Here is a 114,947-nt window from a genome sequence, read left to right as displayed (position 1 = left end):
GGCCTGGAGCAGACCGCGCTCGACGTGTCCGTCTGGGAGATCGCCCGAAGCGTGCTGGTCTTCCTCGGTATCCCGCTGCTGGCCGGTTTCCTCACCCGCCGCCTCGGCGAGAAGGCCAAGGGCCGCATCTGGTACGAGTCGCAACTGATCCCCCGCATCGGGCCGTTCGCCCTCTACGGGCTGCTGTTCACGATCGTCGTGCTGTTCGCACTCCAAGGCGAGGCCATCACCTCGAAGCCGCTTGACGTCGTACGGATCGCCCTGCCGCTGCTGGTGTACTTCGCCCTCATGTGGGCCGGGTCCATGGCAGTCGGGCGCGTGGTCGGACTGGACTACCCGAAGGCCACGACGCTGGCGTTCACCGCGGCGGGCAACAACTTCGAGCTGGCCATCGCGGTCGCCATCGCCACCTTCGGCGCCAACTCCGGCCAGGCCCTCGCCGGGGTCGTCGGTCCCCTCATCGAGGTTCCCGTCCTGATCGGCCTCGTCTACGTCGCCCTGGCCGCCCGCCGCTTCTTCCCCCAGCCAACCCCGGCGGCCGTACCCGCCGTCGCCCCGGAAGGTTCCGCCCGTGTCTGAGACCAAGCCGTCCGTGCTGTTCGTGTGTGTCCACAACGCAGGCCGTTCCCAGATGGCCGCCGCCTTCCTCACCCACCTCTCCAAGGGCCAGGTCGAGGTCCGCTCCGCCGGGTCAGCACCAGCCGACGCAGTGAACCCCGCCGCCGTCCAGGCGATGGCGGAGGTCGGCATCGACATGTCCACCGAGACTCCGAAGGTGTTGACCGTGGAAGCCGTTCAGGCGTCCGACGTGGTGATCACCATGGGCTGCGGCGACACCTGCCCCGTCTTCCCCGGCAAGACGTACCTCGACTGGAAGCTGGAGGACCCGGCCGGGCAGGGTCTGGCCGCGATCCGCTCGATTCGCGACGCGATCGAACAGCACACCCGCCACCTGCTCGCCGAGCTCCAACCCCACTGAGGCAGCCCTCCCCGGAACGGCTGTCGTTCCCCGGCTCAGCGCCGGTCGCGTCCGCCCTTCACCCCCGCGCATCCTTCGGCCCGAACAGCGACACCCCCCGCAGGACACCCCGGTCCGATACGGTGCGCCGGCGCCGGTCATCGGAACAACAGCGGGCCCCTTGGGCTCCGCTCAAGGGAGTGAGTGTTGAACACGCCAGCCGCCCCGGCCAGTGGCCCCGAGTTGAGCAGGCGTCTGGGAGTCTCCGACGCCGTCCTGATCGGCCTCGGTTCGATGATCGGCGCGGGTATCTTCGCCGCACTCACCCCGGCCGCCGACGCTGCCGGGTCAGGACTGCTGCTCAGCCTCGCGCTCGCCGCCGCGGTGGCCTACTGCAACGCCACTTCCTCAGCACGCCTGGCCGCCCGCTACCCCCGATCCGGCGGCGCCTACGTCTACGGCCGCGAGCGCCTCGGAGACTTCTGGGGCTACCTGGCCGGGTGGGCATTCGTGGTCGGCAAAACCGCATCCTGCGCGGCCATGGCCCTGACCGTCGGCTCATACGTGTGGCCAGGGCAGGAGCACGCGGTGGCCGTCTCCGCCGTGGTGGTACTGACCGCGGTGAACTACGCCGGAGTGCAGAAGTCGGCCTGGCTGACCCGGGCCGTCGTCGCCATCGTGCTCGCGGTACTCGCCGCCGTGGTCACCGTCTGCCTGACGGGTGGCACTGCCGACTCCGCGCGGCTGCACCTCGGCACGGACACCACCTTCAGCGGGGTGCTCCAGGCCGCCGGGCTGCTGTTCTTCGCCTTCGCCGGATACGCGCGCATCGCCACCCTCGGCGAAGAAGTCCGAGACCCCGCACGCACCATTCCCCGCGCGATCCCGATCGCGCTCGGCCTCACCCTCGTGGTGTATGCGGCCGTCGCCGTCATCGTCCTGGCCGTGCTCGGTCCGGTGCGGCTGGCCGACGCCACCGCGCCGCTGGCCGACGCGGTCCGCGCCGCCGGAGCCCCGGCCATGGCCCCGGTGGTGCGCGTCGGGTCCGCCGTCGCCGCCCTGGGTTCCCTGCTGGCACTGATCCTCGGCGTTTCGCGCACCATCCTCGCGATGGCCCGCGACCGCCACTTCCCCCACGCCCTGGCCGCCGTCCACCCGCGATTCCAGATCCCACACCGCGCTGAACTCGTCGTCGGAACCCTCGTCGCCGTACTCGCCGCGACCGTTGACCTACGCGGGGCCATCGGATTTTCCTCCTTCGGCGTGTTGGCCTACTACGCCGTCGCCAACGCCGCCGCCTTCACCCTCACCCGTGCCGAAGGCCGCCCTCCCCGGGCAGTACCCATCGTCGGCACCCTCGGATGTGTGGCGCTCGCCTTCGCCCTCCCACCGGCGTCAGTCACTTCCGGTGCCGGGGTTCTCGCCCTCGGCGCCGCCATCTACGGCATACACAAAGTCACCCACCGCAACTGAACTCGCTATGCGAAAACACAGCCGAATCACCGGCGCTCCATTCGCCGACACTCACCGTGGCAAAACCACTGACGTCTTCGCGGCAAACGACAACTGCGTACGGCTGCTCGGCCTCTCCGGACCCGCACGCTGGGAGGACCCGCACCGGCCCGGACACACCTACTGACACCGGCGGCAGGGTGGAGAGGCCCGCCGCGCACAGGAGAGGGCGGACGGCGGCCCGGGAAGTCCGCGCGGGTCGGCCGCGAAGTTCATCCCGGCATGCCCGTCAGCACGAACGAGGAGCCCTCCGGAGACCGGTGGCCGGGCGGAGCCGTATGCGGCCCCCTCAGCCCTGCCCGTCGCCCTCCTGGAAGAGCCGTACCGTACTGAGGATCTCGCGGATCGTGGCGTCTGACACCTCGTCGGACACCCCGTGTGCCCCGACGTACGTCCACGACACGAACTTGCCCTCCGCGTTCTTGAAGGCGAACGTCACCGCCTTGCCGTCGGTGCCGCACTTGCCCTTCGCCGGTGTTCCGGAGGACGTGACGGTCACGAGGCTGCCCTCGACACCCGACTTCGTCCGGTACGACTCGGCCTCACCGATCTCGAGATGAGTGCTGTCGGGCTGGGTGTAGCCGCCGTAGACCCACTTCTTCGCCGTGTTCTCGGCAGCCTCGGCCGCGCTCTTCGCACCCTTTTCCCCGGTGGTGCCCGTCGACGCGAGCGGGGTGTCGTCCTCGGCGCCGTCCTTGTCGTCGTCCGACGTGCACCACTTCTCCTTGAGGACCGCCGGGGCCATCATCGCGACCAGCGGCTTCTCCTCGGGGTCGCTGTCCTCGGCGACGTAGCTGACCCAGTCCGCGGACTGGCGCGCCCAGGTGCCCGGTACGTCGAAGGTGATCCCGCGCTTGGGATTGACCACCGTGTTCCAGCCGGCGACGAGAGGACCGGAACCGCCCCCGGCCGAACGCCGGTTCGTGTCCCCGGTGCCCGCCGAGTCCGTCGCCCGAGGCTTCCCGTCGGTCGTGTCCTGCCCGTTGCCACGGAGTACCAGGAAGCCGGTCACCCCGCACGCCACGACGACGGCCGTGGCAGCGGCCACGGCGACGACGGTGGTCCGGTTCCGGCGGCGACGGGGCGGCTCCGGCGCGCCCATGCCGACCGTGGGTGCGTAGTGCAGGCCCGGGGCAGGCTGGGTGGAATCCGGACGGGGGTATCCGTCCCGCGGGTCCGGCTGTCCGGAGGGCGACTGCTGTCCTGGCCACATGGGGGTGAGTCTAGGTGTATCGACCCGCAGCGTTGTTGCACGCGTGAACGCCCGGAAGACTGCGGCGATGCCTGACTCAGCCCCGGCGGGTGCCGCCCGCCACGGCGCCCCGGATACTCGTCGCCCGCGCGCGCCACGAGGCGTCCACCGGTCAGAAGGGATCAGTGAACGAGACCGGCTTGCCGGTGGCGCGGGCGTATGCGATCTCCCTGCTGGTGGACTCGCCGACATACCCACCTGGGTTGACGACCAGAACCCGGTCGGCCAGGTCGATCTTGCGCAGGTGGAGGGCGCCCAGAGCGGTCTTCTGCTCGACGGTGATCGCCTCGTCCGCCTCGTGATCCCCGGCGCGCGGGAAGACGCCTGGCGCGACGACGATGACACCCGTGAAGGTCAGATCACGGTTCGCCGCGCTCATCTCGTCCACGAACCGGGTGGAGCCGCAGATGCAGACGATCTCAGGTCGGTCGGACACGGCTCGGTCCTTCGGGTCGAACGGGAAACCGTCAGAGTGCGCGTAGCGATCACGGACGGGCCTACGAGCCGAAGTCTACGCAGCGAGATGGACGCCACGCGGCTGCACCGTCGCAGGCGGGAGGCGTGGCCCGGGCGGGGAACGACGCTGCTCGACGCCGAAGTGCGGGGTGCACCCGGCTCACCGGCTTCCTTCAGCAACACGGCCTCGTGCCCGGTCAGGCCCGCACCGGTGGCGCGTCCCGGGTCGGTCCTGCACGGCTCGAAGGGACGCGGCCGATTCAATCGCCACTCCACGCCGCGAGTTGGGGAAACCCGCGCGGGAGGTCCCCGTCGTCATGGGCGTCACGCGCGGGAGAGGCCCGGAAGTCGGCCCGGGATGGGCCGGCGGGGAAGCGACGTCCGGGCCTCTCCGTGGCGTGACCGGCCCGGCCGGACGGGCGCGTGGGATCCGGCGGACCGGACCCCCGGCCGGCCGGGCCGGAGTCGGGATGAACTTAACAGCACCGCAATATTTTGCGTAAGACCTTGCAGGAAGAAATCTCCAGGATTTCGAGGAAGTGAGCGGGACGTGATCGCGTGATGTCCGAGGGGTTGACCAGGGCAGGTCGGACTCGTACGGTCTGCCGCACACAGGGTTTTGCATCCTTGCTGCAAGAACCTTCACAAGCCTTGAGGGCACGGCGCGTTGCCATGGAGGCTGCTCCGCCACCCCCGCACTTCCCCCACCGCAGGAGGAACGTCATGGCACGCAGGCCCTTGCACGCCGCGCTCGCCCTCACCATGGGCGCCGCCGTGCTCGCCATCCCCGCCGGGCTCGGCGCCGCCGGCACGGCCCAGGCCGCGCCGCCCGGCGAGAAGGACGTCACCGCGGTGATGTTCGAGTGGAAGTTCGCCTCGGTCGCCAAGGCATGCACCGACAGCCTCGGGCCTGCCGGTTACGGCTACGTCCAGGTCTCGCCGCCCCAGGAACACATCCAGGGCGGCCAGTGGTGGACCTCGTACCAGCCCGTCAGCTACAAGATCGCCGGCCGTCTCGGCGACCGCACGGCCTTCGCGAACATGGTGAGCACGTGTCACGCCGCGGGCGTCAAGGTCATAGCCGACTCCGTCATCAACCACATGTCGGCCGGATCAGGCACCGGCACCGGCGGCTCCTCGTACACCAAGTACAACTACCCGGGGACCTATTCGGTCAACGACATGAACGACTGCCAGTCGCAGATCAGCAACTACGGCGACCGGGCCAACGTCCAGAACTGCGAACTGGTCGGCCTCGCCGACCTGGACACCGGCGAGGACTACGTCCGCGGCAAGATCGCCGGCTACCTCAACGACCTGCTGTCCCTCGGTGTCGACGGCTTCCGCATCGACGCGGCCAAGCACATGCCGGCCGCAGACCTCGCGAACATCAAGTCCCGCCTCAGCAACCCCGGCGTGTACTGGAAGCACGAGGCGATCTACGGGGCCGGAGAGGCCGTCTCCCCCTCGGAGTACCTCGGCAGCGGCGACGTCCAGGAGTTCCGCTACGGCCGCGGTCTCAAGCAGGTCTTCAACGACGAGAACCTCGCCTACCTCAAGAACTTCGGCGAGGGCTGGGGCTTCATGGAGTCGGGCAGGTCGGCCGTCTTCGTCGACAACCACGACACCGAGCGCGGCGGCGACACCCTGAACTACAAGGACGGCGCCAACTACACCCTGGCGAGCGTCTTCATGCTGGCCTACCCCTACGGCTCCCCGGACGTCCACTCCGGCTACGAGTGGACCGACAAGGACGCCGGTCCGCCCAACGGCGGCCAGGTGAACGCCTGCTACAGCGACGGCTGGAAGTGCCAGCACGCCTGGCGCGAGATCTCCTCCATGGTCGGCTTCCGCAACGCCGCCCGCGGCCAGGCCGTCTCGAACTGGTGGGACAACGGCGGCGACCAGATCGCCTTCGGCCGGGGCTCCAAGGCGTACGTCGCCATCAATCACGAGGGCTCGTCGCTGACCCGGACGTTCCAGACCGCGCTGCCCGCCGGTGACTACTGCGACGTCCAGTCCGGCAAGGGCGTCACCGTCAACGGCTCCGGGCAGTTCACCGCCACGCTCGGAGCGAACACCGCCGTCGCCCTGCACGTCGGCGCCCGCACCTGCACGGGCGGCGGCACGACGCCCGGCACCGGTCAGTCCGGAGCCTCCTTCGGCGTCAACGCCACCACCCAGACCGGCCAGAACATCTACGTCACCGGCAGCCAGGCCGCCCTCGGCAGCTGGGCCCCGGGCAGTGCGCTGAAGCTCGACCCGGCCGCCTACCCCGTGTGGAAGCTCGACGTCACCCTGCCCGCCGGGACCTCCTTCGAGTACAAGTACCTCCGCAAGGACGCGAGCGGAAACGTCACCTGGGAGAGCGGCGCCAACCGCACCGCCACCGTCCCGTCCTCCGGGAAGGTCGCGCTGACCGCCGACGTCTGGCGCAGCTGACCCCACTCGTCGCGGGCCGGGGACGCGAGGGTGAGCGTCCCCGGCCCGCACCGCTCCACATCGCCAGAACCCCGAAAGCCGAGGAGTACCCGCCCGTGTCCCGAACCACCCTCCGGCGGGGAGCCGTAGCCGCACTGTGCGCGGCGCTTCTCCCCGTCGTGCCGGCGGCCACCGCCTCCGCCGCGCCCAGACCCCCGGCCCCGCCCTCGGACGCGAAACTCGCGAAGGAGCCCGCCCGGCACGACCTGACCCGCGAGCAGTTCTACTTCGTGCTGCCCGACAGGTTCGCCAACGGCGACACCTCCAACGACCGCGGCGGGCTCACCGGCTCACGGACGGAGACCGGTTACGACCCGACGGACAAGGGGTTCTACCAGGGCGGTGACCTCAAGGGCCTCACCCAGCGGCTCGACTACATCAAGGGGCTCGGCACCACCGCCATCTGGCTCGCGCCGATCTTCAAGAACCGGCCCGTCCAGGGCACCGGGGACAACGCCTCCGCCGGCTACCACGGGTACTGGATCACCGACTTCACCCAGGTCGACCCGCACTTCGGGACGAACGCCGACCTCACGAAGCTGATCGACAAGGCCCACGGCAAGGGCATGAAGGTCTTCTTCGACGTCATCACCAACCACACCGCCGACACCGTCGACTACGCCGAGAAGAAGTACGGCTACAAGCCCAAGGGCGCCTTCCCGTACCTCGACCGGGACGGCCGGCCCTTCGACGACGCCCGGGGCATGGCGGACGTGGACGCCGACTCCTTCCCGTACACCCCGGTGAACACGGGCGAGAAGGTCCCGTCCTGGCTCAACGACCCCACGATGTACCACAACAGGGGCGACTCGACCTACGCGGGCGAGTCCACCGAGTACGGCGACTTCTCCGGCCTCGACGACCTGTGGACCGAGCGCCCCGAGGTCGTCTCCGGCATGGAGAAGATCTACGAGAAGTGGGTCCGCGACTTCGACATCGACGGCTTCCGCATCGACACCGTCAAGCACGTCGACCTCGGCTTCTGGACCCGGTGGGCCACCGTCCTCGACGACTACGCGGCGAAGCGCGGCCGGGACGACTTCTTCATGTTCGGCGAGGTCTACTCCTCCGACACCGCGATCACCTCGCCGTACGTGACGCGGGGCCGCCTCGACGCGACGCTCGACTTCCCCTTCCAGGAAGCCGCCCGGCAGTACGCCTCCCAGGGCGCCCCGGCCTCGAAGCTCGCCTCCGTCTACGCCGACGACTACCGCTACACCACCGACAAGGCCAACGCCTACGAGCAGGTGACCTTCCTCGGCAACCACGACATGGGCCGGATCGGCACCTTCCTGAAGCAGGACAACCCGGAGGCCGGCGACGCCGAGCTCCTGGACCGCGCCCGGCTCGCCAACGAACTGATGTTCCTCGGACGCGGCAACCCGGTGATCTACTACGGCGACGAGCAGGGGTACACCGGGGCGGGCGGTGACAAGGACGCCCGCCAGACGCTCTTCGGCTCGGAGACCGCCGACTACCTCGACGACGACCAGATCGGCACCGACCGTACGCACGCGTCCGACGCGTACGACGCGAAGCACCCGCTGTACCGATCCATAGCGGCCCTGTCGAAGCTCACCCGGGAGCACCAGGCCCTGCGCGACGGCACCCAGACCGAGCGCTACTCCGAGGGCTCCGTCCACGCCGTCTCGCGTACGGACACCAAGCGCCCGTACGAATACCTCGTCGCCTCCAACAACGGTGCCGAGGCGAGGACGGTGGAGCTCCCCACCGAGTCGGCCGGCATGAACTTCCGCACACTGTACGGCGGTTCAGGTGCCGTGCGCAGCGCTGCCGACAAGACCGTCAAGGTCACCGTGCCCGCGCTGTCCAGCATCGTGCTCCGCGCCGACAAGCCGCTCGGCACCCCCGCCACCAAGCCCTCGATCACCCTGAAGGCCCCGGCGGCCGGAGCCACCGGCACCGTCGAGCTCACCGCCGGCGTCGACGGAGGGGACCTGAACCGCGTCGTCTTCGCCGCGCAGACCGGCGACGGGAAGTGGACGACGCTGGGCTCCGCCGACCACGCCCCCTACAAGGTCACCCAGCACATCGACGCGTCGGTGAAGGCCGGGACCGCGCTGCGCTACAAGGCCGTGGTCGTCGACCGCGCCGGACGCACCACGAGCGCCCTCGCCTCCACGACCGCCGGCCAGGCACCGCCCGCCCCGAAGCCCGTCGCCGTCGACCGCGACCACGCCGTCGTCCACTACAAGCGCGCGGACCGCGACTACGAGGGCTGGCAGCTGAAGTCCGGTGGGAAGACAGCCGACTTCGTCGGCCGTGACGCCTACGGCGCCTTCGCCTGGATCGACCTCGACGAGGGCGCCTCCTCGGTCCCGTACACCGTCGAGAAGAACGGCACGGCCGACGGCGCCGAGCGGACCGTCGACCTCGCCAGGACCGGCCAGGTCTGGATCGAGCAGGGCAAGGACGCGCAGGCCACCGAGGCTCCCGAGGCCCCGGCGCAGGACACCTCCAAGGCCGTACTGCACTACCACCGCGCCGACGGCGACTACGACGGCTGGGGCCTGCACACCTGGACCGGTGCCGCCGCCCCCACGGACTGGGCGAAGCCCCTGCAGCCCGTGAGGAGCGACGCCTACGGCGTCACCTTCGAGGTCCCGCTCACCGACGGCGCCACCTCGCTCAGCTACATCCTCCACAAGGGCGACGAGAAGGACCTCCCGGGCGACCAGTCCCTCGACACCGCCACGCACGGGCACGAGGTCTGGATGCTCGGCGGCAAGTCCGGCTACCTGCTGCCGCAGGCCGGCGGGGTGCCCACGCCCGACCTCACCAAGGCCGAGGCCCAGTGGATCGACGCGAACACCGTCGTCTGGAAGGTCAAGGCCACCGACGCCACCAGCCAGCAGCTCGTGTACGCGAAGAACGGTGGCATCTCCGTCGTCGACGGAGCGCTGTCCGACGAGGGGCAGTGGCTCCGGCTCGGCGCCACCGAACTCACCGTCGCGCAGAAGGCGAAGTACCCGCACCTCAAGGACTATCCCGCGTTCACCGTCGACACCCGCGACCGGGACCGCGTCGTTACGTCCCTCCGAGGCCAGCTGATCGCCACCCAACGTGCCGCCAACGGTGCCCTGCTCGCCGCCACCGGCGTACAGACCGCGGGCGTCCTGGACGCGCTGTACGGGAAGGCCGCCGGCACCGCCGCCCTCGGGCCCGTCTTCCGTAAGGGCAGCCCGACGCTCTCCGTCTGGGCGCCCACCGCCCGCACGGTCGCGCTCGAACTCGACGGGAGGACCGTCCCGATGCGGCGCGACGACCGCACCGGCGTCTGGTCGGTCACGGGGAAGAAGAGCTGGGACGGCAAGCCCTACCGCTACGCCGTCCAGGTCTGGGCGCCCACCGTCCAGAAGATGGTCACCAACAAGGTGACCGACCCCTACTCCACCGCGCTGACCGCCGACTCCGCCCGCAGCCTCGCCGTCGACCTGGACGACCCGAAGCTCGCGCCGCGCGGCTGGCCGGCGCTGAGGAAGCCCGCCGCCGTGCCGCTGCGGGACGCCCAGATCCAGGAGCTGCACGTCCGGGACTTCTCCGTCACGGACAGCACGTCGAAGCACCCCGGCGAGTACCTCGCCTTCACCGACACCCGCTCCGACGGGATGAAGCACCTCAAGGAGCTCGCGGACTCCGGCACCAGCTACGTGCACCTGCTGCCCGTCTTCGACATCGGGACGATCCCCGAGAAGATGGCCGACCAGCAGCAGCCGGCCTGCGACCTGTCCGCCCACGCCCCCGACTCCGAGGAGCAGCAGGCCTGCGTCACCGAGGCCGCCGCGAAGGACGGCTTCAACTGGGGCTACGACCCGCTGCACTACACCGTCCCCGAGGGCTCCTACGCCTCGGACCCCGACGGCACGAAGCGCACCACCGAGTTCCGGCAGATGGTCCAGGGACTCAACGGCGCCGGGCTGCGGACGGTCATGGACGTCGTCTACAACCACACCGTCGCCTCCGGCCAGGACGACAAGTCCGTCCTCGACAAGATCGTCCCCGGCTACTACCAGCGGCTCCTGGAGGACGGCACCGTCGCCACCTCCACCTGCTGCGCCAACACCGCGACCGAGAACACCATGATGGGCAAGCTCGTCGTGGACTCGGTCGTCACCTGGGCCAAGGAGTACAAGGTCGACGGCTTCCGCTTCGACCTCATGGGGCACCACCCCAAGGCCAACATCCTCGCGGTCCGCAAGGCCCTCGACGAGCTGACCCTCGCCAAGGACGGCGTCGACGGAAGTAAGATCATCCTGTACGGCGAGGGCTGGAACTTCGGCGAGATCGCCGACGACGCCCGCTTCGTCCAGGCCACCCAGAAGAACATGGCCGGCACCGGCATCGCCACCTTCTCCGACCGGGCCCGCGACGCCGTGCGCGGCGGCGGCCCCTTCGACGAGGACCCCGGCGTCCAGGGCTTCGCCTCAGGCCTCTACACCGACCCCAACACCTCCGCCGCCAACGGCACCGAGGCCGAACAGAAGGCCCGGCTGCTGCACTACCAGGACCTGATCAAGGTCGGCCTCACCGGCAACCTCGCCGACTACACCTTCACCGACACCCAGGGCCGCACGGTCAAGGGCTCGGCCGTCGACTACAACGGGGCCCCCGCCGGATACGCGGCGGCGCCCGGCGACGCGCTCGCCTACGCGGACGCCCACGACAACGAGACCCTCTACGACGCCCTCGCGTTCAAGCTCCCCGCGGACACCACGACGGCCGACCGGGCCCGCATGCAGGTACTGGCGATGGCGACCGCCGCGCTCTCCCAGGGTCCGGCGCTCTCCCAGGCCGGCACCGACCTGCTGCGCTCCAAGTCGCTGGACCGCAACTCCTACGACAGCGGTGACTGGTTCAACGCCCTGCACTGGGACTGCCGCAAGGGCAACGGCTTCGGCCGGGGACTGCCGCCCGCCGCCGACAACAAGGACAAGTGGTCGTACGGGAAGCCGCTGCTGGCCTCCGCCGCACTCGTCCCCGGGTGTGCGCAGATCACCGGCGCGTCCACCGCGTACCAGGACCTGCTCACGATCCGCACCACCGAGAAGGACTTCGGCCTCGCCACCGCCGGGCAGGTCCAGGACACCCTGTCCTTCCCGCTCTCCGGCAAGGAGGAGACGCCCGGGGTGATCACGATGCGCCTGGGCAAGCTGGTCGTCGTCATGAACGCCACCCCCGGCACGCAGAGCCAGGACGTCCCCGAGCTGGCCGGGAAGGCGTACGCACTCCACCCGGTCCAGGCGGCGGGCGCGGACAGTACGGTCAAGAAATCCTCGTACGAGGGGAAGTCGGGCAGCTTCACCGTGCCGGGGCGCACGGTCGCCGTGTTCTCCCAGCGCTGACGCCCCCTCCCACCGGCCGGTCCCGGCTCCCGCCCTCGGGCGGGAGCCGGGACCGGCCGCTTTCTGCGCGGTGACGGCGCTTACGTGAGGACTACGGCGGCAGGGGGACGCGAGCTCTCGCCGGCCCTTGGTCCATCACCTGCGCCCGCCGAACTCCCAGTCATGAACCTCTATGCCGGCATACCGGTCCTGTGTCAGGACGGCGCGCGCCGCGTCCGGGTCGGAAGCCGTGAGCAGCACCGCCGTACCCAGCCAGGTGGCGCCGTCGTCGGACAGCAGAGGCCCGTACGCGATCAGCTCGTCCCGGTCGGGCGGTAGGGCGAGGTCGGCGGGCCGGCCCGAGCTGAGCCCGAGCACCAGGTAGCGGTTGCCACCGGCCCGGTCACCGGGGAAGTCCCACATGGTGCGCCCCAGCAGGTTGCGCCACCGGCGCAGCAGTACGTCCCGGTAGGCGCCGGCCTGGTAGTTGGGCTCGTCGAAAGCGAACGTGCGGGCGGTGGCGGCATCGGGCAGGTCGACGATGTGCACGCTGCCGGTGGGTGTCTCGCCGTCGTCGGCGAAGGTCGGGCCGCGGGCGATCAGCTCCTCGGCGTACCGGTCCATGTAGGACCAGTGCTCTTCCACGAGCTCGTTGCGTAACGTGAGGGAGCCGGGCCGGTCGCGGTGGTAACAGAAGAACTCCATGCCCACAGTCTCCGTCCGGCGTACGGCCGCCGGACCAGAGGGTCGGGGAACGATGACCGCACCGTCGCGGCGCGCGATCTCGATCGTAGGCTGACCTCGGGAAGGAGCGGTGACGGTGGCGATGCGGGCGTTTCCTCTGGTGGGCGGACCGGTGGAGTTGCGGGGTGCGCTGGATCTGGAGATCACGCCGACGGGGGTGATGCCGCGCCGGCTGCCGGCGTGGACCAAGGAGCAGTACCAGGATCCGTCGGTCTACGGCGTAACCGTGATGCCTTCGGGTGTGCGCCTGGTGTTTCGCACCGATGCGTGTGAGCTGGAGTTCGAGGTGCTCACCTTCACAGGGCAGCTCGACACCGATCCCCTGCCCCGTCCGACCGGGATGCTGGAGCTGCTGGTGAACGGCGCTCTTGCCGGGCGGCGCCGGGCACCGGTGGGAAACGTGCTGCGGATGGCGGGTCCCGGGGCCGCGCAGCGGCTGATCCCGGGCGATCCGGGGACCGTGCGGTTCACCGGGTTGCCGGCCGGCATGAAGAGCGTCGAGCTGTGGCTGCCGCAGCAGACCCCCATGGAACTGGTCGCACTGCGCGCCGACGGTGAAGTGCTTCCACCGCTACCGGACGGTCGGCGCCGCTGGGTGCACCACGGCAGCTCCATCAGCCACTGCATCGAGGCCGACGGCCCGACCGGCACCTGGCCGACGGTGGCAGCCGCACTCGGGGGAGTGGAGGTGATCAACCTCAGCCAAGCGGGCAACGCGCTGCTGGACCCCTATGTCGCCCGGACGATCCGTGATGTGCCCGCCGACCTGATCAGCCTCAAGGTGGGCATCAACATCGTGGGTCTGGCCGCCTTCCGGCTGCGGACGTTCGGCCCGGCGGTGCATGGGTTTCTGGACACCATCCGGGACGGGCACCCGGACACCCCGCTGCTGTTGATGTCCCCGGTGAGCTGTCCTGCGGTCGAGGAGACTCCAGGCCCGACGACGATGGGCCCGGACGGGAGGATCACAGCCCTGGGTGACCCGGCCCAGGTGGCCGCCGGGGCGTTGACGCTGGCGGTGGTCCGTGCCGAGTTGGAACGGATCGTGGCCGCCCGGCGGGCACGCGATCCCCACCTCCACCATCTCGACGGCCGCGAGCTGCTCGGCCCGGACGAGGCGGACGATCTGGCCGACGGCCTGCACCCCACGGCCACCGCATACCGCCGGATGGGCAAGCGATTCGCCACCCGCGCCTTCGCGAGTGACGGTCCCTTCCGGCCGAGGGCGCGTCGGCCTTAGCTTCGCCGGAAGGGTGGGCACCCGGTTCCGGCCTCGGGGAACAGCGGTACAGCGGTTAACGCCAAGCCGGTGACCATGGGCTTCTAGCGCAGTCGTCGGCTTGGTGCGGGGGTTCGGCGGAAGATCGTTGAGCGGCTGCGGGCGTCGTTAGCTTCAGGTCCATGCCAGTGGAGTTCTTGGCCGACGAGCAGGCGGCTTCGTACGGGAAGTTCGACGAGGAGCCGACCCGGCCGGAGCTGGTGCGGTTCTTCTTCCTCGACGACGAGGACCGCAAGCTCATCGGAAGCGGCGCGGTGATCACAACCGGCTCGGGTTCGCCCTTCAGATGTGCACCGTGCGCTACATCGGCCGGTTCCTCCCGGACGGCCCGCTGGACGTTCCGTGGGCGGTGGTGGAGTACCTCGGGGAGCAGCTCGACATCGGGGACGTCAGTTGCGTGAAGCAGTACACCGAGCGCAAGCCGACGGCGTACCAGCACGCGTGGGAGATCGGGACGCGTACGAGTACCACGAGTACGACGATGCGGAGTGGCGCGGAAGTTCCGTACGTTCCCGCACCGCCGGGCGTGGACGCACACCGAGGGGCTGGTGGCGCTGTTCAACCAGGCGGTGGGCCGGCTGCGCCGTCACCAGGTGCTGCTGCCAGGGGTGTCGGTGCTGGCCCGGAAGGTGCCGGAGGTCCGTACGGTCGCGGAGAAGCGGCTGCACGCCACGGTCTCCAGGGCCGCGCACCGGGCGGACGCGGCGCTGCCCGGGGGCCTGGTGGCCACCCTGGTGACGCCGGAGAGCGCCCGGTTCTCGGAGGTTAGGCGCTGTACCGCTGCACCGCTGTACCGCTGTTCCCCGAGGCCGAGTTCCCCGCGCTCACTTGTGCGGGCCGCGCGATCACGCGAAGCTGAGGCTGTACACGTGCGTGCACGCTGTGCACGTATGCGTACCCGTACTCGCGATCAGGAGCGAATGATGCCGCAGATCACCGTCGACTACTCCGCCGAGCTCGACGACAGCTTCGACCGCCGCGGCTTCGCGCTGGCCCTGCACCCGCTCGTCGCCGAGACCGTGTCCACCAAGATCCCCGCCTGCAAGACCCGGTTCCGCCGTACCGAGGACTCCGTCGTCGGCGACGCCGCGGCGGGCGACTCCATCGTCAACGTCTCGATCGCGATGCTGCCCGGCCGGACCCCCGAGACCAAGGCGCTGCTGACGGAAGCGGTGCTGGAGCTGCTGGCCGGGCACCTGAAGCCGGTCGACGGCCTCACCGTCCACGCCTCGGCCGAGATCAGGGACCTCGACGCGTCCTACCGCAAGAACTGAGGCAGTCGCTGCGGCGGAACGGCCGGTGTGGCGGGTGCCAGCGCCGAGAGCCTGGCGAGCAGCTCGCCGAACGGGCCGTCCGCCGGCTCCTGCGCGAAGACCCGCATCATGACGCCCGCCACCTCCTGGTCGTAGGCCGCGCTCACCGACGCCAGCGCCGCGAAGTCGTGCACCAGCTGCAGCTCCAGCTCCGCACGCGGAACGCGCTTCCCGTCGAGCCAGAGCAGCGCCGTCGACTCGGCCAGCGACACCCAGGACCGCACGAGGAGTTCGAGCCGGGCGGACGGCGACGGTATGCGGAGATGCGCGAGGATCTGCTCGTACGCCGCCTGCCGTACCCCGTCGACGAGGGCGCCGGCCGTGGATGAACCCCGCGCGGGGCCGCCCCGCATCAGCGCGGCGAAGCCCTGACCGTGTTCCTCGACGAAGTCGAAGAACCGATGCATGACCCGGATCAGCCGTGCTCCCAGAGGCCCTTCGTGCGCCTCCAGGAAGAGGCAGGACAGCTCGTCGGAGGCCCGCTTCAGCGCGGCTTCGTACAGACTGCGCTTCCCCGGGAAGTAGTGGTAGACGAGTGGACGGGAGATGCCGGCGGCCGCCGCGATCTCGTCGATCGACACCTCGTCGGGCGAGCGGCGGCCGAACAACTCCAGTGCCACGGCGATCAACTGGGCCCTGCGCTCATCGACACCCATCCGGCGCCGCACCCCGGTCGTCATGCCGGACAGCCTAACCGGGCCGGTCGGACGGCCCTCCGCCCCCCGCCCCGAGCTCAGCGCAGTGCGCCCGCCCGGCCGCCGTCGCTCAGCAGCCCGTCGAGCCGGGGCCGGTCACCCTCCCTGGCCGGCAGCGCCAGCAGCCGCCCGCTCGCCCGGCCCCGCACGCCTCCGGTCGCGGTCACGGACACGAACTGCCCCGAACCGGCGGCCAGTACGTACCACCGCCCGCCGTCCGACTTCCACAACACACCGGCCAGCACCCGCGGTCTGCGTGTCCCGCAGTCCGGCGAGTCCTCGGAACGGGCCGCGACCGCCCCCGGCGCCCCGGTGCCACCCGACAGCTCGGGCGGTGCATGGAACTGTGCCAGCACCCTGCTGCCCGTACCCCGCCAGGTGTCCGCCCTGGTGCAGAGCCACAGCGCGTTCCCCGCGCCCTCCGGCAGCCGTTGCCTCGCGTACGGCCAGGAGTTCACCGTACGGACGCCGTTGGACCGCATCGCGGGGAGAAGACAGGCGGTGCGCGCCCAGCCCTCCCGCTCGGACCCGCCCGACACGTCGTGCGGAGACCGCGGCGCACCGGAGGTGAGGCGCACGGGCGTGAGTTCACCGAGATCCGTCATCAGGCGGGCCGCGGTGCCGTCCCGCAGCTCGAGGGCCTGCCAGGAACGGCAGTCCGCCCGGCCCCTCGCCTCCGGCTCCGTCAGCGGGTCCGTCACCCCGTGCCGGTCGCGGGGCAACGGCCGGGCCGCCGCGCGTGGTGCGAGCAGGTCCCGCACACCGGCCTCCCGCACCCAGGGCGCGGTCAGATAGCGGATCCGGCCGGCGCGGCGCTGCACCACCAGCGCGCTCGCCGCCACCGCGTCCGCGCCGTCCACCCGGGCGAAGTCCAGGGCGGCGCCCCGGGACGGGTCGGCGTTGCGCGGCTCCGCGTACCGCACGACGCGCAGACCGTCGTGGAACAGGACCACGGCGGCCACGCCGGCCTCACCCGCGTACAGCAGTTGCGGCGGCCCCATCGGAGGACCGTCGGGCGTCCCGGGCGTCGCCGACGTGGCCACCGCCGGTCCCGGCCGCGCCCACGCGGCGAGGGCACGGCCCAGCAGGCCGGTGTCACCGGCCCGGTCACCGCGCGTGGGCCAGACGGTGAAGTCCCTCCGCGTGGAGCTCCGCCAGAGCCGGTCCGGCACCCGGCGCAACGCGGCCGGATCCAGCGCCCGCTGAGCCGTCTCATGGCGAGCGTAGAGCGGCGCGGAGGCGGCGCTCGGGCCGCCCAGGCCGTCCCCCGGCATCAGCAGCAGCGTCCCGCAGACCAGCAGTGCGCCGGCGCCGGCCAGCAGGGTACGCCCGCGCCGCCTGCGGCCCACCGGATCGGTAGGCCTGACCTGCAGGGAGCACGGGTCGAACTCCGGTGAGGACAGCAGCGAGTGGGGCGCCGCGAGCCCGCCCGCCTCCAGCAGCGCCGCCCGAGGGTCGGCGACCCCCGCCGATTCGAGGACCCGGCACACCTCGGCGTCATCCAGCCCTTCGAGCCCGCGCAGCACGTGCGCGGCCCGGCACGGCCCCGACACCCCGGCCAGGGCCTGCTCCAGCGCCAGCTCGTCCGCGCCGCAGGAATGCGGAAACAGCCGCAGCCCCCACACCTGCGGCACCAACGGAGGGAACTGCGCCCGGCGCGGCCGGGCGAACCTGAACAGCGGCAGCCCCGCCTCCAACGCTCCGCTCAGCACCCGCAGTCGCACGTACGCGTAAGCGTCCCCCGGATCCGCCCGTCGCCCGCCGGCCAGAGCCCGCTGCGTCAGCCAGTGGGCCGACAGCACCCGGCGGTTGCGGCCGAGCGAGGGCGCCAGCACGAGGTACGCGATCCGCACGAGCCGGGCGTAGTGCTCGGCGGGGGGCGCGGCCGCTGCCCGCCCCTCCACCACCTGGGCCGCGAACGGGCGGCCGGCGGACGGCGGTACTGCTCGCACTGGGGGCATGTTCAGCTGAACGAGCGAATGATGCGATGGTCACTCCGGCAGGCCGACTGTGCGACAGGGGACAAGCGTGACGTCCCGTACGCAACGCGGGCCCCGCCCGTTCGGAACGCCCGGGAATTCGTCCGGGCGCCGAAGGCTCAGGCAGGTACGGCGCCCACGGGTGCCCCGGTCATCCGGTTGGCCAGCGTCGAGATCGTGTAGACGCCGATGCCGAGGACCACCTCCAGGGCGTTGCGTGCGGTGTAGCCCAGCGACAGGAAGTCCCGGAGCCGGTCGTCGCCGACCGCGCCGGCCGATTCCAGGGCGGCGAGCGTGAACCTGCGGACGCCCTCCAGCCGTTCGTCCGGGAGCGGCTGCTCCTCGTGGGTCCGCAGCGCCGCGACGAGCTCCGGTGAGGCGCCCAGTGACCTGAGTCTCGGCGTGTGCATCTCCACGCAGACGTGGCACTCGTTGCGGGTGGCCATCGTCATGACGACGACCTCGCGCGACAGCGGGTCCAGGGTGCTCGACTCGAAGGTGGCGCTCGCCCGGAGGAAGCCCTCCAGCGTCTCCGGTGACGTGGCCATCCGGGCCACGGCCGACGGCAGCCGACCGCCTTGCTTCCTGGCCGTGGCCTCCATGGTGCGGCGGGCGTCGGGCGGCGCGGAGTCAGGGGTGTGGTCGGGGAAGTACGTTGCGGACATGGTGGGTCCCCTCGCGATAGACTCGACAACGTGATTGTCGAAAAGGTAAACCAGGTTGTCGAGGTGCGCAATGGCTGAGGCGAGGAACGGCGCCGAGGTGGCGGGATTCGAGCTGCCGCTGCTGCTGTTCGCGGGCTTCCGGTCGATCATCGACGCCATGCACCGCGACCTTGCCGCCCACGGCCACCAGGACGTACGCCCGGCCTACGGCTTCGCACTCCAGGCGGTCGGGCGGGACGGGGCGAGCGCCAGTGAGATCGGCCGACGGCTGGGGGTTTCCAAGCAGGCGGCGGGGAAGACGGTCGACAAACTGGAGGGCCTCGGGTACGTGGAACGCGTCGACGACCCCGAGGACGGGCGGCGCAAGCTGGTCAGGCTCACCGCGCGAGGCGTCGACATGCTGGCCAGGTCCGCCGAGGGCTTCGACCGGCTCCGCGCCGAATGGGTCGCGGAACTGGGGGCCGAGCGGGTCGGGGCGATGGAGGCGGACCTCAGGAGGATGGCGCCCGCAGCCGCGTTCCGACTGGACGCCGAGCGCTGGTTCGCCGGCTGAGGGTCCCGGGCCGGGGGACGCGCTCCCGGCCCGGGCGGCGGGCGTGCGGTCAGCCCCGGTCGAGGTAGGCGAGGACCGCGAGCACCCGGCGGTTGTCGTCGTCCGACACGGGCAGGCCGAGCTTGCTGAAGATGTTCGAGGTGTGTTTGGCCACCGCCCGCTCCGTGACCACCATCTGCGCGGCGATCGCCCCGTTCGAACGGCCCTGCGCCATCAGCTCCATGACCTCACGCTCCCGGGGCGTCAGAGCACCCATCGGCTCGTCCACCGACCGCCGCGACAGCAGCTGCGAGATGACCTGCGGATCCATCGCCGTGCCGCCCGCCGCCACCCGGCGCACCGCGTCGATGAACTGGTCGGCGTCGAACACCCGGTCCTTCAGCAGGTAGCCGATGCCGCCGTTGCCGTCTGCCAGCAGCTCCCGGGCGTACAGCTGCTCGACGTGCTGCGACAGGACGAGGACCGGCAAGCCCGGCCGGTCGCGGCGGGCGGTCAGTGCGCACTGGAGGCCCTCGTCCGTGTGGGACGGCGGGAGCCGGACGTCGACGACGGCGACGTCCGGCTTCAACTCCGCCAGGGCCTTCGTCAGTTCGGGTCCGCTCTCGACTGCCGCCGCGATCTCGAAATCGTAGGCTTCCAGCATCCGCACGAGGCCGTCACGGAGCAGGAAGAGATCTTCGGCTAGGACAACGCGCAAGGGATCTCCATGGTCACCATGGTGGGGCCGCCCGCAGGGCTGCTGACGGCCAGTACGCCGTCGAATGTACCCAGCCGCCGTTCGATTCCGCTGAGCCCCGAGCCCGCGCCGATCGACGCGCCGCCCTTGCCGTTGTCCGTGACCGAGATCCGCAGCATCCCCTCGGCGTGGTGCACGTCCACCCACATGCGGTCCGCGCCCGCGTGCTTCACCACGTTCGTCAGGGACTCGCTGACGGCGAAGTACGCCGCCGACTCGACCGGGGCCTCGGCGCGGCCGGGCAGTTCCACGGTCACCTCCGAGGTGATCGGGAGCCGCAGCGCCAGCGCCTTCACCGCGTCCCCCAGCCCGCGCTCGGCGAGCACCGGCGGGTGGATGCCCCGTACGAGGTCACGCAGTTCGGTCAGCGCTTCGGCGGAGGACGTACGCGTCATCGCCAGCAGCTTCTTCGCCTGCGCCGGGTCCTTCTCGATGAGCGCCTCGATGGTGCCGAGGTTCATGCCCATGGCGACCAGCCGGGCCTGCGCGCCGTCGTGCAGGTCCCGCTCGATGCGGCGCAGTTCGGAGGCCGCCGTGTCCACGGCCTCGTGCCGGGTCTCGGTGAGCCGGTCGATGCGCTGCGCGAGTTCCTCCGGGGCGGGCGCCAGCGCCGACCGGGCGAGCACGAAGTGCAGCCGCAGCAGGGGCCGGCTCGCCCGCACACCCACATGGAAGAGGACGACACCGAGGGCCGCCGCGGCCAGCCCCGTCAGCTGGCTGTCGACCGGCACGAACGCGTACCAGTACGTGCTGTCCTCGAACACCCGCCACAGCCCCGCCGCCAGGACGAGCCCCTCCACCGGATAGACCAGCAGCGCCCAGCAGAAGACCAGCAGCACGAAGCCGGCGGTCATGTCGAGCAGCAGCCACCGCAGGTCCCGCCAGGTCGCCGGGTCCTTCAGGATCAGTGTGGTGCGCTCGACCTGACCGGTGAAGCCGTCGCGCACGTCCTTCGGGAACGGCCGGTAGGGGACCGGGATGCGGACGTCCGACCACTGGACCGCGAGCAGCCGGCGCCGGTTGGCGTGCTTGCGCACCGCCTGCGTGAGCCACGGTGTGGTGACCAGACCCACGCCCAGAAGGATGAGGGTGAAGGAGAGCAGCGACAGGATGAAGAGGACGGCCGAGCCCGCGAGGGCCTCGAAGGAGAGGACGAACGCCCGTCCACCGCTCCGCAGCGCGGTCCGTACCCGGCTCTCGGCCGATCTCATGATGGTGTCTCCCCTCACCGGGCCCCACGTCGGATCCCGTTCGGAACCCAGTCTCTCCCGTGCACGAGGGCCGTGGTCAGCCGTTCCGCCACCCGACGGGGGTGTACCTGACACCACCCCCCGGCAACGCCAGGAGGCACCGGATCCGGACCCGGTGCCTGCTGTGTGCGGTGCGATCAGGGCGCGTACTTGTAACCCACGCGCCGCACGGTCTGGATCGACCGGCGGTGTTCGGCGCCCAGCTTGCGGCGGAGCCGGGCCACATGGACGTCGACGGTGCGCCCGTCGCCCACGTGCCCGTAACCCCAGACCGTCGTCACCAGCTGATCGCGGGTGTGCACCCGGTGCGGGTGCGCCACCAGGTGGGCCAGCAGCTCGAACTCGAGGTAGGTGAGGTCGAGGGCGGCACCGTCCACGGCGGCGGTGCGCCGGGTGGAGTCGATCCGCACGGGGCCGCTCACCGGGGCGTCGGCCACGGGCTCCGGCACGAACGCGCGGTGCTGGGCGGACGCGACGGCCCCCGCCGGTGCCGGCTGCTGGTCGGCGGGCACGAGGACCAGGTAACCGACCATCGGCGGACGGCCCGGCAGAGCGGGCAGCGTGTGCTGGGGTGCGGGAAGCCAGGTGGCGCCCGGCGGCAGGAAGCCGGCCACGTCCGCGAGTTCGACGACCTCGTCACGGTCGACGGCACGCAGCCGGTGGCGGTTGGGGGACAGGGCGCTGCGGGGCGAGGCGGCGTCCGCGGCGGAAACCGCTGCGGACGCGGACGCGGTGGAGAGGGTACGGGTGTTCGCCATGAGGGGTCAGCTCTTTCGCGCGAGGAGTCGTCGAGGACGTACGTCGTACGCGCGGGCCGAAGGCCGGGGTGAGGCGGCTTTAGAGGGCCTGCGCGTTCCACGCGCGGCAACACACCCGGTCGAAGTCATGGTGCTGACGGGAGGGCCAGAACGGCTCGAGGTCGCTGCGACCCGACGCGGTGCACTGGAAGCTGGCCATGCCCCCATTGAAGCAGAGATCGGAGCCGTGCAGCAGGGTTCTCTCACCCGTCGATACGGACCGCTGTGTCTGGTTCCTCACGGCCGCCTTCCGTACCGCCGGTCCTGGACGCTCCCGAACGGCCGGGCACGCCGAAGGGGCGCCCGCACGCGGACGCCCCTTCGTGCCGAGCCGGTGACGGATCAGACCTGGCCGGCCTTCTCCAGCGCGGTGCAGCAGGTGTCGACGATCAGCCGCGTGACCACGTACGGGTCGACGTTGGCGTTCGGACGGCGGTCCTCGATGTAGCCCTTCCGGTCCTGCTCGACCTGCCACGGGATGCGGACCGAGGCGCCGCGGTCGGAGACCCCGTAGCTGTACTCGTTCCACGGGGCGGTCTCGTGCAGGCCGGTCAGCCGGTCGTCGATGCCCGCGCCGTAGTTCTTGACGTGGTCCATCGGCTTCGAGCCCTCGCCGAGCGACTCGGCCGCGGTGATGATCGCCTCGTAGCCCTCGCGCATCGCCTTCGTCGAGAAATTGGTGTGCGCGCCCGCGCCGTTCCAGTCGCCCTTGACCGGCTTCGGGTCCAGGGTCGCGGAGACGTTGAAGTCCTCGGCGGTGCGGTAGAGCAGCCAGCGGGCGATCCACAGGTGGTCGGAGACCTCCAGCGGCGAGACCGGGCCGACCTGGAACTCCCACTGGCCGGGCATGACCTCGGCGTTGATGCCGGAGATGGCGAGGCCCGCCGCGAGGCAGTTGTCCAGGTGCTTCTCGACGATGTCACGGCCGAAGATCTCGTCGGAGCCCACACCGCAGTAGTAACCGCCCTGCGCGGCGGGGAAGCCCCCCTCGGGGAAGCCGAGCGGACGGTGCCCGTCGAAGAACGTGTACTCCTGCTCGATGCCGAAGATCGGCTCCTGGCCCGCGAACTGCTCGGCGACCGGGCGCAGCGAGGCACGGGTGTTGGACTCGTGCGGAGTCATGTCGATGTTGAAGACCTCGCACAGGACGAGGATGTCGTCACCGCCGCGGATCGGGTCCGGACACGCGAAGACCGGCTTGAGGACCCGGTCGGACGCGTGGCCCTCGGCCTGGTTGGTGCTCGAACCGTCGAAGCCCCAGATGGGCAGATCCGCCGCGCGCTGCGAGGGGCTGCCGGCCATGATCTTCGTCTTGGAGCGAAGCTTGGCGGTCGGCTCGGTGCCGTCGATCCAGATGTACTCAGCCTTGAACGTCACGGACGCCATCCTTTGCGGGTGCTGCGGTCTGTGGTGCGCAGCTTCGCAAGACGCGATTTCCCGACCGTTGCCCGAATGTGAACCCGGTGTTACCGAGGTTTCCCGAGGATGTCGCACGGCAGGTCCCCACCGCTCCGGGGCGTCTCACCCTGCGGCGCACCGGATGCGTTCCGGCCCGAGCCGTCCCGGGGCCGCCCCGCCTCCCGGCCGTTGCCGTCCCTGCGGCCGGGCAGACTGGCGGCATGACCACACACGACTCCTCCGCCCTGCCGCTGCGCATCGGCCTCGTCGGGGCAGGCCCCTGGGCACGCCGGACCCACGCCCCCGCCCTCGCCGCCCACCCCGGGGTCGTACTCAGCGGTGTCTGGGGCCGCCGTGCCGAGGCGGCCGAGGCGCTCGCCGCCGCCCACGGCACCGAGGCGCACACCGGTGAGGCGGGTTTCGACGCGCTCCTGGCCACGAGCGACGCGGTGGCCTTCGCCGTCCCTCCGGACGTCCAGGCGCCCCTGGCCGCCCGGGCCGCCGGCGCGGGACGGCACCTGCTGCTGGACAAACCGGTCGCCACCACCGTGGCGGCGGCGCGCGGGGTCGCCGACGCGGCCGAGCGGGCCGGGGTCGCCTCCGTGGTCTTCTGCACCCTGCGGTTCGCCCGAGGCACGGCCCCGTGGATCGCCGAACAGGCCGCGTCGGGCGGTTGGTTCACAGCCCGCGCGGCGTGGATCGGCGCACTCTTCGCCCCGGGAACGGACAACGAGTTCGCCGCCTCGCCCTGGCGCCGCGAGAAGGGGGGCCTGTGGGACGTGGGCCCGCACGCGCTCTCGGTCCTGATCCCCGTCCTGGGGGACGTGACGGAGGTGGTCGCGGCCCGCGGGCCCGCCGACGCCGTCCATCTGCTGCTCCGGCACACCTCGGGGGCGTCGAGCACGGTGACGCTGGCCCTGGACGCTCCCGCGGGCGCGGCGGGCACCGAGGTCGAGTTCCGGGGCGAGACGGGGGTGTCCGCCCTCCCGGAGGGAGGCGGCGACGCGCTCGGCGCGTTCCGGGCGGCCGTGGACGCGCTGTCCGAGGCCGCCCGCACAGGGGTGGCGCACCCCTGCGACGTACGGTTCGGGCTCAGGCTCACGGAGGTGCTCGCGCGGGCCGAGGCCGAGCTGGGGCGAGCCTGACCCGCACGCCGTCACCCCGGGCAGCCCCTGAACAGCCGGCAGGGGGTGTCGACGACCGGAGCGGGGAAAGGACGGGGCGCGGTGTCGAACAGGGTGTCCCGCGACTACGACTTCGGCCTCCTGCCGGGCGGGGCCGCCGCCGTCGGTCTCGGCGTCGCGGCCCTTCCGGTACCGGCGATGCCGTTCGGGACAATGCTCCGGATCGGCCCCGGGTGGAGGACGGGCCCCGAGGAGAGGGCACGGACCGCCGCGGGCAGGGCGAGCCGGAGCCGTCAGCCGACCTCCGCAAGCGGCGCACGGCGCCGGCGGAAGAAGGCCGAGCGGCCCGGCTCCTGAGCGGGACCGGCGCGCTCGCCCGGTGCGTGCGGAGCCGGATCAGGCTCGGTCCGAGCCCTCGCTCAGCGCCCCAGAGCGTCCCGTACGGCCTCGTCCGACCTGGCCACCACCGCCGAACCGTCCTGCGCGGTGATGATCGGCCGCTGGATCAGCTTCGGGTGTTCCGCCAACGCCGTGATCCACCGCTCGCGCGAACCGGCGTCCTTCGGCCAGCCCTCGACCCCGAGTTCCGCTGCCTCCGCCTCCTGGGTGCGGGTGATGTCCCACGGCTCCAGCCCGAGGCGGTCGAGTACGGCCCGGATCTCCTCGGGGGACGGCACGTCCTCCAGGTAACGGCGGACGGTGTAGTCGGCGCCCTCGGCGTCGAGCAGGCTCACCGCGCTGCGGCACTTGGAACAGGCGGGATTGATCCAGATCTCCATGTGGCCCAGAGTACCGGGAGGGAACCTCGAAATAGCCTCTGGCCAGGGGCGATTGTCAGTGATGGGCAGTAGAATAGGGGGAGTTCGTGAGGGTTCCACCACCGTGCCAGGAGGTTGCCGATGGCCGTTGCCACAGTCACGACCGAGCCGCTCCACAAGCCGCTGCGGAAGAAGCCGCTCCCCGCGGGCCGGCCCCGCGAGTGGTACGTCTCCCACAACCGCCGCCTGAAGGCCATGCGCCTGGCGATCGCCCTGCTCGACACCGGCGTGTACCAGCCGTCGAGCGCCGACAACCGCCGTATCCGTGCGACGGCGGACCGCCTCGCCATCCACCCGCCGTCCGACACCACCTGCCGCATGGTCCGCGCACTGATCCGCCACGGCCGCTGACACGACCGCCCGTGCCCCGGGGAACTCCGGGGCACGGGTACGGCCTCTCAGCCCCGTCCGGCGACGGCCTCGGACTCAGAAGCCGCTGCAGGTCGCAGTGGCGAACGCCCCGGACGCCGTGGACGTGCGAGACGCGTCGTCGTCCACCGTCACCGAGCACACCACCTTGCCGCCCGACTCCCCGAGCACGACGACCAGGGTGCCGCCTCGTGCGAAGCCCTTGGTGTCCACGTCCTTCGTCCACGGCAGACGCTTCGAGGTCACCTGGCTCGTCGACACTTCGCCGCCGCGACAGGTGCTGTAGGTGATGGACACGTCCTTCGCCGTCCCCGTCACCTTGTGGCGGACCCGGACCGTGCGATCCGCGGGTGCTGAGGCCGGCTCATAGCACCCGGAGTCGGTCCGCCCGGCCGGGTCCGCCACCGCACGGCCCTCCCACTCGGGGTGCCGGCGACGCCTGCGAGACTGCACGCCATGTCTCTCGCCGACCTGACCCTCGCCCGCTGGCGGACCCTGGACACGGCCGCCGCCGGGCGCCACGCCGAGGAAGCCGCCCGGCGGGCGGGCGGCCGCCTCCTGCGGTTGGACACCTCCCCGCACCCCGGCGGTGTCGGTCACAATGCGGTCATCGAGCGGAGCGGTGAGCTGTACACCCTGGTCCCCGGGGGCGAGGTGACCGTCGGCTTCGACGTCGACGCCTGGCAGCCGCTGCCCGAGCAGCTCGTCTCCTACCGTGAGGAGAGCCTCGCGGGCGGCTTCGGCTTCGAGACGGACCCGCGCGCACATCTCGCGCGGGTGATGACCCCGCCGCGTACGGTCGTCCTGCCCGCAGTACTGATGGCGGTGGAGCCCAGAAAGCTCCCCGAAGTACCCGCGCTGGTCGCGGAGGTGCTCGCCGTGGACGGTCTGCGCCTGCCTCGCCCCGACGAGTGGGAGCACGCCTGCGGAGCCGGCGCCCGCACGCTGTTCCGCTGGGGCGACGCCTTCCCGGCCGACGTGTCCCCCTACGGCGACGGGCAGGGCCCCCACCGCCTGCCGAACGCCTTCGGACTGCACCTCGGCTTCGACGTCTACGGCAGCGCCGAGATGACCTCCGATCCGGGCTCCGTATACGGCGGTGACGGGGGAGAGGCGGCCTGCGGCGGCTACGGCACGCTGCTCGAATGGCTGCCGCTGGCCACCGCCAACCGCAATCCCTCCACCGCCGAATTCCTCGAAGGTCCCGAGGGGGAGGACATGTTCGAGGACTTCAACGCACGTCCCGTCATCGACCTGGACTGACCGGACACGGCCGGAAACGGCCCTGACCACTGCCCGAGCGGTCCGGAAGTGTGACGAGTCACAGACAACACAGCGGCGCTGTGGGAACTTCAACTCTGTTACTCGTCAGTTGAGTTACCGACGTGCGCGTGGAGAGGGTCGTATGAGCACTCTGCAAGCCATCACGCTCGACCAGGTGGTCGACACGGACCGCTACCCCTTGTCGGACCCCGGAAGCGCCGAAGTCCGGTCGGTGGTGGCACGTGCGAGACACGAACTCGCCACGGTCGGCTGCACCGTACTGCCGGACTTCGTCCGCCCGTCGCTCCACAGGACGCTGCGCGAGGAATGCGCCGCCCTCGCGCCCCAGGCGTACTACGACGTCGAGACGGTCAACGTCTACAACATCCCCGTGGACGCGGACCTCCCCGAGAACCACCCCGGCCGCCGCACCCTCCAGCGCGGCAACGCGTTCGTCGCACGCGACCGCATCCCCCGGGGGGCCCTGATCGCCCGGCTCTACGGGCACACGCTGTTCCAGCGGCTCGTCGCCGAATGCTTCGGACTGCCGCACCTGCACGAGCTCGCCGACCCGCTGTCCGGGCTCGTGCTCAACGTCGTACGTCCCGGCATGGAACACCCCTGGCACTTCGACACCAACGAGTACACCGTCAGCATGCTCACCCAACAGGCTGCGGCGGGTGGTGAGTTCGAGTACTGCCCGAACATCAGGTCCGCCGAGGACGAGCGCTTCGACGACGTCCGCGACGTACTGGACGGCAGGACCCGGGGCGACCGGCTGCCACTCCGGCCGGGCGACCTCCAGCTGTTCAAGGGCCGCTACTCGCTGCACCGCGTCAGTCCCGTCCAGGGCGACGTCGCACGACACTGTGCGATCTTCGCCTACAGCGAGCGCCCCGGTGTCATCGGGAGCGTGGCACGGACCCGGCAGCTCTTCGGACGTGTCCTGCCCGAACACCTGGCCGCCGAAGGACGGGCCGTACGGAGCGACCGGCTGCTGGACTGACGACGGCCCCGCGCAGACAGATCCCGCACCGCACGCCACCCACCAAGGAGCAGCCCCCTTGCGTCTCGACGCGTCCGGAAAAGTCTCGCTGGACCACATCTACACCGCGCCAGACCCGCGCACGTACTTCCAGGTGCTCCGCCCGCTCGGCTACCGCGTCCCCCAACTGGCCAAGCCCTACTTCGAGAAGCTCATCAAGGAGTACCGGGAGACCGAACAGGTCCCGCTCCCGCGCGTGCTGGACATCGGCTGCTCCTACGGGATCAACGCCGCCCTGCTGAAGTACGACCTCACCATGGACGAGCTGTACGCGCGCTACGACGGCACCGGCCCCGCCTCCCGTGCCGGACTGCTGGCACGCGACCAGGACCTCTCCCGCTCCCGAAGCCCCGCGCACGGACTCCGCTTCACCGGCCTGGACGCCTCCACCGGCGCACTGGCCTACGCGCACGAGGCCGGATTCCTCGACGACACCGTCAACGCGGACCTGGAGTCGGACGACCCCACCCCCGCGCAGCGGGACCTGCTCGCCGGGACGGACCTGGTGATCTCCACGGGATGCATCGGCTACGTCACCGAACGCACCCTCACACGCGTCGTCCGCGCACAGGACGGCCACCTCCCCTGGATGGCGCACTTCGTGCTGCGGATGTTCCCCTTCGAGCCCGTCGAGGCAGCCCTGGCCGAGCTGGGCTACCGGACGGCCCGGGTCGACGAGGTCTTCAAACAGCGGCGGTTCGCGGGCCCGCAGGAACAGCGGGGCGTCCTGGACAGCCTGGCCGCAGCCGGCGTGGACGCGTGCGGCCTCGAGGAGGACGGCTGGCTCTACGCTCAGCTCTATCTCTCCAGGCCGCAGCACAGGTAGCCCCTCCCATCCCCACTCACCGAGAAGAGAGCCGCATTGAACGTCAGCCAGGAAGCAGCATCCGACGCGACCTTCGCCCGTGAGGGCGGCCTCCCGCGCGTGCCGCTGCCCACGCTCGAAGCCAGCTGCGAGAGGTTCCTCGCCTGGTGCGCGCCACTGCTGAACGCAGAGGAGCTGGCGGCGACGGAGGCCGAGGTCACCGCCTTCCTGCGGCCCGGCGGCCCCGGCCGGACCCTGCACGAGGCACTGGAGGAGTACGACGCGACGGAGGGTGTGCACAGCTGGCTCGACACCTTCTGGCCGTACCGCTACCTCGGCCGCCGGGACCGGATCGCGCTCAACGCCAACTTCTTCTTCCTGTTCCAGGACACCGGTCAGGGACAGCTCGAACGGGCGGCCGGCCTCGTCGCGGGCGCGCTGCACTACAAGCGGCAGCTCGACGAGGGGCTGATCGCGCCGGTCGAGCAGCGCGGCGTACCCCAGTCGATGGTGCAGAACGCGTACCTCTTCTCCACGACCCGCATTCCCGGTGTGCCGCTGGACACGGTGCGCGCCCCGTACAGCGAGCAGGCGCCCGGACCGTCCACGGCCCGGCACATCGTGGTGTTCTTCCGGGGCACCATGTTCCGGCTCGACGTGCTCGGCCCGGACGGTGTCCCGCACCGTCTCGACGAGATCGAGGCCGGGCTGCGCGCCGTCACCAAGGCAGACGTCCACACGGCGGAGGAGGACCGGGCGGGACACCTCACCACCATGGCGAGGGCGGAGTGGGCGGCCGCCCGCGCGTCCCTCGTCGACGGCCACCCCGCCAACGCCCGGACACTGGACGACATCGAGACCGCCCTCTTCTGCGTCTGCCTGGAGGACTTCGCACCCGAGGACACCCAGGCCGCCTGCGACGAACTGCTCCACGGGGACCGCGGCAACCGCTGGTTCGACAAGGCCGTCTCCTTCGTCGTCTACGCCGACGGCCGGGCCGGCATCAACGTCGAGCACTGCGAGCTGGACGGGACGACCGTCCTCAGCTTCACCGACGCCCTGCTCGGCACCCCGCCCGACGAGCACTCCCTCCGCTCCGGGGCGCGTGCCCAGGGCGTGCCGGTGCCGCGACCGCTGGCCTTCGGCCTGGACGCGTCCCTCCAGGCGCAGGTGCGCTCTGCCGCCGAGGCGTTCGCCGCGTACGGGAACGACACCGCCACCCGCACCGTGTCGTTCGGCGATTTCGGCAGCTCGGCGGCCAAGGCGCTCGGAGTGTCCCCGGACGCCTTCGTCCAGGCCGCCTACCAGCTGGCCCACCAGCGGGCCAAGGGCCACCTGGGCGCCACCTACGAGTCCATCGCCACCCGCCAGTACCGCCACGGACGTACCGAGGCGATGCGCGTCATCACCCCCGAGATGCCCGCCTTCGTCGCGGCGATGGACGATCCCGCCGCCGACCGCGATACGCGCCGCGCCGCCTTCCGGGCCGCCGCGTCCGCCCATGTGACCCGCGCGAAGGAATGCCAGACGGGTCAGGCCCCCGAGCAGCACCTCTGGGAGCTGGAGCTCATCCAGCGCCGCCGCGGCACCGCGCTCGGCATCACCGAACAGCCCGCCCTCTACCGCTCCCCGGGCTGGCTCACCATGCGGGACGACTACCTGAGCACCAGCTCGGCCCCGTCCGAGAACATCCAGTACTTCGGCTTCGGCTCGACGAGCAGCAAGTGCATCGGCGTCGCCTACGTCCTGCTGCCGGACCGCTTCAACCTCTACCTGAGCACCCCGCGCGCGGTGGCGGACCAGATGCACGCCTTCGCGGAACACCTCCGCGAGGCCGTCGCCGAACTGCGCGGACTGCTCGCGGACTGACCGAGCGACCCGCAGCCCCCGGGCACGCCGAAGGCCGACGCCCCGAACGGGACGGCGGCCTTCGGCGTGCTGTGAACTCGTGATCCCTAGAGGTCGAAGTACAGCTCGAACTCGTGCGGGTGCGGGCGCAGCTGGATCGGGGCGATCTCGTGGGTGCGCTTGTAGTCGATCCACGTCTCGATCAGGTCGGGCGTGAAGACGCCGCCGGCCTGGAGGTACTCGTGGTCGGCCTCGAGCGCGTCGAGGACCGCCGGGAGCGAGGTCGGGACCTGCTGGACGCCCGCGTGCTCCTCGGGAGCCAGCTCGTAGAGGTCCTTGTCGATCGGCTCCGGGGGCTCGATCTTGTTCTTGACGCCGTCCAGGCCGGCCATCAGGAGGGCCGAGAACGCCAGGTACGGGTTCGAGGACGGGTCGGGGGCACGGAACTCGACGCGCTTGGCCTTCGGGTTGGAGCCCGTGATCGGGATACGCATCGCGGCGGAGCGGTTGCGCTGCGAGTACACCATGTTGACCGGGGCCTCGAAGCCCGGGACCAGGCGGTGGTAGGAGTTCACCGTCGGGTTGGTGAACGCCAGCAGCGACGGGGCGTGCTTCAGGATGCCGCCGATGTAGTAGCGCGCCATGTCCGAGAGGCCCGCGTAGCCCTGCTCGTCGTAGAACAGCGGGGAGCCGCCGGACCACAGGGACTGGTGGACGTGCATGCCCGAGCCGTTGTCACCGAAGATCGGCTTCGGCATGAAGGTCGCGGTCTTGCCGTTGCGCCACGCGACGTTCTTCACGATGTACTTGAAGAGCATCAGGTCGTCGGCCGCGGCGAGCAGCGTGTTGAACTTGTAGTTGATCTCGGCCTGGCCGGCGGTGCCGACCTCGTGGTGCTGGCGCTCGACCTGGAGGCCGTTCTTGTCCAGCTCCATGGAGATCTCGGCGCGCAGGTCGGCGAAGTGGTCGACCGGCGGGGTCGGGAAGTAGCCGCCCTTGTAGCGGACCTTGTAACCCCGGTTGTTCTCGACCGCACCGGTGTTCCAGGCGCCGGCCTCGGAGTCGATGTGGTAGAAGCTCTCGTTCGCCGACGTCTGGAAGCGGACGTTGTCGAAGACGTAGAACTCGGCCTCGGGACCGAAGTACGCGGTGTCGGCGATGCCGGTCGAGGCGAGGTAGGCCTCGGCCTTCTTGGCCACGTTCCGCGGGTCACGGCTGTACTGCTCGCCGGTGATCGGGTCGTGGATGAAGAAGTTGACGTTCACCGTCTTGTCGCGGCGGAACGGGTCGACACGGGCCGTGGACAGGTCCGCGCGGAGCGCCATGTCCGACTCGTGGATGGCCTGGAAGCCGCGGATCGACGAGCCGTCGAAAGCCAGTTCCTCGGCCGGGTCGAAGGTCGCTGCCGGGATCGTGAAGTGCTGCATCACACCCGGCAGGTCGCAGAACCGGACGTCGACGAACTTGACGTCGTTGTCGGCGATGTACTTCTGGACTTCGTCGGCGTTCTGGAACATCCAACTCCTCCTACTCCCGACCCGGGAAAGGGCGGGGTTGCAGCTCGTCTGTGCGGCCAGTGCGGTGGCACACGCTGGACCGACCATAGGCAGACGGCATTTCTCCAGCATGACCCATTTGTTTCGCACAAGTTAACCAGCCCGGTTGCGGGCGGCACCTCAGCGACGTGTTCCGTGCCCCGCCCGGCCAGGTGCAAACGTGGGCGCAGTACCGTGGACGGGTGGACAACAGGCAAGCAATCGGATCGTGGCTCTCGGGGCCGCGCGCGGCCGCCGAGCAGATGGGCGCCGACTTCGGTTACCGGGGCGAACGCCTCGGTCTGCCCCAGGAGGGCCCGGGGTCCGTCGCCCCGCTCGGCCGGCGCTTCGGGGCACTCTTCATCGACTGGGCCCTGTGCATGGTCATCGCATACGGGCTGCTCGCTCGCGGTGACCAGCAGGCGGCCGGCAACTGGGCGCTCGCCGTCTTCCTCGTCATGAGCCTCCTGACGGTCACAACCGTGGGTTCCACCCCGGGCAAGCGGATCCTGGGCCTGCGGGTCATCGCCGAGGACGGCGGACGGCTCGGCGTCGTGCGGGTCGTCCTGCGGAGCGTGCTCCTCCTCCTGGTGATCCCGGCCCTCGTCTGGGACCGCGACAGCCGCGGCCTCCACGACCGGCTGGCACGCGCCGTCCAGGTCCGCATCTGAGACACGACCCACGGACAGCGGACACGAGCGAGGAGCGGCCCCGGACGAGTACACCGTCCGGGGCCGCTCCTCGCCGTGCTCTGCGCGGTCAGCGCATCTTTCCGCCGCGCGGCATCCGCATGCCCTTCGGCATGGGCCCCTTCGGCAGCGGCATGTTGCTCATCAGATCGCCCATCGCCCGCAGCCGGTCGTTGGCGGCGGTCACCTGCGGGCCGGTCAGGACCCGCGGAAGCTTCAGCATCGTGGTGCGCACCTTCTTCAGCGGCACCTGGCCCTCGCCGTCACCGACGATGATGTCGTGCACCGGCACGTCGATGACGATGCGGGCCATCCGCCTCTTCTCGGCGGCCAGCAGGCTCTTCACCCGGTTCGGGTTGCCCTCGGCCACCAGGACGATCCCCGCCTTGCCGACCGCCCGGTGGACGACGTCCTGGCTGCGGTTCATCGCGACGGCCGGGGTGGTGGTCCACCCGCGGCCCACCCGGTCCAGCACCGCCGCGGCGGCGCCGGGCTGCCCCTCCATCTGACCGAAGGCCGCGCGCTCGGCACGCCGTCCGAAGATGATCGCCATCGCGAGGAAGGCCAGGACGAAGCCCAGGATTCCCGCGTAGACAGGGTGACCGATCAGGAAACCGATGGCGAGGAGGACACCGAAGGTGATGATTCCCACACCCGCGACGACGAGACCCACCTTCGGGTCCGACCGCCTGGTCATCTTGTAGGTCAGGGCGATCTGCTTGAGCCGCCCCGCGTTCTCGGCGCTGTCCGCGCCGTCAGTGTTTGCCTTCCTCGCCATGTACCGAAGTTTACGTGGCCCGGGAGTCACCTAGGAACGGTGGTCGGCCACAGCCTTGAGCACATGCTCCGCCTCGACCCGGTCCTGAGCCCTGCGGCGGTCCTCGAGGACCGCCGTCCAGGCGTTGCGGCGGGCGGTGCGCTGGCCGCTGCTCATCAACAGCGACTCGACCGCGCGGAGCGCGGTGGTGACGGTCGGGATGGTGTTGGCTCGAACCGGTGCGGCGTGCATCTTGGGTGTTCCCCCTCGGAGCGGATGCGCGCGTCCGGCGCGCACTGGGTAGCGGGAAGCAATGACGACGGGGGCTGCGGGAGCCACCGCGTATGTACCTAGGGTCACTGCTCGGTGTTACCAGTGCATGACCGGTCGGTCAAACACCAATGAAACTCTGATTTCGGTGCCGCGCACGCCGACGCGGCCCATACGGGCCCCCGACCTGCGGAGGACGTACGGACCGCGTCGCTGCGGCTATTACTGTTCAGTAATCTCTTGTGCGCCGATTCACACCGCGGACGCGGCCTCGGTGACCGCGCCGCGCCGCTCCATCGCCTGCTGGAAGAGGCGTCCCGCGCGGTACGAGGAACGCACCAGCGGCCCCGACATGACGCCGGAGTAACCGATCGCGTCGGCCTCGTCCTTCAGCTCCACGAACTCGTGCGGCTTCACCCAGCGCTCGACGGGGTGGTGCCGCGCGGAGGGCCGCAGGTACTGCGTAATCGTGATGAGCTCGCAACCCGCGTCGTGCAGGTCCTGGAGCGCCTCGCTGACTTCCTCGCGGGTCTCGCCCATGCCGAGGATCAGGTTGGACTTCGTCACCAGGCCGGCCTCACGGGCCCGGGTGATGACCTCGAGGGAGCGCTCGTAGCGGAAGCCGGGCCGGATCCGCTTGAAGATCCGCGGGACCGTCTCGACGTTGTGCGCGAGGACCTGGGGGCGCGAGGAGAAGACCTCGGCGAGCTGCTCGGGCTCCGCGTTGAAGTCGGGGATGAGCAGCTCCACCTTCGTGGCGCCGCTCTCCCGTCCCGCTGTCTGGGCGTGGATCTGGCGCACGGTCTCCGCGTACAGCCACGCGCCGCCGTCCTCCAGGTCGTCGCGTGCGACGCCGGTGATCGTGGCGTAGTTCAGGTCCATCTTCACGACGGACTCGCCCACGCGGCGGGGCTCGTCACGGTCCAGCGCCTGCGGCTTGCCCGTGTCGATCTGGCAGAAGTCGCAGCGCCGGGTGCACTGGTCGCCACCGATGAGGAACGTCGCCTCGCGGTCCTCCCAGCACTCGTAGATGTTCGGACAGCCCGCCTCCTGGCACACGGTGTGCAGGCCCTCGCCCTTCACGAGCGCCTGCATCTTCGTGTACTCGGGGCCCATCTTCGCCCGGGTTTTGATCCACTCGGGCTTGCGCTCGATGGGGGTCTGGCTGTTTCGGACCTCCAGGCGCAGCATCTTGCGCCCGTCGGGTGCGACACCGGACACTCCGGCACCCCTTTGCTTTCGCTGCATTGGATTCTTCGGCGAACACCAGGGTACGCCCGTGGTTAGAACGGTCTTGCGTATGGCCAACCTGTGGCCGACAGGCCCTATTCCGACGGGCCGCGGGGGCACTCAGGCGGGCGCCGCCGTCCTCGGGGTCTCCGGGGCCGTCGGAGCCTCGACGGGACGGGGCGCGAGCTCCGCGTTCTCGAGGACGTCCCGCAGGTGCTTCTCGGCGACCGGGAGGACATCCGCGATCGTGATCTCGCGGCCCGCTTCGTACGAGAGCGAGGTCACGCCCGCGTCCCGGATGCCGCACGGCACGATCCTGTCGAACCAGGTGTTGTCCGGGTTCACGTTCAGTGCGAAGCCGTGCATGGTCACGCCCTTGGCGACCCGGATGCCGATCGCGGCCAGCTTGCGGTCCTCGCGGCGCTGGCCGGCGTTGGACGGTGCGTACTCGGGGCCGTTCAGCCGGGGGTCGAACTCCTCGTCGTGCAGCCGGGGGTCGAAGTCCAGCGAGAGACCTCCGAGCGCGGGGCGGTCCACGACCGGGTCGCCGAGGACCCAGACGCCGCTGCGGCCCTCGACCCGGCTGGTCCGCACGCCGAACTCGGCCGCCGTGAGGATCAGGGCGTCCTCGAGGCGGCGGACATGGGCGACCACGTCCACCGGCCGGGGCAGCCTCATGATCGGGTAGCCGACGAGCTGTCCCGGGCCGTGCCAGGTGATCTTCCCGCCGCGGTCGACGTCGATGACGGGGGTGCCGTCCAGCGGGCGTTCGCTGTCCGTGGTGCGCCGCCCCGCCGTGTAGACGGGCGGGTGCTCGAGGAGCAGGCACGTGTCGGGGACGGTGTCCTCGAACCGGGCGGCGTGCACCTCGCGCTGCTTCTGCCATGCCTCTTGGTAGTCGACCGCCTCCTCGCCGAATCCCAGACGGACGAACCGCAGCTCACTCACTCGGGTGCCTCCCTACTCGCGGTGCCGCAGGGCCGGGGGGTGTCCCCGGAGTCACGTCACCATGCACTGATGTGCGCCCCCGGCCACTGTACGACCGCCCCGGAGGGCGAAGCCGGGCAGGTTGTGCGCGGGTGGATTCCGTCAGTGATCCGACAATTCTCACACGATCGGATGAATGTGGAGCGAAGGTCGTCGGCGCCGCCCCCCGGCCGGTTAAATTCGCGCCGTTCCATGACGGGCTCGCCCGCTCCCAACCGTGGGGGAGTCCGTAAGGGCTGCCCGCCCGGTGCCGAAGGCAGGAGACCTTACAGCTGATGTCTGACCGACCTCCGCAGCGCACCCCGAACCGGCGGCTCGCTGCCCTCATCGCGGAGGCCGGGTTCTCCCATGCGGGCCTGGCCCGCCGGGTGGACCAGTTGGGCCTCGAACACGGGCTCGACCTGCGATACGACAAGACCTCGGTCACCCGCTGGCTGCGGGGCCAGCAGCCCCGGGGCACCACCCCCGCGCTGATCGCCGAGGTCTTCACCAGACGGCTCGGACGCCGCCTCTCCGCGCAGGACCTGGGCCTGGACGCGTGTGCGCCCGTCTACGCCGGTCTGGAGTTCGCGGCGACACCCGCGGAGGCCGTCGACATCGTCAGCGGACTGTGGCGGAAGGACTCCGGCAGCCATGCGGAGCTGCGCAAGATCGCCTTCACGCCCGCCGGGCTGGTCGTCCCCAGCAGGGACTGGCTGATCGGGCGGGCCGACGAGTGGGTCGGCCGCGCCGAGGCGCCGGACGGCGTGACCGGCACGGCCGGCCTGCCCTCCCCGCGCACGCCCGCCGAGGCCCTGGGCCCCCGATCCCCGCAGGGGCTCCACCACGCCGGAGGGGCGGGCACCCTGCAGGCGCCCGGAGCGTCCGGCACGGCGCACTCCGCGGGCGCCCACGGCGCGCGGGCCGGCGGCACCCGCGGGCCTGGCTCCTCCCGTCCGCCCGCTCCCGCCTCACCTCCCCTCGGCGTCCCCCGCCAGCGGCAGACAGGGCGCGGCACGGGGCAGCGGGTCGGCAGCGGCGACGTCGCCGCCCTCCGCTCGGTGGGCGAGCTCTTCCGCACCCTGGACAACGCCTACGGCGGCGGCCACGCCAGGCAGGCCCTCGTCCGGTATCTGGAGCACGAGGCAGAGCCCATGCTCCGCGGGAGTTACGGCGAGGCGATCGGCCGCAGGCTGTTCTCCGCCGCGGCCGATCTGACCCGGCTGGCGGGGTGGACGTCGTACGACATCGCGGCGCACGGCCTCGCCCAGCGCTACTTCGTACAGGCGCTGCGGCTCGCCCAGGCCGCGGGCGACCGGGCGTACGGCGCCTTCGTCCTGATCACCATGAGCAGGCAGGCGGTCTATCTCGGGCACGGCAGGGAAGCCGTCCAGCTCGCCCGCGTCGCCCAGCAGGGCATCGGTTCCTCCGCACCGCCCGTCGTCCTGGCCCTGCTGCACTCGGTCGAGGCGCGTGGGCACGGCGTCCTCGGCGAGAGCAGGGCCTGCGCCGCCGCCCTCGCGAGGGCGGAACGCGCCCTGGGTATCTCCCGGCCCGGAGACGACGTTCCGCACTGGGCCCGCTACTTCGACGAGGCCCAGCTGGCCGACGAGTTCGGCCACTGCCACCGGGACCTGCAGCAGTACCGCGCCGCCGCCCAGCACGCCGAGCGGTCGCTCCAGCTGCGCGCTCCGGCGTTCGCCCGGAGCCGGCTGTTCTGCCGGGTGGTGCTCGCCTCCGCGCGGCTCGGCCTGGGCGAGCTGGACCAGGCGTGCCTGCTGGGCGCCGAGGCGGCCCAGCAGGCGGCGGAGATGCGATCGGTGCGCGCCACCGAGTACGTACGGGACTTCGAGCGCCGCCTGGAGCCGTACCGGGACGCCGTCGCCGTACGCGGATACCGCGACCGGGTCGCCGCGCTGGGATGACCGGGGCCCTCCCGTCCGCGTCGTTCCGTCCGGGGCGGGACCGGCCCGGCCCGGACGGAACGACCTCACGCGGCGGCGGGAAGATCCGTCCCGTCCGCCTGCCGTGGGGGGCGCACCCCCAGGTCCGTGAGGATCGCCGAGGCGGCGCGCCTGCCGGAGCGCAACGCGCCCTGGACCGTACTGGTGTCGCGGTGGTCGCCGCACACGTACAGCCCGGCGAGCAGCCGCACCGGCCGGTGCGGATCATGTGGGGGCGGCATGGCGGGGACCGCCTCCGGATCGTGATGGGCGGCCAGCAGCTCCCAGTCGCCGGTGGGCGTGCCGTAGAGCCTGGCCAGGTGCGCGCGGACCTCGCCGTCCAGGTCCTGCGGCGGGGTGCCGAGCACCGTGGAGGTGATCAGGGCCCGGCCGTGCGGAGCCCGTGAGGGGTCGACCTCGCTCATCACGGCGGTGTGTGCGACGGGCCCCGAGCGATCGGCGTCCAGCAGCAGACTGCCCCCGGTCGGCGGTGCCTCCCCGGTGGTGTGGTGCAGCACGGTGACCGGGTGGAACGCGGGCACGCGCAGGCCCGGCAGCAGTTCGGCGGCCGCTCCCGCGCCGGTGGCCAGCAGGAGCGACCTGCAGCCGAGCTCGCCGTGCTCCTTGGTGCGTACGGAGGTGATGTCGGCGGCCGTCACATGCACCCCGGTGCGTACGGTCCCGGGTGGCAGGGTGGCCGCCAGCAGCTCGGGCAGCGCCGCGGAGCCGCCCGAGGGAACGCAGAGCCTGCCGCGGGCGTAGTCCCGGAGGGCCAGGTCGGCCGTACGGCTCGACGTGGAGAGCCCGGGGTCGCCGAGCAGCGCCGAGAGCAGCGGGTGCAGGAATCCTCCGACGAGACGGGGCGGGAGGCCGCGCGCACGCAGTCCGTCGAGCGCGGCCCTGTCGGGCCGGGCCAGGATCCGGGACTCCGGAGCGGTGGCCAGACGGGCCAGCCAGGCACCGAGCCTGGCCTGCTCGATCGCCCCGCCGAGGGGCGCGCGGGGAGCGCTCGATCGGGAGCGTGCGGCGCGGAGTGCGCCCCGCGCGTTCCGTACGTCTCCGGCCCGGTACTGCCGGCCCCCGCTGTGCACCAGCACCCCGGGGGCGAAGTCCCGCAGTACCAGCCCGTCCAGCGCCGGGGTGGTACTCAGCTCCGGGTGCGCGGAACTGAGCAACGGACCCAGCTGGTCGAGCCGGAACCCGTCCACGTCATGGGTGGCCATCCGGCCGCCCACATGCGGGGCGGCCTCGAGAACGCTGACGTCCACTCCCGCGCTGATCAGCTGGTGGGCCGCTGTCAGGCCGGCGGTACCGGCCCCGATGATGACCACATCCGCGTGGTCTGCTGTGTGTGCCCTGAGCACGTGCCCCTCCCCGAGTCGGTGCGACTGCTGGGGGGCTATTGCCCCCAACATGCCCCCGGAATGCCCGAGTTCGGGTCGAGGCTAGGCGGATGGCCGAGACAGGCGCAGTCGCGCGCACCCCGGGCACCGGTGCACGGGGTCGCACGGCGGCCCGGCGTGGGGTCCTGGGCAGGCGGGCCGGTGGTCAGCGCAGTGCGGCGCGGATGGCTTCGTCGATGCCGGGGAAGGCGAACGCGAAGCCCGAGTCGAGAAGTTGGCCGGGCAGCACCCGCTGGCTCCCGAGGACGTCCCCGGCGAACTCGCCCAGCGCGATCCTCAGCGCCGGCGCGGGTGCGGTGACCAGGGTCGGACGCCGCAGCACCCGTCCCATGGCGGCCGTCACCTGACCGTTGGTGACGGGGGAGGGGCCCGTCAGATTCACCGGACCGGACAGCGTCTCCGTGTCCAGGATGTGCCGCAGCGCCGCGATGTGGTCGTGCAGCGCGATGAAGCTCCAGTACTGCCGGCCGTCCCCCATCCTCCCGCCGAGCCCCGCCTTGAACAGCGGGAAGAGCCGTCCCCAGGCCCCACCCTGCCGGGACACGACCAGCCCGGTACGCGCGTGGACCGTGCGTACGCCCGCTTCCTCGGCGGGGGCCGTGGCCTCTTCCCACTCCACGCACACGGACGGCAGGAAACCCTCGCCGGGCGGCGCGCTCTCGTCGACGGAGCGGTCACCGGTGTCGCCGTAGAAACCGATGGCGGACCCGGACAGCAGCACCTTCGGCGGGGTGTCCAACGAGGCCACTGCCTCGGCGACCGCCGCGGTGCCCAGCACCCGGCTGTCACGGATCTCCCGCTTGTACGCGTCGGTCCACCGGTGGTCCCCGACCCCGGCGCCCGCGAGGTGAACGACCGCGTCGCAGCCGACCAGCCCCGCCACATCGACGTACTGGCGCTTCGGGTCCCACTCCACCTCGTCACCGGTGGCAGCCGGGCGGCGCACCAGGCGCAGCACCTCGTGCCCGTCGGCACGCAGCGAGCGCACGAGCGCCGCTCCGATGAGTCCGGTCGATCCGGTGACGGCGATTCGGGAGCGCAGCATGACGTCCATCCTGCCCCATGGGCCTTCGATCACGCGGGACGAGGTGCGCAGGCGGGAGTCGGAGGCGTGCCGGGAACCCGGACCGCTTCCCGGCACGGACCTCAGACAGGACCGAAGCGATCCCAGAGTGCCGGATAGCGCTCCGCGAGCGCCGCGTCGTCGTCGAAGCCGAAGGGGGTACCCGCCGGTTCCGCCGCCTGAGGTGGCAGCCCCAGGTCGGGCGTGACCACCCCGGTGAGCTGCTCGTAGGCCTCGTCCGCGGCATAGCCGAGGTCCTCGCCGTCCCCGTCGAGGCCCTCGTCGAAGTCGTCCAGCAGCCCGGCCAGGCTGTCCGGGTCGTGCATCGCGCCCTCGAACACCTCCCGGCCCTGGGCGATCAGCCAGCAGCGGAAGTAGTCGAACGCGTCGTCGCTCGCCCCGCCCAGCAGCACGGCCGCCGCACCCCACAGGTCCCAGCTGTACGCGCGGTTGTACCGGGCCTCGAAGTGCCTGGCGAAGTCCAGCACGGAGTCGGGATCGAGCTGCGTAAGCCGTTCGACAAGCAGATCGGCATGCTCCTCGGGGTCGCCCTCGGCGGCCTCGCGGGTGCTGTCGATGATCTCCCAGAACTCCGTCTCGTCCATCACGGGTCCAGCATCTGCCCCGGCGGCACGCGACGCACGCTCAGACACCGAAATGTAGCCTTCGGCATCACTTCCGGGCCACTTCAGCGATAGAGGTCGCGCAGTCGTTCGGCGGTATCGGCAAAGCGTTCGCGCAGCGCGGCGGGGGCAAGGACCTCCGCCTCGGACCCCAGGGTCAGCAGCTGTTCGTACGCCACCTCCGCGGACTCGACCGGCAGGACGACGGTCCGCCGGCCGTCGGAGTCCGGTGCCGCCGCCGAGGTCAGCGCCTCGTCGGCGGCGGCGCGGTCCACGGCGTGCGGCAGCCGCCGTACCCCCTCCTCCGACAGGCGTACGGTCACCTCGGTGCGCAGGATCGACCGGGCGAACTGCGCGGCCCGTTCCGACCAGAAGCGGGGCAGGTCGAAGTCCTCGTCCCGCTCGAAACGGGTCTCCGACGCGGCAACGGCCGTGAAGCGGTCGATCCGGTACACCCGGAAGTCGTCCCCCGCCCGCGCACAGAGGTACCAGACCCCGGCCTTCAGGACGAGTCCGTACGGGGCCAGCTCACGCTCCACCTCACCGGCCGGGCGGCGGCGGTAGCGGGCCCGGACCAGCCGGTCGTCCCAGACGGCCTCCGCGACCGCGGGCAGCAGTTCGGGGGTGGCCGGATCGTGGAACCAGCCCGGGGCGTCCAGATGGAAGCGCTGGGCGGCGGTGCGCGAGGCGTCCCGGAGCGAGGGGAGCAGGGCGGCCGAGACCTTCAGCCGGGCCGCCGAAGCGGCGTCGTCGAGCCCCATCTCCCTCAGGGCGGAGGGCAGTCCGGAGAGGAAGAGGGCCTCGGCCTCGTGACGGGCCAGCCCGGTGAGCCGCGTCCGGTAGCCGCCCACGAGCCGGTAGCCGCCGGCCCGGCCCCGGTCGGCATACACCGGCACCCCCGCCTCGGAGAGTGCCTGGGCGTCCCGGGTCACGGTGCGCTCCGACACCTCCAGCTCTCCGGCCAGTTGGGCGGCGGTCATCGAGGGCCGGGACTGCAGGAGCAGCACCATCTTGATCAGCCGGGCAGCACGCATGGAACCCATTGTGGGCCGGGCGGAACGGCGACAGCGGGGCGGGTACCGGACCACCGGTACCCGCCCCGCCCGGACTCACATGCCGTACTTCTCCCGGGCCTCCTTGACCTTGGACGCCGGGATCTCGCCACGGCGGGCCAGCTGGGCCAGCGCGGCGACCGTGACGGACTGCGGGTCGACACCGAAGTGCCGACGCGCGCCCTCGCGGGTGTCGGAGAGGCCGAAACCGTCCGTGCCGAGCGAGGACCAGTCCTGCTCCACCCACTGGCTGATCGAGTCCGGGACCGCGCGCATCCAGTCGCTGACCGCGAGGACCGGGCCCGGGGCACCCGACAGCGCCTGGGCCACGTACGGCACGCGCTCCTCGCCGCGGAGCAGCGCCTCGTCGGACTCCAGCGCGTCACGGCGCAGCTCGCCCCACGAGGTGGCGGACCAGACGTCGGCCGTGACGCCCCAGTCGGCGGCGAGCAGTTCCTGGGCCTGAAGGACCCAGTGGATCGCCGTGCCGGAGCCCAGCAGCTGGATCCGGGGCGCGTCCGCCGTGGCGGGCGTGCCCTCCTTGAAGCGGTACAGGCCCTTGACGATGCCGTCCTCGACGCCCTCGGGCATCGCGGGCTGCCGCTTCGGCTCGTTGTAGACCGTCAGGTAGTAGAAGACGTCCTCGGCGTCCGGGCCGTACATCCGGCGCAGACCGTCCTTGACGATCACCGCGATCTCGTACGCGAACGCCGGGTCGTAGTTGAGCGACGCCGGGTTCGTGGACGCGATCAGGTGCGAGTGGCCGTCCGCGTGCTGGAGGCCCTCACCCGTCAGGGTCGTACGGCCGGCCGTGGCGCCGACGATGAAGCCCTTGCCGAGCTGGTCGGCGAGCTGCCACATCTGGTCGCCGGTCCGCTGCCAGCCGAACATCGAGTAGAAGATGTAGAACGGGATCATCGTCTCGCCGTGCGTCGCGTACGACGAGGCGGCGGCGATGAAGTCGGCCATGGCACCGGCCTCGGTGATCCCCTCGTTGAGGATCTGGCCGTCCTTGGCCTCCTTGTAGTACATCAGCTGGTCGCGGTCGACCGGCTCGTACGTCTGGCCGAGCGGCGAGTAGATGCCGGCCGAGGGGAACAGCGACTCCATACCGAAGGTACGGGCCTCGTCCGGGACGATCGGAACCCAGCGCCTGCCGGTCTCCTTGTCCCGCATCAGGTCCTTCACCAGGCGGACGAACGCCATGGTGGTGGCCATCTCCTGCTTGCCGGAACCCTTGTACAGGGCCTTGAACGCGCGCTCCTCGGGCTGCGGAAGAGCCACCGCGTGCACCCGGCGGGCGGGGGCGGGGCCACCGAGGGCGGCACGGCGCTCCTGGAGGTAGCGGACCTCCGGGGAGTCGGCGCCGGGGTGGCCGTAGGGGACCAGCCCGTCCTGGAAGGCGCTGTCCGGGATCGGGAGGCCGAGCAGCTCGCGCATGCCCTTGAACTCGTCGGTCGACAGCTTCTTCATCTGGTGGTTGGCGTTCTTGGACTCGAAGCCCTTGCCGAGCGTGTAGCCCTTGACCGTCTGGGCCAGGATCACGGTCGGCGCACCCTTGTGCTCGACGGCCGCGCGGTAGGCCGCGTACACCTTGCGGGCCTCGTGGCCGCCGCGGGAGCTGTAGAAACACTCGGCGATCTTGGCGTCGCTCAGCAGTTTCGCCAGCTCGGCGAGCGCCGGCTCGGCGCCGAAGAAGTGCTCGCGGATGTAGGCCACGTCGCGGGTCGCGTACGTCTGGAACTGCGCGTCCGGGACTTCGCGCAGGCGCCGGATCAGCGCGCCGGTGGTGTCCAGCTGGAACAGCTCGTCCCAGGCGTTGCCCCAGAGCGTCTTGATGACGTTCCAGCCGGCCCCGCGGAACGCGCCCTCCAGCTCCTGGACCACGCGGAAGTTGGCGCGGACCGGGCCGTCGAGGCGCTGCAGGTTGCAGTTGATGACGAAGGTCAGGTTGTCGAGCTGCTCACGGGCCGCGAGGGCGAGGGCCGCGGTCGACTCGGGCTCGTCCATCTCGCCGTCGCCCAGGAAGGCCCAGACGTGCGAGTTCGACGTGTCCTTGATCTTGCGGTTGGTCAGATAGCGGTTGAAGCGCGCCTGGTAGATCGCAGAGAGCGGGCCGAGGCCCATCGACACCGTGGGGAACTCCCACAGCCAGGGCAGCCGCCGCGGGTGCGGGTAGGACGGCAGGCCGTCGCCGCCCGACTCCTGGCGGAAGTTGTCGAGCTGCTGCTCGCCGAGGCGGCCGTCGAGGAAGGCGCGGGCGTAGATGCCGGGCGAGGCGTGGCCCTGGATGTAGAGCTGGTCGCCGGAGCCGTCACCTTCCTTGCCGCGGAAGAAGTGGTTGAAGCCGGTCTCGTACAGCCATGCCGCCGAGGCGAACGTGGCGATGTGACCGCCGACGCCGTACCGGGCGCCACGGGTGACCATCGCGGCCGCGTTCCAGCGGTTCCACGCGGTGATCTTCGATTCCATCTCCAGGTCGCCGTCGAACGCGGGCTCGGCGGAGGTGGGGATGGTGTTGACGTAATCGCTCTCCAGCAGCTTGGGCAGCGCGATGCCGGCGCCCTCAGCGTGCTGGAGCGAACGCCGCATCAGGTACGCGGCGCGGTGCGGGCCCGCGGCCTTGGTGACGGCGTCCAGGGAGGCCGCCCACTCGGCGGTCTCCTCGGGGTCGCGGTCCGGGAGCTGGTCGAGCTCGCTCGGAAGCTTTGCTACGGGGTCGGTCATGATCGCCGCCTTCCGGAGTGGGAGGGGGTGGAGAAGGCCCTGACTGGCAGGACAGGGCGATCGGGCCGGTGGGCCCGCGACTGAACTGTAAGTCGCCGATCGATGATCGATCAAAGGGTGAAGGGCAAAACTTCTTGATATGAAGAAAAGTGGCATGCGGTGCCGCGAAACAGGGCACGGAGTGACGGGATCAAGGGGGTGAAACGGGCACTGACCTGCACGGCGGAGCGGACCGCGCCGCAGATGGGCGTGGCCGTACGGACAGGAGTCCCGGGCCGGACGGGGCGGACACGCCTCAGGCGCGCGGCGCGCACCCGAGGACGTGTTCCTTCACCAGCACGGCGATCCGCGGGTCCCGACGCAGGAACGCCTCGATGAGTGCCTCGTGCTCCTCCGCGTACGACTTCTGCACCGTGCCCAGCCAGCGGATCGACAGGGCCGTGAACACCTCGATGCCCAGCCCCTCCCAGGTGTGCAGCAGCACGGCGTTCCCGGCGGCGCGCACCAGCTCCCGGTGGAAGGCGACCGTGTGCCGTACCTGCGCCTCGCCGTCGGCCAGCCGGTCCGCCTCGTACAGCGCCGCCACGTGCGGCGTCAGCGCGGAGCAGTCCTCGGCGAGCGCGGGGGCCGCCAGCTCCGCCGCCATCTGCTCCAGCCCGGCCCGCACGGGGTAGCTCTCCTCCAGATCGGCGGCGGTCAGGTTCCGGACCCGCACGCCCTTGTTGGGCGCCGACTCGATCAGCCGCAGGGTCTCCAGCTCGCGCAGCGCCTCGCGCACGGGTGTCTGGCTGACCTCCAGCTCGGTCGCGATGCGACGCTCCACGATCCGCTCACCCGGCTTCCAGCGCCCGCTGACTATCCCGTCCACGATGTGCTCGCGGATCTGCTCGCGCAGCGAGTGGACGACGGGCGGGGTCATGACGGGCTCCTTCGGGCGAACCGGTACTGCTCTCCACCAACACGGCGTCCGAGGGCGACCGGTGGTGTCTAGACAATACGGCGGCGCCCCCGCCCGGAGGTGTTCCGGACGGGGGCGCCACTGGTGAGGCTGGTTACAGCTGCACGGCTCAGAGGCCGAGCTCGACCTCGAACTCGCCGGCCTCGAGGATCGCCTTGACCGTGGTCAGGTAGCGGGCGGCGTCCGCGCCGTCCACCAGACGGTGGTCGTAGGAGAGCGAGAGGTACGTCATGTCGCGGACGCCGATGACGGTGCCCTCGGCGGTCTCGATGACCGCCGGACGCTTGACGGTGGCGCCGATGCCCAGGATGGCCGCCTGGTTCGGCGGCACGATGACCGTGTCGAACAGCGCACCGCGCGAACCGGTGTTGCTGACGGTGAAGGTCGCGCCGGACATGTCGTCCGGGGTGAGGCCGCCACCGCGGGCCTTGCCGGCCAGCTCGGCGGTCTTCTTCGCGATACCCGCGATGTTCAGGTCACCCGCACCCTTGATGACCGGAGTCATCAGACCCTTCTCGGCGTCCACGGCGATGCCGATGTTCTCCGAGTCGAAGTACGTGATGGTGCCCTCGTCCTCGTTGATCCGGGCGTTGACGACCGGGTGGGCCTTCAGCGCCTGGGCCGCCGCCTTCACGAAGAACGGCATCGGGGACAGCTTGACGCCCTCACGGGCGGCGAAGGACTCCTTCGCCTGGTTGCGCAGCTTCATCAGCTTCGTGATGTCGACCTCGAGGACCGTGGTCAGCTGGGCCTGCGAGTGCAGGGCCTTCATCATGTTGTCGCCGATGACCTTGCGCATGCGGGTCATCTTGACCGTCTGACCGCGCAGCGGGGACGCCTCGAGCTTCGGCGCGGCCTTGGCCGCGGGAGCGGCGGCGGCCGGAGCCGGCGCGGCTGCGGCGGCCTTGGCGGCCTCCGCGGCGGCCACCACGTCCTGCTTGCGGATACGGCCACCGACGCCGGTGCCCTTGACCGCGCCCAGGTCGACGCCGTTCTCGGCGGCGAGCTTGCGGACCAGCGGCGTGACGTACGCGCCGTCGTCGGCGGCGGGCGCCGACGGAGCGGCCGGAGCCGGAGCCTGCGCGGCCGGAGCGGGAGCCGGTGCGGCGGGCGCGGCAGGTGCCGGTGCCGGAGCGGCCGGTGCCGGAGCGGCGGGAGCCGGTGCGGCGGGAGCTGCCGGAGCCTGCGCGGCCGGTTCCGGTGCGGCGGGTGCAGCCGGAGCCGGAGCGGCGGCGGGGGCCGGGGCGGCCTCCGCCGGAGCGGCGGCCGGTGCGGCACCCGGAGCACCGATGACGGCGAGCTTGGCGCCGACCTCGGCGGTCTCGTCCTCGCCGACGACGATCTCCAGCAGCACGCCGGCGACCGGGGCGGGGATCTCGGTGTCGACCTTGTCCGTGGAGACCTCGAGCAGGGGCTCGTCCTCCGCGACCTCCTCGCCGACCTCCTTCAGCCAGCGGGTGACGGTGCCCTCGGTGACGCTCTCGCCGAGCGCCGGAAGGGTGACGTCGGTGCCGGAGGCACCACCGGCCGGAGCGGCGGCGGGAGCCTCGGCGGCAGGGGCCTCGGCGGCGGGCGCCGGAGTCTCCTCGGCCGGAGCCGGGGCGGCCTCCGGCTCAGCGGCCGGCGCGGCCTCGGCCGCGGGGGCGCCGGAGCCGTCGTCGATGACGGCCAGCTCGGCACCGACCTCGACGGTCTCGTCCTCGGCGACCTTGATGGACGACAGCACGCCGGAGGCGGGCGCGGGGATCTCGGTGTCGACCTTGTCGGTCGAGACCTCGAGCAGCGGCTCGTCGGCCTCGACGTGCTCGCCCTCGGCCTTCAGCCAGCGGGTGACGGTGCCCTCGGTGACGCTCTCGCCGAGCGCCGGAAGGGTTACGGAAACCGACATGGTTTCAGTTGCTCCTTACGAAAGTGCGGAAGTGGTCGGTCGTCCCCGGGACTGGATCAGTCGTGGGAGTGGAGAGGCTTGCCGGCCAGGGCCAGGTGGGCCTCGCCCATCGCCTCGTTCTGCGTCGGGTGGGCGTGGATGAGCTGCGCGACCTCGGCCGGCAGCGCCTCCCAGTTGTAGATCAGCTGGGCTTCGCCGACCTGCTCGCCCATACGGTCACCGACCATGTGGACGCCGACCACGGCACCGTCCTTGACCTGGACGAGCTTGATCTCGCCCGCGGTCTTCAGGATCTTGCTCTTGCCGTTGCCCGCGAGGTTGTACTTGAGGGTGACGACCTTGTCCGCACCGTAGATCTCCTTGGCCTTGGCCTCGGTGATACCGACGGAGGCGACCTCGGGGTGGCAGTACGTCACCTTCGGCACGCCGTCGTAGTCGACCGGCACGGTCTTGAGACCGGCGAGCCGCTCCGCCACCAGGATGCCCTCGGCGAAGCCGACGTGGGCGAGCTGGAGGGTCGGGACCAGGTCACCGACGGCCGAGACGGTCGGCACGTTGGTCTGCATGTACTCGTCGACGAGGACGTAGCCGCGGTCCATCGCGACACCGGCCTCCTCGTAGCCCAGGCCCTGCGAGACCGGGCCGCGGCCGATCGCGACCAGCAGCACCTCCGCCTCGAAGGTCTTGCCGTCGGCGAGGGAGACCTTCACGCCGTCCTGCGTGTACTCGGCCTTGTCGAAGAAGGTGCCGAGGTTGAACTTGATGCCGCGCTTGCGGAACGCGCGCTCAAGAAGCTTGGAGCTGTTCTCGTCCTCGACAGGGACCAGGTGCTTCAGACCCTCGACGATGGTGACCTCGGTGCCGAAGGACTTCCACGCCGAGGCGAACTCGACGCCGATGACGCCGCCGCCCAGGACGATGGCGGACTTCGGTACGCGGTCCAGCTTCAGCGCGTGGTCCGAAGAGATGACGCGGTTGCCGTCGATCTCCAGGCCGGGCAGCGACTTCGGCACGGAGCCGGTCGCCAGGAGCACGTGGCGGCCCTGGACGCGCTGACCGTTGACATCCACCGAGGTGGGCGACGAGAGCTTGCCCTCACCCTCGATGTAGTGCACCTTGCGCGAGGCGACGAGACCCTGCAGACCCTTGTACAGGCCCGAGATCACGTCGTCCTTGTACTTGTGGACGGCCTCCATGTCGATGCCCTCGAAGGTGGCCTTCACACCGAACTGCTCGGCCTCACGGGCCTGGTCGGCGATCTCGCCGGCGTGCAGCAGCGCCTTCGTGGGGATGCAGCCGTTGTGCAGGCAGGTGCCGCCGACCTTGCCCTTCTCGATCAGGGCGACGTCCAGGCCCAGCTGAGCTCCGCGCAGGGCCGCGGCGTAACCGCCACTACCACCGCCGAGGATCACTAGGTCGAAAACAGTGCTGGCGTCGTTCGCCACGTCACGTCCTCCATGCATGTGCGCCGTACGCCGGGCCCCGTCGCTGGGGTGTGACCGGCCGGTCGGCTGGTGTTCGGCCGCTTGCGATATTCGGCCCTGTGGTGGGGGCCCTGTCCTGCCGAGAACCCATCTTCGCACTTGTTGCGGGCGGACGGGACGCGGGCCCCTGCTCCGAGCCGTACGAAGATCCGGGCCCGACGGTCACCGAAGCGTACACATTTCCGAAGAAAAGCCGGTCAGGGCCATCGGGGTGAACGCCGACGGCCCCGGACGTATGCCCGGGGCCGTGCGCGCCGCGAGCGGACCCCGCGCGTGGGGGCCGCTCGCGGACGCCGTGAGCCGGGACTCAGCCGAGGTCGCCGGCCGCGGTGCGCTCGGCCAGCCGCACCAGGGTGCGGACCGCTGATCCGGTGCCGCCCTTGGGGGTGTAGCCGTACGGCGCGCCCTCGTGGAAGGCCGGGCCCGCGATGTCCAGGTGCGCCCAGGCGATGCCCTCGCCCACGAACTCCTTCAGGAAGAGACCGGCCACCAGGCCGCCGCCCATCCGCTCGCCCATGTTGGCGATGTCGGCGGTCGGGGAGTCCATGCCCTTGCGCAGGTCGGCGGGGAGCGGCATCGGCCAGGAGGCCTCGCCGACCTCCTCGGCGATCTCGTGGATCGACGTACGGAACGCGTCGTCGTTGGACATCACGCCGAAGGTGCGGTTGCCGAGGGCCAGGACCATCGCGCCCGTGAGGGTCGCCACGTCGACGATCGCGTCGGGCTTCTCCTCGGAGGCGCGGGTCAGGGCGTCGGCGAGGACCAGGCGGCCCTCCGCGTCGGTGTTCAGGACCTCGACGGTCTTGCCGCTGTACATGTGCAGCACGTCACCGGGGCGGGTGGCGTTGCCGGACGGCATGTTCTCGGCGAGGGCCAGCCAGCCGGTGACGTTGACCCGGAGGCCGAGGCGGGCGGCCGACACGACGGCGGCGAACACGGCGGCGGCGCCGCTCATGTCGCACTTCATCGTCTCGTTGTGCCCGGGCGACTTGAGCGAGATGCCGCCCGAGTCGTAGGTGATGCCCTTGCCGACCAGGGCGAGCGTCTTCTCCGCCTTGGGGTGGGTGTAGGCCAGCTTGACCAGGCGAGGGCCGTGGGCGGAGCCCTGACCCACGCCGAGCAGGCCGCCGAAGCCGCCCTTGACGAGCGCCTTCTCGTCCAGGACCTGCACCTTGATGCCGTGCTCCTTGCCCGCGGCGGTGGCCACGGCGGCGAAGGACTCGGGGTACAGGTCGTTCGGCGGGGTGTTGATCAGGTCGCGGGCCCGGTTGATCTCCTCGGCGACCGCGACGGCGCGCTCGGCGGCCGCCTTGAACGCCTTGTCCCGCGGCTTGGTGCCGAGCAGGACGGCCTCGCCGAGCGGAACCTTCCTGGCATCGGCCTTGGCACCCTTGGGGGCGAGCTTGTTCTCGCCGCCCTGGTAGGCGGTGAAGGCGTACGCGCCCAGCAGGGCGCCCTCCGCGACGGCCGACGCGTCCTCGACGGACTCCGTCGGCAGGGCGAAACCGGCCTTCTTCGAACCCTTCAGCGCACGCGCGGCGCTGCCCGCGGCCCGGCGCAGGACCTCGGAGTCGTACGCGTCGTCCTTCGCCGGGACCGGCCCGAGTCCGACCACGACGACGACCGGCGCCTTGAGGCCGGACGGCGCGGGGAGCTTGGTCACTTCGCCTTCGGCGCCGGAGGCACCGAGGGTCGCCAGGACGGTGGCGAGCTTTCCGTCGAACGCCTTGTCCACGGCCTCGGCGCCCGGTGCGACGACCAGGTCCCCAGACGTGGACCCGGCTCCCTTGGCGATGCCGACGACGAGCGCGTCGGCGCGCAGCGTCGCCGCACCTGAGGTGCTGAGAGTGAGAGCAGTCACGGTGGTGAATTCTCGCTTCCGTTGAGTTGTGTGCCGGTCTGTGTTGGTCGAGGGGGTGGCCGACCGTGCCCGGCGCATCGTAGACGCCGCCCGCAATGTGCCGGGAACGAGCCTACGCGCGCCCGGGGCTCCGGTTGACGGGGGCGGGGCCGTCGCCCGGGGGAGGGCACACCTCAGCCCAGGGACAGCGACAGCGTCAGCAGGGCGACGGTGCCCGCCGTCTCCTCCAGCGCGCCGAACACATCGCCGGTCACCCCGCCGAAGCGCCGCACGCAGTGACGCAGCATCAGCTGCGCGGCCACGAGGCCGGCCACCACCGCGAGGGCCTGGTGCAGGCCGGCCCCGTACCCGCCCAGCAGCACACCGGCCGCCGCGCAGCACACGACCACCGCGCAGGCCACGGCCGCCGCGCCCCGGGGAGGGACGGTGCCGGCCACCGCCGCGCCGAGGCCCTCCGGCCGGGCGGGCGGGACGTTCCGGCGGGAGGCCAGCGTGAGCGCGAGCCGCGCGGTCACGGCCGCGACGACGGTGCCCAGAGCGCCGTCCGCCCAGCCCCGGCCGTACAGCGCGAAGAGCGCCGAGACCTGGGCCAGCAGCACGAACAGCAGGGTGATCACGCCGAAGGGGCCGATGTCCGACTGCTTCATGATCCGCAACGCGTCCCCGGCCGGCTTGGCGCTGCCCAGTCCGTCGGCGGTGTCCGCGAGCCCGTCCAGGTGCAGCCCGCGGGTCAGTGCGGCGGGAAGCGCGGCGGAGGCGACCGCCGCCACCAGGGGGCCCGACCCGCCCAGCAGGAACACCACTCCGGGGACGGCCGCGAGCAGCCCCACGGTGAGTCCCGCGAGCGGGGCGCACAGCATGCCGGCGCGGGCGGTCCGGCGGTCCCAGCGGGAGACGCGGACGGGGAGCGCGGTCAGGGTGCCGAAGGCGAATCGCAGGCCGTGGCTGTTCAGGGAGGTCACCGCGCGCAGGCTAGCCGCTGCACCGGCACGCTAGATTGGGCGAAAGCGACCCAAAAGCCGCAAAGGCGGGTCTCCGGGCGGAGGTGGCATGGGTCACTGGTTTCAGCAGAACATCGTCGAGCCGGGCAAACTACCGCTCCTGCTCGCCCTCAGCGCCTTCGTGCTGACCTTCGCCGTCACCCGGATGATCACCCGGATGATCAGGGCCGGCAAAGGGCCGTTCCGCAACTTCACGCCCGGCGGTGTGCACGTCCACCACGTGGTTCCCGGCGTCGTGCTCTCGGTCGTCGGAGGCTTCGGCGCGGTCGCGAGCGGCCAACGCGGCGTGGCCGCCGGGATCCTCGCGGTCGTCTTCGGCGTGGGCGCGGGCCTGGTCCTCGACGAGTTCGCGCTGATCCTGCACCTCGACGACGTCTACTGGACCGAGGAGGGCCGGCAGAGCGTGGAGGTCGTCGTCCTCACGGCCTCGCTCGTCCTGCTCGTGCTCGCCGGCTTCTCGCCGCTCGGCGTGGACGAGCTGAGCGGCGAGCAGCAGCAGAACAGGACGGGCGTCGTCCTGACCTACGTCGTCAACTTCGGTTTCGTGCTGGTCACACTCTTCAAGGGCAAGGTACGGATGGCGGTGATCGGCACCCTCATCCCGTTCATCGCGCTGATCGGAGCGCTTCGGCTGGCCCGGCCCACCTCGCTCTGGGCGAAGCGGCTCTACCGCCGACGGCACCGGGCCCGTGCCAGGGCGGTGCTGAGGGCGTATCACCACGACGTCCGCTGGGCGGGGCCGCGCCGTCGTTTCCAGGACCTGATCGGCGGGGCCCCGGACAGGAACCCGCTACCGGGCCCCCGCCCCGGCGGCGGATCCTGACCCCTCAGGCGGTCGTGTCCGCGGGCTTCGTGTCCCGCGAGGGCTCCGCGCCCGCCACATCCGCCGCGCCCGCTTCCTCCACCGCCTCCGCTTCCTCCACGACAGGCTCCGGCGCGCGTTCGGGCAGTTCCGCCGCCAGCGCCGCCGCGGCCTGGACGAGCGGCAGGGCCAGCAGTGCCCCGCTTCCCGCCCCCACCGTCACCCCGTGGTCCAGCAACGGGGTCAGCGCCATCCGGTCCAGCGCCTTCAGCTGCGCCGGCTCGCCGCTGAGCTGACCCGCCAGCCACCAGTCCGGTGCCCGGAAGGCAGCCCGCTGCGCCACCAGCGCACAGGCCGCCGAGACCACTCCGTCCAGCACCACGGGCATCCGGCGCACCGCGCTCTGCAGCAGGAACCCCGTCATGGCCGCCAGGTCCGCTCCGCCCACGGCGGCCAGCAGCTCCAGCTGGTCACCGAGGACCGGCCGGGCCCGCCGCAACGCGTCCCGGATCGCCGCGCACTTGCGCATCCACGCCAGATCGTCGATCCCCGCACCGCCGCGCCCGGTCACCACCGATGCGTCCGTGCCGCACAGGGCCGCGATCAGCGTCGAGGCCGCCGTCGTACCACCAACACTCAGATCGCCCAGCACCACGAGATCCGTGCCGGAGTCGGCCTCCTCGTCGGCGATGCGCATCCCCAGGCGTACGGCCTGCTCGGCCTCCTCCGCCGTCAGCGCGTCCTCGACGTCGATCCGGCCGCTGCCGCGCCGTACCCGGTGGCGCACGACGGCGTCGGGCAGCAGCTCCGGATCGCAGTCCAGGCCGGCGTCCACGACCCGTACGGGAACGGAGAAGCGGCGGGCCAGCACGGCGACGGGGCTCGCGCCGTCCAGCACCGCCCGCACCAGTTCGTGCGCGGTCCCCGCGGGCCGGCCGGACACGTCCAGCTCCGCCACACCGTGGTCACCCGCGAACAGCACGACGCGCGGCCGCTCGACCGCCTTGACCGGAACCGACTGCTGGGCGGCCGACAGCCATTCGCCCAGCTCGTCCAGCCGGCCGAGCGCGCCGACGGGAACGGAGAGCCGCTCCCGTCGTTCCTCGGCATCACGCCGTACGCCCCCGTCGGGGCGTTCGATCAGGTCGGAGAAGTCGTCCAGATTCACGGAGGTCTGCCTCGCGGGTCGGCGCTAGGTGGGCCGGAACCCGCCGGGGGGCTCCTGTGCGGAACAGTACCCGCCGGTCCCTCCCGTATCTCCAGCCCCGCACCCCGCCCGCGGCTCAGCCCCGCAGCACCAGCGCCCGTCCCGCCACCACGAGCAGCACCTGCTCGCACTCGCCGGCGAACGCGGCGTTCAGACGGCCCAGTTCATCCCGGAACCGCCGCCCCGACGCCGTCGCCGGCACCACACCCGAGCCGGTCTCGTTGGTCACGGCCACGACCGTGCGACGCGTCCCGCGCACCGCGCGGACCAGCTCGGCGACCCGCTCGCGCAGCTTCTCCTCACCGCCGTCCGCCCACCTGGCGTCGTCCCACGCCTCCACCCCGTCCATCGCGTCCGTCAGCCAGAGCGACAGGCAGTCGATGAGCAGCGGCGGTCCGTCCTGCTCCAGCAGACCCGCCAGCTCGCAGGTCTCCTCCGTGCGCCACGCGGCGGGCCTGCGTTCCCGGTGCAGCCCGATCCTCGCCTCCCACTCCGAGTCCCCGTCACGGCGGCCGCCCGTCGCCACGTACACCACCTCGGGAAAAGTCTCCAGGCGCTGTTCCGCCTCCACCGACTTCCCCGAACGGGCACCGCCCGTGACCAGCGTGCGCCGGGGCACCTCGGGTACCGCGTGGTAGGCGCCCACCGGCAGCGTCGTCCCGTCCGGCACGGCCCGTGCCCCGCCGGCGGCGAGCCTGCGGTCCAGCTCGGCTCCGGGCGGCGCGTCGTGGTCCAGATGGACGGCGATCACCTCGGTTCCGGGCCCGACGGCCCCGACGGCCCGTAGCCTCGCCACGGAGTCGGGCCGCGCGATCACGTCGCACACGACCATGTCGTACGGCTCCGCCACCGGGGCCGCCAGCCCGGCGGGGGAGGCCCCGGGCGGCAGGTAGAGCAGGCGCTCGGCATCCGGCGACGTCACCTCGTAACCGGTGCCCGGCGCGTCCATCGCCAGGGCGCGGACCCGGTGTCCGCTGATCAGCGTGAGCTCCTGACCGTCCGGGACACGCCCCGCGGACGGCAGGGACGCCGGCAGCTCCACCGCCGGCCCGTCATGAGGGTGGGTCAGCAGCACCTGCCGTACGGCGGCGAGCGAGCGGCCCGCTCGGGCGGCGGCGAACACGGCGCCCGGGGTGAGATCCAGCAGCAGCGCGTCGTCCACGAGCAGCGCGGTCGCGGCGCGCGCCCCGGTGCCGCGGGAGGAGGCGCAGACGGCGCAGGGGCAGTCGGGCCGCGGCAGCCCGTCGGGGGCTCCGGTGCCGAGCAGTGTCAGTTCCACGTGTCGATCCTCCCGTGTCCGTCCACCACCTGCGCGCCCGGGACACCCACTAGTCTTCGGGGAGCAACGTGACCCAGGAGGCGGACATGGCGTGGACGTGGCGGTTCGAGAAGTCCGACGGTACGGAGACGGAGCCGGCGCTGCAGCCGGAGGAGTTCACGACCCAGGGCGACGCGGAGTCCTGGATCGGTGAGTTCTGGAAGGAGCTGCTCGAGGGCGGCGCGGACCAGGTGACCCTCTTCGAGGACACGACGAAGATCTACGGCCCCATGGGCCTGCAGACCGACTGAGGTCCGTGGCCGCGCCCGGGCCCCGGCGCCCGGGCGGGGCCTGCGGCCTCCGGGTGTCCGTGCGCCCCAGGCCGGCTCTCAGATCTCGCCCAGGGTGACGCGGGCGGTCTTCTCCGCGTCCCCCCGGGTGTACCTCACCGTGACCTTCCGGCCCGGGTCGTCGGCGGCCAGGGCCTCCGAGAGCGAGGTGATCGTCGTGACCCGTGCGTCGCCGATCCGGGTGATGATGTCGCCGACGCGAAGGCCGGCCTTCGCGGCGGCCCCGTTCTTCTCGACGCTGACGATCGCGACACCGGCGGGTCTGTAGTCGTCGTCCACGACGGTGCGGCCCGTGATGTTCAGCGCCGCCCGGCCCGAGTCGGTGACCTTTCCGGATTCGATGATCTGGTCTGCCACCGTGCGCACCATCGAGACCGGGATGGCGAACCCGATGCCGGGGGCCGCGCTGTCGCCCACCTGCGGGTCCGTGGCCGCGAGGGTCGGGATGCCGATCACCTCGCCGTCGAGGTTCACCAGGGCGCCTCCGCTGTTGCCCGGGTTGATCGCCGCCGAGGTCTGCACCATGTCGGCGAGCGTCGCCCCGGTGCCGCCTCCCGAGCGGCTCTCGCTGACGGTGCGGCCCACGGCCGAGACGATGCCCTGGGTGACGCTGCTGGACAGGCCGAGCGGCGAACCCATCGCCAGGACGATCTGCCCCACCTCGACCTCGTCCGTGTCCCCGAACTCCGCGGCGCGCAGCCCCTCGGGGACGTCGTCGAGCTTGATGACGGCCAGGTCCTGCTCCGGATAGGAGGAGACCAGGGACGCCTTGAGCACCTTCTCGCCGGTGGCGACGGTGACGTCGAAGGCCTTCTCCCCGCCCACCACATGGGCGTTCGTGACGATGTGGCCCTCGCCGTCGTAGACGACGCCCGAGCCGAGCCCGTCCCCGGCGGCGATCTGCACGACGGTGGGCAGCACGGCCCTGATGACGGTCTGGTACTGATCCTCCAGATCGCCCGCGGCCCGGGACACCACCGCCTGCCGGCCCGGCGCGGCGGACGGGGCCGGTCCCGGCCCCGCACAGCCGCCCGCCAGGGCGAGCGCGCAGGCGGCGGCCAGGGGGGCCAGCGAGCGGCGTACCCGGCTGCGGGAAGGGGTTGCGTCCATGCCCGGAGTATCGCCGGGGCCGTCGCGTGCGGCCCGCGCTGGTGGGCCGATCAGGCGTACGGCCCGGGGCGCGCCCCGGACCGGTCGGACGCGCTGTCCGGGCGGGTCAGCCGCGTACGCCGCACAGGTGCAGCAGCGCCGCCACCCCGCGGTACGGGTCGGTCCGCCCCGCACGGTCCTCGGCGGCGAACACCCGCGCCAGTTCATCGGGGCCGGGCAGCTCCGCCTGGTTGCTCACGTTGTCCGTGAAGACCCGCACGCCGTACCAGGCGTGCAGTGGGGCGGCGATCCCCGCGAGGGTGGACCGCAGCACCTCGAGCCGGTCCGCCCGGACGTCCAGGCCGAGCCTGTTCGTGTACGTGTCCGTTTCGAACGCGGCGAGGGTCGCGGCGAAGTCGCCGGCCGTCCCCGGCCGCATCGCCAGGGCGTCCGCGTTCCGCACGAGCAGGGAGAGGAGACCGCCGGGGGCCAGCATCCTGGCCAGGCCGGCGAGCAACGGATCCGGCTCCGGGACGTACATCAGTACGCCGTGGCAGAGCACCACGTCGAAGCTGCCGGGCAAGAAGTGCACCCCGGTGTCACGGCCGTCGCCCTCGATGAGCCGCACCCGTTCCCGGATGCCCTCGGGCTCGGCCGCCAGCGCCTCGCGCGCGAAGCGCAGCATCTCGCCGTCGGACTCGAGGCCCGTCACGGAGTGCCCGGCCCGGGCCAGGCGCAGTGCCTGGGTGCCCTGGCCCATGCCGACGTCGAGCACCCGCAGCCGCCGCCCCACGGGGAAGCGCGCGGCTATCTGCTCGTCGAGCTGCCGGGCGACGAGCTCCTGTCGGACCGTGTTGCGCAGGCCGCCGAGCCCGCCGAGCCACTGGGGGGACACCCCCGTGAAGCCGGAGGTCTCCGTGCTCAGGGCCGCTCTCCCCGCTTGACCTGCGGCTTGGGCAGACGCAGTCGGCGCATCTGGAGCGTACGCATCAGGCCGTAGGCCACCGCGCCGCGCTTCGGGGTGTCGGGGAAGCGCTGGGCCAGCTGCTTCCTCAGGCGGAAACCGAGGCCGATGGAGTCGACGACGATCAGCACGATCACGCCGAGCCAGAGCAGCAGCGAGATGTTCTGGATGTTCTGGACCTGGATCACACTGAGGATCAGGATGATCACTGCGAGCGGAAGGAAGTACTCCGCGATGCAGAAGCGCGAGTCCACGAAGTCGCGGACATAACGCCGCACGGGGCCCTTGTCGCGCGCCGGCAGGTAGCGCTCGTCGCCCGATGCGAGCGCCTCCCGCTGCCTGGCCATGTCGGCGCGGCGCGCTTCACGCTGGCGCTTCGCGGCCTCCTTGCGATCGGTCGGCGTGCCGCTGGAGGCACGCCGGCGCTGCGTCTGGGCCTCGCTGCGCTTGGGGGTGGGGCGACCCTTGGGAGCCTGAGGGTCGCGGGGCTGCTTGGAGAGGTCCGCCGTCACCTTGCCGGTGGGGGCCTTCTCTTCCTTGGAACGGCTACGGAACACAAAACCCAAGGGTACGGGGTCGGTCGCGACTACCGGCGACCGGTCGGGAACGATCCGGCAACGGCCTGCGCCCAGAAAAGCGTCCCGACAGGGGCAGAACGGACGTCGCCGCCGCTTTCCCTGATGTTCGTCTACTCCCTGGGCGGGAGCGGATACCGACGTCAGTCGTCCTTGCGGAGGAGCACATCCGTGCTCGAACAGTGCGGTAATGGAGACAGGGCCCGTACTGTGGGTTCTGTTGGAGTGCTGGAGCTCAGTCCGTCAGAAGGGGGCGCGCGAAGCCCATGAGCGGTGTCATGAAGCGTATGGGGATGATCTTCCGCGCGAAGGCAAACAAGGCCCTTGACCGGGCCGAGGATCCGCGCGAGACCCTCGATTACTCGTACCAGAAGCAGCTGGAGCTGCTTCAGAAGGTGCGCCGCGGTGTCGCCGATGTGGCGACCTCGCGCAAGCGGCTGGAGCTGCAGCTGAACCAGCTGCAGGGACAGTCGTCCAAGCTGGAGGACCAGGGCCGCAAGGCGCTCGCGCTCGGCCGCGAGGACCTGGCCCGCGAGGCGCTGTCGCGGCGCGCCGCCCTCCAGCAGCAGGTCACGGACCTGGAGACGCAGCACCAGACGCTGCAGGGCGAGGAGGAGAAGCTCACTCTCGCGGCCCAGCGTCTGCAGGCCAAGGTCGACGCCTTCCGCACGAAGAAGGAGACCATCAAGGCCACCTACACCGCGGCCCAGGCCCAGACGCGGATCGGTGAGGCATTCTCCGGCATCTCCGAGGAGATGGGCGACGTCGGCCTGGCGATCCAGCGGGCCGAGGACAAGACCCAGCAGCTCCAGGCACGTGCGGGAGCCATCGACGAGTTGCTGGCCTCGGGCGCTCTCGACGACCCGTCGGGCACGGCGAAGGACGACATCGCCGCCGAGCTGGACCGGATCTCCGGTGGTACGGATGTAGAACTGGAGTTGCAGCGCATGAAGGCCGAACTGGCCGGCGGTTCCGCCGGGCAGCAGCAGGCCATCGAGGGCGGTGCGCAGGACGCGGCACCGCAGTCGCAGCAGACCCCGCACAAGTTCGACAAGCAGTAAGGGCGGCGTCATGATCGTACGGATCATGGGGGAGGGCCAGGTGGTACTGGCCGACAGTCATGTCGCTGAGCTGGACAAGCTCGACGACATACTCCTCGCGGAGATGGAGAGCGGTGACGGACCCGGCTTCCGCACCACGCTCCACGCGCTCCTGGACAAGGTGCGTGAGCTCGGTTCGCCGCTCCCGGACGACTCCCTGGAGCCGTCCGAACTGATCCTGCCTGCACCCGACGCCACCCTCGAAGAGGTGCGTTCGATGCTCCGCGACGGCGGGCTGATCCCCGGCTGACCGGGTGTCCGCCCGCTCCGCACTCCCCACGATGCCCCGCCCCGGTCCCGCCGGCGCGGGGCATCGTGGCGCGCGCCCGGTGCCGTGACGCCGAAGGAGACCGTAGGGACCGTCCTGTCGGAGAGACGCCGTACCGTTGCTCGACGTGACCACCCTCGGAACCGGGCTCGTCCGCCCACGCCGCTGGCTGCGCGGCCACCCCCTCGCCTTCGACGGTGGCCTCGCCCTCGCCGTGCTCGTCACCATGCTCTGCGCGTCCTTCGCCGAACCGGACCCGGGCCACGGTCCGGTCTTCGGAGCCCGGACACCCGAGCTGCCGAGCGTGCTCCTGATGGTGCTCGCCGCCGGGGCGCTGATCCTGCGCAGGCGCAGGCCCGTGCTGGTGCTCGCCGTGACGGGGCAGCTGTCCGCCGTCGAGTTCGCCCTCATGGACCCGCCCGCCCCCGTGGTGATGAGCGCGGTCGTCGCGCTGTTCACCGTCGCCTCCCGCACCGACCGCCCCACCACCTGGCGGGTCGGCCTGCTGACCATGGTGGTGCTGACCGTGGCGGCGATGGTGGTCGGCGGGACGCCCTGGTACAGCCAGGAGAACGTCGGCGTGCTCGCCTGGACGGGGCTGGCCTGCGCGGCCGGGGACGCGGTGCGCAGCAGGCGGGCGTTCATCGACGCGATCAGGGAGCGCGCCGAGCGCGCCGAACGCACCCGCGAGGAGGAGGCGGGCCGCCGCGTCGCCGAGGAGCGCCTGCGCATCGCCCGGGATCTCCACGACGTCGTCGCCCACCACATCGCCCTGGTCAACGTCCAGGCCGGGGTCGCCGCCCACGTCATGGACAAGCGCCCCGACCAGGCGAAGGAGGCGCTCGCGCACGTACGTGAGGCCAGCCGCTCCGCGCTCAACGAGCTGAGGGCCACGGTCGGACTGCTCCGCCAGTCAGGCGACCCGGAGGCACCCACGGAACCCGCGCCCGGGCTCGCCGTACTCGACGCGCTGGTCGAGACCTTCCGCAACGCCGGACTCCCCGTCGAGGTGGCCTGCACCGACCGGGACAGCCCGCTGCCCGCGGCGGTCGACCTCGCGGCCTACCGGATCATCCAGGAGGCCTTGACCAACGTACGCAAGCACGCGGGGCCCGACGCGAAGGCGGAGGTGAGCGTCGTACGGGTCGGGGGGACAGCGGAGGTCACCGTGCTCGACGACGGCAGCGGGGCGGCTCCTGCCCCCACCCCGGCCGACAGCGGCAGGCACGGACTGATCGGCATGCGCGAGCGCGTCACGGCCCTCGGCGGCGCCCTCACGGCGGGGCCCCGTTACGGAGGCGGATTCAGGGTCCATGCGATCCTGCCCGTCACGTCCCGCACACGCGCGCCGGAGAGGCCGGGCGCGGTGGAGACGACGGGGGGATGCGCATGACGCCCATCAGGGTGCTGCTCGCCGACGACCAGGCGCTGCTGCGCAGCGCGTTCCGGGTGCTGGTCGACTCCGAGCCCGACATGCAGGTCGTCGGCGAGGCGGCCGACGGGGCGCAGGCCGTGGCGCTGGCTCGCTCGACCCGCGCCGACGTCGTGCTGATGGACATCCGGATGCCGGGCACCGACGGGCTCACCGCCACCCGGACGATCAGCGCGGACCCCGACCTCGCGGGCGTACGGATCGTGATGCTCACCACCTTCGAGGTGGACGAGTACGTGGTGCAGTCCCTGCGTGCCGGGGCCTCCGGCTTCCTGGGCAAGGGCGCGGAACCGGACGAACTGCTCAACGCCATCCGTGTCGCCGCGGCCGGTGAGGCACTGCTCTCCCCGGTCGCGACCAAGGGCCTCATCGCCACCTTCCTCGCTCAGGGCGGCAGTGGCGACGGCTCCGACGACACCGAGTACGCCGAGCGCCTCGCCGCGCTCACCGGGCGCGAGCGCGAGGTCCTCGTACAGGTGGCGGGAGGGAACTCCAACGACCAGATCGCCGACCGGCTCGTCGTCAGCCCGCTCACGGTGAAGACCCATGTGAACCGGGCCATGGCGAAACTGGGTGCGCGGGACCGGGCGCAATTGGTCGTCATTGCCTACGAATCGGGCCTGGTCCGCCCCAGGGTGGAGTGACGGGTGTAGATGCGGCTACTCCAGCTGCGGTATGCGCGGGACGAGAAAGCAACCTGGGGGCCGACGAATTCTCCCGGGGGCCCGGCGATCGTATAGATGGGCGGGCTGTGTCCCTGTGCTCACCGACGTGGGCACCCAGCAGCCGGTCACCTGCCGCGTACGCCACAGAAGAGAGACCCACCCATGTCCTGGCTGTCCAGATTCAGCCTCGCGCAACGGGCCCTGATCGGGCTGATCTCGATCGTCGCGCTCGTGTTCGGGGCCATCGCGATCCCGCAGCTCAAGCAGCAGCTGCTGCCCACCATCGAGCTGCCGATGGTGTCGGTGCTGGCCCCCTACCAGGGCGCGTCCCCCGACGTGGTCGAGAAGCAGGTCGTCGAGCCCCTCGAGAACGCCATCGAGGCCGTCGACGGGGTCGAGGGCATCACCTCGACCGCCAGCGAGGGCAACGCCGTCGTCATGGCGACCTTCGACTTCGGCGACGAAGGCACGAAGCAGCTCGTCGCCGACATCCAGCAGGCCGTGAACCGGGCCCGCGTCCAGCTGCCCGACGACGTGGACCCGCAGGTCGTGGCGGGTTCGACGGACGACATCCCGACCGTCGTCCTCGCCGTCACCTCCGACAAGGACCAGCAGGCGCTCGCCGACCAGCTCGACCGCACGGTCGTCCCGGCGATCGAGGACATCGAGGGCGTCGGCCAGGTGGCCGTCGAAGGCGTCCGGGACCTCCAGGTCTCCGTCGTCCCCGACGACAGGAAGCTCGCCGCGGCGGGAATGAACGCAGGTTCGCTGTCCCAGGCCCTCCAGGCCGGCGGCGCCACCCTCCCGGCCGGCTCGTTCTCCGAGTCGGGCAAGAGCCGCACCATCCAGGTGGGCGGCTCCTTCACCTCGCTGCAGCAGATCGAGGACCTGAAGGTCTCCGCGGCGGATCCGGCGACGGGCAAGGCCGGGAAGCCGGTCCGCGTCGGTGATGTCGCCACGGTGAAGCAGGAGCCCGCCACCGCGGTCTCCATCACCCGTACGAACGGCAGGCCGAGCCTCGCCGTCATGGCGACGATGGACAAGGACGGCAGCGCCGTCGCGATCTCGGACGCCGTCCAGGACAAGCTCCCGGACCTGCGCAAGGACCTCGGAGCCGGCGCCGAGCTGACCGTCGTCTCCGACCAGGGGCCCGCCGTCTCCAAGGCGATCTCCGGCCTGACCACCGAGGGCGCGCTCGGACTGCTCTTCGCGGTCGTCGTGATCCTGGTGTTCCTCGCGTCGATCCGCTCGACGCTGGTCACCGCGGTCTCCATCCCGCTCTCCGTGGTCCTCGCGCTGATCGTGCTCTGGACCCGGGACCTGTCGCTGAACATGCTCACCCTCGGCGCGCTGACCATCGCGATCGGCCGCGTCGTCGACGACTCCATCGTGGTCCTGGAGAACATCAAGCGGCACCTCGGCTACGGCGAGGAGCGCCATTCGGCGATCATCACCGCGGTGAAGGAGGTGGCCGGCGCGGTCACCTCGTCCACGCTCACCACCGTCGCGGTCTTCCTGCCGATCGGTCTGGTCGGCGGCATGGTCGGCCAGCTCTTCGGCTCGTTCTCCCTCACGGTCACGGCGGCCCTGCTGGCGTCCCTGCTGGTCTCGCTGACAGTGGTCCCGGTCCTCTCGTACTGGTTCCTGCGGGCCCCCAAGGGCACCGACACCGACCCGGACGAGGCGCGCCGCAAGGCCGAGGAGAAGGAAGCGGCCAGCCGGCTCCAGCGGCTCTACGTCCCGGTGCTGCGCTTCGCGACCCGGCGCCGTGCCACCAGCATCGTCATCGCCTTCGTGGTTCTGTTCGGCACCTTCGGCATGGCACCCCTGCTGAAGACGAACTTCTTCGACCAGGGCGAGCAGGAAGTCCTCTCCATCAAGCAGGAGCTGACTCCCGGCACCAGCCTGGCCGCGGCCGACGAGGCCGCGCGGAAGGTCGAGAAGGTCCTCGCCGCGGACAAGGGCGTCGAGGACTACCAGGTCACCGTCGGCTCCTCCGGTTTCATGGCGGCCTTCGGCGGCGGTACGGGCTCGAACCAGGCGTCCTACCAGGTCACCCTGAAGGACTCGGCGGACTTCGACGCGACCCAGGACCGGATCGACGAGGCCCTGGGCGAGCTCGACGGCATCGGGGACACCACGATCGCCGGGGGCGACGGCTTCGGCAGCCAGGACCTCAGCGTCGTGGTCAAGGCAGCCGACGCGGACGTCCTGAAGAAGGCGTCCGAGGCGGTGCGCGGCGAGGTCGCCGAGCTCGACGACGTCACCGATGTCCAGAGCGACCTGGCGCAGAGCGTCCCGCGCATCTCGGTCAAGGCCAACGACAAGGCGGCCGACGCCGGATTCGACGGGACCACCCTCGGCGCGGCGGTGGCCGGAGCGGTGCGTGGCACTCCGGCCGGCAAGGCGATCATGGACGACGCCGAGCGTGACGTACTGGTGAAGTCGGCCGCGCCGGCCACCACGATGGCCGAGCTGAAGGCTCTCCCGCTCGGCCCGGTCAAGCTCGGCGACATCGCCGACGTGGAGCTGGTGCCCGGCCCGGTCTCGATGACCAGGATCGACGGCCAGCGCGCGGCGACGATCACAGCCAAGCCGACCGGCGACAACACGGGTGCGGTCAGCACGGAGCTCCAGAAGAAGATCGACTCCCTGGACCTCCCGGAAGGCGCCACCGCGACCATCGGCGGTGTCTCCGAGGACCAGAACGACGCCTTCATGAAGCTGGGCCTGGCCATGCTGGCGGCCATCGCGATCGTCTTCATGCTGCTGGTGGCCACCTTCCGGTCGCTCATCCAGCCGCTGATCCTGCTGGTCTCCATCCCCTTCGCGGCGACGGGCGCCATCGGCCTCCTGGTCGCCACGGGCACTCCGATGGGTGTCCCGGCGATGATCGGCATGCTGATGCTGATCGGCATCGTGGTGACCAACGCGATCGTGCTGATCGACCTGATCAACCAGTACAGGTCGCAGGGCATGGGGGTCGTGCAGGCAGTGATCGAGGGCGGCCGCCACCGGCTGCGCCCGATCCTGATGACGGCACTGGCGACGATCTTCGCCCTGCTCCCGATGGCGCTCGGCGTCACGGGCGAAGGCGGTTTCATCTCCCAGCCGCTGGCGGTCGTGGTGATCGGCGGTCTGATCACCTCCACGCTGCTGACCCTGCTCCTGGTCCCGACCCTCTACGCGATGGTCGAACTCCGCAAGGAGCGCCGCGCGAAGAAGAAGGCGGCCAAGCGCGAGGCGAAGTCCGGAGCGAGCGACCCGGAGCCGACGGAGGAAGCCGCCTCCGAGGAGCCGGAGCCCGCGAAGGCCTGATCGCAGTACCACGGAGAGGCCCCCGCTGCCGTACGACGGCACCGGGGGCTTTTCCCGTCGAACCAGGGTTCACCCATTGGCCGGGCCCGGTATCGCGGGGACCACGACGGCAACGGGGACCCCCACACGGGACCCCGGCCACCCAGGGCGACCGGGATCCCCGCCGGGCACCGGCACCGCGCGATCCGGCACCACGAACGCCCGGGAAGCCGGCACACGGCCGGTGACGCCGCCACAGGCATCCCCGGCCTGGCGCCGCCTACGGCAGCGCCAGCATCCGCTCCAGTGCCAGCTTCGCGAACTTCTCGGTCTCCGCGTCCACCTGGATGCGGTTGACCAGGTTCCCCTCGGCCAGGGATTCCAGCGTCCACACCAGGTGCGGCAGGTCGATCCGGTTCATCGTCGAGCAGAAGCACACCGTCTTGTCGAGGAAGACGATCTCCTTGTCCTCCGCGGCGAAACGGTTCGCCAGCCGCCGCACCAGGTTCAGCTCCGTGCCGATGGCCCACTTGGAACCGGACGGCGCCGCCTCCAGGGCCTTGATGATGTACTCCGTCGAGCCCACGTGATCCGCGGCGGCCACGACCTCGTGCCTGCACTCGGGGTGCACCAGTACGTTCACGCCGGGGATGCGCTCGCGGACGTCGTTCACGGACTCCACCGAGAAGCGTCCGTGCACCGAGCAGTGCCCGCGCCAGAGGATCATCTTCGCGTCGCGCAGCTCCTCGGAGGTCAGGCCGCCGTTCGGCTTGTGCGGGTTGTAGAGGACGCAGTCCTCCAGGGTCATCCCCATGTCGCGTACGGCGGTGTTCCGGCCCAGGTGCTGGTCCGGCAGGAAGAGGACCTTCTCGCCCTGCTCGAAGGCCCACTCCAGCGCACGCTTCGCGTTCGAGGACGTGCAGATCGTGCCGCCGTGCCGACCGGTGAACGCCTTGATGTCGGCGGAGGAGTTCATGTACGAGACCGGCACGACCTGGTCGGCGACCCCCGCCTCCGACAGCACGTCCCAGCACTCGGCGACCTGCTCCGCGGTGGCCATGTCGGCCATCGAACAGCCGGCGGCCAGGTCCGGGAGGACGACCTTCTGGTCGTCGCCGGTCAGGATGTCCGCGGACTCGGCCATGAAGTGCACACCGCAGAAGACGATGTACTCCGCCTCGGGCCGCGCCGCCGCGTCCCGGGCCAGCTTGAAGGAGTCGCCGGTGACGTCCGCGAACTGGATGACCTCGTCGCGCTGGTAGTGGTGGCCGAGTACGAAGACCTTGTCCCCGAGCTTCTCCTTGGCGGCACGGGCCCGCTCCACCAGGTCCGGGTCGGACGGGGAGGGGAGGTCGCCCGGGCATTCGACCCCGCGCTCGCTCCGCGGGTCGGCCTCGCGGCCGAGCAGCAGGAGGGCGAGGGGTGACGGCTGGACATCCAGGGGCTGGGCGGTGGTCACGACACGCACCCTTTCTTTTCTGCGAAACGCCTTTTCGTCTAATTGACGTTATCTATCATAACCGCTTCGTGTCAGCTTGACGATGCCGATAGCGTCGATGTGACGCATCCCCCCGCCCGGGCGGTGTGCGAGCATGAAGGGAACAGACAAGCGCTTGGCCCGGAATGAATCCGCGGCCCCGATGGTTGGACCGTCGGCAAGCAGTCCGTACAACCCGGGAGAGAAGCAGATGTCCGTATCGGACGAGACCACCACCGTGAGCGACGGCATCCTCCTGTCCGACGCCGCCGCAGCCAAGGTCAAGGCCCTGCTGGAGCAGGAGGGCCGGGACGACCTCGCGCTGCGCGTCGCCGTTCAGCCTGGCGGCTGCTCGGGCCTGCGGTACCAGCTCTTCTTCGACGAGCGCTCGCTCGACGGCGACGTCGTGAAGGACTTCGACGGCGTCAAGGTCGTCACCGACCGGATGAGTGCCCCGTACCTCGGCGGCGCCTCCGTGGACTTCGTGGACACCATCGAGAAGCAGGGCTTCACGATCGACAACCCGAACGCCACGGGCTCCTGCGCCTGCGGTGACTCCTTCAGCTAAAGCCTGAGACGTACCGACGGCGGCGGGGGTGCCCGGGACCGGGGCCCCCCCCCCCGCGGCGCCCGGGGGGGGGCGCCCCCCGGCCCCCCGGGCCCGGGGGGCCACCCCCACACAACCCCCGGGCCCCGCCCCGGGGGGGGGGGGCCCCCGGCCCCGGCCCCCCCCGCCGCCGTCGTCTCCGTGCGGGCTCAGCCGCGCGGCACCGCCTCGCCCGACCCCGCGTCGACCACCTTCCGGCCGTCCAGCGGGGCGTCCAGAGTGACCGTCCGGGTAAGCGTCTTGGCGATCATGATGCAGGCCTTCCCGGGTTCCGGCTTCGACTCGGCGACCGTGATCCGTACCGTGGTGCCGTCCTCCTCGGCCCGGGCCGTGTACGTGCTGCACACGCCGCCCCAGAAGTTCACCTCGAGCGTCCGGCCGTCCGCGCTGTACGAGGTGATGCCCGCACCGCTGTCCGAGGAGTCCGGGTCCTTCGTGGGCTGCGGAGAGGGCTCCCGGCTCTCGTCGGCCAGGTGGTCCGGGTCCACCGCGACCCGGACGACCGTGCTACCGGGGCCGTCCCCTCCGGGCCGCACCGAGAACAGCCAGGAAGGCACGAGGATCCGCTCGCCGTCCGAGTACTGCGCCGCGAGCCCGAACTCGGCCTTCTCGACCGTCACCGTGTCCGCCGGGGGTGTGTCGGCCTTGTCCCCCGTGCCGCAGTCCGCCTTCGGTGAGACCGGGTCGCCCTCCAGCGGCTCTGCGGTCGCGCAGCCGCCGACGTCGGGCTGCGCGCCCCGCCGGCTCTCCGCGTTCAGCCGCTTCAGCGCCTCGTCCGCGCCGACCACTGGATACGTGTCGCCCTTCTCCAGGCCCTTCAGCTGTCCGCTGCCGCCGACGATCTCGCCCCCGGCGCCCACCTGGATGCCGGTCGACCAGCCGTACGTCGGCAGCCCGCCCACCACCGGGTCGGCGTTCACCACGCGTACGGCACCCATCAGCTGATCCGCGTCGAGCGCGGCATCGCCCTGGCCCGCGGCCTTCAGCACCGGCGCCGCCGCGGCCTTGGCGGCCTTCTCGCCGACGGGGGAGCCGGACGCGGGTGTGCGGTCCTCCTTCGCGCAGGTCCGGGCGGACTCGCACGCGTCCGGGCCGCCGGAGCCGTACCGGGAGAAGGTCCAGGTGCCCGGAGCCTGCTTGATCACCCGCAGGACGGGACCGGACCCGTCCTTGTCACTGCCCACCTTCCAGGCCGTGCCCTCGGCGCGGGGCGTGCCCGGCACTCCGAGTGCCTTCGCGAGACGCGTCACCTCGGCCGCGGTCACCGTGCCCGTCGAGCGGTGGACGGCGGCGCTGTCAGGGCCGTCCGGCAGCGCCCCCGACGCCCGGTAGACGGTTCCCCCTCCGTGCGGGTCGGGTTCACCGGGCGCGATCCCCGGCGGCCGCGCCGACGGGCTGTCCGGGTGGTCCAGCGAGAGCGGGGGAGGCGAGCCGTCCCCGGCTGTCTCCCGGCCCGCGCCGCTGTCTCCCGACGCGGCCGAGGCCCAGTACGCCACTCCGCCACCGGCCAGCAGCACGGCTGCGGCCACCGAGGCCGCCACGAGCGGCGAGCGCCGCCGGGGGCCGGTCACGTCATTCTCGGGTCGCTCGGTGCTCACCGGATCGCTCCTTCGGCTGTCTGGCCGTCACTGGCGCATCATCCGTCCCCGGGCGGGGACACCGGTGGGACGGGCCGAAGGAGCGCGCGGTTCCACCCCGTGCTCGGGGAGCCTGCCGGGACGGCCCGCCGTCAGTCCCCGTAGTCGGACATCGAGTCGATGAGGCGGGCCGAGGAGGGCGGCACCGTGACCCCGTGGATGCGGGAGTGTTCCACCCGCTTCGTGGCGGTCCTCGCGGGGACGGTCCAGTGCGGCGCCATCCGCGCGCAGTCACCGCGCAGCTCGGCCAGGCTCATCTCGGACTCGCGCGGAACGATGTTGTTCGACATATCCGCACCGTACGCAGGGAAGCCCTCAGGTAGAAAGACCTACTATCGGGTAGTTTTGCCCCCTCGGACACCGTGACGACACCGGGTAGCGTGAACTGTCACTCCGTCCCGGAGGGCGCGCTCACGCGTTCCCTTCGCCGTCCGCAGGAGCAGCTTCCCGTGCGCATCGCAGTCACCGGCTCCATCGCCACAGACCACCTCATGACCTTCCCCGGCCGATTCGCCGACCAACTGGTCGCCGATCAGCTGCACACGGTCTCGCTCTCCTTCCTGGTCGACAACCTCGACGTGCGACGTGGCGGAGTCGGCGCCAACATCGCCTTCGGCATGGGCGTGCTCGGCACGCAGCCGATCCTGGTCGGCGCAGCCGGGGCGGACTTCGACGACTACCGCGCCTGGCTCGACCGGCACGGCGTGGACACGGGATCGATCCGTATCTCCGAGGTCCTGCACACGGCGCGCTTCGTCTGCACGACGGACGCCGACCACAACCAGATCGGATCCTTCTACACGGGCGCCATGAGCGAGGCCCGGCTGATCGAGCTCAAGAGCGTGGCCGACCGCGTCGGCGGTCTCGACCTCGTCTCGATCGGGGCTGACGACCCGGAGGCGATGCTCCGCCACACCGAGGAGTGCCGCTCGCGCGACATCCCCTTCGCCGCGGACTTCTCGCAGCAGATCGCCCGGATGGGCGGCGAGGAGATCCGGATCCTCCTCGACGGCGCGACGTACCTCTTCTCCAACGAGTACGAGAAGGGGCTCATCGAGTCCAAGACCGGCTGGAGCGACGAGGAGATCCTTTCCAGGGTCGGCCACCGTGTCACCACCCTCGGCGCCCGGGGCGTCCGCATCGAGCGGGCCGGCCAGGACCCCATCGAGGTCGGCTGTGCCGAGGAGGAGCGCAAGGCCGATCCGACCGGCGTCGGCGACGCGTTCCGCGCCGGTTTCCTCTCGGGGCTCACCTGGGGTGTGGGCCTGGAGCGCGCCGCCCAGGTCGGCTGCATGCTCGCCACCCTGGTCATCGAGACGGTCGGCACCCAGGAGTACACCCTGCGCCGCACCCACTTCATGGACCGCTTCACCAAGGCGTACGGCGACGAGGCCGCGTCCGAGGTCCGCAAGCACCTCTCCTGACGCGAACGGGACGGTCACAGGAGCCGGCGGACCACATAGGCCGAGCCGCGGTCCGCCGGCTCCTCGCCCACGTACTCCTGCTCGCGCATGGCGCACCAGGCAGGGATGTCGAGGCGGGCGGCCTCGTCGTCCGAGAGCACCGTCACCGTGCCGCCCACCGGTACCTCTCCGATCACCTTTGCGAGTTCGATCACCGGGATCGGGCAGCGCCTGCCCAGCGCGTCGACCACGAGCGAGGCCCGCGGGGCGGGGGAGGGCGCTGCGGAGGCGGGTGCGCCGAGCTTCTCCCGTACGCCGGCCACCACTCCCGGCAGTACGTCGAGGAAGGCGCCGACCTCCTCCTCCGTCGTGCCGGCCGGGAGCGAAACGCGGATGTTCCCCTCCGTGAGCACCCCCATCGCCTTGAGGACGTGGCTCGGTGTCAGGGTGCTGCTCGTGCAGGACGATCCGGACGAAACAGAGAATCCGGCCCGGTCGAGCTCGTGGAGCACTGTCTCTCCGTCGACATAGAGACAGGAGAAGGTGACCAGGTGCGGCAGCCGCCGCACCGGATCGCCGAGCACCTCCACGTCGGGCACCAGGGCTCCCACCGCCGCCCGGATGCGGTCCACCAGGGCGCGCAGCCGCAGGCCCTCCGCCTCGGCCTCCGCGCGTACCGCCCGCAGCGAGGCCGCCGCTGCCACGATCGCCGGGATGTTCTCGAAGCCGGCGGCCCGGCCCGACTCCCGCTCGTCGATGGGCCCTTGGGGTGCGAACCGGACCCCCTTGCGCACGGCCAGCAGCCCGACGCCGGCGGGGCCGCCCCACTTGTGGGCGCCGGCGGCCAGCAGCGACCAGCGGCCCGGCACCGGGGCCCAGCCCAGGGACTGCGCGGCATCCACCAGGAGCGGCACACCCGCGTCGGCGCAGATCTCGGCGGTCTCCGCCACCGGCTGCTCCGTCCCCACCTCGTGATTGGCGGACTGCAGACAGGCCAGTGCCGTGTCCGCGCGAAGGGTACGGCCGTACTCCGACGGGTCCACCGCGCCGGTACGGTCCACCGGCACCTCGGTGAACGATCCGCCCTCCGCCGCGAGGGCGGCGGCCGAATGGAGCACCGAGGAGTGCTCGACGGCGGAGAGCACCAGATGACGGCCGACACGCCGACGCCCGGAAAGGGCTCCGGCCACCGCCGCGTGCACCGCCCGGGTGCCGGACGAGGTGAAGGTGAGTTCGTCCGGACGGCACCCGACCGCCTCGGCCGCGGCTTCCCTGGCCGCGTCGAGCAGCAGCGCCGCCCGCCGCCCCTCGCGGTAGAGGCGGGCGGGATCGGCCCAGCCCTCGTCCAGTGAGGCAAGCAGCGCCTGGCGGGCGACGGGATGCAGGGGCGCGGAGGAGGCCGCATCGAAGTAGGGCACGGCGTCACGCTAGCCCGCGTGGTGCGTGACCAGGCGACCGGCCGCCGTCGTGGCGGGGGAGAGGGGGCGTCAGATGCGGGCCGGAGGTTCGCATTCCATCCCTTCGGGGTGTCGTGCGGCGCGTTGGGCACCCTCCCCGCGCGGCCCCAAATGGCGTCCAGTAGGGTTTGGTCCGCATAAACATCCAAACCCCTGCCCGCGTCAGGGCCGGCGACCGACCAAGTGAGACGGCCGCGCCGAACCGTGCGGGCGAGACTCTCGGGAAGGCGCTACGTGAGTCCCAACGGCTCCGACCGCTCGTCGCGGCGCCCGATGCGGCGGAAGCTGCCGCAGGTGCTGACTGCGGGCCTGGTCCTGGCGACGGCTTCCGGTTGTTCATACAACTGGGAGGATTTCCCCCGCCTCGGTATGCCCACCCCGGTAACGGAAGAGGCCCCTCGGATCCTCTCCCTCTGGCAGGGCTCGTGGGCGGCAGCGCTCGCCACGGGCGTCCTTGTCTGGGGGCTGATCCTGTGGAGCGTCATCTTCCACCGGCGAAGCAGGACCAAGGTGGAGGTACCGCAGCAGACCAGGTACAACATGCCCATCGAGGCGTTGTACACAGTGGTCCCCCTCATCATCGTCTCGGTGTTCTTCTACTTCACCGCGCGCGATGAATCGAAGCTCCTCGAGCTCACTCCGAAGCCCGCCCACACCATCAACGTGGTCGGCTACCAGTGGAGCTGGGGCTTCAACTACATCGAGAAGGTGGAGGGCCAGCCCTCCGCCGGCAGCGAGATCCCCAAGGAACTCGACGCCATCCCCGACAAGTACCGCGATCAGTTCCCCGAGGGCGCCGGCGGCGTCTACGACGTGGGCATCCCCGGTACGCGTAACCCGCAGAACGGCAACCCGGGTCCGACCCTGTGGCTGCCGAAGGGCGAGAAGGTCCGTTTCATCCTGACTTCGCGTGACGTCATCCACTCCTTCTGGGTGGTGCCGTTCCTCATGAAGCAGGACGTCATTCCGGGCCACACCAACTCCTTCGAGGTCACGCCGATGAAGGAGGGCACCTACATGGGTAAGTGCGCCGAGCTCTGCGGCGTGGACCACTCCCGGATGCTCTTCAACGTCAAGATCGTCTCTCCCGAGCGTTACCAGCAGCACCTCAAGGAGCTGGCGGACAAGGGTCAGACGGGCTACGTGCCGGCAGGCATCGAGCAGACGGACCCGGCCAGGAATGCGGAGACGAACAAACTGTGAGCATCCTCAACGAATCCCAGGGTGCCGCGGCAGCAGACGACTCGTTCGAGGACGAGCTGCCGGTGCGGCGCAAGCAGCCGGGGAGTGTCGTCGTCAAGTGGCTGACCACCACTGACCACAAGACGATCGGCACGATGTACCTGGTCACATCGTTCGCGTTCTTCTGCATCGGTGGCCTCCTGGCGCTCTTCATGCGCGCCGAGCTGGCCCGTCCGGGTACGCAGATCATGTCGAACGAGCAGTTCAACCAGGCGTTCACGATGCACGGCACGATCATGCTGCTGATGTTCGCGACGCCGCTGTTCGCCGGCTTCGCCAACTGGATCATGCCGCTGCAGATCGGCGCGCCCGACGTGGCGTTCCCGCGGCTGAACATGTTCGCGTACTGGCTGTACCTCTTCGGCTCGCTGATCGCCGTCGGCGGCTTCCTCACCCCGCAGGGTGCGGCGGACTTCGGCTGGTTCGCCTACTCCCCGCTGTCGGACGCGGTCCGCTCGCCGGGCGTCGGGGCCGACATGTGGATCATGGGTCTGGCCTTCTCGGGCTTCGGAACGATCCTCGGTTCGGTCAACTTCATCACCACGATCATCTGCATGCGCGCCCCGGGCATGACGATGTTCCGCATGCCGATCTTCACCTGGAACGTCCTGCTGACCGGTGTCCTGGTCCTGCTGGCCTTCCCGGTACTGGCCGCCGCGCTCTTCGCGCTGGAGGTCGACCGAAAATTCGGCGCGCACATCTTCGATGCGTCGAACGGCGGCGCATTGCTCTGGCAACACCTCTTCTGGTTCTTCGGCCATCCAGAGGTGTACATCATCGCTCTACCGTTCTTCGGAATCATTTCCGAGATCATTCCGGTATTCAGCCGCAAGCCGATGTTCGGCTATGTCGGTCTGATCAGCGCGACGATCGCGATCGCCGGTCTTTCGGTGACGGTGTGGGCCCACCACATGTATGTCACCGGCGGCGTGTTGTTGCCGTTCTTCTCCTTCATGACGTTCCTCATCGCGGTGCCCACCGGGGTGAAGTTCTTCAACTGGATCGGAACGATGTGGAAGGGGTCGTTGTCCTTCGAGACACCGATGCTCTGGTCCGTCGGCTTCCTGATCACCTTCGCCTTCGGTGGTCTGACCGGCGTGATCCTGGCCTCACCGCCGCTGGACTTCCACATCTCCGACTCGTACTTCGTGGTCGCGCACTTCCACTACGTCGTCTTCGGCACCGTGGTCTTCGCGATGTTCGCCGGATTCCACTTCTGGTGGCCGAAGTTCACCGGCAAGATGCTGGACGAGCGGCTCGGGAAGATGACGTTCTGGACGCTGTTCATCGGCTTCCACGGCACCTTCCTGGTGCAGCACTGGCTGGGCGCCGAGGGCATGCCGCGCCGTTACGCGGACTACCTCGCCGCCGACGGCTTCACCGCCCTGAACACGATCTCGACGATCTCCTCGTTCGTGCTCGGACTGTCGATGCTTCCGTTCATGTACAACGTCTGGAAGACCGCCAAGTACGGCAAGAAGATCGAGGTCGACGACCCGTGGGGCTACGGCCGTTCGCTCGAATGGGCGACCTCCTGCCCGCCCCCGCGTCACAACTTCCTCAGCCTGCCGCGGATCCGTTCCGAATCCCCGGCGTTCGACCTGCACCACCCGGAGATCACTGCGCTCGAGCAGCTGGATCACCTGTCCGAGGGTGAGAAGGTCCTCGTCGGCGGCAAGGAGGACGGCAAGTGAAGATCCAGGGCAAGCTCTTCATCTGGCTGAGCGTCTTCATGCTGGCCATGGCCGTCACGTACGGCGTCTGGTCCAAGGAGCCGGTCGGCACCACCGCGCTGGTCCTGGCCTTCGGCCTGACCATCATGATCGGCTTCTACCTGGCCTTCACGGCCAACAGGGTCGACGCGATGGCCCAGGACAACAAGGAGGCCGACGTCGCGGACGAGGCCGGCGAGGTGGGCTTCTTCTCCCCGCACAGCTGGCAGCCGCTCTCGCTGGCCATCGGTGGCGCCTTCCTCTTCATGGCCGTCGTCTTCGGCTGGTGGCTGGCCTACTTCTCGGCCCCGCTGCTCCTGGTCGGCCTCTTCGGCTGGGTCTTCGAGTACTACAGGGGCGAGAACCGCACCCAGTAGGACACGCCCTCACAGGACGCGTTGCACCCGTACGGGGGCCCGGCCCGCTCAGTAACGAGCGGGCCGGGCCCCCGTTTGCAGTCACTGAACGCGCTGGATCGGATGAATCTTCTTAGCGTGGGTTCATGAACCACACGCCGCGCATCCGCACCGTAGTGAGCTGCACTCTGCTGGTCGTGACCCTGGTTGCAGGTGCGACCGCCTGTGGCGAGCCCGACGGCGATCCGCTGTCGCTGAAGCCGTACGACGCCGCCGACCTCGTCTCCTTCAACGGCCCGTCCAAGGACGAGAAGGCCGACCCCGACAAGCCCCTCGAGTTCACCGTCAAGGAAGACGACGCGAAGATCACGGACGTGACCGCCGTCGACACCGAGGGCCGCCATCTGGCGGGTGAGCTCGACGCCGACGGGAAACGGTGGCACTCCACCACCTCGCTCGCGGCCGGCACCCGGTACACGGTCAAGGTCTCGACCGAGAACGGCGACGGGGCCCCTGGCAGCCGCACGTACGCCTTCGGCACGACCTCGGCCAAGAAGTTCCTGAAGGTCACCTTCGGCCCGCAGGCGGGCACCTACGGCGTCGGACAGCCCCTCACAGCGGAACTCAGCGCTCCGGTCAACGGCAAGGCTGCCCGCGCCACCGTGGAACGCGGCCTCCAGGTCCGGTCGACCCCCGCTGTCACGGGGTCCTGGTACTGGGTCGACGCGAAGACGCTGCACTACCGGCCCAAGGAGTACTGGCCCGCGGACGCGAGCATCGACATCCGCAGCAACCTCAAGGGCATCAGGGTCACCGACGCCCTTCACGGGGGCGCCGCGAAGCCCCTGAAACTCACGACCGGCGACCGCATAGAAGCGATCACCGACGCCTCCGACCACACCATGACCGTTCTGCGCAACGGCGAAGTCATCAACACCCTGCCGGTCACCACGGGCAAGCCCGGCTTCGACACCCGCAACGGCGTCAAGGTCGTGCTGGCGAAGGAGCAGTTCGTACGCATGCGCGGCGAGAGCATCGGCATCGCCGCCGGCTCCTCGGAGTCCTACGACCTGCCCGTCTACTGGGCGACACGCGTCACCTGGAGCGGTGAGTATGTCCACGCGGCGCCCTGGTCGACGGGTTCACAGGGCAACGCCAACGTCAGCCACGGCTGTACGGGAATGAGCACCGCCGACGCGCAGTGGTTCTTCGAGACCGTGCGCGAGGGCGACATCGTCAAGGTCGTCGGGAGCGACGGCGAGACGATGACACCGTTCGACAACGGCTTCGGCGACTGGAACCTGGCCTGGGACGCCTGGCAGAAGGGCAGCGCCCTCCACGGCGACGGCACGCCCGACACGGGCACCACCGACGTCCGGACGGCGCGGCTGCGCCCCCAGGTCTGATCCGGCCGGGAGTGCGCCGCGCCCCGGAAGGACACCGCGAGGACATCTGCCCCCGCTGCGCCTCAGGCCCCCACGGACAGCCTGTGGCGCAGCAGGGAGGCCAGGGCGTCCGCGAAGTCGACGGGGTCGACCGGATGCGTCACAGCGGCGTCGGCGCGGCTCCACGTGGCCAGCCAGGCGTCCTGCGGGCGCCCGATCAGAAGCAGCACCGGCGGGCAGTCGAAGATCTCGTCCTTGATCTGCCGGCAGACCCCCATACCGCCCGCTGGGGCCGTCTCGCCGTCCAGCACACAGGCGTCGACACCCCCCTTGTCCAACGCGCTCAGGACGGCGGGCAGGGTGGCGCACTCCAGGAACTCCACCTGTGGGACGTCCGCCGCAGGCCTGCGCCCGGATGCCAGCCTCACCTGCTCGCGGATGTTGGCGTCGTCGCTGTAGACCAGGACCGTGGCGGTCGGCTGCATTGTTCCTCCGTGACGTCTGTGTCTTCGGGGCTCTCGGGGCATGAACCGATGGGCGGATCGTACTCCGGCCGAGTGCCCGTCAGCACCGGTAAGCACGACGATTCGATGGGCCGTTCGGTGAGGACACACGCCTCTGACACACCGAACGGCACCCCCCGGAGTGAGGGCGGGATAAGCGACCGACATAATGTCGGTCGTGGCGACAGCAACGACAGTAGAAACCGGGCACGCGCACCCGTCGGTCAATCGGCCGAACCTCACCAGCGTCGGAACCATCATCTGGTTGAGTTCCGAGCTGATGTTCTTCGCGGCCCTCTTCGCGATGTACTTCACCCTGCGATCGGTGATGGGACCCGATCACTGGAAGGAGATGGCTCACCATCTGAACTTCCCGTTCTCGGCTACGAACACCACGATCCTGGTGCTTTCCTCACTCACCTGCCAGCTCGGCGTCTTCGCCGCCGAGCGGGGCGATGTGAAGAAGCTCCGCACCTGGTTCATCATCACGTTCGTAATGGGTTCGATCTTCATCGGAGGCCAGGTCCTCGAGTACACCGAGCTGGTCAAGGACGCGGGTCTCTCCCTGTCCTCCGACCCGTACGGTTCGGTGTTCTACCTGACGACCGGCTTCCACGGTCTGCACGTGACAGGCGGTCTCATCGCCTTCCTGCTCGTCCTGGGCAGGACGTACGCGGCCTCGAGATTCACCCATGAACAGGCCACCGCGGCCATCGTCGTGTCCTACTACTGGCACTTCGTCGATGTCGTCTGGATCGGCCTGTTCGCCACGATCTACATGATCAAGTAACCGGGCTCGCACCCACCCACCATCGACGCAGAAGATCCTGACACCGGGGTAATCCGTGAAAAAGCTCTCCGCACGACGACGCCATCCGCTGGCGGCGGTCGTCGTACTACTCCTCGCGCTGGCGGCTACCGGGGGGCTGTACGCCGCGTTCGCGCCTGCGGGTAAGGCGCAGGCCGACGAAACCGCCCAGTCCCTCGCCATCGACGAGGGCAAGAAGCTCTACTCCGTGGGCTGTGCAAGCTGCCACGGATCCGGCGGTCAGGGCACCACCGACGGGCCCCAGCTCGTGGGCGTCGGCTCCGCCGCCGTCGACTTCCAGGTCGGCACCGGACGCATGCCGGCCCAGCAGCCGGGTGCCCAGGTACCGAAGAAGCCGGTCATCTACAGCCAGGCCGAGATCGACCAGCTCGCGGCGTACGTCGCGTCCCTCGGTGCCGGTCCGATCACGCCCACCGAGAGCCAGGTCGACCCCGCGGGCGCCGACGTGGCCAAGGGCGGTGACCTGTTCCGCTCCAACTGCGCCCAGTGTCACAACTTCACCGGCAAGGGTGGCGCGCTGACAGACGGCAAGTACGCCCCGGACCTCGAAGGTGTGAGCCCGAAGCACATCTACGAGGCCATGCAGACCGGCCCGCAGAGCATGCCCTCCTTCCCGGACAGCACCATGCCCGAGCAGGAGAAGAAAGACATCATCGCGTACATCAAAACCGTCAACGGTGATGAGTCCGCATCCCCCGGCGGGCTCTCGCTCGGTGGCCTCGGCCCCGTCAGTGAAGGTCTCTTCGGCTGGATCTTCGGCCTGGGCGGTCTGATCGCCATCGCCGTATGGGTCGCGGCCCACACCGCTAAGGCCAAGAAGTCATGAGTAGCCAACAGATTCCAGAAGCGAACCTGCCGGTAGAGCAGGGCACCGCGCACGGCGCGGTAGAGGGGGCGGGCGACCCGTTCGCCGACCCGGGGCTGCCGGCCCACAGGCCGCGCATCCAGGACATCGACGAGCGGGCCGCGAGGCGCTCCGAGCGTGCCGTCGCCTTCATGTTCACGCTGTCCATGCTGGCGACGGTCGGCTTCATCGCCTCGTACGTCATCTTCCCGGTCGACAAGATCGTCTTCATCTGGCCGTTCGGCCACGTGAGCGCGCTCAACTTCTCCCTGGGTCTGACCCTGGGGCTGGCGCTCTTCCTCATCGGCGCGGGTGCCGTCCACTGGGCGCGCACCCTGATGTCCGACGTGGAGGTCGCCGACGACCGGCACGCGATCGAGGCGGAGCCCGAGGTCAAGGCCAAGGTCATGGCCGACTTCGCGGCCGGTGCCAAGGAGTCCGCGATCGGTCGGCGCAAGCTGATCCGCAACACCATGTTCGGCGCGCTGGCCCTGGTGCCGCTCTCCGGCGTGGTGCTGCTGCGCGACCTCGGTCCGCTGCCGGAGAAGAAGCTCCGCTCGACCCTGTGGGCCAAGGGCAAGCTGCTCGTCAACATGAACACCATGGAGCCGCTGCGTCCCGAGGACGTGGTCGTCGGTTCGCTGACCTTCGCCATGCCCGAGGGCCTGGAGGAGGACGCGCACGACTTCCAGACGCAGATCGCCAAGGCCGCCCTGATGATCGTCCGCATCGAGCCGGAGAACATCAAGGACAAGCGTGAGCGCGAGTGGGCCCACGAGGGAATCGTGGCCTTCTCCAAGATCTGCACCCACGTCGGCTGCCCGATCAGCCTGTACGAGCAGCAGACGCACCACGTGCTCTGCCCGTGCCACCAGTCCACCTTCGACCTCTCCGACGGCGCCCGCGTCATCTTCGGTCCGGCCGGTCACGCCCTTCCGCAGCTGCGGATCGGTGTGAACAGCGAGGGCAACCTCGAGGCGCTCAGTGACTTCGAAGAGCCCGTCGGTCCTGCCTTCTGGGAGCGCGGATGAGTACTGCGACGGAAACACAGCGCAAGGCGCCCGCAGGTGAGCGGGTGGCCGACTGGGCGGACGGCCGGCTGGGCATCTACGGCCTGGCCAAGGCCAACATGCGCAAGATCTTCCCGGACCACTGGTCCTTCATGCTGGGTGAGATCTGCCTCTACAGCTTCATCATCATCATCCTCACGGGTGTGTACCTGACGCTGTTCTTCAACCCGAGCATGAACGAGGTCGTGTACCACGGCTCGTACGAGCCGATGAACGGCATCCGGATGTCGGCGGCCTACGCCTCGACGCTGGACATCAGCTTCGACGTCCGCGGTGGTCTACTGGTCCGGCAGATCCACCACTGGGCCGCGATCATCTTCCTCGCCGGCATGTTCGTGCACATGTTCCGGGTGTTCTTCACCGGTGCGTACCGCAAGCCGCGCGAGATCAACTGGCTGTTCGGCTTCCTGCTGTTCGTGCTCGGCATGTTCACCGGGTTCACCGGCTACTCGCTCCCGGACGACCTGCTCTCCGGTACGGGTGTGCGCTTCACGCAGGGCGCGATCCTGTCGATGCCGATCGTCGGTACGTACATCTCGATGTTCCTGTTCGGCGGGGAGTTCCCCGGCACGGACATCATCTCGAGGTTCTACTCGATCCACATCCTGCTGCTGCCGGGCATCATGCTCGGGCTCGTGGTCGGCCACCTCATCCTGGTCTTCTTCCACAAGCACACGCAGTTCGCCGGCCCGGGCAAGACGAACAAGAACGTCGTCGGCATGCCGCTGCTGCCGGTCTACATGGCCAAGGCCGGGGGCTTCTTCTTCCTGGTCTTCGGCTTCATCGCGATCCTCTCCGCGATCGCCACGATCAACCCGATCTGGGCGCTCGGCCCGTACCGTCCCGACCAGGTGTCCACGGGCGCCCAGCCGGACTGGTACATGGGCTTCGCGGAAGGCTTCGTCCGTGTGATGCCGGGCTGGGAGATCAACCTCTGGGGCCACACACTGGTCCTGGGCGTGCTCATCCCGCTGGTGCTCTTCGGTGTCGTCCTGGGGGCACTGGCGCTGTACCCGTTCATCGAGTCGTGGATCACCGGCGACAAGCGCGAGCACCACATCCTGGACCGTCCGCGCAACGCCCCGACCCGTACCGGTCTGGGTGTCGCCTGGGTGACGATCTACTTCGTCATGCTGATCGGTGGCGGCAACGACATCTGGGCGACCCACTTCCACATGTCGCTCAACGCGATCAGCTGGTTCGTACGGGTCGCCTTCTTCGTCGGCCCGGTCCTGGCGTTCGTCGTCACCCGGCGGATCTGCCTCGGTCTGCAGCGCCGCGACAAGGAGAAGGTGCTGCACGGGCGCGAGTCCGGCACCATCAAGCGCCTGCCGCACGGTGAGTTCGTCGAGATCCACGAGCCGCTCAGCCCGGGTCAGCTGCACACCCTCACGGCGCACGAGCAGTACAAGCCGTTCGAGATCGGCCCGACGGTCGACGAGAACGGTGTCGAGCGCAAGCCGTCCGCGGTGCAGAAGCTGCGGGCCAGGCTCAGCAAGAGCTACTTCGGCGAGGACAACCAGATCGCCAAGCCCACTGCCGAGGAGTACAAGGAGATCACCAGCGGCCACGGCCACCACTGATCACCTCAGCTGAACGCCACAGCAGGAGCCCCGTCCATCCGATGGACGGGGCTCTTCGCTGTCCCAGGGGCTGGATAAGGTGGGAGACGTACTCGTTATCGGCTGTGGACCCCAGGAGCGGACCATGAACGTGGTGACCCCGGACGGCGGCGACAGCGTGGCGGCTCTCCCCCAGACCTCGTCCGGGGGTACCCCCACCTGGCCGGGCGTGCTGACCCCCCTCCTCCGCGGCGAGCACCTCAGCGCGGACGACACCGCGTGGGCCATGGACCGCATCATGAGCGGCGAGGCGACGGACGTGCAGATCGCCGGTTTCGCCGTCGCGCTGCGGGCCAAGGGCGAGACCGTCGACGAGGTCACCGGACTCGTCCGCGCCATGTACGAGCACGCCCACACGATCCACGTGCCCGGCCGTACGGTCGACATCGTGGGCACCGGCGGGGACATGGCCAAAACGGTCAACATCTCCACGATGTCGGCCATCGTCGTCGCGGGGACGGGCGCGAAGGTCGTCAAGCACGGCAACCGGGCCTCCTCGTCGGCGAGCGGGGCCTCCGACGTGCTGGAGAAGCTCGGCGTCAACCTCGAACTCACTCCGCAGCGCGTCGTCGCCGTCGCCGAGGAAGCGGGCATCACCTTCTGCTTCGCGGTGAAGTTCCACCCCGCCCTGCGCTACGCGGCCAGGGCGCGCAAGGAACTCGGCACACAGACCACCTTCAACATCCTTGGCCCTCTCACCAACCCGGCCCGGGTCCGCTCCCAGGCCATCGGGGTCGCCGACCCGAAGATGGCTCCCATCGTCGCGGGCGTGCTGGCGGACCGGGGGAACTCGGCGCTCGTCTTCCGGGGCGACGACGGCCTAGACGAGCTGACCACCACGGCGACCTCGCGGGTCTGGATCGTCCGGGACGGCTCCGTCCACGAGCAGGCGTTCGACCCGCGCGACGTCGGCCTGGACCTGGTTCCCGTCGAGGCACTGCGCGGCGCGGACTCCTCGTACAACGCGGACGTGGCGCGTCGGCTGCTCGACGGGGAGACCGGCCCCGTGCGGGACGCGGTGCTGCTCAACTCGGCCGCGGCACTGGTCGCGCTGGACGCCGGTGAGGGCACGTTGGACGAACAGCTCTCCGCCGGGATCGTGCGGGCCGCGGAGTCCATCGACTCCGGGGCGGCCAAGCGCGCGCTGGAGCGCTGGGTGGCGGCCAGCAACGCCTGAGACCGGCGGATGTGAGCAGGGGCGCAGTCCGTATCGCGGACTGCGCCCTTGCGTGTCACCGCGGGTATGGCAAGATGCTGCGCAGGTCATGAGTGACAGCGACTACGGCCCCGGCCCGCTGTCCGGCAACCCTCCGTCCGTGGCGGGGTGCCCCGGGTGAAGACCAGGCCGCAGGCAGTGAGGTCTGTGGCAAGCGCGGACCCCTCGGCGTCCTTCGACGCCACCCCTTGGGGTCCTGGTCCCAGGGAGCCTCTTGTGAGCAAGCGAATGCGATAGGGCCCTACGCCCTCCTCCGCACACCTTTTCCTCTTCCTCCCCGCGCTGCTGCCCGACGCCGGCGCGTGGATCTCGCCTGCCTCTCACGGGAGTTCGCCATGTCTGTCTCCACCGCTGCCGTCGACCAGTCCATTTGTGCCCCGCTGCCGGTCCTGGGCGCAGATGTCACCGTTCCGCTCGTGACGGGCGGAGAGGTCGCGTATGCCGCCCTCGACTACGCGGCGAGCGCCCCGGCCCTCCAGCGGGTGTGGGACGACGTGGCCGCCTACGCCCCGTACTACGGCAGCGTGCACCGCGGTGCCGGCTATCTCTCGCAGCTCTCCACCGACCTCTTCGAGAGCAGCCGTGCGACCGTCGCGGAGTTCCTCGGCTGCCGCGCCGAGGACCAGGTGGTCTTCACCCGCTCGACGACCGACTCCCTCAACCTGCTGGCCGCCGCGCTGCCCGCCGACTGCGAGGTGTTCGTGTTCGAGACCGAACACCACGCCTCGCTGCTGCCCTGGCGCGACGCCCGGGTGACCTGCCTCGACGCCCCGCGCACCCCGGACCAGGCCGTCGCCACCCTCGAGCGCGCACTCTCCGGCCGTGCCCCCCAGGGGCCCGCACTTGTCTGTGTCACGGGCGCTTCCAACGTCACCGGTGAGCTGTGGCCGGTGAGGGAACTGGCCGCCGCCGCCCACGCGCACGGGGCCCGGATCGTCCTCGACGCGGCACAGCTGGCGCCCCATCACCCGGTGGACATCGCCGAGCTCGACGTCGACTGGGTCGCCTTCTCCGGGCACAAGCTGTACGCGCCCTTCGGCTCGGGCGTCCTCGCGGGCCGCGCCGACTGGCTGGTGGACGCCGAGCCGTACCTCGCGGGCGGCGGCGCCTCCCGTAAGGTCGCCCGGCGCGCGGACGGCGGTGTGGACGTCGAGTGGCACACCACCGCGGCCCGGCACGAGGCCGGATCGCCCAACGTCATAGGTGTCTACTCCATCGCCTCCGCATGCAAGGCCCTGACCGAGGCCGGCTTCGACGGGCTGGTCGCGCGGGAGCAGCAGTTGGTGACCCGGGTCCGTGACGGCCTCGCGGACGTCCCCGAGGTCAAGGTGCTCTCGCTGTTCGGCGACGACGCCCCGAGGGTCGGGGTCATCTCCTTCGTGGTCGAGGGATGGAACAGCTCGCACTTCGCCGCGGCACTCTCCGCGGAGTACGGCATCGGGGTGCGCGACGGGTTGTTCTGCGCCCACCCGCTGGTGAGGACCCTGCTGGGCAGCGAGCCGCAGGACCCGGGCGAGTGCGGCGCGCCCGAGGCCGCGCCGGGGGAGAGGTCCCTGAACGCCATCCGGGTGAGCTTCGGCGCCGGTACGCCGGACGAGCACATCGAGCGGTTCCTGGGAGCCGTCCGTGAGCTGGTGGGCAAGGGCGCCCGCTGGACCTACCGCACCGAGGAGGGCCGCTGCGTGCCCGACCGGGGCGCCGCACAGGTCTGAGGGGCCCGGAGGACGGCTCCGGCCGGGACGGGAGGTTCCCCTCGTCCCGGCCGGAGCCGTGCTTCGTCCCGGGCGTGATCCCGCGCCTCGTGCCCGGCGTCGTCCTCAGGCGTCCAGACCGATGGCGAAGGCCGCCTCGAGGTCGTGCTGCGAGTACGTGCGGAACGCGACGTGGGTGTCGGTGGCCTCGACGCCCTGGATCCTGCTGATCCGGCCCGGGATGACATCGGCCAGATCGTCGTGCCGGGCCACCCGGACCATGGCGATCAGGTCGTACGTGCCCGTGACGGAGAAGACCTCGCTGACGCTGTCCAGCGCCGCGATGGCCTCGGCGATCTCGGGAATCCGGTCCACGCTGGTTTTGATGAGCACGATCGCGGTGATCACGGCTGGCTTTCTCCCTCGGTGGCCGCGGCTGGAGACTTCACTCTAGTACCCCGGAACCGTGCCCAGGCGTAGAGGAACCCGGCCGCGAAACCCGCCACGTGCGCGAGGTACGCCACGCCCGGGCCGCTGCCCGCGCTCCGGGCCGCCAGCCACTGCAGCACGAACCAGAACACGAGCACGATCCAGGCGGGGAAGCGCAGTGGCAGGAAGAAGAGGAAGGGGAAGAGGCTGGTGACCCTGGCCCTGGGGAAGAGGTAGAGGAACGCGCCGAGCACCGCGGAGATGGCCCCCGAGGCCCCGACCAGCGTCTGGTCGGAGCCGGCGTGCACCACGGCGTAGGCCACCAGGGCGAAGTAGCCGCACGCGAGGTAGAAGAGCGTGAACTCGGTGCGGCCCATGCGTTCCTCGGCCATCGCGCCGAACACGTACAGGAAGAGCATGTTGCCCAGCAGGTGCAGCCAGCTGCCGTGCACGAAGAGGGCGGTCAGCGGGGTCAGCGCCGCGTGCGCCGAGCCGTCCATGAGCTCGCTGGGGATCACACCCCACTGCTCGAAGTACCCGGCCTGGGCGGCCAGGAGCGCGTCGCCGGTGCCGTGGCCCGGATTCAGGCCGGAGAGCGGGCTGATCAGGAACACCGCGACGCACAGCGCCATCAGCCCGTACGTGACGGGAGCGCCGCCCGCGGTGGCCGTCCCCAGCTCCCGGGCCCGCTCCCGCCAGTCGACTTCGCGCCAATCGATCACGTACAGAGCATGACGCAACCTGCGAGAACGGGACAGAGCGCCTCGCCGTGTCGATAGGTATGCGCAAGGCCGTAGGGTTGCGGTAGGACATCCGCAGTTCGACGGCGCACCGCGAGATCGAAGACCTGGGCACGCACGAGACTCGACGAACGACGAAAGAGGACGCAACGATGACGACGGTTCCCCAGCCGACGGACGGGACCCGCTGGCGCTGCACGCTCTGCGGCAACCTCACCCGTTTCGATGTGACGCGCTCCTCGAAGGTAGTGGAGTACGTCCATCTCGACCTGGCCGGGGAGTCGAGTGTCGAGGAGCGCGAGGTGGTCAGTGAGACCATCGAGTCGGTGCGCTGCCGCTGGTGCAACGCCGTGGACCAGATCGAGCTCGTGGACAAGCCCGGTGCCGACTCCTGACGGGGCCGCGGGGGCAGACATATTGGGGTGATGGATGGTGGAGCAGCCGACAGGCGGCGCCGGACCGGCCGACGCGGCCGACGGCACCGCGGAGTCGCTCGACCGTCCGCTGCCCGAGGGCGTGCGCCGCAAGGTGGTGGCGCTGGTCTCGGACGCGTTCGGCGGTCTGACCGTCGGCGAACTCCCCTCCCAGCTCCGGCAGTACGCCCGTTTCACGCCGAGCAGACGGGCCAAGTTCGCGGGTAACGCCATGGCCGCCGCCCTGGAGGCCGACCCCGCGTTCCGCCGACGCATCGGCGAACGGATCGGCCAGACCCAGCCGGAGCTGGCCGACGCGCTCGCGTCCGGCACGCCGCCCGCCGCCGCCGACCCCCTGGACGTGGCCGCCGCGGCCTACGTGCTGCGCCCGGCCGGCTGGGTCAAGCTGGTGGCGGCAGCGGGCGAGGAGGTCCAGCGGGCCCACGCGGAGCAGGCGGACGAGGAGACCAGACGCGAGCTGGAGCGGCTGCGCGAGGAACTCGACCGTGCCCGCGGCCACATCAAGACCGACACCGAACGGCTGCGCTCGGAGCTGGAGGCCTCCCGCAAGGAGGCCGACTCCCTGCATCGCAAGCTGCGCAGCGCCCTCAGCGAGGTGAAGCGCGGGGAGGCCGCTCTGCGCAAGGCCGGCACCGAGGCCGACGCCGTGCGGGCCGAGGCCGCGGCCCAGGTCTCCGCCGCCGAGAGCGAGTCCCGCCGGCTCAAGGCGCGGCTGGCCGAGGCGGAGGCCTCCGCCGAGGCGGGCCGCCGGGCGGCCAGGGAGGGGCGCTCGGTCGAGGACATGCGGCTGCGGCTGCTCCTGGACACCGTGCTCGACGCGGCCCAGGGGCTCCGCCGCGAACTGGCCCTGCCTCCCTCCTCGCTCCGGCCCGCGGACGGCGTCGAAGCGGTGGAGCCCGGCCGGATGTCACCGAAGGACATCGCGGCCAGGGCGCTTTCGGAGACCGATCCGGCCCTGCTCGACCAACTGCTCGCCCTGCCGCAGGCGCACCTCATCGTCGACGGCTACAACGTGACGAAGACCGGCTACCCGCAGATGCCGCTGGAGAAGCAGCGGTTGCGCCTCCTGGGCGGTCTGTCCCTGCTCGCGGCACAGACGGGCGCCGAGATGACCTGTGTCTTCGACGGCGCCGAGCTGGCCGCTCCGGTCCTGCTGGCACCACCGCGCGGAGTCCGGGTGCTGTTCAGCAAGGCAGGGGTGACCGCGGACGAGCTCATCCGGCAACTGGCGCGCGCCGAACCGCCGGGCAGACCCGTCGTCGTGGTCTCCACCGACCGTGAAGTGGCCGACGGGGTGGCGAAGGCGGGGGCGAGGCCGGTCGCGTCCGCCTTGCTCCTGAAGCGCCTTTCGCGCGTCTGAGGCGTCATGTGAGGCTTGGGCGACTTGCCGGAATTTTTGGAACGTACCGTCAAGTCAGCGCTACACGCAGTGTGATGAAAGTAAAGAAGTGCCTGGTGTGACGAGATTTTGCCCCTGAGGATTTGAACTGATCACAAGATGGTCACTAGGGTCAGCCCTCGAACCTTCGCACGGTTGATTGCCCATCCGGGGTGACGGCGAAGGAACCGCCGAGTCCGTGACGTGCACGGAGCCGGGGATCCGTTCGTGTCCCCCCACAACCCGGTAGGCGGCTCGAGGAAGAAGGAGCTCGCCTTCGTGGCGTCCCACCGTCGTCCCAAGCAGCCGAGCCGCACCCGCGTGACCGTGCTCACCGCGACCGCCGCCGCAGCCGTGGCCCTGACCTCCCAGGCCGCCCACGCCGACCCCAAGCCGACCAAGAGCGAGGTCAAGGCGAAGGTCGACAAGCTCTACCACGAGGCCGAGGAAGCGACCGAGAAGGCCAACGGCGCCAAGGAGCAGCAGGACAAGCTCAAGAAGCAGGCCGACGCGCTCCAGGACAAGGTCGCCCGCGGTCAGGACGAGCTCAACACCCTGCGCGGCGAACTCGGTTCGCTCGCCACCGCGCAGTACCGCTCCGGCGGACTCGACCCCTCCGTCCAGCTGCTGCTCTCCTCGGACCCGGACAGCTTCCTCGACCAGGCGTCCGCGCTCGACCAGCTGACGGCCAAGCAGGCCGAGTCGCTGCAGAAGATCCAGGCGAAGCAGCGCACCCTCGCGCAGCAGCGCAAGGAGGCGCAGGGCAAGCTCAGCGACCTCGACGACGTACGCAAGTCGCTGAACGAGAACAAGAAGAAGTACCAGGGCAAGCTCGCCGACGCCCAGAAGCTGCTGAACACCCTCACCGCCGCCGAGCGGGCCAAGATGGCCGAGGACGAGCAGCGCGCCAGCCGCGCCGCCGGTGACCGGGTCGAGCTCGGCAACGAGGTCGCCGCGTCCGGCCTCGGCGCGGCCGCCCTCCAGGCCGCCTCGACGCAGCAGGGCAAGCCGTACGTCTCGGGTGGCACCGGCCCCAACTCGTTCGACTGCTCGGGGCTGACCCAGTGGGCCTACGCCCAGGCCGGCGTCCAGCTCACCCGCACCACGTACACCCAGATCAACGACGGCGCCCGTATCGGCCGCGGCGCGCTGAAGCCGGGTGACCTCGTCTTCTTCAACAACACCTCGCACGTCGGTCTGTACGCGGGCAACAACCAGATCCTGCACGCCCCGAAGCCCGGAACCGTGGTCCGCTACGAGTCCATGGACTACATGGGCACCTTCCAGTTCGGTGTGCGTCCCTGACGCCCGAACGGGCGAATCACCGCACCCCTTGACGGACCCCCGCCCCGCCGGAGACCACAGGTCACCGGCGGGGCGCCGTCGTTCCCGCCCCTTCCGCCGCCCGGCGTGGCCTTTGGTCACCGGGTAGCCGTCCGGTTACTGTCTGCGCTGCCGTGCAGCTCCCGGTCGTCGGTCCGCCCGCCCCGGGCGGCAGGGGCTGCGCACATCTGCGTACAGCGGAAGGGAGTGCGGCTTCCTGTGGTGTCGCATCGCCGCCCCACCCGTCCCGGTCTCAACCGTGGCGTCCGGGCCACCGTCCTGTCCGCCGCCGCGGCCACCGCGGCGGCCACTCTCAACGCGGCGCCCGCGAGCGCGGTGCCCGAGGACACCCACGAGACGGCCAGGACCGCGGTCGACCGGCTGTACGGGGAGGCCGAGCGGGCCACCGAGCGGTACAACGCCGCCCGGGAGAGCCTCGGTGCGCTGCGCGGCCGGATGGCCAGGGCCCAGGACTCGGCGGCCCGCACCCAGGAGGACGTCAACCTGCTGCGGGCGTCCCTCGGCTCGATGGCGGGTGCGCAGTACCGCTCGGGCGGCATCGACCCCTCGGTCGCCCTCCTGCTCTCCTCCGACCCGGACACCTTCCTGGACCGCGCCGCCGCCCTGGACCGGGCGGGTGAGCGCCGGGCCGTGACGCTGCACAAGCTCCACCGGGCCCAGCGCAGGATCGCCCAGAGCCGTGCGGAGGCAGCCGTGGCCCTCGCCGCCATGGAGCGCGACCGTGCGGCCCTGGCACGTCACAAGCGCACGGTGGAGGGCAAACTGGCCAGGGCACGGCACCTGCTGGACTCCCTGCCCGCAGCCGACCGCGAGTCCCTGGGCCGCGCCTCGCGCTCCGGCCGCCCCGACGACGCGCTCCTCGCCTCCGGCCCGGGCTCCGCGCGCGGCCTGGCGGCTCTCATGGCGGCCCGGCAGGCCCTGGGACGCCCGTACGTGTGGGGCGCCAACGGCCCCGCCGGCTTCGACTGCTCCGGACTGATGCAGTGGGCGTACGCGCAGGCGGGGGTCGGTCTGCCCCGCACCTCGCAGGCGCAGCGGTACGCGGGCCGCATGGTGCCGCTCTCGCAGGCGCGGCCCGGTGATCTGGTCGCCTACCGCGCGGACGCGAGCCACATCGGGATGTACGCGGGCGACGGGCAGGTCATCCACGCCCCGCACCCCGGCGCACCGGTGCGCTACGACCCCGTCGGCATGATGCCCGTCTCCTCGGTCACCCGCGTCTGACCGTACGATCGGCGGGATGGCTGTTCGGGCAGGGGACGCGCGGCGGGGGACGACCCGCGGACGGCGCACGGCGGGTGCCGTGCTCGCCGTGCTGCTGCTCGCGCCCGCGTGCGCAGGCCCCCGGGACTCCACCACCGGCATCACCGCCCAGGAGGTCGGCGCCACCCTGGACCGCCGGGCCGCGGCCGTCATGGGGCACGACACCGACGCGTACCTGGCCGCCCTCGACCCTCGTGCCGGATCCTTCCGTGCCGCCCAGCGCACCGAACTGCGCAACCTCGCCGACGTACCGCTGGCGTCCTGGACGTACGAGGTCGAGGGCGTGTCGGACGAGGCCGCCGGCCGGGTCACCGCCGAGGTCGAACTGCGCTACCGGATCAAGGGCTACGACAAGGCGCCCGTCTCCTCCTCCCGTACCGTGGAACTGGTCCGCCGCGGCGGGGACCGCACCTGGTACATCGCCGCCGACCGGGCCGCCGACGGTGCCCCCGGACAGCTCTGGCAGCAGGGCGACGTCGAGGTCGCGCGGGGCACGCACAGCCTGGTCCTCGGGGTCGGCCGCCGGGCGGCGGAGCTGCGCCGGATCGCGGCCACCGCGGACCGGGCCGTCCCGGCCGTCACCGGCTCCTGGCCGGAAGCCTGGGCGGAGCGGGTCGTGGTGCTCGTCCCCGAGTCCGTCGAGGACATGGCGGGGCTCCTGGGATCGCCCGTGGCGAGCTACCGGGGCATAGCGGCCGTCACCACCGGCGAGGTCGGCGGGAGCGGCCGGGCGCCCGCGGACCGGGTGATCGTCAATCCGCAGGCGTACGGAATGCTCGGCGACTTCGGGCAGCGTGTCGTCCTCACCCACGAGACCACCCATGTGGCGACCCGGGCGTACACCTCCGCCGCCACTCCCGTCTGGCTCTCCGAGGGCTTCGCCGACCTGGTCGCCTACCGACGGGAGAGCCGGACCGCCTCCGAGATCGCACCGGAGCTCGCCGAGGCAGTCCGGGCCGGTGACCTGCCCGCGCGGCTGCCGGCCGACGAGGACTTCGGCTTCGGTGAGGACACGGGGAAGCTCTCCCGGGCCTACGAGGGCGGCTGGCTGGCCTGCGAGCTGATCGTGCGGGACTGGGGCGAGGACGAGCTGATCGCCTTCTACAAGGCCGTGGGGAGCCGTTCGGAGCGGGACGGGAGCGTGGAGCAGGCCATGCACACGGTGCTCGGCACCACTCCCGCGGACTTCACGGCGCGCTGGCGCGAGTACCTTCGAGCCCGGCTCGGCTGATCCGCTCCGCCGCGCACCCCCGCCGGGCCCCCGGCACCGTGGCCCGCCACAGCCGCCGCCCGGCGCTCAGCGTCGCGGCGACCAGCAGACCGTTGCGTACGGCCATCAGCACCACTCCCTCCGCGTCACTGGCCACCACGTGGGCGAAGCCGAGCGGGAACTCCAGCAGGGTGACGGCGGTGGCCACCAGGACCAGACCGGCGGGCAGCGCCATCCGGCTGCCGCGGAACACGAGGCACACCGCGGCGACACCGAGCGGCCAGACCATGTACTGGGGGCTGATGACACGGCTGGTCACGGTGAACAGCAGCACCGCGGTGAACGCCGCGTCCGCCGGGGTGTGCACCGCGAACGTACGCGCCCTCAGCCGCCACACCAGCAGCCAGCCGAAGGCGAGCACACTCAGCGCCAGGGCCAGCGTGCTCACCAGCGCCACCTGCGGGCCGGCGAACTCCATCGAGCCGTAGCGGAGCTCCACCCGCCCCTCCCAGCCGAACTGCCGGGCCACGTGGAAGACCAGCGCCCCCAGAGACTCGATCTCCAGCCCCCGGTCCCGCTGGAACGTCAGGAAGGCGAACGCGCCGGGCAGCACCACCGCGGCCGCCAGGACCAGCACGGCGGCCGTCACCGCCGCCGCCGACCAGGACCTGCGGGTCTCCCCGCCCCGGGCGGTCCCCACCAGCAGCAGCACCGGCCACACCTTCAGCAACGCACCGAAGGCGGCCAGCGCCCCCAGCACCCTGGGTTGGCGCACGCCCGCCAGCAGCGCCGCCACCGCGACGGCCGTGACCATCAGGTCGTAGCGGGCGTACACCGTCGGCCCGAGCAGCGGCACACCCACGACCCACAGCCACCCGCCCGCGCTCCGCATGCCCGGCCGGCCTCCCGCGTACAGGAGCAGCCCGAACACCAGCGCGTCGCAGAGCAGTACGAGGACGAAGAAGGCCGAGGCGTACTCCAGGAAGGGCAGCAGATCCGGGGAGAGCACGGCGAGCGCGGCGGCGGGCGGGTACTGCCAGGTGACGTCGTCCAGCGGATAGGAACCGGTGCGGAGCACCTCGTACCAGCCCCGGTAGATCACCGAGACATCACTCGTGACGTCCGGACCCGGCACCGTGAACACCTTGAAGACGCAGAGCAGCAGCACCGCTCGTGTGAGGGTCCAGGTGGCGAGGGACAGACGCATGAGCGTCATGATGCCGCCACCTGCTGTACAGGAGCCGTCAGGCAGGGCCGCGCGAACGCCCGGTACTGTCGGCCGCGATGGACAAGACACTGATCGTGACGAACGACTTCCCGCCCCGCCCCGGCGGCATCCAGGCCTTCCTGCACAACATGGCGCTGCGGATGGACCCCGAGCGGCTCGTCGTCTACGCCTCCACCTGGAAGCGCGGCGCGGAGGGCGCCGAGGCCACCGCCGCCTTCGACGCCGAGCAGCCGTTCACCGTCGTGCGCGACCGTACGACGATGCTGCTGCCCACCCCCCGGGTCACCCGGCAGGCGGTCCGGCTGCTGCGCGAACACGGCTGCTCCTCCGTGTGGTTCGGCGCGGCGGCGCCCCTCGGGCTGATGGCGCCCGCGCTGCGCCGGGCGGGCGCCCGCCGGATCGTGGCCACCACGCACGGCCACGAGGCGGGCTGGGCCCAGCTGCCCGCGTCCCGGCAACTGCTGCGCCGCATCGGCGAGGGCACCGACACGATCACGTACCTCGGCGAGTACACCCGGTCCAGGATCGCCGAGGCGCTCACCCCGGAGGCCGCCGGACGCATGGTGCAGCTGCCGCCAGGGGTCGACGAGAAGACCTTCCACCCGGACTCCGGCGGTGACCGGGTCAGGGCCCGGCTCGGACTCACGGACCGGCCCGTCGTCGTGTGTGTGTCCCGGCTCGTGCCGCGCAAGGGGCAGGACACCCTCGTCCTGGCCATGCCCGCGATCCTGGCGCGGGTGCCGGACGCCGTCCTGCTCGTCGTCGGCGGCGGCCCGTACGCCGGGCAGCTGAAGAAGCTGGCCGACGAGACCGGTGTCCAGGACTCCGTGCGCTTCACCGGGCCGGTGCCCTGGGAGGAACTGCCCGCGCACTACGGCGCCGGCGACGTGTTCGCCATGCCCTGCCGCACCCGGCGCGGCGGGCTCGACGTCGAGGGCCTCGGCATCGTCTACCTGGAGGCGTCCGCGACCGGACTGCCGGTCGTGGCCGGCGACTCGGGTGGTGCCCCGGACGCCGTGCTGCACGGCGAGACCGGGTGGGTGGTGCGGGGCGGCTCCGCCGAGGAGTCCGCCGACCGCATCGTCACCCTGCTCGGCGACCCTGAGATGCGGCGGCGCATGGGGGAGCGGGGCCGGGCGTGGGTCGAGGAGAAGTGGCGCTGGGACCTGCTCGCCGGACAGCTCAGAACGCTGCTCTGAGCACGTACCCGAAGTCGCTGCTCCGAGCGCGTACGGGGAGGGCCCGCACCGTGGCCGCGTGGCCGGTGCGGGCCCTCCCGTACGTACCGCCGGTTCAGCCGCGGTAGATCGACTCGACCTCGTCCGCGAAGTCCTTCGCCACGACGTTGCGCTTGAGCTTCAGCGACGGCGTGATGTGGCCCGCCTCCTCGGTGAACTGCGTGGCCAGGACGCGGAACTTGCGCACCGACTCCGCCTTGGACACCGCCGCGTTGCCGTCGTCCACGGCCCGCTGCACCTCGGCCAGCAGCTCGGGGTCCTCGCGGAGCGAGACCGCCGTCGACCCGGCCGGCTTGCCGTTCTCCTCGGCCCAGCGGGAGAGGAACTCCTCGTCGAGCGTCAGCAGCGCGCCGACGAACGGCCGTCCGTCGCCGACCACCATGCACTCGGCGACCAGGGCGTGCGCGCGGATCCGGTCCTCGATCACCGCGGGGGCGACGTTCTTGCCGCCCGCCGTGACGATGATCTCCTTCTTGCGGCCCGTGATCGCGAGATAGCCGTCCTCGTCCAGCGTGCCGATGTCGCCGGTGTGGAACCAGCCGTCGGCCAGCGCGTCGGCCGTCGCCGCGTCGTTCTTCCAGTACCCGGTGAACAGGTGCTCGCCGTGCAGCAGCACCTCGCCGTCGTCGGCGATCCGCACCACCGAGCCCGGCAGCGGCTGGCCGACCGTGCCGATCTTCTGCCGGTCCCACGGGTTGAAGGCCGTGGCGGCGCAGGACTCGGTGAGGCCGTAGCCCTCCAGCACCGTGAAGCCGATGCCGCGGAAGAAGTGGCCGAGCCGCTCGCCCAGCGGTGCGCCACCGGAGATCGCGTACTCGCCGCGGCCGCCGAGCACGGCGCGCAGCTTGCTGAACACCAGCTTGTCGAACACCTTGTGCTTGACCCTCAGACCGACCGAGGGGCCTTCCGGCGTGCCGAGCGCACGGCTGTACGCGATCGCCGTGTCGGCCGCCCGGTCGAAGATCCTGCCCTTGCCGTCGGCCTGGGCCTTGGCACGCGCCGAGTTGTAGACCTTCTCGAACACCCGCGGCACACCGAGGATCAGCGTCGGCCGGAACGAGGCCAGCTCATCGGTGAGGTTCTTGATGTCCGGCACGCAGCCGAGCTTGATCGGTGCCATCACGGACGCGACCTCGACCAGCCGGCCGAAGACGTGCGCGGTGGGCAGGAAGAGCAGGACGGAGCACTCGCCGGTGCGGAAGAGGGGCTTGAGCCGCTCCACGATGTTGCCGCACTCCGCGAAGAAGCTGCGGTGCGTCAGCACACAGCCCTTGGGGCGGCCGGTGGTGCCCGAGGTGTAGACGATCGTCGCCGGGTCGTCGGCCTTCGCGCTCACCATGCGCAGGTCCAGCGTCTCGTCGGAGACCTCGGCACCCGCGGCGACGAGCTCGTCGACGGCACCCCGGTCGATCTCCCAGACGTGCCGCAGACCGGGAAGCCCGTCCCGCACCGCGGTGACGGACTCCGCGTGGGCGGCGCTCTCCACGACGACCGCGACCGCGCCCGAGTCGCCGAGTATCCACTGGACCTGCTCGGGGGAGCTGGTCTCGTACACCGGGACGGTGACGGCGCCCGCGCTCCAGATGGCGAAGTCCAGCAGGACCCACTCGAAGCGGGTGCGCGACATGAGCGCGACCCGGTCACCGGGCTGGACACCCGCCGCGATCAAGCCTCTGGCGGTGTCTCTGACCTCGGTGAGGAACCGGGTCGCCGTGACATCCGTCCAGACGCCGGCCACCTTCCGGCTCATCACCGCGACATCGGGATGCTGAGCGGCGTTGCGGCGGATGAGATCCGTCAGGTTGCCGTCCGTAGGGACCTCGTACAGGGCCGGAAGGCTGAACTCGCGCAAGACTGCTGCTCCTCATCGGGCTCCGGTTCCACGGCTCTGTGTGACGCACCGGATCGGTCCAAGACTGGCAGATGCTCAGTGGGGTGAGCACGACTGGACTGGCGGGACGTTACCCACCGGTACTCGGTTCCGGAAAGGGGTTTCCGGCCAGATGTCTTATGCATCACACATATCGGTGCTCCTTCGGCGCACATTAGTCCACCCGTGTCCAGATCCGGAAGTAATCGCAGGTCCGGCGGCCTCTACCCAGAGCGGCGAGCGGAGACCTAGGGTGAGCTCCATGCGAGTCGGCACACCGCACAATCAGCACACGACCCCCACCCGGCGGACACGCGTGCACGTGGTCAGTGACGTGCACGGCAACGCGGAGGCGCTCGCGCGCGCCGGGGACGGCGCGGACGCCCTGATCTGCCTGGGCGACCTGGTCCTCTTCCTCGACTACGCCGACCATTCGCGCGGCATCTTCCCCGACCTGTTCGGGGTCGACAACGCCCACCGCATCGTCGAGCTGCGCACCGCACGCCGCTTCGACGAGGCGCGCGCCTTCGGCCGCGAACTCTGGGCGGGCCGGGACCGCAACACGGCCATCCTGTCCGCCGTACGCAAGCAGTACGCCGAGATGTTCGCGGTCATGCCCACCCCGACGTACGCCACCTACGGCAACGTCGATGTCCCCTCCCTCTGGCCCGAGTACGCCAATTCCGGCACGACGGTGCTGGACGGCGAGCGGGTCGAGATCGGAGGCCGGGTCTTCGGGTTCGTAGGGGGCGGACTCCGCACCCCCATGAACACCCCGTACGAGATCAGTGACGAGGAGTACGCCGCCAAGGTCGAGGCACTCGGTCCGGTGGACGTCCTGTGCTCACACATCCCGCCGGACGTTCCCGAGCTGACGTACGACACGGTGGCCCGCCGCTTCGAGCGCGGCAGCCGCGCGCTCCTGGACGCCATCCACCGTGCCCGCCCCCGGTACGCGATTTTCGGCCATGTCCACCAGCCGCTGGTCCGCCGGATGCGGATCGGTGTCACCGAGTGCGTCAACGTCGGCCACTTCGCCTCCAGCGGACGGCCCTGGGCCCTGGAGTGGTGAGCGACACGGCCACCCGCCGCGGGCCGGGGCGCGGACGGGAGGGGCCTCGGCACGCGATAGCCTGCACACGGCAGGCTTCTGCCGAACGCGACCGGTACACCGCACTGGAGGGCCACGGCGATGGCTGAACACACCAGCTCGAGCATCACGATCGAGGCGGCGCCGGCCGACGTCATGGGAGTGATCGCCGACTTCGCCCGCTATCCGGAATGGACCGGCGAGGTGAAGGAGGCCGAGATCCTGGCCACCGACGACCAGGGCCGCGCCGAGCAGGTCCGTCTCGTCCTGGACGCCGGAGCGATCAAGGACGACCACGTCCTCGCCTACACCTGGAACAGCCCGTACGAGGTCGACTGGACCCTCGTCAAGTCCCAGATGCTGCGCTCCCTCGACGGCAGCTACGCGCTGGCGCCCCTGGGCGACGGGGACCGCACCGAGGTCACCTACCGGCTCGCCGTGGACGTCAAGATCCCGCTCCTCGGCATGATCAAGCGCAAAGCCGAGAAGGTCATCATCGACCGCGCCCTCGCCGGGCTGAAGAAGCGCGTCGAGTCCGTCCCGAAGGCCTGATCACGTGCGTACGGTCCTCGTCACCGGCCCCGGCGGCGCAGGCTGTACCACCGTCGCCGCGGCCACCGCGCTCGCCTCGGCCCGTGCCGGCCGGCGCACCCTCCTGGTCTCCGCCGACGCGGTGCCCGCCTTCCCCTCGGCCGCCGAGGCCGCCGAGGCCGTTGAGGTCGCCGAGCTGCTGCACTGCGCCCGCGTCGACTCCGCCGCGCACTTCCGCGCTGAGCTCCTCGCACTCCAGGACCGGGCGTCCGGGGTGCTCGACCTGCTCGGCGCCAACCGGCTCGACGGCGAGGAACTCACCGAACTGCCGGGCAGCGCACAGCTCGCCGTCCTGCACACCCTGCGCCGGGCGGCCGAGGGCGACTGGGCCGACGACGGCTACGAGGTCCTCGTCGTCGACCTCCCACCGCTCGCCGACGCCCTCTCCCTGCTCGCACTCCCCGGGCAGCTGCGCCGCTACCTGCGCCGCCTCCTGCCCCGCGAACGCCAGGCCGCCCGCGCGCTGCGCCCGGTGCTCGCCCAGCTCGCCGGCGTCCCCATGCCCGCCCAGTGGCTGTACGAGGCAGCAGCCCGCAAGGACACCGAACTGGCCGCGGTCGAGGCACTGCTCGAGGACAACGCGACCACCGTGCGGCTGGTCGCCGAACCCGGGCAGGCCGCCGGGGAGGCGCTGAGCGCAGCCCGTACCGGACTCGCCCTGCACGGGCTGCGCGTCGACTCCGTCGTGGCCACCCGGGTCCTGCCCCGCCACGCCGCCGACCCGTGGTTCGCCGATCTCGCCGCCCGGCAGGAGAAGTGCCTGGACCACTGGCACCACGAGTGGGAGCCCGGGACCCCCGTACGCGAGACCGCCCACCTCGGCCGCGAGCCGCGCTCCGCCGAGGACCTGGCCCTGATCGCCGGTACCTGCGGCGCACCCGACGACAGGAATCCGGGACACGCCGGTGACCCCTGGTGGACCGAGGACGCCGGCGACGGCGTCATCGCCTGGTGCCTGCCGTTGCCCGGGGCGGTCAAGGCGGACCTCGGGCTCGTCCGGCGCGGCGACGAACTGCTCCTCACCGCAGGGCCGTTCCACCGGATCGTGCGCCTGGAGTCCGCGCTGCGCCGCTGCACCGTCTCCGGCGCCGCGCTGACCGACGGCGTCCTGCGTGTCCGGTTCACGCCCGACCCCGCGCTCTGGCCCCGGACACCATGAACGGCGTACCACCGTTCGGGTAACGTCGGTAGTACGTGGCTCGTACGGCCACGCAGACAACCGCGTCGCAGGAGTCCGCCATGAGTGAAGCCACCGATCGTCCCGTCGACGACGACGCGTGGGCGGAGGCCTGCGCCGAGGACCTCGAAGCGGAGAAGGCCCGCCGCCGGGCTCAGTACGGACAGCAGCCGGCTTCCGCCGCCGAGGAGCTGCGCAAGCTCATCGACGCGGTGGCCGACAAGGTCTCCTCGATGCAGTCACCGCTGCTCGGCATGGCCGCCCAGGGCACCGTCCAGCAGGTGATCAGGCAGGCCAGGTCCGCGGTCGAGCCCGTCATCGACCGCAATCCGGAGCTGTTCGACCATCTCGCAGCCGCGGGGAACGAGCTCCTCGCCGCCTACCGCTCCGCCGTCGAGGGCCAGGAGGGCCGCTGGACCCGGGGTACCGAGGGTGCCGGTGGCACCTCCGGCGGCACGGGAAACGCCGCAGGGCCGGGTAAGGCGGCGGCACAGGATCCCTCGGACCCGCGTGACGAGGGCTCCGGCGGCAGCGAACACATCGACCTGGACTGACCCTGGGCAGGAGGTACCCGTCCCCGGCTCGGGTACGGTTGGCCGTAGCGGGGCTCGACCGAAACTGAGGGATTCATGGGACTCACCATCGGCGTCGATATCGGCGGCACGAAGATCGCGGCTGGAGTGGTCGACGAAGAGGGCCGGATCCTCTCGACGTTCAAGGTATCCACCCCGCCGACCGCCGAAGCCATCGTGGACGCGATCAGCGCCGCCGTGGCCGGAGCGAGCGAGGGACACGACGTCGAGGCGGTCGGCATCGGCGCGGCCGGATACGTCGACGACAAGCGTGCCACCGTGCTGTTCGCCCCGAACATCGACTGGCGCCACGAGCCGCTCAAGGACAAGGTCGAGCAGCGCGTCGGGCTTCCCGTCGTCGTCGAGAACGACGCCAACGCTGCGGCCTGGGGCGAATACCGCTTCGGCGCCGGCCAGGGGCACGACGACGTCATCTGCATCACGCTCGGCACCGGCCTGGGCGGCGGCATCATCATCGGCAACAAGCTCCGCCGCGGACGCTTCGGCGTGGCGGCGGAATTCGGTCACATCCGGGTCGTCCCGGACGGGCTGCTCTGCGGCTGCGGCAGCCAGGGCTGCTGGGAGCAGTACGCCTCCGGGCGTGCGCTCGTGCGCTACGCCAAGCAGCGTGCCAACGCCACCCCGGAGAACGCCACGATCCTGCTGGGGCTCGGGGACGGCAGCGTCGAGGGCATCGAGGGCAAGCACATCAGCCAGGCCGCCCGGCAGGGCTGCCCGGTGGCCATCGACTCCTTCCGTGAGCTGGCCCGCTGGGCCGGAGCCGGACTCGCCGACCTCGCCTCGCTCTTCGACCCGTCGGCCTTCATCGTCGGCGGAGGCGTGTCCGACGAGGGCGAACTGGTCCTCGACCCGATCCGCAAGTCGTTCCGGCGCTGGCTGATCGGCGGGGAGTGGCGCCCGCACGCCCAGGTCCTCGCGGCCCAACTGGGCGGCAAGGCAGGCCTGGTGGGCGCGGCCGACCTGGCGCGCCAGGGCTGACCCCGCCCATGCGTCCTCGACGCCCGTCGCGCCCTCCGGGGAGCGGCGGGCGTCCGTCGTATCGTGCCTCCCATGGTCACGATGCCGATGCCACTGCCCGACTCCCGTACCGAGCCGGACGGTTCAGCAGTCATCCGGGTGCTCAGCTACAACGTGCGCTCACTGCGCGACGACACCGAGGCGCTGGCCCGCGTCATCCGCGCCTGCGCACCCGACCTGGTGTGCGTCCAGGAGGCCCCGCGCTTCTTCCGCTGGCGCAAGGCCGCCGCCAGGCTCGCGGCCATGACCGACCTGGTGATCCTCAGCGGTGGCGCCACGGCGGCCGGCCCCCTGCTGCTCTGCTCCCTGCGCGCCACCGTGGAACGCACCGAGGACGTCCTGCTGCCGCTCACCCCGGGGCTGCACCGCAGAGGCCTGGCCACGGCTGTCGTACGGATCGCCGGGGCACGATTCGGCGTCCTGAGCTGCCACCTCAGCCTGCAGCGGGAGGAACGGCGGGCACAGGCGGGAATGCTGCTGGACCGGATCGACGCCATGGACGTCCCGCACGCCGTCGTCGCCGGTGACCTCAACGACGTACCGGAGGGGAGCGCCTTCCGGCGGCTGGCCGGGCGGCTCCAGGACTGTTGGGCCGTACGGCCGTGGGGCGGCGAGCTCACCTTCCCGCCCGACCAACCGCGCAAGCGGATCGACGCGGTGTTCGCGACCGGCGGCATCGAGGTACTCGGCTGCGGCGTCCCCGCGGACCTGCCCGGCGTGAGCGGCGCGGACCTGCGGACGGCCACGGACCATCTGCCCGTACTGGCCGCCCTGAGGGTGCCGGCCGGGGGCTGAGCCCGGCTCCACGACAGGCAGCCCGGCCTGGAGGACGCCCGGCCGCGCCGCCCTCCAGGCCGGGCACCGCGCCGCAGAACGGGTCAGACGACCGCGCCGCGCCCCGGGTCGTCGTTCTCCTCGTCGTCGTCGGGCATCCGCGCCACCAGGGTGACGAAGCCGCCCAGGAAACCGCCGATGGAGAGCGTGGTGAGCCACCACGTCATCTCCCACTGCAGCAGCACCGCGATCAGCATCAGCACCGGACCGCCGACGACCGCGAGCCAGGCGAACTTGGCGGTCACATCCGCCTCGGGCAGCGGCGGCGGCTCCGGCGGTACGAAGTGCCCCTCCTCGCTGTCGTCCGGATCGTCGACGTCACCGTCCTCGGGTTCCTTCAGCCCGTAGTCACGCGGGCCGGCGACCCCGGGCGCGAAGACGACCGAACCGCCCAGCGGCTTCTTCTCCGGCGGTCCGCCGGGGGTCTTCCCGCCCACGCCCTTGTCCGTGTTGTCGCCCGCGTCGGGGTCCAGGACGTTGAGCTGGTCGTCCTCCAGCAGGGCCAGGTCCTCGATCGACTTGAACGGCTTGGCGCCCGGCGGGTCCGGCGGCTCGTCGCCGTATCCCGCGACGATGGCCTCCCAGGCCGCCGCCTCGTCGAGCGCCCGGGGCGCCTCCGTGCCCTCGGGGACCGCCGTTCCCTCCGTGGGGCGCGGTTCGCGCTCCTCGTCACTGCCCGCGCGCTCCGCGTCGTGTTCAGCCACCGGACGTGCTCCCCTTCTTGCCAGCGTTGGGTGCGAGGCGGTCGACGAACCGGTAACTCTCGTCGAAGATCCGCTCCGCATCATGGTCCAACGTCGCCACGTGGTAGCTCTGTTCCAGGAGGATCTCCTCGACATCCCTGGACGAGACCCGGCTGAGGATCCGCGCCGAGTCGGCCGGCGGCACGACATGGTCCTGCGGACTGTGCAGCAGCACGAGCGGCTGGGTGACCTGAGGCAGATCGGCGTCGACCAGACGGAAGAACGCCCGCACGGAGTGGGCGGCGTGAAGCGGCACCCGGTCGTAGCCGACCTCCTCGGCGCCCTCCAACGCGATGTCGCTGGTCAGGCCCTTCGTCGTCCGCACCACATGCCGGGCCACCGGCAGGGCGTACGCCGACAGGCCGTGCACCTTGTTCGCGGGGTTCACCAGCACCAGGCCCGCGATCTCGTCCCCGTGCTTCGCGGCGAGGCGCAGAGCCAGGGCGCCGCCCATGGACAGGCCGAAGACGAAGACCTGCGCGCACCGCGCCCGCAGCAGGCGCAGCTCCCGGTCCACCTCCGCGTACCAGTCCTGCCAGCCCGTGACCGCCATGTCCTCCCAGCGGGTTCCGTGGCCGGGCAGCAGCGGGAGGGACACGGTGAGTCCGCGCTCCGCCAGGTAGTCGGCCCAGGGGCGCAGCGACTGCGGCGAACCCGTGAATCCGTGACAGAGGAGGACGCCGACCTCTCCGCCCTCGTGGCGGAACGGCTCGGCTCCAGGGAGGACCGGCACCGGGGTCTCCTGTTCATGAAGCGGGGCGGGGTGCGGGGGGTGTGCAAAAGGATTACTTCACCGTACGCGACCGGACCGACACCGACCAGGGCCGTCACCGCCCGAGCGCCCACCACCCGCGGGGCGGCCGCGGGGAGCGCCGGTGGGGGAGGCCGTCCCGGGCGGACGGGGGAGGCCGCGGTTCCACAGGCTAAGGTCTTCCGGACGGCACACAGGAGGCACCAGAGTTGATCTACGGCGCAATGAAGTTCTCCATCGGCGGGTCCCTGAAGCTCGCCTTCAGGCCGTGGGTGGAGGGTCTGGAGAACATTCCCGCACACGGGCCGGCGATCCTCGCGAGCAACCATCTGTCGTTCTCCGACTCCTTCTTCCTGCCGGCGGTCCTCGACCGCAAGGTGACCTTCATCGCCAAGGCGGAGTACTTCACCGCGCCCGGTGTGAAGGGCAAGCTCACCGCCGCCTTCTTCAAGGGCGTGGGACAGCTCCCGGTGGACCGTTCGGGCGGCCGCGGTGCCGGCGAGGCGGCGATCAGGGCGGGCATCCAGGTGATCGAGAGCGGCGGGCTCTTCGGCATCTACCCGGAGGGCACCCGGTCACCCGACGGACGGCTCTATCGGGGCAAGCCCGGGGGCCTCGCCAGGGTGGCCCTCGCCACCGGCGCGCCCGTCATTCCCGTGGCGATGATCGACACGGAGAAGATCCAGCCGCCGGGCCAGGTGGTGCCCAAGCTGATGCGGCCGGGCATCAGGATCGGCGAGCCGCTGGACTTCACCCGGTACCAGGGCATGGACGGCGACCGCTTCATCCTGCGCTCGGTGACCGACGAGGTCATGTACGAGATCATGAAGCTCTCCGGCCAGGAGTACGTCGACGTCTACGCGACCGCGGCCAAGCGGCAGATCGCCGAGGAGGCGAAGAAGAAGGGCCAGGAACGGTCCGGCGCGTAGGGGCGTCTCCGGATGTCCGGAGAAGGCAGCATGGCAGGGGCGGGAACCGGGGGAGGGGGCACGGGGCACATGGCCAGGCGCGAAAGGGTCGTGCGGATGTCGGTCGAGCAGCCCCTCTGGCGCGCCCTCACCGCGTACCGGGTGCTGACGCTGGGCTACGCCGGGCTGCTCGCGGGCTTCGGCCACGCCAAGTACGAACGGCCCTGGGTGGCCGTCGCCTTCCTGGCCTTCCTCGCCCTCTGGACGCTCGTCACGCTTCCCCGGGTGGCCAACGCTGCGAACTGCACCAAACGCTTCCTGGGCGCGGACCTCACCGTCGCCCTGACGGGCATCCTCGTGACGCCGCTCGCCGACTTCGACGCTCAGCACATGGACGGCCCGACGCTTCCCTCGATCTGGACTGCGGGCTCCGTCCTCGCCTTCGCCCTCAAGGGAGGCTGGCGCTGGGCGGCCTTCGCCTCGACCCTCGTCGCCGTCGCCAACATCATCGAGCGCGGAGAGCCCAGCGAGGACACCTTCCACAACGTGGTGCTCGTCTGGGTCGCCTCCATCGCCATCGGCTACGTCGTCGAGGTGGCCCGCGCCAGTGAGCGCACCCTGGCCCGCGCCCTGGAGATCGAGGCCGCCACCCGGGAGCGGGAGCGGCTCGCCCGCGACATCCACGACAGCGTCCTCCAGGTCCTGGCCATGGTCCAGCGGCGCGGCACGGCCCTGGGCGGCGAGGCCGCGGAGCTCGGCCGGATGGCCGGGGAGCAGGAGGTCGCGCTGCGGACCCTGGTCTCCAGCGGACTGGTGCCCACGACCCGGGTCTCCGAGGACAGTGCCGACGGCGCGGTCGTCCGCACGGTGGAGACCGACGGGACGGAGAGCCCCGACTCCGACCTGCGCGCCCTGCTCGCCCGGCACGCCGGAGCCCGGGTCACCTTCTCGGAGCCCGGCGCCCCGGTGCTGCTCGCGGCCGGGGCGGCACGTGAACTCGCCGCCGCCGTCAGTGCCGCGCTGGACAACGTCCGGGTCCACGCGGGGCCCGACGCCCAGGCGTGGATCCTGGTCGAGGACGAACCGGACGCGGTGATCGTCACCGTCCGGGACGACGGCCCGGGCATCCCGGAGGGCAGGCTCGACCAGGCGGAGGGGGAGGGCCGCCTCGGCGTCGCCCTGTCGATCCGCGGCCGGCTGCGCGATCTGGGCGGTACGGCAGAGCTGATCTCGGTGCCCGGCCAGGGCACCGAGGTCGAGTTGAAGGTTCCGAAGGTTTCACGGGGGAAGGCAGGATCGGCCCGATGAGTACACCGAACACGCAGGCAGCAGAGGAAACGACCATCAAGGTGATGGTCGTCGACGACCACCCGATGTGGCGCGACGCCGTGGCCCGCGACCTCGCCGAGTCCGGATTCGACGTGGTCGCGACCGCCGGCGACGGCCCGGGCGCGGTGCGCCGGGCCAGGGCCGCCGTGCCCGACGTCCTGGTGCTCGACCTCAATCTGCCGGGGATGCCCGGGGTCCAGGTCTGCAAGGAGCTCGTCGGCTCCCACCCCGGGCTGCGCGTCCTGGTGCTCTCCGCCAGCGGTGAGCACGCCGATGTCCTGGAGGCGGTGAAGTCGGGCGCCACCGGTTATCTGCTCAAGTCGGCCAGCACCCAGGAGCTGACCGACGCCGTGCGCGCCACCGCGGCGGGCGACCCCGTCTTCACTCCGGGCCTCGCCGGACTGGTCCTCGGTGAATACCGCCGGCTCGCCTCCGACCCGGCCCCCGCCGCCCCCGACCGTCCGAAGGTCCCGCAGCTCACCGACCGCGAGACGGAGGTCCTGCGGCTGGTGGCCAAGGGGCTCTCGTACAAGCAGATCGCCGAGCGGCTGGTCATCTCCCACCGGACCGTGCAGAACCACGTCCAGAACACCCTGGGCAAGCTCCAGCTGCACAACCGGGTGGAGCTCGTGCGCTACGCCATCGAGGCCGGCCTCGACGACGTCTGACGGGCTGGTTCCGCGTCGGCCGGAACCGCTCCGGCCGGGCGGCGCCGCCGGGAGCCGGACCGTATATTCGCGAGGTACGGCCCCCACCCCCTCACCCGGGAGACGTCGTGGAAATCCTGGCATTCGGCGTGCAGTCCGACGAGCAGCCGCTGATCGAGAAGGCCTTCGCCGGTCTGCACGACGTCCGTTGCCTGGACGTCTTCCTCACCGAGGACACCGCCCCGATCGCCGCGGGCTACGAGATCATCTCCACCAGCGTCAACGCGGATCTCGGCGGCAAGGTGCTGCAGACCCTCGCGGCGGGCGGCACGCAGATGATCGCCCAGCGCTCCACCGGCTTCAACAACATCGACCTCGACGTCGCCGAACGCCTGGCCCTGCGCGTGGCCCGGGTCTCGTACTACTCGCCGTACTCGGTCGCCGAATTCGCCTGGGCCCTGGCCATGGCGGTCAACCGCCGTATCGTCCGCGCGGTGAGCCGCACCCGGGACTTCGACTTCCGGCTCGACGGGCTCCTCGGCCGGGACATGCACGGCCGGACGGCCGGAGTGGTCGGCACCGGGAAGATCGGTGAGGCGTTCACCCGGATCGCCCACGGGTTCGGCATGGATCTGCTGGGCTGGGACCTCGTCGAGAACCCTGCCTGCACCGCACTCGGCATGAGGTACGTGGACAAGGAACAGCTCCTCGCCGAGTCCGATCTGATCAGCCTCCACGTACCGCTGCTGCCGGCCACCCAGCACATCATCGGCCGGGAAGCCCTGTCCGTGATGAAGGACGACGCGATCATGGTCAACTCCAGCCGGGGCGGCCTCATCGACAGCCGCGCACTGGTCACCGAGCTGAGGAGCGGCCGGTTCACCGGTGTCGGGCTCGACGTCTACGAGGCGGAGGCCGGACTCTTCTACGTCGACAAGTCGGTGGAGGGCATCGACGACGACACCCTCGCCCGGCTCGTCACGTTCCCCAACGTCATCGTGACCTCGCACCAGGCGTACTACACGCGTGACGCCGTGGAACAGATCATCGACGCCACCGTGCGGAACGTCGTCGACCACCTGGCGGGCCGGCGCAGCGACAACTTCCTGGTCCCTGCGCCTCCCACGCGGTAGACCGCCGGGCGGGACGTACCCGCCCCCTCCTCAGCCGGGTACCGGCAGCGCCGCCAGCAGTCCGGTCACGATCGCGGCGCCGCGCAGCGTCAGCACCGACTCCGGGTGGAACTGCACCGAGGCGAAACCCCGGCCGCGCAACGCGTGCAGTTCGCCGGAGGCCGGGTCCCTGCTCGCCTCGATGCCGTGCGCGCCCAGTTCCGTGGCCGCAGCCTCGTCACAGAGCGCGGTGAAGCTGTTGTAGAAGCCGACCGTCTCGGGCCTGCCGAACAGATCGATCCGGGTCTGCGCCCCCTGGTACGGCACGGACTTCCGTGCGATCTCCAGGCCCAGCTCCGCCGCGATCAGCTCATGGCCGAGGCAGACACCGAGCAGCCCGTGCCGGTGTTCGCGTACGAGCTCGGCGGCCAGCCCCCGCAGCAGCCGCATCTTCGGATCGGCCGTGTCCGCCGGGTCGCCGGGGCCGGGCCCCAGCACCACCGGCCCCGTGTGCGCCCGTACGGTCTCGCGCAGGCCCGGCTCGTCGAACCGGCGCACCGACACCGTGAGGCCCGAGGACCGCAGCAGATGCGCCAGCATCGCCGTGAAGGTGTCCTCGCCGTCCACCACCAGCGCGTGCCCGGTCAGGTCGCGGGTGCGCTCCTGCATCCGCAGCCAGAAGGGGGCCAGCCCGCCGCGCCGGTCGTCCAGGGCCGCCCTCACCCGCGGATCGGAGGCGAGTCGCGGCCGGCCGGCCTCCGACCCCGGCCGGCCCGGCCGGACACCCAGCGCCGCCAGCACACCCGCCGCCTTCGCATGCGTCTCGGCGACCTCCCCCGCCGGATCGGAGTGGCGCACGAGCGTCGCCCCCACCGGCACGCTCAGCCGGCCCGCCGCCGAGATGTCGGCGGTACGGATCAGGATCGGAGAGTCCAGCGTCTGCGCCCCTCCGGGCTCCCGGCTCACCAGTGCCAGGGCGCCGGCGTAGTAACCGCGGCCCTCCGGCTCGTACCGCTCGATCACCCGGCAGGCGTTCTGCACGGGGGATCCGGTGACCGTCGCCGCGAACATGGTCTCCTTCAGGACCTCCCGCACGTCCAGCGAGGAGCGCCCGCGCAACTCGTACTCCGTGTGCGCGAGGTGAGCCATCTCCTTCAGCCGAGGCCCGACCACCACACCGCCCATGTCGCCCACGGTGCACATCATCTTCAGCTCCTCGTCGACGACCATGGAGAGCTCCTCGGTCTCCTTGCGGTCGCCGAGGAAGGCCAGCAGGCCCTCGGCGGTCGGCCCCTCGGCCGGGTAGCGGTAGGTCCCGCTGATCGGATTCATCACGACGGTCCCGCCGGACATCCGCACATGGACCTCAGGACTGGCGCCCACCAGCGTCCGTCCGCCCGTCGCCCGCCGCCCCGACGGAGAGGCCCCGCCGCCCGTGTGCACGACGAACGTCCAGTACGCGCCGCGCTCACCTGCCAGCAGCCGCCGGAACAGGGCCAGCGCGTCGGCCCGGCCGAAGCCGGGGATCTCGCCGCCGAAGGTCCGCCGGATCACGAAGTTCGCGCCCTCGCCCCGCCCGATCTCGTCCTCGACGACCCGCCGGACGACGTCCGCGTACTCCTCGTCGGGGACGTCGAAGGCACCGTCCTCGACCCGCACGTCGTGGCCGGGCAGATGCGCGAGAACCTCGGCCAGCGGCAGCTCGTGCACCTCGTCGGCGACCAGCACCGCGAGCGGGGTGCCGTCGTCGCGTACGTCGAAACCGCGCTCGGCGATCTGCCGGAAGGGCACCAGGGCCAGCGCGGGCAGCTCGCCCACCGGGATGTCGGCTAGCCGGGCCACCTCCCGCACCTCGCCGGTCAGGACCTCGACGGTGTCGTGGTCCCGGCCGGGCGTGCGCCTGCGCAGCAGCGCGAACGGCGGTGAGTCGTCACGGAACAGCGCGGACAGCACGTCGGCGGCGCGGTGGGGACGGGCGGGCGTGGGCTCGGGCATGGACGTTCCTTCTTGACGGAGGAACGGCTCCCGGCTCCTGAACGCAGAGAAGGCCGCCCCTCGGGCGGCCTTCGCGAAGTCTGTACGCGCGATGAATCAGCGGGCCGCCGGATGAGCGGTCCACCACCAGTTACGTGTCGTCTGCGCGAACATGCCGGCAGTCTAGCGGACGAGGTCGACGGACGAGCGCGTGTCTCATCTGTTGAGCGGGCGGACGGCGGCGCACTGCCGACCCCGTAATGTTGTCAAGGTGACCGTGAACGCCAATACCTCCGTCGCCGGTGGCCACACCTGGCGAGACCTTCCCGCGGCGCAGCAGCCCGAGTACCCCGATGCCGAGGCTCTGCGCGACGTACTCGCGGACCTCGAGTCGTATCCTCCGCTCGTCTTCGCCGGCGAGTGCGACCAGCTGCGCGCCCGCCTGGGAGCCGTCGCCAAGGGCGAGGCGTTCCTGCTGCAGGGCGGCGACTGCGCCGAGGCCTTCGACGGCGTGTCCGCCGAGCACATCCGCGCCAAGCTGAAGACCCTGCTCCAGATGAGCGCCGTCCTCACGTACGCGGCCTCCGTACCGGTCGTCAAGATCGGCCGGATCGCCGGGCAGTACTCCAAGCCGCGCTCCAAGCCGACCGAGACCCGCGACGGCGTGACCCTGCCGACCTACCGCGGCGACTCCGTCAACGGCTTCGAGTTCACCGAGGCCGCCCGCATCCCGGACCCCCAGCGGCTGAAGCAGATGTACCACGCGTCCGCCTCCACGCTGAACCTGGTGCGCGCCTTCACCACCGGCGGTTACGCCGACCTGCGCCAGGTGCACGCCTGGAACCAGGACTTCGTGAAGTCCTCGCCGTCCGGGCAGCGTTACGAGGCCCTGGCCCGCGAGATCGACAACGCGCTGAACTTCATGAAGGCCTGCGGCACGGACCCGGCCGAGTTCAAGGCGGTCGAGTTCTACGCCTCGCACGAGGCACTGCTGCTGGACTACGAGTCGTCGCTGACCCGCACCGACTCGCGCACCGGTCAGCTGTACGACACCTCGGGCCACATGGTCTGGATCGGTGAGCGCACCCGGCAGATGGACGGCGCGCACATCGAGTTCGCCTCGAAGGTCCGCAACCCCATCGGCGTCAAGCTCGGACCGACGACCACCGTCGACGATGCCCTCGGCTACATCGACCGCCTCGACCCCGAGCGCGAGCCGGGCCGACTGACCTTCATCGTCCGCATGGGCGCCGACAAGGTCCGCGACAAGCTCCCCGAGCTGGTGGACAAGGTCACCGCTTCCGGTGCCGCGGTGGTCTGGGTGACCGACCCGATGCACGGGAACACCTTCGAGGCCGCGTCCGGCCACAAGACGCGCCGGTTCGACGACGTCCTGGACGAGGTCAAGGGCTTCTTCGAGGTCCACAAGGACCTCGGCACGCACCCGGGCGGCATCCACGTCGAGCTGACCGGCGACGACGTCACCGAGTGCGTCGGCGGCGGCCACGAGATCTTCGTGGACGATCTGCACCAGCGCTACGAGACCGCCTGCGACCCGCGCCTCAACCGCAGCCAGTCCCTCGACCTGGCCTTCCTGGTCGCCGAGATGTACCGCGACCAGTAGGGACCACCGCTGAACGCCTGTGGGGCACGGATCGATGTGATCCGTGCCCCACAGCCGTACCGGGGCTTTCGTGCACAGGGCCTCGCAGGTAAGGTTAGGTTAGCCTCACCGAGAATTCGGGACGGCGCAGTGATCGACCCGTCGGGAGGTGAACCGCATGTACGTCTGTTCCTGCTTCGGCATCACGGAGGACCAGGTCAAGCGGCATGCGGAGGGCGGCGCGTGCACGCCCCGCCAGATCGCCTCCGCCTGCAAGGCGGGCACCGACTGCGGCGGCTGCGTCCGCAGGATCCAGGCCCTGCTCGGCCGCGGCGACTGCCCGAGCCGTGAGCTCGTCGAGGGGCGAACCGTTCGGGCGGCTGCGCCCGCCGCGCCCGTCGCCCTCGGCACCGCCCCGGGCGTCAGGCTCTCCGACGCCGCCTGAGAGGACCGGCCCTCCGGGCAGTACCGGAGGCCGCCGGGAGCTTCGGCGGATCAGCTCTCCGGCTGCTCGATCAGCTGGGCGATGTAGAGCGGCTCCCCGAGCTTCTCGACCAGTTCCAGCTGGGTGTCGAGATAGTCGATGTGATGCTCCTCGTCCTCGAGGATGGACTCGAAGATGTTCGCCGAGGTGATGTCGCCCTTGCCGCGCATCACCTCGATGCCCCGCCGGAGGCGGTCGATCGCCTCCACCTCGACCTGGCGGTCGGCCTGGAACATCTCGGTGACGGTCTGGCCGACCCGCACGTGGAAGAGCCGCTGGTAGTTGGGCAGGCCGTCCAGGAACAGGATCCGGTCGGTGAGGATCTCGGCGTGCTTCATCTCGTCGAACGATTCGGCCCGCGTGTACTTCGCGAGCTTCGTCCAGCCGAAGTTCTCCTGCATCTTCGCGTGCAGGAAGTACTGATTGATGGCAGTCAATTCGGCGGTCAGCTGTTCGTTGAGGAACTCGAGGACCTCGGGGTCGCCCTGCATCGCAGAGGCTCCTTCCAACCGGTGAACTGGGCATGTCTGGGCGCATCCTCGCACCACGCCACCCGGCCGTCCAGTAAGTGCATGCTTAGTATGAGTTGCCCGAATCGCCTCTCCCCTGGTCATGACCACCCCTGCCTGTCTGTCACCATGGAGGCATGGGTCAGCCGGAAAGCCGGGAACGCGGCACAGCAGAGCAGTCCGGGCTTCCGCCGGGGCAGCGGCTGCAGCGGGGCTGGCCGGTCACCCATTACGGGCCCGTCCCCAAGTTCAAGCCGGACCGCTGGGAGTTCAGGGTCTTCGGGGCCACGGCCGACGGTGACAAACACTGCTGGAATCACCAGGAATTCACGGCACTCCCCTTCTCCTCCGTCGTCGCGGATCTCCACTGCGTGACGAAATTCAGCATGCTCGAAGCCGAGTGGGGCGGAATTCCGGCCCGAGAGGTCGTGGAACTGGCGCCGCCCGCCCCCCAGGTCACCCATGTGATGGTCTGGGCCGAATACGGCTTCAGCTCGAATCTCCGGCTCGCCGACTTCGCGTCGGACCGGACACTGTTCGCCACCCACAAGGACGGCGAACTGCTCACCGCCGAACACGGATTCCCGCTGCGCCTGGTCGTGCCGCACCTGTATGCCTGGAAGGGGCCCAAGTGGGTCCGGGGCATCGAATACATGACGGCCGACCGCCGCGGGTTCTGGGAGGAGCGCGGCTACCACAACATCGGCGACCCGTGGAGCGAACAGCGCTACTCCTACCAGGAGGAGCCCGGGGACGGCCCGGAGCTCTGAACCGTCGGGTCCGGAAACGTCGGGAGCCGCGTCACACCAGCCGTTCTCATCCGGAGGCGGCGCCCCGGAGCTCCTTCAGCAGGGCCACGTCCGCCGCATGCCCGTCCCTGCCGCCCGGCGTCTCGATGATCAGAGGCACATCCTCGGTGGCCGGGTGTGAGAACAGCTCACGGAACGGCTCGGAGCCGATGTGACCCGCGCCGATGTTCTCGTGCCGGTCCTTGTGGGCGCCCACCACGTCCTTGGAGTCGTTGGCGTGGATCAGTTTCAGCCGGCCCTCGCCGACGGTGTCCACCAGCAGGTCCAGGGTCTGCCGCATGCCCGCGGGCCCTGTCAGGTCGTGGCCCGCCGCGTAGATGTGGCAGGTGTCCAGGCAGACCCCCAGCCTGGGATGCGAGTCCAGGGCCTCGAAGTACGGACCGAAGTCCCAGGTCCGTGAGCAGAGCGAGGAGCCCTGTCCGGCCGTCGACTCCAGCAGCAGGAACGGATCGTCGTCATGGGTCAGCTCGTCCAGCAGCGGGAGCATGTGCGTGCGCACCTGGGCGAGTGCCTCCTCGCGGGGGCGTCCGCCGGTCGCCGAACCGGTGTGCACCACCACGCCGAGCGCGCCTATCGCCCTCGCCCGGCGCAGCGAGTGGCGCAGCGACAGGACCGACCGCTCGACCGTGGCCTCCGTGTGCGAGCCGAAGTTGATCAGGTACGGGGCATGGACGTACGCGGGAACCGCGTCCGCCGCGCACTCCGAGCGGAACAGCTCGTCCTGCGCCGGGTTGCCCGGTGGTGTCGCCCAGCCGCGCGGATTGGCGACGAAGACCTGCACGGCCTCGGCCGCCAGCTCCCGCGCGTAGCCGAGGCCGACCTTCGCGAGTCCTCCGGCCACGGGAACGTGACCGCCGATGGGGTTGCGCATTTTCCGGTCCTCGACTGGCCTACAGGCCCTTGGTCCTGATGGTGACGGTGGATCCTTCGGCGGCCTTCTCGCCGCCCTCGACGGACTGGCGGGCGACCGTGTCGCTGAAGGAGAGGAACGGGCGGTCGACCTTGACCTCGAAGCCCGCCTCCTCCAGTGTGCTCCGGGCCTCTTCGACGTCCTTCCCCGTGACGTCGGGGACCTCGAGCATGCGCGGGCCCTTGGAGACCGTCAGCTCGACGGTGTCGCCCTTCGCGGCCTCCGCACCGCTGCCGGGCGACTGCCGGGCGATCCCGCCCTGCTCCTCGGGGGAGTTGACCCGCTCGGTCAGCACCTCGGCCTTCAGGCCCGCCTCGTCCAGCGCGGCCTTGGCGTCGTCGACGGAGAGGCCGGTGACGTCGGGCACGTCGACGGGGCTTCCCTTGCTGACGACCAGGGCGACCGCCGAGTCCGTGTGCCGCTCGGTGCCGGTGCGGGGATCCGTACGGATCACCTTGCCCCGGTCGATCTCCTCGCTGAACTCCCGGGTCACCATCCCGGGCGCGAGCCCCCACTTCTTCAGCTCACGCCGGGCATCGGCGAGGGCGAGCCCTTTGACGTCCGGGACCTTCACGGTCTCCGGGCCGCGCGAGACCACCAGCTTCACCGCGTCGTTGCCCCGGATCCGCTCTCCGGAGCCCGGGTCGCTGCTGATCACCGTGCCGCGCCTCACCGTGTCGCTGTAGGCGCGCTCGACACCCTTCAGATCGAGCCCCTCGTCCGCGAGCCGCTTCTCGGCTGCGCTCTGGGTCTGGCCGAGGAGCGAGGGGACCCGGGTGAACTGTCCCGAGTTGATGTACCAGATCCCCGCCCCGGCCCCCAGCGCCAGCAGGACGGCGACGAGCACGGCGAGGACACCGCGCCGGCCGCGGTCGGTGAAGGGGCCGAACCTGCCTCGCCCCGGCTCGCTGGGCGAGACAGGGGGCATCTCCAGCCGGCTGGTGTGATGCGCGGTGCCCTGGCCCGCCGGTATCACCCGGGGGATCACGCTCGTACGGTCCTCGGCTGCGTCGTGCGTCTCCGCGACGGCCTGCGGGGGCATCGCGTCGAGCTGCTCCTCGGTGAGGGCCGCCCGGACCTCACGGGACATGGCGAGCAGGGCCACCGCGTCGAGCGGACGGACGTCGGGGTTCCGCGCGGCGGCGGCGGCCACCAGCCCGTCCAGCCCGGCGGCCAGTCCCGGCACGGAACCGGACGGTGCGGGGACGTCCTCGTTCAGATGCTGGTAGATGACCTGCGCCGCGGTGTCCCCGGCATGGGGTTTGCCGCCGGTCAGCATCTCGTAGAGCACGACACCGCAGGCGTACACGTCGGACCGTGTGTCGGCCGTGCCCTGCTCGATCTGCTCGGGGGCGAGATAGGAGACCGTGCCCAGGAGCGAGCCGGTGGTGTCGGTGGCGGTTCCCACCGCGCGTACGAGGCCGAAGTCGGCGACCTTGACCCGGCCGTCGTCCCCTATCAGGACGTTCTCCGGCTTCATGTCACGGTGGACGAAGCCCGCGCGGTGCGCGGCGCCCAGGGCGGCCAGTACCGGCTCCAGGATGTCCAGGGCGGCCCGGGGCTGCAGTGCCCCGCGCTCCCGCAGGACGTCACGAAGGGTGCATCCGGCGACGTACTCCATCGCCAGGTACACGTACGCGCCCTGGGCACCCTGGTCGAAGACGCCCACCACGTTCGGATGCGCGAGCCGGGCGACGGACTTGGCCTCGCGGATGAAGCGTTCGACGAACGCGGCGTCGGTCGCCAGCGCCGGGTGCATCACCTTGAGGGCGAGCACCCGGTCGAGCCGGGTGTCCATGGCCCGGTAGACCGTGGCCATACCGCCGACGGCGATGCGCGCATCGATGCGATAGCGGCCGTCGAGCAGCTGCCCGACGAGGGGGTCCTGGAGGGTCGTGTCCACGGAGCGAGTCTACGAGCTGCCACGGACACGCCGGACGGTCCAGGCCTCCCGGGGACCGTCCGGTGCCGAGCCGTGACAGGGGTATGCACATGCTGTGACCGGCGGGCCGCCCCGGTACCCGGGTCTCAGAAGGCCGGACGCTCCGGATCCAGCACGGCGAGGCCCCGCACCGGTGACGAGGCCTCGGCGAAATGACGGCGCGGGATGCGTCCGGCCCGGTACGCCAGCCGTCCGCCGTCCACCGCGTGCCGCATCGCCGCCGCCATCAGCTCAGGCTCCTGCGCCCGCGTCACCGCCGAGGCGAGCATCACAGCGGCACAGCCGAGTTCCATCGCCAGCGCCGCGTCCGACGCGGTTCCGGCGCCGGCGTCGAGGATCACCGGGACGGTGGCCCGCTCGACGATCAGCTGGAAGTTGTGGGGGTTGCGGATACCGAGCCCGGAACCGATGGGGGAACCCAGCGGCATGACCGCCGCGCACCCCACGTCCTGGAGCTTGCGGGCCAGGACCGGGTCGTCATTGGTGTACGGCAGGACGGTGAAGCCGTCGTCGACCAGGATCTCGGCGGCGTCCAGCAGCTCGACCGGGTCGGGCAGCAGCGTCCGCTCGTCGGCCACGACCTCCAGCTTGATCCAGTCG

The 114,947-nt window shown here is 71.0% G+C and carries 104 protein-coding genes, 1 pseudogene and 1 riboswitch (2 of these 106 running past the window's edge); of the genes and pseudogenes, 56 read left to right on the top strand and 49 right to left on the bottom strand.

What is annotated here, in order from left to right; genetic code table 11:
• The 3 genes from arsB to JOC24_RS09740 all read left to right on the top strand — a co-directional run.
• Positions 1-579 carry the 3' portion of an ACR3 family arsenite efflux transporter gene (arsB, locus tag JOC24_RS09750; RefSeq protein WP_205019732.1) on the top strand. Its footprint begins 546 nt before the window's first position, so only the last 579 of its 1,125 coding nucleotides appear in the window; the start codon falls outside the window, past its left edge; it ends in the stop codon at positions 577-579.
• A complete protein-coding gene (locus JOC24_RS09745; protein ID WP_205019731.1) occupies positions 572-979 on the top strand; it encodes an arsenate reductase ArsC in 408 nt (135 codons plus the stop codon). Before arsB ends, JOC24_RS09745 begins: the two co-directional genes overlap by 8 nt.
• Positions 980-1,165: 186 nt before the next feature.
• The gene (locus JOC24_RS09740; RefSeq protein ID WP_205019730.1) at positions 1,166-2,431 is read left to right on the top strand and encodes an APC family permease; all 1,266 of its coding nucleotides are present in this window, start codon (positions 1,166-1,168) and stop codon (positions 2,429-2,431) included.
• Between the two features lie 328 nt (positions 2,432-2,759).
• Here JOC24_RS09740 and JOC24_RS09735 read toward each other — a convergent pair whose 3' ends face one another.
• Both JOC24_RS09735 and JOC24_RS09730 read right to left on the bottom strand, forming a co-directional pair.
• Positions 2,760-3,572, bottom strand: coding sequence for a hypothetical protein (locus JOC24_RS09735; RefSeq protein ID WP_205020019.1), 813 nt, complete (start codon positions 3,570-3,572; stop codon positions 2,760-2,762).
• Positions 3,573-3,834: 262 nt separating this feature from the next.
• A complete protein-coding gene (locus JOC24_RS09730; RefSeq protein ID WP_205019729.1) occupies positions 3,835-4,158 on the bottom strand; it encodes a hypothetical protein in 324 nt (107 codons plus the stop codon).
• A gap of 743 nt (positions 4,159-4,901) precedes the next feature.
• On the opposite strand from JOC24_RS09730, the gene JOC24_RS09725 reads away from it, so the two are divergent.
• Both JOC24_RS09725 and pulA read left to right on the top strand, forming a co-directional pair.
• Complete coding sequence (locus JOC24_RS09725; protein ID WP_205019728.1) at positions 4,902-6,620, top strand: carbohydrate-binding module family 20 domain-containing protein; 1,719 nt, start codon at positions 4,902-4,904, stop codon at positions 6,618-6,620.
• A 95-nt stretch (positions 6,621-6,715) separates the two neighbouring features.
• The gene (gene pulA / locus JOC24_RS09720) at positions 6,716-12,022 is read left to right on the top strand and encodes a pullulanase-type alpha-1,6-glucosidase (protein ID WP_205019727.1); all 5,307 of its coding nucleotides are present in this window, start codon (positions 6,716-6,718) and stop codon (positions 12,020-12,022) included.
• Positions 12,023-12,157: 135 nt separating this feature from the next.
• On the opposite strand, the gene JOC24_RS09715 is transcribed toward pulA, so the two are convergent.
• Positions 12,158-12,706 (bottom strand): YciI family protein, encoded by a 549-nt coding sequence (locus JOC24_RS09715; protein WP_205019726.1) that lies wholly within the window; start codon positions 12,704-12,706, stop codon positions 12,158-12,160.
• A 121-nt stretch (positions 12,707-12,827) separates the two neighbouring features.
• On the opposite strand from JOC24_RS09715, the gene JOC24_RS09710 reads away from it, so the two are divergent.
• The 3 genes and pseudogenes from JOC24_RS09710 (at position 12,828) to JOC24_RS09695 (ending at position 15,298) form a co-directional block, all read left to right on the top strand.
• Complete coding sequence (locus JOC24_RS09710; protein ID WP_205020018.1) at positions 12,828-13,985, top strand: GDSL-type esterase/lipase family protein; 1,158 nt, start codon at positions 12,828-12,830, stop codon at positions 13,983-13,985.
• A gap of 161 nt (positions 13,986-14,146) precedes the next feature.
• Positions 14,147-14,812: pseudogene (locus JOC24_RS09700) on the top strand (DUF4158 domain-containing protein); the annotation flags it as partial.
• A 135-nt stretch (positions 14,813-14,947) separates the two neighbouring features.
• Positions 14,948-15,298: a 5-carboxymethyl-2-hydroxymuconate Delta-isomerase gene (locus tag JOC24_RS09695; protein ID WP_205020016.1), complete on the top strand. Its 351-nt coding sequence runs from the start codon at positions 14,948-14,950 to the stop codon at positions 15,296-15,298.
• Here the strand turns inward: JOC24_RS09695 and JOC24_RS09690 are convergent.
• The 3 genes from JOC24_RS09690 to JOC24_RS09680 all read right to left on the bottom strand — a co-directional run bounded on the left by JOC24_RS09690 (position 15,283) and on the right by JOC24_RS09680 (position 18,676).
• A complete protein-coding gene (locus tag JOC24_RS09690; protein WP_205019724.1) occupies positions 15,283-16,017 on the bottom strand; it encodes a TetR/AcrR family transcriptional regulator in 735 nt (244 codons plus the stop codon). The genes JOC24_RS09695 and JOC24_RS09690 overlap by 16 nt on opposite strands.
• 53 nt (positions 16,018-16,070) lie before the next feature.
• Positions 16,071-17,993, bottom strand: coding sequence for a hypothetical protein (locus JOC24_RS09685; protein WP_205019723.1), 1,923 nt, complete (start codon positions 17,991-17,993; stop codon positions 16,071-16,073).
• A 137-nt stretch (positions 17,994-18,130) separates the two neighbouring features.
• Positions 18,131-18,676 carry a carboxymuconolactone decarboxylase family protein gene (locus JOC24_RS09680; protein WP_205019722.1) on the bottom strand — a complete coding sequence of 182 codons (546 nt, stop codon included), beginning with the start codon at positions 18,674-18,676 and terminating at the stop codon, positions 18,131-18,133.
• Positions 18,677-18,746: 70 nt separating this feature from the next.
• On the opposite strand from JOC24_RS09680, the gene JOC24_RS09675 reads away from it, so the two are divergent.
• Positions 18,747-19,229: a MarR family winged helix-turn-helix transcriptional regulator gene (locus tag JOC24_RS09675; protein WP_205019721.1), complete on the top strand. Its 483-nt coding sequence runs from the start codon at positions 18,747-18,749 to the stop codon at positions 19,227-19,229.
• Positions 19,230-19,278: 49 nt separating this feature from the next.
• Here JOC24_RS09675 and JOC24_RS09670 read toward each other — a convergent pair whose 3' ends face one another.
• The 4 genes from JOC24_RS09670 to glnII form a co-directional block, all read right to left on the bottom strand.
• Complete coding sequence (locus tag JOC24_RS09670) at positions 19,279-19,926, bottom strand: LuxR C-terminal-related transcriptional regulator (protein WP_205019720.1); 648 nt, start codon at positions 19,924-19,926, stop codon at positions 19,279-19,281.
• Complete coding sequence (locus JOC24_RS09665; protein ID WP_205019719.1) at positions 19,911-21,176, bottom strand: sensor histidine kinase; 1,266 nt, start codon at positions 21,174-21,176, stop codon at positions 19,911-19,913. Before JOC24_RS09665 ends, JOC24_RS09670 begins: the two co-directional genes overlap by 16 nt.
• A 176-nt stretch (positions 21,177-21,352) precedes the next feature.
• Positions 21,353-21,973 (bottom strand): winged helix-turn-helix domain-containing protein, encoded by a 621-nt coding sequence (locus tag JOC24_RS09660; RefSeq protein ID WP_205019718.1) that lies wholly within the window; start codon positions 21,971-21,973, stop codon positions 21,353-21,355.
• 381 nt (positions 21,974-22,354) lie between these two features.
• The gene (gene glnII / locus JOC24_RS09655; protein WP_205019717.1) at positions 22,355-23,389 is read right to left on the bottom strand and encodes a glutamine synthetase; all 1,035 of its coding nucleotides are present in this window, start codon (positions 23,387-23,389) and stop codon (positions 22,355-22,357) included.
• 242 nt (positions 23,390-23,631) lie between these two features.
• Between glnII and JOC24_RS09650 the strand changes: the two genes are divergently transcribed.
• Together JOC24_RS09650 and JOC24_RS09645 are read left to right on the top strand one after the other, a co-directional pair.
• Positions 23,632-24,555 (top strand): Gfo/Idh/MocA family protein, encoded by a 924-nt coding sequence (locus tag JOC24_RS09650; protein WP_205019716.1) that lies wholly within the window; start codon positions 23,632-23,634, stop codon positions 24,553-24,555.
• Positions 24,556-24,636: 81 nt separating this feature from the next.
• Complete coding sequence (locus JOC24_RS09645) at positions 24,637-24,891, top strand: hypothetical protein (RefSeq protein WP_205019715.1); 255 nt, start codon at positions 24,637-24,639, stop codon at positions 24,889-24,891.
• A gap of 62 nt (positions 24,892-24,953) precedes the next feature.
• On the opposite strand, the gene JOC24_RS09640 is transcribed toward JOC24_RS09645, so the two are convergent.
• Positions 24,954-25,313, bottom strand: a complete 360-nt coding sequence (locus JOC24_RS09640) for an arsenate reductase family protein (protein WP_205019714.1) — start codon at positions 25,311-25,313, stop codon at positions 24,954-24,956.
• Positions 25,314-25,433: 120 nt separating this feature from the next.
• Here JOC24_RS09640 and JOC24_RS09635 point away from each other — a divergent pair, with 120 nt between their 5' ends.
• Positions 25,434-25,703 carry a hypothetical protein gene (locus tag JOC24_RS09635; RefSeq protein WP_205019713.1) on the top strand — a complete coding sequence of 90 codons (270 nt, stop codon included), beginning with the start codon at positions 25,434-25,436 and terminating at the stop codon, positions 25,701-25,703.
• 75 nt (positions 25,704-25,778) lie between these two features.
• Here the strand turns inward: JOC24_RS09635 and JOC24_RS09630 are convergent, their stop codons facing one another.
• Positions 25,779-26,018: a hypothetical protein gene (locus JOC24_RS09630; protein ID WP_205019712.1), complete on the bottom strand. Its 240-nt coding sequence runs from the start codon at positions 26,016-26,018 to the stop codon at positions 25,779-25,781.
• 159 nt (positions 26,019-26,177) lie between these two features.
• Here JOC24_RS09630 and JOC24_RS09625 point away from each other — a divergent pair, with 159 nt between their 5' ends.
• The 4 genes from JOC24_RS09625 to JOC24_RS09610 all read left to right on the top strand — a co-directional run bounded on the left by JOC24_RS09625 (position 26,178) and on the right by JOC24_RS09610 (position 30,703).
• Complete coding sequence (locus tag JOC24_RS09625) at positions 26,178-26,984, top strand: hypothetical protein (protein ID WP_205019711.1); 807 nt, start codon at positions 26,178-26,180, stop codon at positions 26,982-26,984.
• A gap of 142 nt (positions 26,985-27,126) precedes the next feature.
• On the top strand, positions 27,127-27,990 hold the full coding sequence (locus JOC24_RS09620; RefSeq protein ID WP_205019710.1) for a HalD/BesD family halogenase: 864 nt from the start codon (positions 27,127-27,129) through the stop codon (positions 27,988-27,990).
• A gap of 58 nt (positions 27,991-28,048) precedes the next feature.
• Positions 28,049-28,855, top strand: coding sequence for a class I SAM-dependent methyltransferase (locus JOC24_RS09615; protein WP_205019709.1), 807 nt, complete (start codon positions 28,049-28,051; stop codon positions 28,853-28,855).
• Between the two features lie 36 nt (positions 28,856-28,891).
• Positions 28,892-30,703 (top strand): choline/carnitine O-acyltransferase, encoded by a 1,812-nt coding sequence (locus tag JOC24_RS09610; protein ID WP_205019708.1) that lies wholly within the window; start codon positions 28,892-28,894, stop codon positions 30,701-30,703.
• Between the two features lie 86 nt (positions 30,704-30,789).
• Here JOC24_RS09610 and glnA read toward each other — a convergent pair whose 3' ends face one another.
• Positions 30,790-32,199 carry a type I glutamate--ammonia ligase gene (glnA, locus tag JOC24_RS09605; protein ID WP_205019707.1) on the bottom strand — a complete coding sequence of 470 codons (1,410 nt, stop codon included), beginning with the start codon at positions 32,197-32,199 and terminating at the stop codon, positions 30,790-30,792.
• A 221-nt stretch (positions 32,200-32,420) separates the two neighbouring features.
• On the opposite strand from glnA, the gene JOC24_RS09600 reads away from it, so the two are divergent.
• On the top strand, positions 32,421-32,888 hold the full coding sequence (locus tag JOC24_RS09600; protein ID WP_205019706.1) for an RDD family protein: 468 nt from the start codon (positions 32,421-32,423) through the stop codon (positions 32,886-32,888).
• Between the two features lie 88 nt (positions 32,889-32,976).
• Here the strand turns inward: JOC24_RS09600 and JOC24_RS09595 are convergent, their stop codons facing one another.
• The 4 genes from JOC24_RS09595 to lipB form a co-directional block, all read right to left on the bottom strand.
• Positions 32,977-33,684: a DUF4191 domain-containing protein gene (locus JOC24_RS09595; RefSeq protein WP_205019705.1), complete on the bottom strand. Its 708-nt coding sequence runs from the start codon at positions 33,682-33,684 to the stop codon at positions 32,977-32,979.
• Between the two features lie 30 nt (positions 33,685-33,714).
• On the bottom strand, positions 33,715-33,915 hold the full coding sequence (locus JOC24_RS09590) for an SCO2195 family GlnR-regulated protein (RefSeq protein ID WP_109879887.1): 201 nt from the start codon (positions 33,913-33,915) through the stop codon (positions 33,715-33,717).
• Positions 33,916-34,185: 270 nt separating this feature from the next.
• Positions 34,186-35,154 carry a lipoyl synthase gene (gene lipA, locus JOC24_RS09585; protein WP_205019704.1) on the bottom strand — a complete coding sequence of 323 codons (969 nt, stop codon included), beginning with the start codon at positions 35,152-35,154 and terminating at the stop codon, positions 34,186-34,188.
• A 129-nt stretch (positions 35,155-35,283) separates the two neighbouring features.
• Positions 35,284-36,111: a lipoyl(octanoyl) transferase LipB gene (gene lipB, locus JOC24_RS09580; protein ID WP_205019703.1), complete on the bottom strand. Its 828-nt coding sequence runs from the start codon at positions 36,109-36,111 to the stop codon at positions 35,284-35,286.
• A 314-nt stretch (positions 36,112-36,425) separates the two neighbouring features.
• Here lipB and JOC24_RS09575 point away from each other — a divergent pair, with 314 nt between their 5' ends.
• A complete protein-coding gene (locus tag JOC24_RS09575) occupies positions 36,426-38,054 on the top strand; it encodes a regulator (RefSeq protein WP_205019702.1) in 1,629 nt (542 codons plus the stop codon).
• Between the two features lie 65 nt (positions 38,055-38,119).
• Here JOC24_RS09575 and JOC24_RS09570 read toward each other — a convergent pair whose 3' ends face one another.
• The 10 genes from JOC24_RS09570 to JOC24_RS09525 all read right to left on the bottom strand — a co-directional run bounded on the left by JOC24_RS09570 (position 38,120) and on the right by JOC24_RS09525 (position 52,093).
• The gene (locus JOC24_RS09570) at positions 38,120-39,436 is read right to left on the bottom strand and encodes an NAD(P)/FAD-dependent oxidoreductase (protein ID WP_307792657.1); all 1,317 of its coding nucleotides are present in this window, start codon (positions 39,434-39,436) and stop codon (positions 38,120-38,122) included.
• Positions 39,437-39,620: 184 nt separating this feature from the next.
• Complete coding sequence (locus tag JOC24_RS09565) at positions 39,621-40,520, bottom strand: TIGR01777 family oxidoreductase (RefSeq protein WP_205019700.1); 900 nt, start codon at positions 40,518-40,520, stop codon at positions 39,621-39,623.
• A gap of 101 nt (positions 40,521-40,621) precedes the next feature.
• The gene (locus JOC24_RS09560; RefSeq protein WP_205020015.1) at positions 40,622-41,143 is read right to left on the bottom strand and encodes a DUF4240 domain-containing protein; all 522 of its coding nucleotides are present in this window, start codon (positions 41,141-41,143) and stop codon (positions 40,622-40,624) included.
• Between the two features lie 83 nt (positions 41,144-41,226).
• Positions 41,227-42,195 (bottom strand): helix-turn-helix transcriptional regulator, encoded by a 969-nt coding sequence (locus tag JOC24_RS09555; protein ID WP_205019699.1) that lies wholly within the window; start codon positions 42,193-42,195, stop codon positions 41,227-41,229.
• 75 nt (positions 42,196-42,270) lie between these two features.
• Positions 42,271-44,940, bottom strand: coding sequence for a pyruvate dehydrogenase (acetyl-transferring), homodimeric type (gene aceE, locus JOC24_RS09550; protein WP_205019698.1), 2,670 nt, complete (start codon positions 44,938-44,940; stop codon positions 42,271-42,273).
• A gap of 295 nt (positions 44,941-45,235) precedes the next feature.
• Complete coding sequence (locus JOC24_RS09545) at positions 45,236-45,859, bottom strand: GntR family transcriptional regulator (RefSeq protein ID WP_205019697.1); 624 nt, start codon at positions 45,857-45,859, stop codon at positions 45,236-45,238.
• Positions 45,860-46,007: 148 nt separating this feature from the next.
• Entirely contained in the window at positions 46,008-47,786 is a 1,779-nt protein-coding gene (sucB, locus tag JOC24_RS09540; protein ID WP_205019696.1) for a 2-oxoglutarate dehydrogenase, E2 component, dihydrolipoamide succinyltransferase, read from the bottom strand.
• Positions 47,787-47,842: 56 nt separating this feature from the next.
• Positions 47,843-49,231 (bottom strand): dihydrolipoyl dehydrogenase, encoded by a 1,389-nt coding sequence (gene lpdA, locus JOC24_RS09535; RefSeq protein ID WP_205019695.1) that lies wholly within the window; start codon positions 49,229-49,231, stop codon positions 47,843-47,845.
• Between the two features lie 346 nt (positions 49,232-49,577).
• Entirely contained in the window at positions 49,578-51,131 is a 1,554-nt protein-coding gene (locus JOC24_RS09530) for a leucyl aminopeptidase (protein ID WP_205019694.1), read from the bottom strand.
• A gap of 173 nt (positions 51,132-51,304) precedes the next feature.
• Positions 51,305-52,093, bottom strand: coding sequence for an adenosylcobinamide-GDP ribazoletransferase (locus JOC24_RS09525; RefSeq protein WP_205019693.1), 789 nt, complete (start codon positions 52,091-52,093; stop codon positions 51,305-51,307).
• Between the two features lie 88 nt (positions 52,094-52,181).
• Between JOC24_RS09525 and JOC24_RS09520 the strand changes: the two genes are divergently transcribed.
• Positions 52,182-52,955, top strand: coding sequence for a hypothetical protein (locus JOC24_RS09520; RefSeq protein ID WP_205019692.1), 774 nt, complete (start codon positions 52,182-52,184; stop codon positions 52,953-52,955).
• 4 nt (positions 52,956-52,959) lie between these two features.
• Here the strand turns inward: JOC24_RS09520 and cobT are convergent, their stop codons facing one another.
• Both cobT and JOC24_RS09510 read right to left on the bottom strand, forming a co-directional pair.
• Entirely contained in the window at positions 52,960-54,102 is a 1,143-nt protein-coding gene (gene cobT / locus JOC24_RS09515) for a nicotinate-nucleotide--dimethylbenzimidazole phosphoribosyltransferase (protein ID WP_205019691.1), read from the bottom strand.
• Positions 54,103-54,217: 115 nt separating this feature from the next.
• A complete protein-coding gene (locus JOC24_RS09510) occupies positions 54,218-55,420 on the bottom strand; it encodes a bifunctional adenosylcobinamide kinase/adenosylcobinamide-phosphate guanylyltransferase (protein ID WP_205019690.1) in 1,203 nt (400 codons plus the stop codon).
• A gap of 86 nt (positions 55,421-55,506) precedes the next feature.
• Here JOC24_RS09510 and JOC24_RS09505 point away from each other — a divergent pair, with 86 nt between their 5' ends.
• The gene (locus tag JOC24_RS09505; RefSeq protein ID WP_205019689.1) at positions 55,507-55,710 is read left to right on the top strand and encodes a hypothetical protein; all 204 of its coding nucleotides are present in this window, start codon (positions 55,507-55,509) and stop codon (positions 55,708-55,710) included.
• A gap of 78 nt (positions 55,711-55,788) precedes the next feature.
• On the opposite strand, the gene JOC24_RS09500 is transcribed toward JOC24_RS09505, so the two are convergent.
• From JOC24_RS09500 to JOC24_RS09490, 3 genes are all read right to left on the bottom strand, one after another.
• Positions 55,789-56,859, bottom strand: a complete 1,071-nt coding sequence (locus tag JOC24_RS09500) for a S1C family serine protease (protein ID WP_205019688.1) — start codon at positions 56,857-56,859, stop codon at positions 55,789-55,791.
• 106 nt (positions 56,860-56,965) lie between these two features.
• Positions 56,966-57,733, bottom strand: a complete 768-nt coding sequence (locus tag JOC24_RS09495; protein ID WP_374104487.1) for a class I SAM-dependent methyltransferase — start codon at positions 57,731-57,733, stop codon at positions 56,966-56,968.
• Between the two features lie 26 nt (positions 57,734-57,759).
• On the bottom strand, positions 57,760-58,359 hold the full coding sequence (locus tag JOC24_RS09490; RefSeq protein ID WP_205019687.1) for a DUF3043 domain-containing protein: 600 nt from the start codon (positions 58,357-58,359) through the stop codon (positions 57,760-57,762).
• 296 nt (positions 58,360-58,655) lie between these two features.
• On the opposite strand from JOC24_RS09490, the gene JOC24_RS09485 reads away from it, so the two are divergent.
• The 5 genes from JOC24_RS09485 (at position 58,656) to JOC24_RS09465 (ending at position 65,160) form a co-directional block, all read left to right on the top strand.
• Positions 58,656-59,438 carry a PspA/IM30 family protein gene (locus JOC24_RS09485; protein ID WP_239580080.1) on the top strand — a complete coding sequence of 261 codons (783 nt, stop codon included), beginning with the start codon at positions 58,656-58,658 and terminating at the stop codon, positions 59,436-59,438.
• 10 nt (positions 59,439-59,448) lie between these two features.
• Positions 59,449-59,727, top strand: coding sequence for a PspA-associated protein PspAA (locus JOC24_RS09480; protein ID WP_205019685.1), 279 nt, complete (start codon positions 59,449-59,451; stop codon positions 59,725-59,727).
• Positions 59,728-59,872: 145 nt separating this feature from the next.
• Positions 59,873-61,138, top strand: coding sequence for a sensor histidine kinase (locus JOC24_RS09475; protein WP_205019684.1), 1,266 nt, complete (start codon positions 59,873-59,875; stop codon positions 61,136-61,138).
• The gene (locus tag JOC24_RS09470; protein WP_205019683.1) at positions 61,135-61,821 is read left to right on the top strand and encodes a response regulator; all 687 of its coding nucleotides are present in this window, start codon (positions 61,135-61,137) and stop codon (positions 61,819-61,821) included. The genes JOC24_RS09475 and JOC24_RS09470 overlap by 4 nt, the downstream gene beginning before the upstream one ends.
• A 183-nt stretch (positions 61,822-62,004) precedes the next feature.
• Positions 62,005-65,160, top strand: a complete 3,156-nt coding sequence (locus JOC24_RS09465) for an efflux RND transporter permease subunit (RefSeq protein WP_205019682.1) — start codon at positions 62,005-62,007, stop codon at positions 65,158-65,160.
• A gap of 259 nt (positions 65,161-65,419) precedes the next feature.
• Here the strand turns inward: JOC24_RS09465 and nadA are convergent, their stop codons facing one another.
• Positions 65,420-66,607, bottom strand: coding sequence for a quinolinate synthase NadA (gene nadA, locus JOC24_RS09460; protein WP_205019681.1), 1,188 nt, complete (start codon positions 66,605-66,607; stop codon positions 65,420-65,422).
• A gap of 220 nt (positions 66,608-66,827) precedes the next feature.
• On the opposite strand from nadA, the gene JOC24_RS09455 reads away from it, so the two are divergent.
• Positions 66,828-67,184 (top strand): iron-sulfur cluster assembly accessory protein, encoded by a 357-nt coding sequence (locus JOC24_RS09455; protein ID WP_018103583.1) that lies wholly within the window; start codon positions 66,828-66,830, stop codon positions 67,182-67,184.
• 188 nt (positions 67,185-67,372) lie between these two features.
• Here the strand turns inward: JOC24_RS09455 and JOC24_RS09450 are convergent, their stop codons facing one another.
• On the bottom strand, positions 67,373-68,821 hold the full coding sequence (locus JOC24_RS09450) for a hypothetical protein (RefSeq protein WP_205019680.1): 1,449 nt from the start codon (positions 68,819-68,821) through the stop codon (positions 67,373-67,375).
• A gap of 131 nt (positions 68,822-68,952) precedes the next feature.
• The gene (locus JOC24_RS09445; protein ID WP_205019679.1) at positions 68,953-69,150 is read right to left on the bottom strand and encodes a hypothetical protein; all 198 of its coding nucleotides are present in this window, start codon (positions 69,148-69,150) and stop codon (positions 68,953-68,955) included.
• Between the two features lie 159 nt (positions 69,151-69,309).
• Here JOC24_RS09445 and JOC24_RS09440 point away from each other — a divergent pair, with 159 nt between their 5' ends.
• Positions 69,310-70,284, top strand: coding sequence for a carbohydrate kinase family protein (locus JOC24_RS09440; protein WP_205019678.1), 975 nt, complete (start codon positions 69,310-69,312; stop codon positions 70,282-70,284).
• Positions 70,285-70,298: 14 nt separating this feature from the next.
• On the opposite strand, the gene JOC24_RS09435 is transcribed toward JOC24_RS09440, so the two are convergent.
• Positions 70,299-71,681, bottom strand: coding sequence for a cysteine desulfurase/sulfurtransferase TusA family protein (locus JOC24_RS09435; RefSeq protein WP_205019677.1), 1,383 nt, complete (start codon positions 71,679-71,681; stop codon positions 70,299-70,301).
• Positions 71,682-71,954: 273 nt separating this feature from the next.
• Here JOC24_RS09435 and coxB point away from each other — a divergent pair, with 273 nt between their 5' ends.
• From coxB to JOC24_RS09415, 4 genes are all read left to right on the top strand, one after another.
• Positions 71,955-72,923 carry an aa3-type cytochrome oxidase subunit II gene (coxB, locus tag JOC24_RS09430; RefSeq protein WP_205019676.1) on the top strand — a complete coding sequence of 323 codons (969 nt, stop codon included), beginning with the start codon at positions 71,955-71,957 and terminating at the stop codon, positions 72,921-72,923.
• Complete coding sequence (gene ctaD, locus JOC24_RS09425; RefSeq protein ID WP_205019675.1) at positions 72,920-74,656, top strand: aa3-type cytochrome oxidase subunit I; 1,737 nt, start codon at positions 72,920-72,922, stop codon at positions 74,654-74,656. The genes coxB and ctaD overlap by 4 nt, the downstream gene beginning before the upstream one ends.
• Complete coding sequence (locus JOC24_RS09420; protein ID WP_031093689.1) at positions 74,653-75,051, top strand: cytochrome c oxidase subunit 4; 399 nt, start codon at positions 74,653-74,655, stop codon at positions 75,049-75,051. The genes ctaD and JOC24_RS09420 overlap by 4 nt, the downstream gene beginning before the upstream one ends.
• Positions 75,052-75,176: 125 nt before the next feature.
• A complete protein-coding gene (locus JOC24_RS09415) occupies positions 75,177-76,436 on the top strand; it encodes a L,D-transpeptidase (RefSeq protein ID WP_205019674.1) in 1,260 nt (419 codons plus the stop codon).
• A gap of 62 nt (positions 76,437-76,498) precedes the next feature.
• Here the strand turns inward: JOC24_RS09415 and JOC24_RS09410 are convergent, their stop codons facing one another.
• Entirely contained in the window at positions 76,499-76,900 is a 402-nt protein-coding gene (locus tag JOC24_RS09410) for a response regulator transcription factor (protein WP_205019673.1), read from the bottom strand.
• Positions 76,901-77,087: 187 nt separating this feature from the next.
• Here JOC24_RS09410 and JOC24_RS09405 point away from each other — a divergent pair, with 187 nt between their 5' ends.
• The 6 genes from JOC24_RS09405 (at position 77,088) to JOC24_RS09380 (ending at position 84,211) form a co-directional block, all read left to right on the top strand.
• The gene (locus JOC24_RS09405; protein WP_205019672.1) at positions 77,088-77,708 is read left to right on the top strand and encodes an aa3-type cytochrome oxidase subunit III; all 621 of its coding nucleotides are present in this window, start codon (positions 77,088-77,090) and stop codon (positions 77,706-77,708) included.
• Between the two features lie 55 nt (positions 77,709-77,763).
• The gene (locus tag JOC24_RS09400) at positions 77,764-78,573 is read left to right on the top strand and encodes a cytochrome bc1 complex diheme cytochrome c subunit (protein ID WP_205019671.1); all 810 of its coding nucleotides are present in this window, start codon (positions 77,764-77,766) and stop codon (positions 78,571-78,573) included.
• Positions 78,570-79,622, top strand: a complete 1,053-nt coding sequence (locus JOC24_RS09395) for a cytochrome bc1 complex Rieske iron-sulfur subunit (RefSeq protein ID WP_205019670.1) — start codon at positions 78,570-78,572, stop codon at positions 79,620-79,622. Before JOC24_RS09400 ends, JOC24_RS09395 begins: the two co-directional genes overlap by 4 nt.
• On the top strand, positions 79,619-81,244 hold the full coding sequence (locus JOC24_RS09390) for a cytochrome bc1 complex cytochrome b subunit (RefSeq protein ID WP_205019669.1): 1,626 nt from the start codon (positions 79,619-79,621) through the stop codon (positions 81,242-81,244). The genes JOC24_RS09395 and JOC24_RS09390 overlap by 4 nt, the downstream gene beginning before the upstream one ends.
• Positions 81,245-81,368: 124 nt before the next feature.
• Positions 81,369-82,460, top strand: coding sequence for an anthranilate phosphoribosyltransferase (trpD, locus tag JOC24_RS09385; RefSeq protein ID WP_205019668.1), 1,092 nt, complete (start codon positions 81,369-81,371; stop codon positions 82,458-82,460).
• Between the two features lie 84 nt (positions 82,461-82,544).
• Positions 82,545-82,662: riboswitch (SAM riboswitch) on the top strand.
• Between the two features lie 172 nt (positions 82,663-82,834).
• A complete protein-coding gene (locus JOC24_RS09380) occupies positions 82,835-84,211 on the top strand; it encodes an aminotransferase class V-fold PLP-dependent enzyme (protein WP_205019667.1) in 1,377 nt (458 codons plus the stop codon).
• A 105-nt stretch (positions 84,212-84,316) separates the two neighbouring features.
• Here the strand turns inward: JOC24_RS09380 and JOC24_RS09375 are convergent, their stop codons facing one another.
• Together JOC24_RS09375 and JOC24_RS09370 are read right to left on the bottom strand one after the other, a co-directional pair.
• Complete coding sequence (locus JOC24_RS09375; protein WP_031093667.1) at positions 84,317-84,598, bottom strand: Lrp/AsnC family transcriptional regulator; 282 nt, start codon at positions 84,596-84,598, stop codon at positions 84,317-84,319.
• The gene (locus JOC24_RS09370; protein ID WP_205019666.1) at positions 84,595-85,341 is read right to left on the bottom strand and encodes a rhomboid family intramembrane serine protease; all 747 of its coding nucleotides are present in this window, start codon (positions 85,339-85,341) and stop codon (positions 84,595-84,597) included. The genes JOC24_RS09375 and JOC24_RS09370 overlap by 4 nt, the downstream gene beginning before the upstream one ends.
• Before the next feature lie 170 nt (positions 85,342-85,511).
• On the opposite strand from JOC24_RS09370, the gene JOC24_RS09365 reads away from it, so the two are divergent.
• The 5 genes from JOC24_RS09365 (at position 85,512) to JOC24_RS09345 (ending at position 91,009) form a co-directional block, all read left to right on the top strand.
• Positions 85,512-85,754 (top strand): hypothetical protein, encoded by a 243-nt coding sequence (locus JOC24_RS09365; protein WP_205019665.1) that lies wholly within the window; start codon positions 85,512-85,514, stop codon positions 85,752-85,754.
• A 37-nt stretch (positions 85,755-85,791) separates the two neighbouring features.
• A complete protein-coding gene (locus tag JOC24_RS09360; protein ID WP_205019664.1) occupies positions 85,792-87,153 on the top strand; it encodes an NYN domain-containing protein in 1,362 nt (453 codons plus the stop codon).
• A gap of 297 nt (positions 87,154-87,450) precedes the next feature.
• Entirely contained in the window at positions 87,451-88,476 is a 1,026-nt protein-coding gene (locus JOC24_RS09355) for a C40 family peptidase (protein WP_205020013.1), read from the top strand.
• A gap of 237 nt (positions 88,477-88,713) precedes the next feature.
• Positions 88,714-89,739 (top strand): C40 family peptidase, encoded by a 1,026-nt coding sequence (locus JOC24_RS09350; RefSeq protein WP_205019663.1) that lies wholly within the window; start codon positions 88,714-88,716, stop codon positions 89,737-89,739.
• A 16-nt stretch (positions 89,740-89,755) separates the two neighbouring features.
• A complete protein-coding gene (locus JOC24_RS09345; RefSeq protein ID WP_205019662.1) occupies positions 89,756-91,009 on the top strand; it encodes a hypothetical protein in 1,254 nt (417 codons plus the stop codon).
• On the opposite strand, the gene JOC24_RS09340 is transcribed toward JOC24_RS09345, so the two are convergent.
• Positions 90,966-92,204, bottom strand: coding sequence for a glycosyltransferase 87 family protein (locus JOC24_RS09340; RefSeq protein WP_239580072.1), 1,239 nt, complete (start codon positions 92,202-92,204; stop codon positions 90,966-90,968). The genes JOC24_RS09345 and JOC24_RS09340 overlap by 44 nt on opposite strands.
• 68 nt (positions 92,205-92,272) lie before the next feature.
• Between JOC24_RS09340 and JOC24_RS09335 the strand changes: the two genes are divergently transcribed.
• Positions 92,273-93,415, top strand: coding sequence for a glycosyltransferase family 4 protein (locus JOC24_RS09335; protein WP_205019661.1), 1,143 nt, complete (start codon positions 92,273-92,275; stop codon positions 93,413-93,415).
• Between the two features lie 94 nt (positions 93,416-93,509).
• On the opposite strand, the gene JOC24_RS09330 is transcribed toward JOC24_RS09335, so the two are convergent.
• Entirely contained in the window at positions 93,510-95,306 is a 1,797-nt protein-coding gene (locus JOC24_RS09330) for an AMP-dependent synthetase/ligase (protein ID WP_205019660.1), read from the bottom strand.
• A 280-nt stretch (positions 95,307-95,586) separates the two neighbouring features.
• Here JOC24_RS09330 and JOC24_RS09325 point away from each other — a divergent pair, with 280 nt between their 5' ends.
• The 6 genes from JOC24_RS09325 to JOC24_RS09300 all read left to right on the top strand — a co-directional run bounded on the left by JOC24_RS09325 (position 95,587) and on the right by JOC24_RS09300 (position 100,587).
• The gene (locus JOC24_RS09325; protein ID WP_205019659.1) at positions 95,587-96,396 is read left to right on the top strand and encodes a metallophosphoesterase family protein; all 810 of its coding nucleotides are present in this window, start codon (positions 95,587-95,589) and stop codon (positions 96,394-96,396) included.
• 120 nt (positions 96,397-96,516) lie between these two features.
• Positions 96,517-96,966, top strand: coding sequence for an SRPBCC family protein (locus tag JOC24_RS09320; RefSeq protein WP_205019658.1), 450 nt, complete (start codon positions 96,517-96,519; stop codon positions 96,964-96,966).
• A gap of 4 nt (positions 96,967-96,970) precedes the next feature.
• Positions 96,971-98,164 (top strand): ArsA family ATPase, encoded by a 1,194-nt coding sequence (locus JOC24_RS09315; RefSeq protein WP_205019657.1) that lies wholly within the window; start codon positions 96,971-96,973, stop codon positions 98,162-98,164.
• 80 nt (positions 98,165-98,244) lie between these two features.
• The gene (locus JOC24_RS09310) at positions 98,245-98,736 is read left to right on the top strand and encodes a DUF5304 domain-containing protein (protein WP_205019656.1); all 492 of its coding nucleotides are present in this window, start codon (positions 98,245-98,247) and stop codon (positions 98,734-98,736) included.
• Positions 98,737-98,811: 75 nt separating this feature from the next.
• The gene (locus tag JOC24_RS09305) at positions 98,812-99,753 is read left to right on the top strand and encodes an ROK family glucokinase (RefSeq protein ID WP_205019655.1); all 942 of its coding nucleotides are present in this window, start codon (positions 98,812-98,814) and stop codon (positions 99,751-99,753) included.
• A 72-nt stretch (positions 99,754-99,825) separates the two neighbouring features.
• Positions 99,826-100,587, top strand: coding sequence for an endonuclease/exonuclease/phosphatase family protein (locus tag JOC24_RS09300; protein WP_205019654.1), 762 nt, complete (start codon positions 99,826-99,828; stop codon positions 100,585-100,587).
• Between the two features lie 83 nt (positions 100,588-100,670).
• Here JOC24_RS09300 and JOC24_RS09295 read toward each other — a convergent pair whose 3' ends face one another.
• Positions 100,671-101,330, bottom strand: a complete 660-nt coding sequence (locus JOC24_RS09295) for a hypothetical protein (RefSeq protein WP_205019653.1) — start codon at positions 101,328-101,330, stop codon at positions 100,671-100,673.
• Positions 101,323-102,102, bottom strand: a complete 780-nt coding sequence (locus JOC24_RS09290; RefSeq protein WP_205019652.1) for an alpha/beta hydrolase — start codon at positions 102,100-102,102, stop codon at positions 101,323-101,325. Before JOC24_RS09290 ends, JOC24_RS09295 begins: the two co-directional genes overlap by 8 nt.
• A gap of 227 nt (positions 102,103-102,329) precedes the next feature.
• On the opposite strand from JOC24_RS09290, the gene JOC24_RS09285 reads away from it, so the two are divergent.
• From JOC24_RS09285 to JOC24_RS09270, 4 genes are all read left to right on the top strand, one after another.
• A complete protein-coding gene (locus JOC24_RS09285) occupies positions 102,330-103,049 on the top strand; it encodes a lysophospholipid acyltransferase family protein (protein WP_205019651.1) in 720 nt (239 codons plus the stop codon).
• A 69-nt stretch (positions 103,050-103,118) separates the two neighbouring features.
• Positions 103,119-104,336, top strand: a complete 1,218-nt coding sequence (gene macS, locus JOC24_RS09280; protein ID WP_205019650.1) for a MacS family sensor histidine kinase — start codon at positions 103,119-103,121, stop codon at positions 104,334-104,336.
• Positions 104,333-105,025: a response regulator gene (locus JOC24_RS09275; RefSeq protein ID WP_205019649.1), complete on the top strand. Its 693-nt coding sequence runs from the start codon at positions 104,333-104,335 to the stop codon at positions 105,023-105,025. Before macS ends, JOC24_RS09275 begins: the two co-directional genes overlap by 4 nt.
• A gap of 107 nt (positions 105,026-105,132) precedes the next feature.
• On the top strand, positions 105,133-106,137 hold the full coding sequence (locus tag JOC24_RS09270; RefSeq protein ID WP_205019648.1) for a 2-hydroxyacid dehydrogenase: 1,005 nt from the start codon (positions 105,133-105,135) through the stop codon (positions 106,135-106,137).
• Between the two features lie 30 nt (positions 106,138-106,167).
• Here the strand turns inward: JOC24_RS09270 and JOC24_RS09265 are convergent, their stop codons facing one another.
• Positions 106,168-108,111 carry an anthranilate synthase family protein gene (locus JOC24_RS09265; protein WP_205019647.1) on the bottom strand — a complete coding sequence of 648 codons (1,944 nt, stop codon included), beginning with the start codon at positions 108,109-108,111 and terminating at the stop codon, positions 106,168-106,170.
• 96 nt (positions 108,112-108,207) lie between these two features.
• A complete protein-coding gene (locus JOC24_RS34155; protein WP_078850812.1) occupies positions 108,208-108,264 on the bottom strand; it encodes a trp operon leader peptide in 57 nt (18 codons plus the stop codon).
• A gap of 103 nt (positions 108,265-108,367) precedes the next feature.
• Between JOC24_RS34155 and JOC24_RS09255 the strand changes: the two genes are divergently transcribed.
• Both JOC24_RS09255 and JOC24_RS09250 read left to right on the top strand, forming a co-directional pair.
• Complete coding sequence (locus tag JOC24_RS09255) at positions 108,368-109,714, top strand: class II 3-deoxy-7-phosphoheptulonate synthase (protein WP_205019646.1); 1,347 nt, start codon at positions 108,368-108,370, stop codon at positions 109,712-109,714.
• A gap of 157 nt (positions 109,715-109,871) precedes the next feature.
• The gene (locus tag JOC24_RS09250; protein WP_205019645.1) at positions 109,872-110,138 is read left to right on the top strand and encodes a (2Fe-2S)-binding protein; all 267 of its coding nucleotides are present in this window, start codon (positions 109,872-109,874) and stop codon (positions 110,136-110,138) included.
• A gap of 50 nt (positions 110,139-110,188) precedes the next feature.
• On the opposite strand, the gene bfr is transcribed toward JOC24_RS09250, so the two are convergent.
• The gene (gene bfr / locus JOC24_RS09245; protein ID WP_031100800.1) at positions 110,189-110,668 is read right to left on the bottom strand and encodes a bacterioferritin; all 480 of its coding nucleotides are present in this window, start codon (positions 110,666-110,668) and stop codon (positions 110,189-110,191) included.
• A gap of 155 nt (positions 110,669-110,823) precedes the next feature.
• Between bfr and JOC24_RS09240 the strand changes: the two genes are divergently transcribed.
• Entirely contained in the window at positions 110,824-111,456 is a 633-nt protein-coding gene (locus JOC24_RS09240) for a sulfite oxidase-like oxidoreductase (RefSeq protein WP_205019644.1), read from the top strand.
• A 46-nt stretch (positions 111,457-111,502) separates the two neighbouring features.
• Here JOC24_RS09240 and JOC24_RS09235 read toward each other — a convergent pair whose 3' ends face one another.
• The 3 genes from JOC24_RS09235 to JOC24_RS09225 form a co-directional block, all read right to left on the bottom strand.
• On the bottom strand, positions 111,503-112,366 hold the full coding sequence (locus JOC24_RS09235; RefSeq protein WP_205019643.1) for a deoxyribonuclease IV: 864 nt from the start codon (positions 112,364-112,366) through the stop codon (positions 111,503-111,505).
• A gap of 19 nt (positions 112,367-112,385) precedes the next feature.
• A complete protein-coding gene (gene pknB, locus JOC24_RS09230; RefSeq protein WP_205019642.1) occupies positions 112,386-114,308 on the bottom strand; it encodes a Stk1 family PASTA domain-containing Ser/Thr kinase in 1,923 nt (640 codons plus the stop codon).
• A 125-nt stretch (positions 114,309-114,433) separates the two neighbouring features.
• Positions 114,434-114,947 carry the 3' portion of a thiazole synthase gene (locus tag JOC24_RS09225; protein WP_205019641.1) on the bottom strand. The gene runs 281 nt beyond the window's last position, so the window shows 514 of its 795 coding nt (coding positions 282-795); its start codon lies off the right edge, out of view; the stop codon is at positions 114,434-114,436.

It is taken from the genome of Streptomyces sp. HB132 (genome assembly GCF_016909575.1).
GTDB lineage: Bacteria > Actinomycetota > Actinomycetes > Streptomycetales > Streptomycetaceae > Streptomyces.
This window is presented reverse-complemented; position numbering and strand designations above follow the sequence as displayed.

Bases quoted from the DNA above. Each gene is read 5' to 3' on its own strand.
- JOC24_RS09485 (WP_239580080.1), top strand. From the start codon at position 58,656: ATGAAGCGTATGGGGATGATCTTCCGCGCGAAGGCAAACAAGGCCCTT.
- JOC24_RS09710 (WP_205020018.1), top strand. From the start codon at position 12,828: ATGCGGGCGTTTCCTCTGGTGGGCGGACCGGTGGAGTTGCGGGGTGCG.
- JOC24_RS09725 (WP_205019728.1), top strand. From the start codon at position 4,902: ATGGCACGCAGGCCCTTGCACGCCGCGCTCGCCCTCACCATGGGCGCC.
- JOC24_RS09410 (WP_205019673.1), bottom strand. From the start codon at position 76,900: ATGCAGCCGACCGCCACGGTCCTGGTCTACAGCGACGACGCCAACATC.
- JOC24_RS09320 (WP_205019658.1), top strand. From the start codon at position 96,517: ATGGCTGAACACACCAGCTCGAGCATCACGATCGAGGCGGCGCCGGCC.
- macS (WP_205019650.1), top strand. From the start codon at position 103,119: ATGGCCAGGCGCGAAAGGGTCGTGCGGATGTCGGTCGAGCAGCCCCTC.
- JOC24_RS09560 (WP_205020015.1), bottom strand. From the start codon at position 41,143: ATGGACGAGACGGAGTTCTGGGAGATCATCGACAGCACCCGCGAGGCC.
- JOC24_RS09690 (WP_205019724.1), bottom strand. From the start codon at position 16,017: ATGACGACCGGGGTGCGGCGCCGGATGGGTGTCGATGAGCGCAGGGCC.
- JOC24_RS09735 (WP_205020019.1), bottom strand. From the start codon at position 3,572: ATGGGCGCGCCGGAGCCGCCCCGTCGCCGCCGGAACCGGACCACCGTC.
- JOC24_RS09590 (WP_109879887.1), bottom strand. From the start codon at position 33,915: ATGCACGCCGCACCGGTTCGAGCCAACACCATCCCGACCGTCACCACC.
- JOC24_RS09275 (WP_205019649.1), top strand. From the start codon at position 104,333: ATGAGTACACCGAACACGCAGGCAGCAGAGGAAACGACCATCAAGGTG.
- JOC24_RS09635 (WP_205019713.1), top strand. From the start codon at position 25,434: ATGGCCGTTGCCACAGTCACGACCGAGCCGCTCCACAAGCCGCTGCGG.
- JOC24_RS09240 (WP_205019644.1), top strand. From the start codon at position 110,824: ATGGGTCAGCCGGAAAGCCGGGAACGCGGCACAGCAGAGCAGTCCGGG.
- JOC24_RS09675 (WP_205019721.1), top strand. From the start codon at position 18,747: ATGGCTGAGGCGAGGAACGGCGCCGAGGTGGCGGGATTCGAGCTGCCG.
- JOC24_RS09470 (WP_205019683.1), top strand. From the start codon at position 61,135: ATGACGCCCATCAGGGTGCTGCTCGCCGACGACCAGGCGCTGCTGCGC.
- JOC24_RS09395 (WP_205019670.1), top strand. From the start codon at position 78,570: ATGAGTAGCCAACAGATTCCAGAAGCGAACCTGCCGGTAGAGCAGGGC.
- JOC24_RS09695 (WP_205020016.1), top strand. From the start codon at position 14,948: ATGCCGCAGATCACCGTCGACTACTCCGCCGAGCTCGACGACAGCTTC.
- glnA (WP_205019707.1), bottom strand. From the start codon at position 32,199: ATGTTCCAGAACGCCGACGAAGTCCAGAAGTACATCGCCGACAACGAC.
- JOC24_RS09405 (WP_205019672.1), top strand. From the start codon at position 77,088: ATGTCGGTCGTGGCGACAGCAACGACAGTAGAAACCGGGCACGCGCAC.
- JOC24_RS09520 (WP_205019692.1), top strand. From the start codon at position 52,182: ATGGGTCACTGGTTTCAGCAGAACATCGTCGAGCCGGGCAAACTACCG.
- JOC24_RS09665 (WP_205019719.1), bottom strand. From the start codon at position 21,176: ATGAGATCGGCCGAGAGCCGGGTACGGACCGCGCTGCGGAGCGGTGGA.
- JOC24_RS09380 (WP_205019667.1), top strand. From the start codon at position 82,835: ATGTCTGTCTCCACCGCTGCCGTCGACCAGTCCATTTGTGCCCCGCTG.
- JOC24_RS09575 (WP_205019702.1), top strand. From the start codon at position 36,426: ATGTCTGACCGACCTCCGCAGCGCACCCCGAACCGGCGGCTCGCTGCC.
- JOC24_RS09250 (WP_205019645.1), top strand. From the start codon at position 109,872: ATGTACGTCTGTTCCTGCTTCGGCATCACGGAGGACCAGGTCAAGCGG.
- JOC24_RS09455 (WP_018103583.1), top strand. From the start codon at position 66,828: ATGTCCGTATCGGACGAGACCACCACCGTGAGCGACGGCATCCTCCTG.
- JOC24_RS09620 (WP_205019710.1), top strand. From the start codon at position 27,127: ATGAGCACTCTGCAAGCCATCACGCTCGACCAGGTGGTCGACACGGAC.
- JOC24_RS09555 (WP_205019699.1), bottom strand. From the start codon at position 42,195: ATGCGTGCTGCCCGGCTGATCAAGATGGTGCTGCTCCTGCAGTCCCGG.
- JOC24_RS09310 (WP_205019656.1), top strand. From the start codon at position 98,245: ATGAGTGAAGCCACCGATCGTCCCGTCGACGACGACGCGTGGGCGGAG.
- JOC24_RS09300 (WP_205019654.1), top strand. From the start codon at position 99,826: ATGGTCACGATGCCGATGCCACTGCCCGACTCCCGTACCGAGCCGGAC.
- JOC24_RS09365 (WP_205019665.1), top strand. From the start codon at position 85,512: ATGACGACGGTTCCCCAGCCGACGGACGGGACCCGCTGGCGCTGCACG.
- JOC24_RS09595 (WP_205019705.1), bottom strand. From the start codon at position 33,684: ATGGCGAGGAAGGCAAACACTGACGGCGCGGACAGCGCCGAGAACGCG.
- JOC24_RS09415 (WP_205019674.1), top strand. From the start codon at position 75,177: ATGAACCACACGCCGCGCATCCGCACCGTAGTGAGCTGCACTCTGCTG.
- sucB (WP_205019696.1), bottom strand. From the start codon at position 47,786: ATGTCGGTTTCCGTAACCCTTCCGGCGCTCGGCGAGAGCGTCACCGAG.
- JOC24_RS09565 (WP_205019700.1), bottom strand. From the start codon at position 40,520: ATGCTGCGCTCCCGAATCGCCGTCACCGGATCGACCGGACTCATCGGA.
- JOC24_RS09390 (WP_205019669.1), top strand. From the start codon at position 79,619: ATGAGTACTGCGACGGAAACACAGCGCAAGGCGCCCGCAGGTGAGCGG.
- JOC24_RS09500 (WP_205019688.1), bottom strand. From the start codon at position 56,859: ATGGACGCAACCCCTTCCCGCAGCCGGGTACGCCGCTCGCTGGCCCCC.
- JOC24_RS09650 (WP_205019716.1), top strand. From the start codon at position 23,632: ATGACCACACACGACTCCTCCGCCCTGCCGCTGCGCATCGGCCTCGTC.
- JOC24_RS09685 (WP_205019723.1), bottom strand. From the start codon at position 17,993: ATGCCCCCAGTGCGAGCAGTACCGCCGTCCGCCGGCCGCCCGTTCGCG.
- JOC24_RS09445 (WP_205019679.1), bottom strand. From the start codon at position 69,150: ATGTCGAACAACATCGTTCCGCGCGAGTCCGAGATGAGCCTGGCCGAG.
- JOC24_RS09480 (WP_205019685.1), top strand. From the start codon at position 59,449: ATGATCGTACGGATCATGGGGGAGGGCCAGGTGGTACTGGCCGACAGT.
- JOC24_RS09465 (WP_205019682.1), top strand. From the start codon at position 62,005: ATGTCCTGGCTGTCCAGATTCAGCCTCGCGCAACGGGCCCTGATCGGG.
- JOC24_RS09325 (WP_205019659.1), top strand. From the start codon at position 95,587: ATGCGAGTCGGCACACCGCACAATCAGCACACGACCCCCACCCGGCGG.
- JOC24_RS09335 (WP_205019661.1), top strand. From the start codon at position 92,273: ATGGACAAGACACTGATCGTGACGAACGACTTCCCGCCCCGCCCCGGC.
- JOC24_RS09660 (WP_205019718.1), bottom strand. From the start codon at position 21,973: ATGGCGAACACCCGTACCCTCTCCACCGCGTCCGCGTCCGCAGCGGTT.
- JOC24_RS09265 (WP_205019647.1), bottom strand. From the start codon at position 108,111: ATGCCCGAGCCCACGCCCGCCCGTCCCCACCGCGCCGCCGACGTGCTG.
- JOC24_RS09715 (WP_205019726.1), bottom strand. From the start codon at position 12,706: ATGGAGTTCTTCTGTTACCACCGCGACCGGCCCGGCTCCCTCACGTTA.
- JOC24_RS09345 (WP_205019662.1), top strand. From the start codon at position 89,756: ATGGCTGTTCGGGCAGGGGACGCGCGGCGGGGGACGACCCGCGGACGG.
- aceE (WP_205019698.1), bottom strand. From the start codon at position 44,940: ATGACCGACCCCGTAGCAAAGCTTCCGAGCGAGCTCGACCAGCTCCCG.
- JOC24_RS09640 (WP_205019714.1), bottom strand. From the start codon at position 25,313: ATGGAGATCTGGATCAATCCCGCCTGTTCCAAGTGCCGCAGCGCGGTG.
- JOC24_RS09340 (WP_239580072.1), bottom strand. From the start codon at position 92,204: ATGACGCTCATGCGTCTGTCCCTCGCCACCTGGACCCTCACACGAGCG.
- JOC24_RS09680 (WP_205019722.1), bottom strand. From the start codon at position 18,676: ATGTCCGCAACGTACTTCCCCGACCACACCCCTGACTCCGCGCCGCCC.
- bfr (WP_031100800.1), bottom strand. From the start codon at position 110,668: ATGCAGGGCGACCCCGAGGTCCTCGAGTTCCTCAACGAACAGCTGACC.
- JOC24_RS09505 (WP_205019689.1), top strand. From the start codon at position 55,507: ATGGCGTGGACGTGGCGGTTCGAGAAGTCCGACGGTACGGAGACGGAG.
- JOC24_RS09305 (WP_205019655.1), top strand. From the start codon at position 98,812: ATGGGACTCACCATCGGCGTCGATATCGGCGGCACGAAGATCGCGGCT.
- JOC24_RS09625 (WP_205019711.1), top strand. From the start codon at position 26,178: ATGTCTCTCGCCGACCTGACCCTCGCCCGCTGGCGGACCCTGGACACG.
- trpD (WP_205019668.1), top strand. From the start codon at position 81,369: ATGAACGTGGTGACCCCGGACGGCGGCGACAGCGTGGCGGCTCTCCCC.
- JOC24_RS09545 (WP_205019697.1), bottom strand. From the start codon at position 45,859: ATGACCCCGCCCGTCGTCCACTCGCTGCGCGAGCAGATCCGCGAGCAC.
- JOC24_RS09235 (WP_205019643.1), bottom strand. From the start codon at position 112,366: ATGCGCAACCCCATCGGCGGTCACGTTCCCGTGGCCGGAGGACTCGCG.